98 protein-coding genes and 1 riboswitch (1 of these 99 cut by a window edge) are annotated in these 115,343 nt (G+C 72.7%); of the genes, 64 read left to right on the top strand and 34 right to left on the bottom strand.

Going from position 1 to position 115,343, the window contains the following annotated elements; translation table 11 throughout:
- The 6 genes from ACFWRV_RS04860 to ACFWRV_RS04835 all read left to right on the top strand — a co-directional run.
- Positions 1–1,550, top strand: the end of a protein-coding gene (locus ACFWRV_RS04860; RefSeq protein WP_384328308.1) for a protein kinase. The gene continues 1,657 nt to the left of window position 1, outside the view; 1,550 of the gene's 3,207 nt are visible here — the last part of the coding sequence; its start codon lies off the left edge, out of view; it ends in the stop codon at positions 1,548–1,550.
- Positions 1,551–1,694: 144 nt separating this feature from the next.
- Entirely contained in the window at positions 1,695–3,407 is a 1,713-nt protein-coding gene (locus ACFWRV_RS04855) for a protein kinase (RefSeq protein ID WP_384328305.1), read from the top strand.
- Positions 3,408–3,533: 126 nt separating this feature from the next.
- A complete protein-coding gene (locus ACFWRV_RS04850; RefSeq protein WP_384328302.1) occupies positions 3,534–5,180 on the top strand; it encodes a serine/threonine-protein kinase in 1,647 nt (548 codons plus the stop codon).
- A gap of 173 nt (positions 5,181–5,353) precedes the next feature.
- Positions 5,354–6,970, top strand: a complete 1,617-nt coding sequence (locus tag ACFWRV_RS04845; protein ID WP_384328298.1) for a succinic semialdehyde dehydrogenase — start codon at positions 5,354–5,356, stop codon at positions 6,968–6,970.
- A gap of 67 nt (positions 6,971–7,037) precedes the next feature.
- Complete coding sequence (locus tag ACFWRV_RS04840; RefSeq protein ID WP_384328295.1) at positions 7,038–8,918, top strand: GMC family oxidoreductase N-terminal domain-containing protein; 1,881 nt, start codon at positions 7,038–7,040, stop codon at positions 8,916–8,918.
- A 118-nt stretch (positions 8,919–9,036) separates the two neighbouring features.
- Positions 9,037–10,770 (top strand): peptidase, encoded by a 1,734-nt coding sequence (locus ACFWRV_RS04835; protein ID WP_384328292.1) that lies wholly within the window; start codon positions 9,037–9,039, stop codon positions 10,768–10,770.
- 399 nt (positions 10,771–11,169) lie between these two features.
- Here ACFWRV_RS04835 and ACFWRV_RS04830 read toward each other — a convergent pair whose 3' ends face one another.
- Positions 11,170–11,466, bottom strand: coding sequence for a chorismate mutase (locus ACFWRV_RS04830; protein ID WP_384328289.1), 297 nt, complete (start codon positions 11,464–11,466; stop codon positions 11,170–11,172).
- A gap of 343 nt (positions 11,467–11,809) precedes the next feature.
- Here ACFWRV_RS04830 and guaA point away from each other — a divergent pair, with 343 nt between their 5' ends.
- The 5 genes from guaA to ACFWRV_RS04805 all read left to right on the top strand — a co-directional run bounded on the left by guaA (position 11,810) and on the right by ACFWRV_RS04805 (position 17,165).
- Positions 11,810–13,396, top strand: coding sequence for a glutamine-hydrolyzing GMP synthase (guaA, locus tag ACFWRV_RS04825; RefSeq protein WP_384328286.1), 1,587 nt, complete (start codon positions 11,810–11,812; stop codon positions 13,394–13,396).
- 134 nt (positions 13,397–13,530) lie between these two features.
- Positions 13,531–14,286, top strand: coding sequence for an SAM-dependent methyltransferase (locus ACFWRV_RS04820; protein WP_384328283.1), 756 nt, complete (start codon positions 13,531–13,533; stop codon positions 14,284–14,286).
- 81 nt (positions 14,287–14,367) lie between these two features.
- Complete coding sequence (locus ACFWRV_RS04815; protein WP_384328280.1) at positions 14,368–15,156, top strand: class II aldolase/adducin family protein; 789 nt, start codon at positions 14,368–14,370, stop codon at positions 15,154–15,156.
- 112 nt (positions 15,157–15,268) lie between these two features.
- Positions 15,269–16,537: a hypothetical protein gene (locus ACFWRV_RS04810; RefSeq protein ID WP_384328277.1), complete on the top strand. Its 1,269-nt coding sequence runs from the start codon at positions 15,269–15,271 to the stop codon at positions 16,535–16,537.
- A 118-nt stretch (positions 16,538–16,655) separates the two neighbouring features.
- Positions 16,656–17,165: a DoxX family protein gene (locus tag ACFWRV_RS04805; RefSeq protein ID WP_384328274.1), complete on the top strand. Its 510-nt coding sequence runs from the start codon at positions 16,656–16,658 to the stop codon at positions 17,163–17,165.
- Here ACFWRV_RS04805 and ACFWRV_RS04800 read toward each other — a convergent pair.
- Entirely contained in the window at positions 17,072–17,335 is a 264-nt protein-coding gene (locus tag ACFWRV_RS04800; protein WP_384328271.1) for a hypothetical protein, read from the bottom strand. The genes ACFWRV_RS04805 and ACFWRV_RS04800 overlap by 94 nt on opposite strands.
- The gene (locus tag ACFWRV_RS04795; RefSeq protein ID WP_384328268.1) at positions 17,322–18,671 is read right to left on the bottom strand and encodes a PspC domain-containing protein; all 1,350 of its coding nucleotides are present in this window, start codon (positions 18,669–18,671) and stop codon (positions 17,322–17,324) included. The genes ACFWRV_RS04800 and ACFWRV_RS04795 overlap by 14 nt, the downstream gene beginning before the upstream one ends.
- A gap of 286 nt (positions 18,672–18,957) precedes the next feature.
- Here ACFWRV_RS04795 and ACFWRV_RS04790 point away from each other — a divergent pair, with 286 nt between their 5' ends.
- Both ACFWRV_RS04790 and ACFWRV_RS04785 read left to right on the top strand, forming a co-directional pair.
- Entirely contained in the window at positions 18,958–20,244 is a 1,287-nt protein-coding gene (locus ACFWRV_RS04790) for a PspC domain-containing protein (RefSeq protein WP_384328265.1), read from the top strand.
- A complete protein-coding gene (locus tag ACFWRV_RS04785; RefSeq protein WP_030579654.1) occupies positions 20,241–20,936 on the top strand; it encodes a response regulator transcription factor in 696 nt (231 codons plus the stop codon). The genes ACFWRV_RS04790 and ACFWRV_RS04785 overlap by 4 nt, the downstream gene beginning before the upstream one ends.
- A 15-nt stretch (positions 20,937–20,951) precedes the next feature.
- Here the strand turns inward: ACFWRV_RS04785 and ACFWRV_RS04780 are convergent, their stop codons facing one another.
- The gene (locus ACFWRV_RS04780) at positions 20,952–22,031 is read right to left on the bottom strand and encodes an NlpC/P60 family protein (protein WP_384328263.1); all 1,080 of its coding nucleotides are present in this window, start codon (positions 22,029–22,031) and stop codon (positions 20,952–20,954) included.
- A gap of 202 nt (positions 22,032–22,233) precedes the next feature.
- On the opposite strand from ACFWRV_RS04780, the gene ACFWRV_RS04775 reads away from it, so the two are divergent.
- A complete protein-coding gene (locus ACFWRV_RS04775; RefSeq protein WP_384328261.1) occupies positions 22,234–22,587 on the top strand; it encodes a hypothetical protein in 354 nt (117 codons plus the stop codon).
- Positions 22,588–22,648: 61 nt separating this feature from the next.
- Here the strand turns inward: ACFWRV_RS04775 and ACFWRV_RS04770 are convergent, their stop codons facing one another.
- Positions 22,649–23,836, bottom strand: a complete 1,188-nt coding sequence (locus ACFWRV_RS04770; RefSeq protein WP_384328259.1) for an NlpC/P60 family protein — start codon at positions 23,834–23,836, stop codon at positions 22,649–22,651.
- Positions 23,837–23,843: 7 nt separating this feature from the next.
- A riboswitch (cyclic di-AMP (ydaO/yuaA leader) is annotated at positions 23,844–24,010 on the bottom strand.
- Positions 24,011–24,300: 290 nt separating this feature from the next.
- Between ACFWRV_RS04770 and pcrA the strand changes: the two genes are divergently transcribed.
- A complete protein-coding gene (gene pcrA, locus ACFWRV_RS04765) occupies positions 24,301–26,739 on the top strand; it encodes a DNA helicase PcrA (protein ID WP_384328256.1) in 2,439 nt (812 codons plus the stop codon).
- Between the two features lie 54 nt (positions 26,740–26,793).
- On the opposite strand, the gene ACFWRV_RS04760 is transcribed toward pcrA, so the two are convergent.
- Entirely contained in the window at positions 26,794–28,539 is a 1,746-nt protein-coding gene (locus tag ACFWRV_RS04760) for a peptidoglycan DD-metalloendopeptidase family protein (protein WP_384328253.1), read from the bottom strand.
- A 206-nt stretch (positions 28,540–28,745) separates the two neighbouring features.
- Positions 28,746–29,603, bottom strand: coding sequence for a lipase family alpha/beta hydrolase (locus ACFWRV_RS04755; protein WP_384328250.1), 858 nt, complete (start codon positions 29,601–29,603; stop codon positions 28,746–28,748).
- 359 nt (positions 29,604–29,962) lie between these two features.
- Between ACFWRV_RS04755 and ACFWRV_RS04750 the strand changes: the two genes are divergently transcribed.
- Positions 29,963–30,376: a cobalamin B12-binding domain-containing protein gene (locus tag ACFWRV_RS04750; RefSeq protein ID WP_003966859.1), complete on the top strand. Its 414-nt coding sequence runs from the start codon at positions 29,963–29,965 to the stop codon at positions 30,374–30,376.
- A gap of 120 nt (positions 30,377–30,496) precedes the next feature.
- On the opposite strand, the gene ACFWRV_RS04745 is transcribed toward ACFWRV_RS04750, so the two are convergent.
- Together ACFWRV_RS04745 and ACFWRV_RS04740 are read right to left on the bottom strand one after the other, a co-directional pair.
- Positions 30,497–32,167 carry a DUF5691 domain-containing protein gene (locus ACFWRV_RS04745; protein ID WP_384328246.1) on the bottom strand — a complete coding sequence of 557 codons (1,671 nt, stop codon included), beginning with the start codon at positions 32,165–32,167 and terminating at the stop codon, positions 30,497–30,499.
- An 88-nt stretch (positions 32,168–32,255) separates the two neighbouring features.
- Positions 32,256–33,662, bottom strand: a complete 1,407-nt coding sequence (locus ACFWRV_RS04740; protein ID WP_384328243.1) for an SWIM zinc finger family protein — start codon at positions 33,660–33,662, stop codon at positions 32,256–32,258.
- Positions 33,663–33,813: 151 nt separating this feature from the next.
- Between ACFWRV_RS04740 and ACFWRV_RS04735 the strand changes: the two genes are divergently transcribed.
- The 8 genes from ACFWRV_RS04735 to sucD all read left to right on the top strand — a co-directional run bounded on the left by ACFWRV_RS04735 (position 33,814) and on the right by sucD (position 44,253).
- Entirely contained in the window at positions 33,814–34,239 is a 426-nt protein-coding gene (locus ACFWRV_RS04735; RefSeq protein ID WP_384328240.1) for an MmpS family transport accessory protein, read from the top strand.
- A 123-nt stretch (positions 34,240–34,362) separates the two neighbouring features.
- Positions 34,363–35,514 carry an AAA family ATPase gene (locus ACFWRV_RS04730; protein ID WP_384328237.1) on the top strand — a complete coding sequence of 384 codons (1,152 nt, stop codon included), beginning with the start codon at positions 34,363–34,365 and terminating at the stop codon, positions 35,512–35,514.
- Complete coding sequence (locus ACFWRV_RS04725) at positions 35,511–38,123, top strand: DUF5682 family protein (RefSeq protein ID WP_384328235.1); 2,613 nt, start codon at positions 35,511–35,513, stop codon at positions 38,121–38,123. Before ACFWRV_RS04730 ends, ACFWRV_RS04725 begins: the two co-directional genes overlap by 4 nt.
- The gene (locus tag ACFWRV_RS04720; protein WP_384328232.1) at positions 38,120–39,409 is read left to right on the top strand and encodes a VWA domain-containing protein; all 1,290 of its coding nucleotides are present in this window, start codon (positions 38,120–38,122) and stop codon (positions 39,407–39,409) included. Before ACFWRV_RS04725 ends, ACFWRV_RS04720 begins: the two co-directional genes overlap by 4 nt.
- A gap of 116 nt (positions 39,410–39,525) precedes the next feature.
- The gene (locus ACFWRV_RS04715; RefSeq protein ID WP_384328229.1) at positions 39,526–40,629 is read left to right on the top strand and encodes a hypothetical protein; all 1,104 of its coding nucleotides are present in this window, start codon (positions 39,526–39,528) and stop codon (positions 40,627–40,629) included.
- Between the two features lie 106 nt (positions 40,630–40,735).
- Positions 40,736–41,827, top strand: coding sequence for a hypothetical protein (locus ACFWRV_RS04710; protein ID WP_384328226.1), 1,092 nt, complete (start codon positions 40,736–40,738; stop codon positions 41,825–41,827).
- A gap of 338 nt (positions 41,828–42,165) precedes the next feature.
- Entirely contained in the window at positions 42,166–43,347 is a 1,182-nt protein-coding gene (sucC, locus tag ACFWRV_RS04705; RefSeq protein ID WP_383259985.1) for an ADP-forming succinate--CoA ligase subunit beta, read from the top strand.
- A 21-nt stretch (positions 43,348–43,368) separates the two neighbouring features.
- A complete protein-coding gene (gene sucD, locus ACFWRV_RS04700) occupies positions 43,369–44,253 on the top strand; it encodes a succinate--CoA ligase subunit alpha (protein ID WP_384328222.1) in 885 nt (294 codons plus the stop codon).
- Between the two features lie 108 nt (positions 44,254–44,361).
- On the opposite strand, the gene ACFWRV_RS04695 is transcribed toward sucD, so the two are convergent.
- A complete protein-coding gene (locus tag ACFWRV_RS04695; protein WP_384328219.1) occupies positions 44,362–45,618 on the bottom strand; it encodes a helix-turn-helix domain-containing protein in 1,257 nt (418 codons plus the stop codon).
- 126 nt (positions 45,619–45,744) lie between these two features.
- On the opposite strand from ACFWRV_RS04695, the gene ACFWRV_RS04690 reads away from it, so the two are divergent.
- Positions 45,745–47,604, top strand: coding sequence for a DUF6350 family protein (locus ACFWRV_RS04690; protein WP_384328588.1), 1,860 nt, complete (start codon positions 45,745–45,747; stop codon positions 47,602–47,604).
- Here the strand turns inward: ACFWRV_RS04690 and ACFWRV_RS04685 are convergent.
- Positions 47,594–48,568: a hypothetical protein gene (locus ACFWRV_RS04685; RefSeq protein ID WP_384328216.1), complete on the bottom strand. Its 975-nt coding sequence runs from the start codon at positions 48,566–48,568 to the stop codon at positions 47,594–47,596. The two genes, ACFWRV_RS04690 and ACFWRV_RS04685, sit on opposite strands and share 11 nt — an antisense overlap.
- Positions 48,569–48,829: 261 nt before the next feature.
- Here ACFWRV_RS04685 and purN point away from each other — a divergent pair, with 261 nt between their 5' ends.
- The 3 genes from purN (at position 48,830) to ACFWRV_RS04670 (ending at position 52,734) form a co-directional block, all read left to right on the top strand.
- A complete protein-coding gene (purN, locus tag ACFWRV_RS04680; protein WP_384328213.1) occupies positions 48,830–49,486 on the top strand; it encodes a phosphoribosylglycinamide formyltransferase in 657 nt (218 codons plus the stop codon).
- Positions 49,473–51,026, top strand: a complete 1,554-nt coding sequence (gene purH / locus ACFWRV_RS04675) for a bifunctional phosphoribosylaminoimidazolecarboxamide formyltransferase/IMP cyclohydrolase (RefSeq protein ID WP_384328210.1) — start codon at positions 49,473–49,475, stop codon at positions 51,024–51,026. The genes purN and purH overlap by 14 nt, the downstream gene beginning before the upstream one ends.
- A 178-nt stretch (positions 51,027–51,204) precedes the next feature.
- Positions 51,205–52,734: a DUF2079 domain-containing protein gene (locus ACFWRV_RS04670; RefSeq protein WP_384328207.1), complete on the top strand. Its 1,530-nt coding sequence runs from the start codon at positions 51,205–51,207 to the stop codon at positions 52,732–52,734.
- Positions 52,735–52,813: 79 nt separating this feature from the next.
- On the opposite strand, the gene ACFWRV_RS04665 is transcribed toward ACFWRV_RS04670, so the two are convergent.
- Positions 52,814–53,458 (bottom strand): RDD family protein, encoded by a 645-nt coding sequence (locus tag ACFWRV_RS04665; protein ID WP_384328204.1) that lies wholly within the window; start codon positions 53,456–53,458, stop codon positions 52,814–52,816.
- 220 nt (positions 53,459–53,678) lie between these two features.
- Between ACFWRV_RS04665 and ACFWRV_RS04660 the strand changes: the two genes are divergently transcribed.
- From ACFWRV_RS04660 to ACFWRV_RS04645, 4 genes are all read left to right on the top strand, one after another.
- Complete coding sequence (locus tag ACFWRV_RS04660) at positions 53,679–54,560, top strand: bifunctional methylenetetrahydrofolate dehydrogenase/methenyltetrahydrofolate cyclohydrolase (RefSeq protein WP_384328201.1); 882 nt, start codon at positions 53,679–53,681, stop codon at positions 54,558–54,560.
- A 25-nt stretch (positions 54,561–54,585) separates the two neighbouring features.
- Positions 54,586–55,191 carry a DUF3017 domain-containing protein gene (locus tag ACFWRV_RS04655; protein WP_384328198.1) on the top strand — a complete coding sequence of 202 codons (606 nt, stop codon included), beginning with the start codon at positions 54,586–54,588 and terminating at the stop codon, positions 55,189–55,191.
- A gap of 553 nt (positions 55,192–55,744) precedes the next feature.
- Positions 55,745–57,031, top strand: a complete 1,287-nt coding sequence (locus tag ACFWRV_RS04650) for a helix-turn-helix domain-containing protein (RefSeq protein ID WP_384328195.1) — start codon at positions 55,745–55,747, stop codon at positions 57,029–57,031.
- Between the two features lie 235 nt (positions 57,032–57,266).
- Positions 57,267–58,256 carry a malate dehydrogenase gene (locus ACFWRV_RS04645; RefSeq protein ID WP_384328192.1) on the top strand — a complete coding sequence of 330 codons (990 nt, stop codon included), beginning with the start codon at positions 57,267–57,269 and terminating at the stop codon, positions 58,254–58,256.
- Between the two features lie 81 nt (positions 58,257–58,337).
- Here ACFWRV_RS04645 and ACFWRV_RS04640 read toward each other — a convergent pair whose 3' ends face one another.
- Positions 58,338–58,847, bottom strand: a complete 510-nt coding sequence (locus ACFWRV_RS04640; protein WP_384328189.1) for a carboxymuconolactone decarboxylase family protein — start codon at positions 58,845–58,847, stop codon at positions 58,338–58,340.
- Positions 58,848–58,894: 47 nt separating this feature from the next.
- On the opposite strand from ACFWRV_RS04640, the gene ACFWRV_RS04635 reads away from it, so the two are divergent.
- The 3 genes from ACFWRV_RS04635 (at position 58,895) to ACFWRV_RS04625 (ending at position 61,886) form a co-directional block, all read left to right on the top strand.
- On the top strand, positions 58,895–60,295 hold the full coding sequence (locus ACFWRV_RS04635) for a PLP-dependent aminotransferase family protein (RefSeq protein ID WP_384328186.1): 1,401 nt from the start codon (positions 58,895–58,897) through the stop codon (positions 60,293–60,295).
- Between the two features lie 122 nt (positions 60,296–60,417).
- Positions 60,418–60,693, top strand: a complete 276-nt coding sequence (locus ACFWRV_RS04630) for a hypothetical protein (protein ID WP_384328183.1) — start codon at positions 60,418–60,420, stop codon at positions 60,691–60,693.
- A gap of 5 nt (positions 60,694–60,698) precedes the next feature.
- Complete coding sequence (locus ACFWRV_RS04625; RefSeq protein WP_384328180.1) at positions 60,699–61,886, top strand: glutathionylspermidine synthase family protein; 1,188 nt, start codon at positions 60,699–60,701, stop codon at positions 61,884–61,886.
- 12 nt (positions 61,887–61,898) lie between these two features.
- Here ACFWRV_RS04625 and rocD read toward each other — a convergent pair whose 3' ends face one another.
- Positions 61,899–63,107: an ornithine--oxo-acid transaminase gene (gene rocD, locus ACFWRV_RS04620; protein WP_384328177.1), complete on the bottom strand. Its 1,209-nt coding sequence runs from the start codon at positions 63,105–63,107 to the stop codon at positions 61,899–61,901.
- A 311-nt stretch (positions 63,108–63,418) separates the two neighbouring features.
- Between rocD and trpS the strand changes: the two genes are divergently transcribed.
- Together trpS and ACFWRV_RS04610 are read left to right on the top strand one after the other, a co-directional pair.
- The gene (trpS, locus tag ACFWRV_RS04615; RefSeq protein ID WP_384328585.1) at positions 63,419–64,411 is read left to right on the top strand and encodes a tryptophan--tRNA ligase; all 993 of its coding nucleotides are present in this window, start codon (positions 63,419–63,421) and stop codon (positions 64,409–64,411) included.
- A gap of 121 nt (positions 64,412–64,532) precedes the next feature.
- Positions 64,533–65,132 (top strand): 2'-5' RNA ligase family protein, encoded by a 600-nt coding sequence (locus ACFWRV_RS04610; protein WP_384328174.1) that lies wholly within the window; start codon positions 64,533–64,535, stop codon positions 65,130–65,132.
- 50 nt (positions 65,133–65,182) lie between these two features.
- Here the strand turns inward: ACFWRV_RS04610 and ACFWRV_RS04605 are convergent, their stop codons facing one another.
- Positions 65,183–65,938, bottom strand: coding sequence for a decaprenylphospho-beta-D-erythro-pentofuranosid-2-ulose 2-reductase (locus ACFWRV_RS04605; RefSeq protein ID WP_384328172.1), 756 nt, complete (start codon positions 65,936–65,938; stop codon positions 65,183–65,185).
- 53 nt (positions 65,939–65,991) lie between these two features.
- On the bottom strand, positions 65,992–67,356 hold the full coding sequence (locus ACFWRV_RS04600; protein WP_384328169.1) for an FAD-binding protein: 1,365 nt from the start codon (positions 67,354–67,356) through the stop codon (positions 65,992–65,994).
- A gap of 172 nt (positions 67,357–67,528) precedes the next feature.
- Between ACFWRV_RS04600 and ACFWRV_RS04595 the strand changes: the two genes are divergently transcribed.
- A complete protein-coding gene (locus ACFWRV_RS04595) occupies positions 67,529–68,482 on the top strand; it encodes a YihY/virulence factor BrkB family protein (RefSeq protein ID WP_384328167.1) in 954 nt (317 codons plus the stop codon).
- On the opposite strand, the gene ACFWRV_RS04590 is transcribed toward ACFWRV_RS04595, so the two are convergent.
- The gene (locus tag ACFWRV_RS04590) at positions 68,479–69,873 is read right to left on the bottom strand and encodes a D-alanyl-D-alanine carboxypeptidase family protein (protein WP_384328164.1); all 1,395 of its coding nucleotides are present in this window, start codon (positions 69,871–69,873) and stop codon (positions 68,479–68,481) included. The two genes, ACFWRV_RS04595 and ACFWRV_RS04590, sit on opposite strands and share 4 nt — an antisense overlap.
- A 133-nt stretch (positions 69,874–70,006) precedes the next feature.
- Here ACFWRV_RS04590 and ACFWRV_RS04585 point away from each other — a divergent pair, with 133 nt between their 5' ends.
- The 3 genes from ACFWRV_RS04585 (at position 70,007) to ACFWRV_RS04575 (ending at position 73,515) form a co-directional block, all read left to right on the top strand.
- Positions 70,007–70,252: an SCO4848 family membrane protein gene (locus ACFWRV_RS04585; RefSeq protein ID WP_384328162.1), complete on the top strand. Its 246-nt coding sequence runs from the start codon at positions 70,007–70,009 to the stop codon at positions 70,250–70,252.
- A gap of 33 nt (positions 70,253–70,285) precedes the next feature.
- A complete protein-coding gene (locus tag ACFWRV_RS04580) occupies positions 70,286–71,686 on the top strand; it encodes a metallophosphoesterase (protein WP_384328582.1) in 1,401 nt (466 codons plus the stop codon).
- A gap of 275 nt (positions 71,687–71,961) precedes the next feature.
- Positions 71,962–73,515, top strand: a complete 1,554-nt coding sequence (locus ACFWRV_RS04575) for an ABC transporter substrate-binding protein (protein WP_384328579.1) — start codon at positions 71,962–71,964, stop codon at positions 73,513–73,515.
- A 33-nt stretch (positions 73,516–73,548) separates the two neighbouring features.
- Here the strand turns inward: ACFWRV_RS04575 and ACFWRV_RS04570 are convergent, their stop codons facing one another.
- The 9 genes from ACFWRV_RS04570 to ACFWRV_RS04530 form a co-directional block, all read right to left on the bottom strand.
- Positions 73,549–74,286, bottom strand: a complete 738-nt coding sequence (locus ACFWRV_RS04570) for a TetR family transcriptional regulator (protein ID WP_384328159.1) — start codon at positions 74,284–74,286, stop codon at positions 73,549–73,551.
- 10 nt (positions 74,287–74,296) lie between these two features.
- The gene (locus ACFWRV_RS04565; RefSeq protein ID WP_384328156.1) at positions 74,297–74,764 is read right to left on the bottom strand and encodes a thiol-disulfide oxidoreductase DCC family protein; all 468 of its coding nucleotides are present in this window, start codon (positions 74,762–74,764) and stop codon (positions 74,297–74,299) included.
- Between the two features lie 5 nt (positions 74,765–74,769).
- A complete protein-coding gene (locus ACFWRV_RS04560) occupies positions 74,770–75,204 on the bottom strand; it encodes a hypothetical protein (RefSeq protein WP_384328153.1) in 435 nt (144 codons plus the stop codon).
- Positions 75,205–75,361: 157 nt separating this feature from the next.
- Positions 75,362–75,958 carry a hypothetical protein gene (locus tag ACFWRV_RS04555; RefSeq protein WP_384328150.1) on the bottom strand — a complete coding sequence of 199 codons (597 nt, stop codon included), beginning with the start codon at positions 75,956–75,958 and terminating at the stop codon, positions 75,362–75,364.
- Between the two features lie 144 nt (positions 75,959–76,102).
- On the bottom strand, positions 76,103–76,879 hold the full coding sequence (locus tag ACFWRV_RS04550; protein ID WP_215110459.1) for a succinate dehydrogenase iron-sulfur subunit: 777 nt from the start codon (positions 76,877–76,879) through the stop codon (positions 76,103–76,105).
- Positions 76,879–78,633, bottom strand: a complete 1,755-nt coding sequence (gene sdhA / locus ACFWRV_RS04545; protein ID WP_384328146.1) for a succinate dehydrogenase flavoprotein subunit — start codon at positions 78,631–78,633, stop codon at positions 76,879–76,881. The genes ACFWRV_RS04550 and sdhA overlap by 1 nt, the downstream gene beginning before the upstream one ends.
- Positions 78,634–78,663: 30 nt before the next feature.
- A complete protein-coding gene (locus ACFWRV_RS04540) occupies positions 78,664–79,146 on the bottom strand; it encodes a succinate dehydrogenase hydrophobic membrane anchor subunit (RefSeq protein WP_384328143.1) in 483 nt (160 codons plus the stop codon).
- A 5-nt stretch (positions 79,147–79,151) separates the two neighbouring features.
- Complete coding sequence (gene sdhC / locus ACFWRV_RS04535; protein ID WP_078625614.1) at positions 79,152–79,532, bottom strand: succinate dehydrogenase, cytochrome b556 subunit; 381 nt, start codon at positions 79,530–79,532, stop codon at positions 79,152–79,154.
- A 272-nt stretch (positions 79,533–79,804) separates the two neighbouring features.
- Entirely contained in the window at positions 79,805–80,347 is a 543-nt protein-coding gene (locus ACFWRV_RS04530) for a 2-oxo-4-hydroxy-4-carboxy-5-ureidoimidazoline decarboxylase (protein ID WP_384328138.1), read from the bottom strand.
- Positions 80,348–80,794: 447 nt separating this feature from the next.
- Here ACFWRV_RS04530 and ACFWRV_RS04525 point away from each other — a divergent pair, with 447 nt between their 5' ends.
- Both ACFWRV_RS04525 and ACFWRV_RS04520 read left to right on the top strand, forming a co-directional pair.
- The gene (locus ACFWRV_RS04525) at positions 80,795–82,405 is read left to right on the top strand and encodes a glycoside hydrolase family 20 protein (protein WP_384328135.1); all 1,611 of its coding nucleotides are present in this window, start codon (positions 80,795–80,797) and stop codon (positions 82,403–82,405) included.
- Positions 82,406–82,510: 105 nt separating this feature from the next.
- On the top strand, positions 82,511–83,089 hold the full coding sequence (locus ACFWRV_RS04520) for a hypothetical protein (protein ID WP_384328132.1): 579 nt from the start codon (positions 82,511–82,513) through the stop codon (positions 83,087–83,089).
- Between the two features lie 229 nt (positions 83,090–83,318).
- Here the strand turns inward: ACFWRV_RS04520 and ACFWRV_RS04515 are convergent, their stop codons facing one another.
- The 4 genes from ACFWRV_RS04515 to ACFWRV_RS04500 all read right to left on the bottom strand — a co-directional run bounded on the left by ACFWRV_RS04515 (position 83,319) and on the right by ACFWRV_RS04500 (position 85,267).
- On the bottom strand, positions 83,319–83,606 hold the full coding sequence (locus tag ACFWRV_RS04515; protein WP_384328130.1) for a hypothetical protein: 288 nt from the start codon (positions 83,604–83,606) through the stop codon (positions 83,319–83,321).
- Between the two features lie 189 nt (positions 83,607–83,795).
- Positions 83,796–84,416: a dihydrofolate reductase family protein gene (locus tag ACFWRV_RS04510; RefSeq protein ID WP_384328127.1), complete on the bottom strand. Its 621-nt coding sequence runs from the start codon at positions 84,414–84,416 to the stop codon at positions 83,796–83,798.
- The gene (locus ACFWRV_RS04505) at positions 84,416–84,922 is read right to left on the bottom strand and encodes an SRPBCC family protein (protein WP_384328124.1); all 507 of its coding nucleotides are present in this window, start codon (positions 84,920–84,922) and stop codon (positions 84,416–84,418) included. The genes ACFWRV_RS04510 and ACFWRV_RS04505 overlap by 1 nt, the downstream gene beginning before the upstream one ends.
- 3 nt (positions 84,923–84,925) lie before the next feature.
- Positions 84,926–85,267 (bottom strand): ArsR/SmtB family transcription factor, encoded by a 342-nt coding sequence (locus tag ACFWRV_RS04500; protein WP_384328122.1) that lies wholly within the window; start codon positions 85,265–85,267, stop codon positions 84,926–84,928.
- Positions 85,268–85,714: 447 nt separating this feature from the next.
- On the opposite strand from ACFWRV_RS04500, the gene ACFWRV_RS04495 reads away from it, so the two are divergent.
- The 5 genes from ACFWRV_RS04495 (at position 85,715) to ACFWRV_RS04475 (ending at position 90,503) form a co-directional block, all read left to right on the top strand.
- Complete coding sequence (locus ACFWRV_RS04495; protein ID WP_384328119.1) at positions 85,715–86,194, top strand: hypothetical protein; 480 nt, start codon at positions 85,715–85,717, stop codon at positions 86,192–86,194.
- Positions 86,195–86,601: 407 nt separating this feature from the next.
- Positions 86,602–87,555 (top strand): hypothetical protein, encoded by a 954-nt coding sequence (locus ACFWRV_RS04490; protein WP_384328116.1) that lies wholly within the window; start codon positions 86,602–86,604, stop codon positions 87,553–87,555.
- Positions 87,556–87,787: 232 nt separating this feature from the next.
- On the top strand, positions 87,788–88,039 hold the full coding sequence (locus ACFWRV_RS04485) for a hypothetical protein (protein ID WP_384328113.1): 252 nt from the start codon (positions 87,788–87,790) through the stop codon (positions 88,037–88,039).
- A 563-nt stretch (positions 88,040–88,602) separates the two neighbouring features.
- Positions 88,603–89,376 (top strand): RNA polymerase sigma factor, encoded by a 774-nt coding sequence (locus ACFWRV_RS04480; protein WP_384328110.1) that lies wholly within the window; start codon positions 88,603–88,605, stop codon positions 89,374–89,376.
- Positions 89,376–90,503 (top strand): hypothetical protein, encoded by a 1,128-nt coding sequence (locus ACFWRV_RS04475; protein WP_384328107.1) that lies wholly within the window; start codon positions 89,376–89,378, stop codon positions 90,501–90,503. Before ACFWRV_RS04480 ends, ACFWRV_RS04475 begins: the two co-directional genes overlap by 1 nt.
- 215 nt (positions 90,504–90,718) lie before the next feature.
- Here ACFWRV_RS04475 and ACFWRV_RS04470 read toward each other — a convergent pair whose 3' ends face one another.
- Positions 90,719–91,810, bottom strand: coding sequence for a L,D-transpeptidase family protein (locus ACFWRV_RS04470; protein ID WP_384328104.1), 1,092 nt, complete (start codon positions 91,808–91,810; stop codon positions 90,719–90,721).
- A gap of 225 nt (positions 91,811–92,035) precedes the next feature.
- Here ACFWRV_RS04470 and leuE point away from each other — a divergent pair, with 225 nt between their 5' ends.
- A complete protein-coding gene (gene leuE / locus ACFWRV_RS04465) occupies positions 92,036–92,719 on the top strand; it encodes a leucine efflux protein LeuE (protein WP_384328101.1) in 684 nt (227 codons plus the stop codon).
- Positions 92,720–92,738: 19 nt separating this feature from the next.
- On the opposite strand, the gene ACFWRV_RS04460 is transcribed toward leuE, so the two are convergent.
- A complete protein-coding gene (locus ACFWRV_RS04460; protein ID WP_384328098.1) occupies positions 92,739–93,200 on the bottom strand; it encodes a MarR family winged helix-turn-helix transcriptional regulator in 462 nt (153 codons plus the stop codon).
- Between the two features lie 176 nt (positions 93,201–93,376).
- Between ACFWRV_RS04460 and ACFWRV_RS04455 the strand changes: the two genes are divergently transcribed.
- The 5 genes from ACFWRV_RS04455 to ACFWRV_RS04435 all read left to right on the top strand — a co-directional run bounded on the left by ACFWRV_RS04455 (position 93,377) and on the right by ACFWRV_RS04435 (position 100,630).
- On the top strand, positions 93,377–94,360 hold the full coding sequence (locus ACFWRV_RS04455) for a glycosyltransferase family 2 protein (protein ID WP_384328095.1): 984 nt from the start codon (positions 93,377–93,379) through the stop codon (positions 94,358–94,360).
- A 3-nt stretch (positions 94,361–94,363) separates the two neighbouring features.
- Positions 94,364–95,758, top strand: coding sequence for a polysialyltransferase family glycosyltransferase (locus ACFWRV_RS04450; protein WP_384328092.1), 1,395 nt, complete (start codon positions 94,364–94,366; stop codon positions 95,756–95,758).
- Between the two features lie 66 nt (positions 95,759–95,824).
- Positions 95,825–97,144: a hypothetical protein gene (locus tag ACFWRV_RS04445; RefSeq protein ID WP_384328089.1), complete on the top strand. Its 1,320-nt coding sequence runs from the start codon at positions 95,825–95,827 to the stop codon at positions 97,142–97,144.
- A complete protein-coding gene (locus ACFWRV_RS04440; RefSeq protein ID WP_384328086.1) occupies positions 97,141–99,471 on the top strand; it encodes a polysaccharide pyruvyl transferase family protein in 2,331 nt (776 codons plus the stop codon). The genes ACFWRV_RS04445 and ACFWRV_RS04440 overlap by 4 nt, the downstream gene beginning before the upstream one ends.
- Positions 99,472–99,532: 61 nt before the next feature.
- Complete coding sequence (locus tag ACFWRV_RS04435) at positions 99,533–100,630, top strand: acyltransferase (protein WP_384328083.1); 1,098 nt, start codon at positions 99,533–99,535, stop codon at positions 100,628–100,630.
- Between the two features lie 72 nt (positions 100,631–100,702).
- On the opposite strand, the gene ACFWRV_RS04430 is transcribed toward ACFWRV_RS04435, so the two are convergent.
- Both ACFWRV_RS04430 and ACFWRV_RS04425 read right to left on the bottom strand, forming a co-directional pair.
- Positions 100,703–102,037: a polysialyltransferase family glycosyltransferase gene (locus ACFWRV_RS04430; protein ID WP_384328080.1), complete on the bottom strand. Its 1,335-nt coding sequence runs from the start codon at positions 102,035–102,037 to the stop codon at positions 100,703–100,705.
- Entirely contained in the window at positions 102,034–103,017 is a 984-nt protein-coding gene (locus tag ACFWRV_RS04425; protein ID WP_384328077.1) for a glycosyltransferase family 2 protein, read from the bottom strand. The genes ACFWRV_RS04430 and ACFWRV_RS04425 overlap by 4 nt, the downstream gene beginning before the upstream one ends.
- 208 nt (positions 103,018–103,225) lie before the next feature.
- Between ACFWRV_RS04425 and ACFWRV_RS04420 the strand changes: the two genes are divergently transcribed.
- The 10 genes from ACFWRV_RS04420 to ACFWRV_RS04375 all read left to right on the top strand — a co-directional run bounded on the left by ACFWRV_RS04420 (position 103,226) and on the right by ACFWRV_RS04375 (position 115,187).
- Complete coding sequence (locus ACFWRV_RS04420; RefSeq protein ID WP_384328074.1) at positions 103,226–104,614, top strand: DUF6716 putative glycosyltransferase; 1,389 nt, start codon at positions 103,226–103,228, stop codon at positions 104,612–104,614.
- Between the two features lie 38 nt (positions 104,615–104,652).
- Positions 104,653–105,891, top strand: coding sequence for a cytidylyltransferase domain-containing protein (locus ACFWRV_RS04415; RefSeq protein WP_384328071.1), 1,239 nt, complete (start codon positions 104,653–104,655; stop codon positions 105,889–105,891).
- A 12-nt stretch (positions 105,892–105,903) separates the two neighbouring features.
- Positions 105,904–106,836: an N-acetylneuraminate synthase family protein gene (locus tag ACFWRV_RS04410; protein ID WP_010058578.1), complete on the top strand. Its 933-nt coding sequence runs from the start codon at positions 105,904–105,906 to the stop codon at positions 106,834–106,836.
- 10 nt (positions 106,837–106,846) lie between these two features.
- Entirely contained in the window at positions 106,847–107,878 is a 1,032-nt protein-coding gene (locus tag ACFWRV_RS04405; RefSeq protein WP_384328068.1) for a hypothetical protein, read from the top strand.
- Positions 107,879–108,049: 171 nt separating this feature from the next.
- Positions 108,050–109,285 carry an amidohydrolase gene (locus ACFWRV_RS04400; protein ID WP_384328576.1) on the top strand — a complete coding sequence of 412 codons (1,236 nt, stop codon included), beginning with the start codon at positions 108,050–108,052 and terminating at the stop codon, positions 109,283–109,285.
- A 174-nt stretch (positions 109,286–109,459) separates the two neighbouring features.
- The gene (locus ACFWRV_RS04395) at positions 109,460–110,515 is read left to right on the top strand and encodes a BMP family protein (protein WP_384328065.1); all 1,056 of its coding nucleotides are present in this window, start codon (positions 109,460–109,462) and stop codon (positions 110,513–110,515) included.
- 301 nt (positions 110,516–110,816) lie between these two features.
- Positions 110,817–112,400, top strand: coding sequence for an ABC transporter ATP-binding protein (locus tag ACFWRV_RS04390; protein WP_384328573.1), 1,584 nt, complete (start codon positions 110,817–110,819; stop codon positions 112,398–112,400).
- Complete coding sequence (locus ACFWRV_RS04385; protein WP_384328062.1) at positions 112,397–113,515, top strand: ABC transporter permease; 1,119 nt, start codon at positions 112,397–112,399, stop codon at positions 113,513–113,515. The genes ACFWRV_RS04390 and ACFWRV_RS04385 overlap by 4 nt, the downstream gene beginning before the upstream one ends.
- Positions 113,512–114,777, top strand: a complete 1,266-nt coding sequence (locus ACFWRV_RS04380) for an ABC transporter permease (protein ID WP_384328059.1) — start codon at positions 113,512–113,514, stop codon at positions 114,775–114,777. The genes ACFWRV_RS04385 and ACFWRV_RS04380 overlap by 4 nt, the downstream gene beginning before the upstream one ends.
- On the top strand, positions 114,774–115,187 hold the full coding sequence (locus ACFWRV_RS04375; RefSeq protein WP_384328056.1) for a cytidine deaminase: 414 nt from the start codon (positions 114,774–114,776) through the stop codon (positions 115,185–115,187). The genes ACFWRV_RS04380 and ACFWRV_RS04375 overlap by 4 nt, the downstream gene beginning before the upstream one ends.
- The last annotated feature ends 156 nt before the right edge of the window (positions 115,188–115,343 follow it).

Below are 115,343 nucleotides of genomic sequence, written 5' to 3'. Positions count from 1 at the left end.
TGCGCGCCGACTCCCGGCGGCCCGGCCCGCCGGTCCCCGCCCCGAAGGAGCTCGCCCGCACCGCCCCGACCCCGGCCGGGCGGACCGCCGCCCGGGCCTGGGAGGACGCCGTCGCGGGCGGTGGCGAACCCGCCGTCTACCGGGGCCCCGCCACCCCGCTCGCCGCCGAACGCGCCCGCCAGGCGCGGATCGCCGTCGTCGGAGCCGTCACCGAGCGCTGGGCCCCCGAGCAGGCGGGCCCGGTCCACGAGAACTGGCAGCTCGCACCCCCGATCGGCCCCTCCACCGACCTGTGGGCGCTCGGCGCGCTGCTCTACCGCGCCGTCCAGGGCCACGCCCCCTACCCCGAGGAGAACGCGGCCGAGCTGGTCCAGATGGTGTGCGGGGAGCCGCCCGCCTTCGCGGAGGAGTGCGGCCCGCTGCGGCCCGTCGTCGAGTCGCTGCTGCGCCAGGACCCCACGGAGCGGCCGGACTTCGAGGAGCTGCGCGGCTGGCTGCGCTCGCTGGTGCGCTCCGCGCCCGAGCCGGAGGCGGGCTCCGACGTCGTGACCCTGCCCGCTCCCGACGCCACCCGGCTCCCCGTCGTACGCCGCCGGGGCGAGCTGGTCCGCCGGCGCCGGGGCCGTTTCGGCGGCGGTGCGGCGCAGGGCAGGCATCGCCAGGGGAAGCGCCGGCAGCCGCCCGGGGACCGTGGCGGGCGGCAGCGGGACCGGCAGGATGCGCTGCTGCCGCCCGACCGGTCCGTGCGCAGGCCCGTGGAGGCCTGGGAGGAGGAGCGCCCGGCCCGCGCGCCGCGTGCGCCCAAGGGGCCCCGGGTGCTGCGGGAGCCGCCGCGCCGGGACGAGGGCGCGTCGCCCCGCCGTCTCGGGCGCCTGCTGCTCGTCCTCATCCTGTTGCTGATGGCCGCCGCCGTCGCGTACGCCGTGATGTTCCTGCCGAGCCAGGATGCGGGCGAGGACGGCGGGGCTCCGGCCTCACCCGGAGGTTCCGCCGCGCCGCCCGCCGCCTCGGGGGAGCCCGAGCCGTCCGCCTCCGCGAGCGGGTCCGGGGAGTCCGGCTCGCAGCAGCCGCAGACCAGCCGGTCCGCCGCCGCGCTCGCCCCCGGCTACACGCTGCGCAAGGACGCGGAGGGCTTCGAGGTCGGCGTGCCGAAGGACTGGCAGCGCAGCCCGGCCAACGCGGACCGTCAGATCCGTTACGGCAGCGACGGGTTCACCCTGCTCGTGGTGCCCGGCCGCGACACCGTGAAGGCGAGCGGCGGCGATCCGCTGGACTACCAGCGCGACAAGGAGCCCGAGCTCCAGCCGTTCCGGGACTCCAGCTGGTCCTCCTCGTCCGGACTGCGCCGGGTCGACGTCGGCCGGCAGGCCATGGCCGAGGGGCAGTTCACCTGGCAGGAGAGCGGCGGGCGCGAGGTGTTCGTCCGTAATCTCGCCATGATCGTCGATGGCCGGTACCACGTCATCCAGGTCATCGGACCGGAGAACGACCGGGACAAGGTCACCGAGATCTACGAACAGGCCATCGCCTCCTACCGGATCGCCGGCTGACCGCACGTCATCGCCGCCGCCGCACAGGGGGCGTTGTGCGGTGTCGACAACCATCACAGTGCGGTCTCGTGGGCGATCCCCCGTATCCCCTCCGCGCCCCGCCTCCGTAATCTGGCAATTCGAGGAACGGGGCGGGGACATCACGTGGATCGATCACAGGGCACGGAAGCGGGACTGGTGCTGGCGGGGCGCTACCGGCTGGGCGACGTCCTCGGCCGGGGCGGCATGGGCAAGGTCTGGCGCGCCCACGACGAGGTGCTGCACCGCACGGTGGCCGTCAAGGAGTTGACCGCCGGGCTGTACGTCGCCGAGGCCGACCGGCTCGTCCTGCACGCCCGGACGCAGAAGGAGGCCCGGGCGGCGGCGCGCATCACGCACCCCGGGGTCGTCACCGTCCACGACGTGATCGAGTACGACAACCGCCCCTGGATCGTCATGCAGTACGTCGACGGGCCCTCACTCGCCGACGCCGCGAAGGAGAGCGGCGAGGTCGCCCCGCGCGAGGCGGCCCGTATCGGGCTGCACGTGCTGAGCGCCCTGCGCGCCGCCCACGGCGCCGGGGTGCTGCACCGCGACGTCAAGCCCGGCAACGTCCTGCTGGCGCGCGACGGGCAGGTGCTGCTGACCGACTTCGGGATCGCCGCGATCGAGGGCGACTCCACCATCACCCGGACCGGCGAACTGGTCGGCTCCATCGACTACCTGGCCCCGGAGCGGGTACGCGGCGGCGACCCCGGACCGGCCTCCGACCTCTGGTCGCTGGGCGCCACGCTGTACACGGCCGTCGAGGGGACCTCCCCGTTCCGCCGTACGTCCCCGATCTCCACCATGCAGGCCGTCGTCACCGAGGAGCCGCCCGCCCCGGTCAACGCCGGTCCGCTCGGCGCCGTGATCACCGCGCTGCTCCGCAAGGATCCGGACGAGAGGCCCACGGCCGCCCAGACCGAGCAGATGCTGCTGGACGCCATGGAGGGCCGCGAACCCCGGGCCGCCCAGGCGCATGTGCCGACCCAGCGCTTTCCCGAGGACGCCCGGTACGGCTACCAGGACGGAGCCGGCCCGGCCGCCGACCCGCCCGGCTCCGACGGCGCCACCGCCCGGCTGCCCGGAGCGGCCTCCGCCGCGACCGCGCCGACCGACCCCGCCCCGGACCGCGCCGCCCCGGCCACCGTCCCCGGCTCCGTCCCGGTGACCCGGCGTGCGGGGTCCCGGTGGCGCACGGTGCTCGTCGTGGTCGTCGCCGCCGCCGTCCTCGGCGGCGCGGCCGGGCTGATCGCGATGAAGTACCGGGAGAGCTCCGACACCCCGGGCGGCACGGGCGCTGGCAGCACACCGTCCGCGCCCCGGACCACCCCCGGGTCCGCCGACCCCGGACAGACACCGCCGGAGCCGGAGATACCCGACGGCTGGCACCGGGTCGACGACCCGGCGGGGTTCAGCCTGGTCGTGCCGAAGACCTGGACCCGGCAGGTCAATGAGGGCCAGATCGACTACACCCCGGACGACGGGGCCCACCGGATCCGCATCAGCGTCGACCCGGACCCGGACTTCGACCACCCGTATCTCCACATGGAGAACATGGAGGAGCAGCTCTCCACGCGGCTGCCGGGCTACCAGCGGATCGGGATGGAGAAGAACACCTTCCGCGACCGGCCGGGCGCCCTCTGGGAGTTCACCTGGAACGAGACCAAGGACCACGCGGGGCCCCGGCACGGCATCGACCAGATGTACTACGGCGGTCCCGGCGGCCCGGAGTACGCGCTGTATCTGACCGCCCCGCAGGAGGGCTGGGAGGACAGCCGGGAGAAGTTCGACATCATGCTGCGCAGTTGGAGAGCCCCGGAGGCCCGGCAGTGAGAGCGCGGTCGGGGCAGGCTTCGTAACGGCCCGATGCCCCGCCCGGGTTGCTGTACGGTCACGGCTCCGTACCCGGTGAACGTCCCCGGTGGTGCCGGGCCCGGTACGTGAACCAGGATGGAACGCATGACCGATCACGGGGGACGGGCCGACGAGCCCACCAGCTACGGACTCCAGCCACCGCACGCACCGGGCGGATTCGGCGCACCGCATCCCGCGCCCCCGGCGCGCATTCCCTCGCCGACCCTTCCGGGGAGCGCCCCGGACAGTGCGTCGAACCGGCTGATCGGCGGGCGCTACCGACTGCTCGCCCGGCTCGGGCACGGCGGGATGGGCACGGTGTGGCGGGCGCACGACGAGGTCGTCGGCCGCGAGGTGGCCGTCAAGGAACCACGCATACCGGAACACCTGGGCGAGCGCGAACACCACAACGTGCACCAGCGCATGCAGCGCGAGGTCAGGGCCGCCGCCCGGATCGACCACCCCTCGGTCGTCACCGTCCACGACGTGGTGATCGAGGACGGCAAGCCGTGGATCGTCATGGAGCTGGTGCGCGGCCCCTCGCTCGGCGACCGCCTCCAGGAAGGCACCCTGGACCCCCGCGAGGCGGCCAGGATCGGCCTCGCGGTCCTCGACGCGCTGTCGGCCGCCCACGCGATCGGCATCCTGCACCGGGACGTCAAGCCGGACAACGTCATGCTCGGCACCGGCGACCGGGTGGTCCTCACCGACTTCGGGATCGCCCAGGTCGAGGGCGAGCAGCGGCTCACCGAGACCGGCGCGTTCGTCGGCTCGCCCGAGTACATCTCCCCGGAGCGGGTGCTCGGGCAGCGCCCCGGGCCGGAGTCGGACCTGTGGTCGCTGGGCGTCGTGCTGTACGCGGCGGTCGAGGGGATGTCCCCGTACCGCCGCTCGCACACCCCGGCCACCCTCCAGGCCGTGCTGTCCGCCGAGCCGCAGACGCCCGCCCGGGGCACCGGCGCGTTCGGCACGCTCGTCATGCAGCTGCTCCGCAAGGACCCCGCCGCACGCCCGCCGGCCACCGAGGTCCGCCGGACGCTCCAGCAGCTCGCCTCCCCGGCCCCCGCGCCGACGACCTCCGCGTACGGGGCCCTCGCCGCAGGCCGGGACGGCGGCAGCAAGTGGGTGCCGCCGGTGCTGCACCGCAACCGGGCCGCGCAGTTCGCACTCGGCGGCGGGGCGCTGGCCGTGGTGGTCGCGCTCGTGCTGCTCCTGCTGAACCCGTTCGCGGGCGACGGGCCGCCCGAGGACTGGAAGGTCCGCACCGAGACGGAGGTCCTGTCGGCGGACGTGGCCGTGCCGGGGGAGTACAAGCGCGTCGAGGAGACGGACGACGAACTGGTCTGGTACGCGGACCCCAGCGGCGTCTTCGAGATCGACTTCTGGCACCGCGCCCCGAAGAGCGACGACACGAGCGACGACAACCCCGGAGCCGACGCGGCGGCCCGCACGACGTACTACGAGGAGGGCGGGGCGAGCGGCACCCAGATGGAGAAGGCCTCCGTCACGTCCGAGGACACCACCCACCAGGGGCGGAAGGCGGTCGAGATGACCACCGAATACATCCCCTACGCCTCGTCCGACGACGATCCGGTGCGCTACCGCTTCCGGGAGCTGCTGATCCCCGGCGAGAAGAAGAGCGACCCCTACTGGCACGTGCGGGTGCGGATGCCCGCCGAGGGGGAGGCGGCGAAGGACGGCGACGCGATCTACACCGAGGTCGTCGCGGGGCTGAAGATTCACTCTTCCTGAGCGTCGCGGGCCGGACGCTACCGGGCAGTCGGCCACAACGCCACTGATCAGCGGTTATGTCGCCAGCGATCACTGGCTCGGTCGAGCAGGGTGCCGGGCGGGGGTGGCGGGTCCTGTGAAAAACTGTTACCGACGGGTACCCAAAGGCTCCGGCTGGACATACTCTCGGCCCCATGACGGACTCGCAGGCCCCTGACGCCCCTCTCGGTACGAACCCCGTGGCGGTCGCCCCCGCCGGGGTGCGCACCGCCGCCGACGTGGTCACCCCCGAGGTGATCGCCCAGCTGACCCGCGGCGTCGTCGGGTCGGGCCGTACGGCCAACCACACCCCCTTCACCGGGGAGAAGCTGGCCGACCTGCCCGAGTCCACCCCCGAGGACGTCGCCACCGCCTTCGACCGGGCCCGCGCCGCCCAGCCCGTCTGGGCCGCCGTCCCCGTACGGCAGCGGGCCGCCGTCCTGCTGCGCTTCCACGACCTCGTCCTGAGCCGCCAGTCCGAGGTCCTCGACCTCATCCAGCTGGAGACCGGCAAGGCCCGCCTGCACGCCCACGAGGAGGTGCAGGCCGTCGCCGTCGCCGCCCGCCACTACGGGCGCAAGGCCGCCTCCTACCTCAAGCCCCGCCGCCACACCGGCGTCGTCCCGACCCTCACCAAGGTCACCGAACTGCGCCAGCCGCGCGGGGTCGTCGGCCAGATCGCCCCCTGGAACTACCCGCTGGAGCTCTCCGTGGGCGACGCGCTGCCCGCGTTCGTCTCCGGCAACGCCGTTGTGATGAAGCCCGACACCGAGACCGCGCTCACCGCCCTGTGGGCCCGCGACCTGCTGATCGAGGCCGGACTGCCCGCCGAGGTCTTCCAGGTCGTCCTCGGCGAGGGCCCGGTCGTCGGCCCCGAGGTCGTCAGCCGCGCCGACTACGTCTCCTTCACCGGCTCCACCCGCACCGGCCGCGAGGTCGCCGTCGGCGCGGCGGGCCGCCTGGTCGGCGTCTCCCTGGAGCTCGGCGGCAAGAACGCCATGCTCGTCCTGAAGGACGCCGACGTGGAGAAGGCCGCCGCCGGAGCCGTCCGGGCCTGCTTCTCCTCCGCCGGACAGCTCTGCATCTCCATCGAGCGGCTGTACGTCCACGAGTCGATCGCCGACGACTTCGTCCAGCGCTTCGCCACCCGGACGAAGGCCATGCGGCTCGGCAACTCCCTCGCGTACGGGGCCGACATGGGCTCCCTCGTCGGCGAGCGCCAGTTGGAGACCGTCACGCAGCACGTCGCCGAGGCCGTCGAGAAGGGCGCGACCCTCGTCGCCGGCGGCGTCGCCCGCCCCGACATCGGCCCGCTGTTCTACGAGCCGACGATCCTCGACGGGGTTCAGTCCCCGATGGCCGTCTGCACCGAGGAGACCTTCGGCCCCGTCGTCGCGATCTACCGCTTCAGCGACGAGGACGAGGTGATCGCGCTGGCCAACGCCACCCCGTACGGCCTCAACTCCAGCGTCTGGACCACCGACTCCCGGCGCGGCCACCAGGTCGCCGCCCGGCTGCGCACCGGCACCGTCAACATCAACGAGGGGTACGCCCCCGCCTACGGCAGCGTCCAGTCCCCGATGGGCGGCATGAAGGAGTCCGGCCTCGGCCGGCGGCACGGCTCCGAGGGCATCCTCAAGTACACCGAGGCCCAGACCGTCGCCCAGCAGCGGCTGATCCCGCTCGCGCCCGCCTTCGGGATGGACGACGAGAAGTACGCCGCGTTCATGACGAGCAGCCTCAAGGCGATGAAGGCGTTCCGGCTGCGCTGAGCACCCCGGCCGGAGGCCGGCGCACCGCCCACGCCCTTTTCGTACCGATTCCGTTCCGAGGAGTGCCATGTCCCAGGACAGCCCTGCCCAGAAACAGGCCGTGAGCCATGTCCCGGCCGAGGACGACGCCGCGTACGACTACGACGTCCTGGTCGTCGGCTCGGGCTTCGGAGGCGCGGTGTCGGCGCTCCGGCTCACCGAGAAGGGCTACCGCGTCGGCATCCTGGAGGCGGGCCGCCGCTTCACCCCCGGCACCCTCCCCAAGACTTCGTGGGACCTGAAGAACTACCTCTGGGCCCCCGCGCTCGGACTCTTCGGCATCCAGCGCGTCCACCTCCTCGGCAACGTCATGGTGCTCGCCGGGGCCGGGGTCGGTGGCGGCTCGCTCAACTACGCCAACACGCTGTACGTGCCGCCCGCCCCGTTCTTCGAGGACCGCCAGTGGGCCTCGATCACCGACTGGCAGGACGAGCTGAAGCCGTACTACGACCAGGCCCGCCGGATGCTCGGGGTCCGCCTCAACCCGACCATGACCCCCTCCGACATCCACCTCAAGGCCGCCGCCGAGGCCATGGGCGTCGGCGACACCTTCCACCTGGCCCCGGTCGGCGTCTTCTTCGGCGACGGCAAGGACGCCGACGGCACCGCCAGGACCCAGGCCGGCGGTACCGTCCCCGACCCGTACTTCGGCGGCGCGGGCCCCGCCCGCAAGGCCTGCACCGAGTGCGGCGAGTGCATGACGGGCTGCCGGCACGGCGCGAAGAACACCCTCAACGAGAACTACCTCCACCTCGCCGAGAAGGCCGGAGCCGTCATCCACCCGATGACCTCCGTCGTCGCCGTCACCGACGACTCCGAGGGCGGCTACCGGGTCCTCACCGTCCCCACCGACCGCCGCCGCAGGGCGAAGCCCACCAAGCTCCGCGCCCGCAAGGTCGTCGTCGCCGCGGGGACGTACGGCACCCAGACCCTGCTGCACTCCATGAAGGACCGGGGCCTGCTGCCCCGGCTCTCCGCGAAGCTCGGCGAGCTGACCCGTACCAACTCCGAGGCGCTGGTCGGCTCCCAGACCAGCGACCGGCGCTACCGCAAGAAGCACGGCATCGCCAAGGCCGACTTCTCCCAGGGCGTCGCGATCACCTCCTCGATCCACCCGGACGACAACACCCACATCGAGCCCGTCCGCTACGGCAAGGGCTCCAATGCCATGGGCGCGATGTCGATCCTCCAGGTGCCCTACGGGGCCCACCGGGTGCGCGGCTGGCTCGCCAACATGGTCAAGCACCCCACTCTCGCCGCCCGTTCACTCTCCAACCACCACTGGTCCGAGCGCACCATCATCGGCCTCGTCATGCAGTCGCTGGACAACTCCCTGACGACGTACCGCAAACCGGGCGGGATCGGCAAGGGCCTGCTCACCGCCCGCCAGGGCCACGGCGCGCCCAACCCGACCCAGATCCCGGAGGCCACCCGCAGTGCCTCGCTCCTCGCGGAGGAGATCAACGGCTTCGCCGGCTCCAACGTGGGCGAGCTGATGGGCACCCCGCTGACCGCCCACTTCCTCGGCGGCTGCCCGATCGGCGCGAGCGCGGAGGAGGGCGTCATCGACCCGTACCACCGCCTCTACGGCCACCCCGGCATCAGCGTCGTCGACGGCTCCGCGGTCTCGGCCAACCTGGGCGTCAACCCCTCGCTGACCATCACCGCCCAGGCCGAGCGCGCGATGTCCTTCTGGCCGAACAAGGGCGAGGCGGACCCGCGCCCGGAGCAGGCCGCGGCCTACGAGCGGCTCACCCCGGTCGAGCCCCTCGCGCCCGCCGTGCCGAAGGACGCGTTCGGCGCGCTGAAGCTGCCGTTCCTGGGCATTCCCGTGGTGCCGCCGAAGGGGACGGCGGAGGCCGGGGCCGATGTGAAGGGCGTTGGGAACACCCCCGTACCCAATCCGTGAGCTTGCCCAATCCGTGATCTTGGCGTGGACAACTGTTCGGGGAGCTGGGCGGTCCAACCCGTACCGCGACTACTGTCACAGCAGCCCCACAGCTCCTGCCGAGTACCAGAGGTCCCCGATGACTCGCTTCATCCCGAGAACCGCGCTGCACCGCGCAGCCGGCTCGCTCGCCGCCGCAGGCCTGCTGGCCGCGGCCTCGCTCGCCGGGGCGGCCGCCCCGGCGCAGGCCGCGGACCCGCCGGTGTTCACACTCGGCGGCCCGGCCGAGACCGGCCTGCACCCGTATCCGGAGAGCGGCCGGCCGAAGGCGTCCCAGGTCGGGATCGGCCTCGACAACCCGTCCGATGACGCGGAGAACGGCGGCTTCGACGGCGATTTCACGCTCACCTTCGACCTCGGCGGTGTCGCGGGCGTCGCCGACGTGACGTTCGCCGGTGAGTCGGGCCCGGACTGCGAGATCACCGGCACGAAGGCCGTCTGCGAGGACCGGGGCATCCGGCCCGGCCCCCAGACCGCCGCAGACCTTCTCGTCACCGCCGCCGACGGCAGCGAGATCGGCGACACGGGAACGATCACGGTGACCGGCCAGGCGGACGGCGCCACCTTCACGCCGTTCACCACCCGGCTCACGGTCGGCGGCCCCGACCTCGTGATGGAGCGGCTGCCGTTCAAGACGGAGCTGACCCCGGGGGACAAGCAGCAGGCCCCGATCACCTTCGCCAACCGCGGCACCAGGGACGCCGACGGCGTCCTGCTCACCCTGCGGTACTCGCGCGGCCTGGACATCCCGCAGCGCTACTCCAACTGCGAGTACACCGAGGACGGCCCCGACCTGCCGGACTTCGCCTCGACCACGGCGCTCTGCTCCGTCGAAGGAGCCTTCGAGGCGGGCGAGACGTACACGCTGGCCACCCCGCTGACGCTGGAGGCCACCACGCGGGCCTACGACGACACCTTCCTCTACCGCATCCAGGAGGACAGCGCGGCCCTGCGCGCCGCCCAGCGCGCGGGCGTCCCTTTCGAGCGGGGCACCGGCGGCGTGCTGAGGGCGGTCCCGGCGAAGAAGGGCCCCGCGGCCCGGAGCACGGATCTCACCCCGGGTGACAACCAGCAGGAGGCCGACTTCCGTACGGAGAACACGGCCGACTTCGTGGCGTACGGCGACCAGGTGGCCGGGGCGGAGGGCTCCACGGTCAAGGCCGACATCGGCTTCCGCAACGAGGGTCCCGCGTGGATCGGCCACCTCCGCTCCGGCGAGGACGTCGCCACCGTCGACTTCACCGTCCCGCAGGGCGCGTCGGTCACCGCGAAGCCGGAGCGCTGCCGCGCGGTGACGGCCGACGGCGCGTACCGCGAGGACCAGAAGAGCCCCGCGCCGCGCTACGTCTGCGACACCTCGATGAGCGTGCGGGACGGGGCCGGTCTCGACCTGCCCTTCGAGCTGCGGATCGACCAGGCCATGGTCGGCGCGAGCGGCGAGGTGACCGTACGCGGCATCTCGCTGCGGAACCCGAAGCTCCCGTTCGACCCGAAGCCCGCCAACAACACGGCGTACCTGATCCTGAACGGCGAGGGTGAGGGCGCCGACTCCGGCGGCACGGACGGCGGGTCCGGCGAGCCGTCCACCCCGCCGACCTCGGCCCCGGACCCGGAGGAGAGCCCGTCCGGCACCCCCGGCCCCTCGGCCTCCACCGCCTCGGGCGGCAGCTCGGCGGGTACGACCGGAGCCTCCGGCGGCCTCGCCGCGACCGGATCGATCGCCCTGATCGCCTCGGGCGCGGCGGCCGCGGCGCTGGCGGCGGGCCTGGTGCTGTTCACGGCGGCACGCCGACGGGCCGCGCGCCACCGCTGACCCGGGCGCAGAAGCGACAGCGGTAGCGGTAGTGGCACAAGGCTGGGAGCGGAGAGCGGCGGAGGAGGGAACGGGCCTCCGCCCGGAGACGTTCCGATGCGGCCGACCCGGGCGTCCCCGGGATCGGCCGCATATGGGGTGACCGGGCTGCTGTCCCCTGCGGACCGGTCACATACGCCGGGTCGTGGTCCCACGACGCACCTGCAGTACGTCACACTCCCCGGCGGAGCCACGCGTGGTTTCCTACCGATGCCGCCCCTGGTTGGCACGGACATCAGGACCAACGAAGACACCGCGCCCCTGGTCACGCGCCGTACGGGTGAGACGTGCCCCGAACGCAGATACGGCCCGTGCGCCGCAGGCGGAGAACCGTTCCGTCCGCGCGCCGCCCACCGGGCCTCACACCCGGCCGCGGCACAGCTCCAGGAGCGTCATCGCCAGCGCGGTGCCCGGCTTGCCCAGCGCGTCCCGGTAGTGGCCGAGCACGGCGGTCTCCCGGGACAGGTTGACCCGGCGGCCGCCCGAGGTGATCCGGGCCTCCTGGATCACCGCGGAGACGGCCATCCGTTCCTGGACGAGGCCGATGATCCGGTCGTCGAGGGCGTCGATGCGCTCCCGGGCGCCGCCGATCAGAGTCGCGGCCTCGTCGGTGTGGGCGCCGGTGGCCGTGGCGGTGTCCGTGGTGTTGCTGATCATGGTGGTGACTCCCGGTGGGGTCGCGGCCCCCCGGAGCTACGGACCCGGACACGCGAGACGCCCCGGGCCTGTCGGCCCGGGGCGCCTGGAACGTTGCTTGTCAGTAGCTCAAGCAGCACGACCATGGCAGCCGGCGGGCCGGATGCCATAGGTAAAGACGAAGATCGTGTGCTGACGCATGGGGGACAGTATGGCCCCGGTCCGCCGGCCCCGACAAAACGGGGCCCGGATCGTGAGACGCGAAGGTCACCGGCGTCCCCTCCGCCGGCCCGGCGGAGGGCTCCCGCACGGCCGGTAGAATCGGAAGAACCGACCCCCTTCACCACCGCCGGAAGGCCGCCCCGTGCCAGCAGCACCCCCCGCCGCCCCCGACGCCACGGCCGACGTGGTCCTCGTCGTCGACTTCGGCGCGCAGTACGCCCAGCTCATCGCCCGCCGCGTCCGTGAGGCCCGGGTCTACAGCGAGATCGTCCCGTCCACCATGCCGGTGGCCGAGATGCTGGCGAAGAACCCGCGCGCGATCATCCTCTCCGGCGGCCCCTCGTCGGTGTACGCGGAGGGCGCGCCGTCCCTGGACCGCTCGCTGTTCGAGGCCGGGGTCCCGGTCTTCGGCATGTGCTACGGCTTCCAACTGATGGCCACGGCGCTCGGCGGCACGGTCGACGACAACGGGGCCCGTGAGTACGGCCGTACCCCGCTGCACGTCACGAAGGCGGGCTCGACGCTCTTCGAGGGCACGCCCACCGAGCAGCCGGTGTGGATGTCGCACGGCGACGCCTGCTCGGCGGCCCCCGAGGGCTTCACCGTCACCGCCTCCACCGACGTGGTCCCGGTCGCCGCCTTCGAGAACGACGAGAAGAAGCTCTACGGCGTCCAGTACCACCCGGAGGTCATGCACTCGACCCACGGCCAGCAGGTCCTGGAGCACTTCCTCTACCGCGGCGCGGGCATCGAGCCGAACTGGACCACCACCAACGTGGTCGAGGAGCAGATCGCGCTCATCCGCGAGCAGGTCGGCGACAAGCGCGCCATCTGCGGCCTCTCCGGCGGCGTCGACTCCGCGGTCGCCGCGGCCCTCGTCCAGAAGGCCGTCGGCTCCCAGCTCACCTGCGTCTACGTCGACCACGGCCTGATGCGCAAGGGCGAGACCGAGCAGGTCGAGAAGGACTTCGTCGCCGCGACCGGCGCGAAGCTGAAGGTGGTCGACGCGGAGAAGCGCTTCCTCGACGCCCTGGCCGGGGTCTCCGACCCGGAGCAGAAGCGGAAGATCATCGGCCGCGAGTTCATCCGCGTCTTCGAGCAGGCCCAGCTGGAGATCCTTCAGGAGGAGGGCCCCGAGGTCGCCTTCCTGGTCCAGGGCACGCTCTACCCGGACGTCGTCGAGTCCGGCGGCGGCAGCGGCACCGCCAACATCAAGTCCCACCACAACGTCGGCGGCCTCCCCGACGACATCGAGTTCCAGCTCGTCGAGCCGCTGCGCCAGCTGTTCAAGGACGAGGTCCGCATGGTCGGCCAGGAGCTGGGCCTCCCCGAGGAGATCGTCCAGCGCCAGCCGTTCCCCGGCCCCGGCCTCGGCATCCGCATCGTCGGCGACGTCACCAAGGACCGCCTGGACCTGCTCCGCGAGGCCGACGCCATCGCCCGCGAGGAGCTGACGGCGGCCGGCCTGGACCGCGACATCTGGCAGTGCCCGGTGGTCCTCCTCGCCGACGTCCGCTCGGTCGGCGTCCAGGGCGACGGCCGCACCTACGGCCACCCGATCGTGCTGCGCCCGGTCTCCTCCGAGGACGCCATGACGGCCGACTGGTCGCGGCTGCCGTACGAGACGCTGGCGAAGATCTCCACCCGCATCACCAACGAGGTCGCCGACGTCAACCGCGTCGTCCTCGACGTGACGAGCAAGCCGCCGGGGACCATCGAGTGGGAGTGACCCCTCCCGGGCTCGGCTGAGCCCCCAGGCCCGACCCCGATGCCGTCGCCCGTTCCTCCGGGCGGCGGCATCGGCGCGCCCGGCACCAAAATCCACTGGCACCGCCCCCGGCCGCCGTGCCAGGCTCCCGCTCCATGTCCGCCGAAGAAGTCCGCGCCCTCGTGTCCGCCGCCGGGAACGACCGCCTCACCTGGAACACCCCGCTCTCCGAGGAGCACGCCGCCCGGCTGATCGCCGCCTGCGCGCCCGCCCCCGGAGCCCGGATCCTCGACCTCGGTTCCGGCTGGGGCGAGTTGCTGATGCGGCTCGTGGAGTCCGCGCCCGGGGCCGCCGGGGACGGCGTCGAGACCGATCCGGCGTCCGTGGAGCGCGGTCGGAAGCTCGCCGGGGAGCGGGGGCTCGCGGACCGGGTGCGGTTCCACGAGGTGCCCGCCGCCGAGTGGACGGACGACGGCTACGACCTCGCCGTCTCCATCGGCTCCTCGCACGCCTGGCCCGGCACCACCCGGGAAGCCCTCACCGCCCTCGCCGCCGCCGTGCGCCCCGGCGGGCGGGTCCTGTTCGGCGAGGGGATCTGGCTGAAGGAGCCGACGCCCGCCGCGCTGGAGGGGCTGGGAGCCGAGCCCGGGGACTTCGGCTCGCTGCTGGAGCTGATCCGGCTGGCGGAGTCCGTCGGGCTGCGCGCGCTCCAGGTCACCGTGGCCGACGAGCGCGAATGGGACCTCTTCGAGTCCGAGGGCCCGATCGGACGCGGCCAGCGCTGGGCACTGGCGCACCCGGACCATCCGCTGCACGCCGAGGTGACGGCCGAGGTCGACGCCCGCCGCACCGGCTACTACGGCGGCTACCGCTCGTATCTCACCCTCGCCTATCTGGTGCTCTCCACCTGACCTGGGCCTCACCTCTTCTCACCGTCACCACCCGGCGGTAACTTCCGGTCCTGTACGCCCCTGAGAGTGTGAGGAGCCGCCATGTCCGAGCAGGTCGCCGTGTCCGCCCCCGCCCCGATCCCCGTCGAACAGCTCCAGTTCGCGATGCCGCCCGTGCACGCCTCACCGGACGAGGAACGCGCGTACCGCAGGGAGCGGCTGGCGGGCGCGCTGCGGCTGTTCGGGCAGCTCGGGTACGAGGACGGGGTCTCCGGGCACATCACCGTGCGCGACCCCGAGCTGGCGGACTGCTTCTGGGTCAACCCGTTCGGCGCGCCCTTCGCCGACATCACCCCGCAGGACCTGATCCTCGTCAACGGCGACGGCCAGGTGGTCCGGGGCCGCTTCCACGTCAACCAGGCCGCGTTCGCCGTGCACGCGGCGGTGCACCGGGCCCGGCCGGGCACCGTGGCCGTCGCGCACACCCACTCGGTGCACGGGCGGGCGCTCTCGGCGCTCGGGGAGCCGATCGAGCCGATCACCCAGGAATCCTGCGCCTTCTACGAGGCCCACGCGCTCCACGACGCCTACACGGGCGTGGTCGTGGACGAGGACGAGGGCCGGCGCATCGCCGCATCGCTCGGGCCGCACAAGGCGGTGATCCTGCGCAACCACGGGCTGCTGACCGTCGGGGACTCGGTGGACGCGGCCGCCTGGTGGTTCCTCACGCTGGAGCGCGCCTGCCAGGTGCAGCTGCTGGCGCGGGCCGCCGGGGAGCCCGTGCTCATCTCGCACCAGGACGCCGTCACCACCCGCGATCACCTCGGCAGCGACCTCGTCGCCTGGATCAACTACCAGCCCCTGTGGCGGCGGATCGGTCGAACGTTCTGACGACAGGCACCCCGGCCCGCCCCGATGCGGGGACCGGCTGCCCCGTACGGCACAATTCGCAGATATCACAAGTGAGTTGGCTGTACCGGGGCGGGAAAGGGCGTAATCCTCCGTGGCGTTGGACGAAACCAGGACGAGCGGCACGCACGGCGGCGGCTGTACCTGCGGCGACTGCCCGCACGGAGCGCGCCGCGGACACCGGCGCGCGGTCGCCGCGTTCCTCGCCAAACGCGACGAGCTGGCCGCCGGCAACGGACTGCCCGCCGGGGTCGCGCAGTCCCCGTCCGCCTCCCGGCAGTGGGTCTCCGACGAACTGACCGGGTCCGCCCGCACCGTCGCCGAACGCGCCCGGGAGGCCGGTAACGCCTGGCTGCACCAGCTCTGGCGGTCCACGCTGATCGTCGTCTGGGGCGCGGTCGGGGCGCTCCTCGTCGGGGTCTGCGCCACCGCGATCGGGGCCGGCTGGTCCACCGCCCGTACCGCCGGTCTGCTCGCCGCCCTCGTCACGGCCGGGCTGCTGACCGCCGCTGCCCGCCTCCACCGCGCCCGGGGCGGTCTCCTCGCACCGCTGATCGGCGAGGACAACCGGCTCTCCACCTCCCGGACGGTCGCCGGGGCCTGGGTGCTGCTCACCGTCTTCGCCGTCCTCATGCTCGCCCTGCAACTGGCCGGGGCCTCCGACCCGGACGAGAGGGACGCGCTGATCGAGGGGCTCGACCTGGTCCGCTCCGCCGGGGTCGTCGCCGTGCTGGCGCTGGTGTGCGCGGTCGCCGTCGTGGTGCGCCGCGTCGTGACCGTACGGGTGCTGGGCCAGCGGCTCCAGAAGCTGCGCGCGGACCGGCCCCGCGCCGCCGACCTGCTCACCGACGACTCCGGGCGCGGGTCGTTCACCGATGTGCAGTATGTGCTGGTCAGCGCCGTCGCCGTGCTGTTCGCGGCGGTCCGCCTGGCCCGCCGCCCCGAGCAGGTGCCCGACCTGCCGTGGGGGCTCGCGCTGCTGGTGGCCGTCTCGGCGGCGACCTACTTCGCCGGGAAGTACGCGGAGAGCGGCCGCCCGGTGGTGCTGTCCGTGGTCCGGGCCCGGGAGGCCGGGGACCTGGACGCCCCGATCCGGACCGGCGACGACATCGAGATCCGGGGCGCGGGCTTCGTACCGCCCGGCGCGGGCGGCCCCGACCGGCTGGCCCGGCTCGTTGTTCGGATCGGCACCGTCCATGTCCACGTCCCGCTGATCCCGGTCGCCGGGGGCTTCGCCAACCCGACCGACACCGTCCTCACCGTGCCCGTCCCGGTCGAGGTCGAGCCGGGCACCGTGGACGTCCAGGTCGTCACCGCCGCCGGGGTGGAGACCAACCGGGTCCCGATCGACGTCACCGACTGACCGCCACCGGAATCCCGGGCCAATTTCACCGCCGATCGCGTCCCAGCCCTGGTGAGCAGTGCGTCGAGGGCGTACGTATGGTCGAAGTGACGGGACTTCGGGAAGTGGGGCTGCGGTGATGAACGGTTACGGCGGAGGATCGTACGGTCTGGGCGAGCGCAGGACGCTGAGGGAGCAGGCAGGCGTGTACGCCCTGCTGCCGCTGCGGATCTTCCTCGGCGTCACCTTCGTCTACGCGGGCCTCGACAAGCTCACCGACAGCGCGTTCCTGTCCGCGACCGGCACCGGGTCCATCGGCGAGATGATGCGCGGGGTGCGCGACTCCTCCGCGATCCCCGCCCTCGTCGACCTGGCGCTCAAGAGCCCCGAGGGCTTCGGCTACGCCATCGCGATCGGCGAGCTCCTCGTCGGCCTCGGCACCCTCGTCGGCCTCTGGGCCCGGCTCGCGGCGCTCGGCGGCGCGCTGATCTCGCTGAGCCTCTGGCTGACCGTGAGCTGGCAGGCCACCCCGTACTACTACGGCAACGACCTGCCCTATCTGATGGCGTGGCTGCCACTGGTGCTCGCGGGGGCCCCGCTGTTCTCCGCCGACGCCTTCCTCGCCTCGCGCCGCCGCCGCACCGTGTAGGCGGCCCAGGTCACCGTCGCGGCCAGCCACAGCCCGCCGAGGAACAGCGGCAGGAAGAATGTCCACGGGACCTCCCAGGCCCCGGCCGCGTCGGCCGCGTACCCGGCGGCAAGCCCCAGCATCACCAGGCCCGCCACCGCGCGGCCCGGCCGGAATTCATGACGCAGCACGGCTGACCTCCACCTGTCCGATGCCCACTTCCAGCATCAGTTCGATCGTTCCGGCGGGCTTCGTGCCCGCGGGCGGCGGCAGCGTCCGCTGTTTCGCCTCGTCGCTGTTGATCCGGACCTGGACCCGCTGCCCCTCCTCCAGGCGGATCTCCCCGAGACCCGCCTCGGCGCGCACCTTCACCGTCACGTTCTCCGGGACGACGACGGCCGCCCGGCCCGCCGCCACATCGAGCCCCGTGCGCACGGTCTCACCCTCGGGCACCTTCAGGCGGGACAGGTCCAGCCGGGCGTAGCCCGTGCTCAGCTCGTAGTGCGGCCGGACGGCGGCCGCCGAGGCGGGCCGCCACTCCTGGCGGGCCCACGAGGTGTCGATGTCCTTCGGCAGCACCGCCGCGCCCGCCAGAAGCCCCGCCGTGACCATCGCCATGAGGACCGTGCCGAAACCGGTCCGCCCCAGCATCGAGGCGATCAGCAGGCCGAGCCCGAAGACGGCGAGCGCGGCGACCAGGCCGATCTGCAGCGCGGTGCCCAGCGGCTGGTGCTCCCAGCTCAGCCCCGTGCCCAGACCGCCCGCCACCAGCGCCGTCAGGAGGACCGGGCCGCCGATGGAGCGCGGCCCGCGCGGCACGGGCGACGGCTGCGGCGTCCGGAACGGCGCGTCCGGGCTGGGCCGCCCGGCCTTCACCCCGGCGCGCGCCGCGCCGACGTCCGTGTCCGGCGGACCCCACAGATAACCGGGACCCACCGGCCCGGTCGTGCCGTCCTTGACGATCGGGTCCCGCCACCACGACGGGCCGCCCGGCGTCGGCGGGGCCTTCACCTCCGGCGGCGGGGCGCCGAGCCCCCCGGTGTGCGGGGGACCGGGCGGGGCGGCCGGTGCGCCGGGCGGGGCCGCCGGGTTCTCCGGGGCCGCTGTCCGGCGGGACTGCGCCCACACGGAGAAGCCGACGACGGCCACCGTCAGCAGCGCGGCGAACGACAGCATGCCCCGGTTGTGCAGCATCGACAGGAACAGCCCGCAGCCGATCAGCGCCAGCAGCAGCGCCACCAGCGACGCCCCGTCGACCCGCCCCGACAGCAGCTTGCGCGCCTCGTTCTCGTCCTCGCCGTCGGCGGGCAGCAGCAGCCAGGCGAAGCCGTAGAAGATCAGACCGATGCCCCCGGTCACCGAGAGCACACCGAGCACGATCCGGAAGATCACCGGGTCCACGTCGCAGTACCGGCCCAGCCCGCCGCACACCCCGGCGACGACCTTCTGTCGCGGGGTGCGCCGCAGCTGAGGCTTCGGCGCATCGGGGGGCGCGACGCCGGGAGCGGCGTCCGAGGGAGCGGTCATGTCTCCATGGTGACGGCCCGAACCGCCCGCCGGGACCCGCCCCGACCCTGGACGGTCCCTGATATTGCCCGCGTACGGCCCGGAGGGGCCGGGGGCTGCCGCCCGCGTACGCCGTCCTCGAACGCCGGGGTCGCCGTCCGAGCGCGCCGCTCCCGAGCGCCGGGGCGCACGCGCCGGGCGAGCGGGGCGGGGGCAGCCACCAGGCCACACGCGGGGGACAGCACCAGGGTCAGTTCGGGGGCCGACCCTGATGCCGCTCCGCACCCACGCGTGTGACGATCGGGGTATGCCCGCCGCCACCGTCCGAGCCGCCAGCTCCCTCTCCGCCGATCCGGAGGAGCCGCCGCAGCGCAAGCTCTACCGCAGCGCCGACGGCCGGCTGCTCGGCGGCGTCGCGCGCGGGCTGGCCGGGCACCTGGGACTGCCGGTCGCCTGGGTGCGGCTCGTCTTCCTCGGACTGTTCGTCACCGACGGCCTCGGCGCCCTGCTCTACGCGGTGTTCTGGATCGTCGTCCCGCTGGGCGTCGGCGGCGTCGAGCCCTCCCGCTCGGTGTTCGAGACCGTCGCGGACGGCCGCCGCAAGCTCCGCAAGCCGGACAAGGGGCAGGTCTTCGCCCTGGTCGCCCTGACGGTCGGGGCCGTCGCGTACTTCGTCAACGTCGACATGGGCGGCGAGACCGGCCGCTACATCTGGCCCACCCTCCTCATCGGCGCCGGCTCCGTCCTGGTCTGGCGGCAGGCGGACAACGCCCGCCGAGCCCGCTGGATGGAGGTCGGCCGCAACCGCAGGCTGCTCCACCTGGCCCGGGGCCTCGCCGGGGTCGCCCTGGTCGGCCTCGGCCTCGGCCTCTTCCTCGTCGTACGCGGCTCGGCCGCCCAGCTCGGCAATGTGCTGACCGCCGCCATCGCCGTGCTGACCGGCATCTTCCTGCTCGCCGGTCCCTACCTCGTGCGGATGACCCAGGACCTCTCCGAGGAGCGCCTGATGCGCATCCGTGCCCAGGAGCGGGCCGAAGTCGCCGCCCACGTCCACGACTCCGTGCTGCACACCCTCACCCTGATCCAGCGCAACGCCGACGACGGCGGCGAGGTCAGACGCCTCGCCCGCGCCCAGGAACGCGAGCTGCGGAACTGGCTCTACAACCCCGAGGGCACCGGCAAGGACGAGGACGACGAACCGGAGACCCTGGCGGAGGCGGTCAAGCGGGCCGCCGCCGAGGTCGAGGACAAGCACGGCGTCCCCCTGGAGGTCGTCGTGGTCGCCGACTGCCCCCTCGACGACAAGCTGACCGCGCAGATGCAGGCCGCGCGCGAGGCGATGGTCAACGCCGCCAAGTACGGTGGCGAGGGCGGGGCGGTGCAGGTCTTCGCGGAGGTCGAGGGCCGTACGGTCTTCGTGTCCGTACGCGACCGGGGCCCGGGGTTCGACCTGGACGAGGTTCCCGGAGACCGCATGGGCGTACGAGAATCAATCATCGGCCGGATGCAGCGCAACGGCGGCAGTGCCCGGCTGCGTTCGGTGCCCGGCGGGGGCACCGAGGTCGAGCTGGAGATGGAGAGGGCGAGCGAATGACCGAGAACACCGAAGCCACCGGGGGCCCGGAGCGACGGGTACGGGTCGTGCTCGTCGACGACCACCGGATGTTCCGCACCGGGGTGCAGGCCGAGATCGGCCGCACCGAGGAGACCGGCGTCGAGGTGGTCGGCGAGGCCGCCGACGTCGACCAGGCCGTCACCGTCATCACGGCGACCCGCCCCGAGGTCGTCCTCCTCGACGTCCACCTCCCGGGCGGCGGCGGCGTCGAGGTGCTGCGCCGCTGCGCCCCCATGATGGGCACGGCCGAGAACCCGGTCCGCTTCCTCGCGCTGTCCGTCTCGGACGCCGCGGAGGACGTCATCGGCGTGATCCGGGGCGGCGCGCGCGGCTACGTCACCAAGACGATCACCGGCACCGACCTGGTCGACTCCGTCTTCCGGGTCCAGGAGGGCGACGCGGTCTTCTCGCCCCGCCTGGCCGGCTTCGTGCTGGACGCCTTCGCCTCCACGGACGCGCCGCCGGTCGACGAGGACCTGGACCGCCTCACCCAGCGCGAGCGCGAGGTGCTGCGGCTGATCGCACGCGGCTACGCGTACAAGGAGATCGCCAAGCAGCTGTTCATCTCGGTGAAGACGGTCGAGTCGCACGTCTCGGCGGTGCTGAGGAAGCTCCAGCTCTCCAACCGGCACGAACTGACCCGCTGGGCGACGGCGCGACGGCTCGTCTGAGCCCCGAGCCCGCTGCTACGCCACCCGGGTCGCGCCCGCGAACGGCATCTGGTCGACGGGCGCGATGCGGACCGGTGCTCCCGGGCGCGGGGCGTGGATCATCCGGCCGTCGCCGATGTAGAGGCCGACATGGCTGATCCCGGAGTAGAAGAACACCAGGTCTCCCGGGGCCAGTCGGGAGCGCGGGATCCGCTGTCCGGCGTTGATCTGGGTGTAGGTGGTGCGGGGCAGGCTGACGCCGGCCGCCCTCCAGGCCGCCTGGGTCAGGCCCGAGCAGTCGAAGGCGTTCGGGCCGGTCGCGCCCCAGACGTACGGCTTGCCGATCGCGCCGTGGGCGAAGGCGATGGCCTGTCCGGCTCGGGAGCCGGGGGCCGCGGCCGGGCCGCCGCGGACCGTGGAGCGGTCGGCGTGGGCCGGGCCGCCGCCGTGCCGGGCGTCGGCGACGCGATCGAAGTCGGCGCGCTCGGCGACGGTCAGCGTGTCCAGCAGCTTCCGGGCGTCGGCCAGTTTCGTGCGGATCGCCGTGCGGTGCTCGTGCAGTTCGGCGCGGCGGGCGGCGAGGCGTTCGTTCTCCTGGTCGGCGCGGGCCTTGACGCGGGTGATCTGGGAGACCTGCCGCTTGATGTTCCGCAGCAGGCCGCTCTGCCGGTCGCCCGCCCGGTCGAGGTAGGAGGCGCGTTCCAGATAGGCGTCGGGGTCGGAGGAGAGCGCCAGTTGCAGGGCCGGGTCGAGGGTGCCGGAGCGGTACTGCGCGGTGGCCAGCGAACCGAGCGCGTGCCGGGCGGTGTTGAGACGGTCGGTGCGTCGGGCGGCCTCGTCGGTCAGGGCCTCGACGGTGCGGGTGGCGGTGGCCGCCTTCTCCTTCGCCCCGTTGTACTTCTCGGTGGCGACCTCGGCGTCGTGGTAGAGCCGGTCGACCTTCGCCTTGACCTGGGCGGCGGTGGGGGCCGGTTCGGCGGGGGCCGCGCCCGCCCCGGTGACCGAGCCGGCGGTGGCGGCCCCGGCGAGCGCCAGGGTGGCGGCGGTGCGGGCAGCAGGGCCGGTGAGCGGGCGCTGCTTGGGTTTTCGGTGAGCTGACCTGCGGTGCGCTGCCACGGGGGCGGCATCCTTCCTGTCGGCTGCCCACCGGGGATGGCGGCGGGTCCGGGATGGACGCTAATCCCGGCGCGGAGAAAAGAGTCGCCATGACAGCTATTGCCCTGATGTGACGTTTCGCCGGTCACCGATGACCGAAGCGCTCAAGGAAGGCTTGCCTCACTGACAGGTCCACCTTTGGCCATGGCTAGGCTCCCGAGCCATGGACGTACTCATCAATGTCTTCGTCGCCCTGCACATCATCGGCATCGCCTCCCTGCTGGGCGGCTTCCTGACGCAGATGAAGGCCATGGGAGAGGGCACCGCCCGCTTCGGCCCGGCCATGCTCCACGGAGCTCTGACCATGCTCGTCACCGGCGTCGCCCTCGTCGGCCTCAACCAGGCCGACGACCAGGCCGTGAACAACGTCAAGATCGGCATCAAGCTGGCGCTGCTGGTCGTGATCCTCGCCCTCGTCTACGTCAAGCGGGACGAGGAGAAGGTCGACAAGGGCGCGTTCATCGCCGTCGGCGGGCTGACGGTCGTCAACATCTTCATCGCCACGGTCTGGACCTGAGACCGGCCCAGGGTCTCCGGGGGCGGCCGCTCACGGCCCGCCCCCGGCCCCGCACGCGTGACTACGCCGGGCGCACGCTCCCGTAGATCGGCATGTAGTAGATCGACTCCTCGCGCACGTTCGCACCCGGCTTCGGGGCGTGGATCATCATCCCGTCGCCCTTGTAGATGCCGACGTGGCTGATGTCGTCGTAGAAGAAGACCAGATCCCCGGGAAGCAGATCGGACGTGGCGACCCGGGTCCCGACCTCGACCTGGTCCCAGGTCGTCCGGGGCAGCGTCACACCCGCCTCCCGCCAGGCCGCCTGCGTCAGCCCCGAGCAGTCGAAACTGGAGGGGCCCGACGCCCCCCACACGTACGGCTTCCCGATCTGGGCGCGGGCGAAGGCCAGCACCTTCTCCGCCTTGGCGGCGTAACCGCTGCCCGTACCGGAGCCGGAGCCGGAACCCGTGCCCGTACCGGAACCGGGGCCCGTGCCCGAACCGCCGCCGGACTCCTTCGCGGCCTCCTCGCGGGCCTTCTCCTCCGCCTCGGCCCTCTCCTTCGCCTCGGCGGCCTGGCGGGCGGCCAGCTTCGCCGCCTTCTCCTTGGCCTCGGCCTCCTTCTTGCGCTCCAGCTCCGCCAGCCGCGCCTTCTCCTCGGCGGTCAGCCGGGAGAGCAGGCCGCGGGCCTCGGTGAGCTTGGCCTGCACGTCCTTCTTGCTGGAGGCGAGCGTGGCCTGCGTCTCGGTGAGGGTCTCCAGGCTCTTCACCGCCTCCGCGCGCTTCTTCGCCGCCGAGGCCTGCTGCGTGCGGAACTCGGCGACGGCCCGCTGCTGCCGCTCCGTCGCCCGGTCCATCAGCCGGCTCTGGTCGAAGTACCCCTGCGGGTCGTCCGCCAGGAAGAACGTCGCCGTGGGCGCGATGCCGCCGTTGCGGTACTGGGCCGCCGCGTAGGAGCCCAGCGCCCGGCGCGCCTCGTTGATCTTCTCGGTCCGCTTCGCCACGTCCGAGAGCAGCGTGTCGACCTTCTTCTGCTGGGACGCGGAGGCGGACTTGGCCCGGTTGTACTCCTGGGTCGCGGTGCCCGCCTGCCGGTACAGGGCGTCGACCTTCTTCTGGACTTCCTCGATGGCGGGCTTCGGCTCCGCGGGCGCGGCCGTGGCGCTCTGCGTGGAGAGAAGCGTCACGGAGGCCAGCGCGGCCGTCGTCAGCCCGACGGCAGGGGTGGTGGTGCGCACCTTCGTGCGCGGCTTGCGATGCGATGCCAAGACCGGCATCTCCTTCCGTGGACCGCCTACCGGGTTAGCTGTCGGGTTCGGACGGAACGGAAGGCTGTCCTACGGTCCGGATACGGGCTCACGGACCGATTCACCCCGGTTCTGCGTGTGGGTCCCCGGTTCCGAACTGCCTGGAGGGCAGGACGGATTCGGCAGAGGTGTCCGTTAGGCGCGGTTCGCCTCAGGGAGGTACGGATCACCTGACCGAGCACGCTAGCCAAAGCGCCCCGCCGCTGGGAAGGACGATGAGCGATATGCCCGATACATTTTCGTGACCTTTCCGGATCGGGCCGCCCTCACCCCCTCCGACCGGGTGCTCCTTCACGGAACGTGGACGTCCGTTCTCCGTGCGTACCCGGTACGGGCGTGTCGGCGGGCGGTGCCGGAGCCCGCTTCCGACCGCTTCTGGGCTTCGGCGGAAGGTTGTCAGTCCGGCCGCCTAGACTCGGGAGGCGATGAGCAGCCTCTTTGACGACAATTTCCTGACCGGCCTCCAGCCCGCGGAGGACGGCCCCCCGCCGCCCCCCGAGGACCACGCGCCCGAAGCGGTGCCGGAGGGACTCTTCGAGGGCGTCTACGACGCGCCCCCGCCACCCCGGGACGGTTACTACCGCGACGGTCACCCGCGCCCGGTGATCGACTCCGCCGCGCTGCTCGACGGGCTGAACACCGAGCAGCGCGCCGCCGTCGTGCACGCCGGATCCCCGCTGCTCATCGTCGCCGGGGCCGGCTCGGGCAAGACCCGGGTGCTCACCCATCGCATCGCCCACCTGCTGGCCGAGCGCGGGACGCACCCCGGGCAGATCCTCGCGATCACCTTCACCAACAAGGCCGCCGGCGAGATGAAGGAGCGCGTCGAGCAGCTGGTGGGCCCGCGCGCCAACGCCATGTGGGTCATGACCTTCCACAGCGCGTGCGTCCGCATCCTGCGCCGCGAGTCGAAGAAGCTCGGCTTCACCTCGTCGTTCTCGATCTACGACGCCGCCGACTCCAAGCGCCTGATGGCCCTGGTCTGCCGCGATCTCGACCTGGACCCCAAGCGCTACCCGCCGAAGTCCTTCACCGCCAAGGTCTCCAACCTCAAGAACGAGCTCATCGACGAGGAGACCTTCGCCGGACAGGCCGCCGACGGCTTCGAGAAGACCCTCGCCCAGGCCTACGCGCTCTACCAGGCCCGGCTGCGCGAGGCCAACGCCCTGGACTTCGACGACATCATCATGACGACGGTCCACCTCCTCCAGGCCTTCCCGGACGTCGCCGAGCACTACCGCCGCCGCTTCCGCCACGTCCTCGTCGACGAGTACCAGGACACCAACCATGCCCAGTACACCCTGGTCCGTGAGCTGGTCGGCCCGGCCGGCGAGGCCGACGCCCCCGCCGAGCTGTGCGTGGTGGGTGACGCGGACCAGTCGATCTACGCCTTCCGGGGCGCGACCATCCGCAACATCCTCCAGTTCGAGGAGGACTACCCGAGCGCGACGACGATCCTGCTGGAGCAGAACTACCGCTCCACCCAGACGATCCTCTCCGCCGCCAACGCCGTCATCGAGCGCAACGAGAGCCGCCGCCCCAAGAACCTCTGGACCAACGCCGGCTCCGGCGCCCGCATCACCGGCTATGTCGCCGACACCGAGCACGACGAGGCGCAGTTCGTCGCCGACGAGATCGACCGGCTGACCGACGCGGGCGACGCCAAGGCGGGCGACGTCGCCGTCTTCTACCGCACCAACGCCCAGTCCCGTGTCTTCGAAGAGATCTTCATCCGCGTCGGCCTGCCCTACAAGGTCGTCGGCGGCGTGCGCTTCTACGAGCGCAAGGAGGTCCGGGACGTCCTGGCCTACCTCCGGGTCCTCGCCAACCCCGAGGACACCGTCCCGCTGCGCCGCATCCTCAACGTCCCCAAGCGCGGCATCGGCGACCGCGCCGAAGCCATGATCGACGCCCTGTCGCTGCGCGAGAAGATCTCCTTCCCGCAGGCCCTGCGCCGCGTCGACGAGGCGTACGGCATGGCCGCCCGCTCGTCCAACGCCGTCAAGCGCTTCAACACGCTGATGGAGGAGCTGCGCACGATCGTCGAGTCCGGCGCCGGGCCCGCCGTCGTGCTGGAAGCGGTCCTGGAGCGCACCGGCTATCTCGCCGAACTCCAGGCCTCCACCGACCCGCAGGACGAGACCCGCATCGAGAACCTCCAGGAACTCGCCGCCGTCGCCCTCGAATTCGAGCAGGAGCGCGGCGACGAGGAAGGCGCGGGCACGCTCGCGGAGTTCCTGGAGAAGGTCGCGCTCGTCGCGGACTCCGACCAGATCCCCGACGAGGACGAGGACGGCTCCGGCGTCATCACGCTGATGACCCTGCACACGGCGAAGGGCCTGGAGTTCCCGGTCGTCTTCCTCACCGGCATGGAGGACGGCGTCTTCCCGCACATGCGGGCCCTCGGCCAGACCAAGGAGCTGGAGGAGGAGCGCCGCCTCGCGTACGTCGGCATCACCCGCGCCCGCGAACGGCTCTATCTGACCCGGGCCGCGATGCGCAGCGCCTGGGGCCAGCCCTCGTACAACCCGCCCTCGCGCTTCCTGGAGGAGATCCCGGAAGCGCACCTGGACTGGAAGCGCAAGGGCCCGATGGCCGCCCCCGCCGGGCCCACCTCCGGCATCACGTCCTCGCTCTCCTCCTCCCGCTCCCGCTCCGGCCCCTCGGGCTTCGCGACCCGGCGCGGCGCGGAGAAGCCGACGGTCGCCCTGGCGGTCGGGGACCGGGTCACGCACGACCAGTTCGGTCTGGGCACGGTGACGGCCGTCGAGGGCCACGGCGACCAGGCCAAGGCGACGGTCGACTTCGGCGACGAGCGCCCCAAGAAGCTGCTCCTGCGGTACGCGCCGGTCGAGAAGCTGTAGGACGAGCGAGGGGGGAGGGCTTCGGCCCTCCCCCCTCGCTCTCCTGCCGTTCCGTCAGGTCGGGTTGACGCCCTTGCTGCGCAGCCACACCAGCGGGTCGATCGCCGCGCCGCCGCCGGGCCGGACCTCGAAGTGCAGGTGCGGACCGGTGGAGTTGCCCGAATTCCCGGAGTACGCGATGACGTCACCGGCCTTCACCGGGCCCGAGCGGATCTTGGTGCTGCTGAGGTGGCAGTACCAGGTCTCGGTGCCGTCGGCGGCGGTCACGATCGCCATGACCCCGTAGGCGCTGTTCAGCTGGGTGCGCACGGTGCCGTCGGTCGCGGCCATCACCGGGGTGCCGTACGAGACGGGGAAGTCGATGCCGGAGTGCACGGACATCCAGTTGACGCCCGCCTGACCGTAGTAGGCGCTGAGCCCGTGCTGCTTGACCGGCAGGACGAACTTGGGTCGCAGCGCCTCACGGCGTGCGGCCTCCTCCTCGCGCTTCTTCTTCTCCGCCGCCTGCCGCTCCCGCAGGTCGATGCGCTCCTGGGTGCGGCTCGCGCGCTCACGGAAGTCGTCGCTGCCCTCGGAGAGCTGCTCCAACTGGCTGTCCAGCCGGTTGTTCGCGGCGACCGGCTTGACCGTGCTCGGGTCGGCGACCGCCAGCGAGGTGGTCGTCTCCTCCGGCTTCTCCTCGCCGCCGGGCATCCCGCCGACCGAGGCGGCGGCGATCCCCGCGACGCTCATCACACAGGCGGAGGGCACCGCGACGGTCAGCAGGGCGGAGCGCTTGGCGGGGGTACGACGGCGGGCCCGGTTGCGCGGGGCGGGGGCACGGACCGCGGAGCGGTTCCCGGAGTGCGGGGCGGGGGAGTCGCCCCCGGCGTCCGGCTCCGGGGTCACGTCCGGGACGGCGTCCGGCGCGAAGTCGTGGGCGAGAGCGGCGAACTCGGCGGTGGAGGACGGGTCGGCGACCGGCTCCCTCGCCTCGTGGTCCGGCTCGGCGGACGCCTCGGGTGCCGTCGCGTCGGCCGACTGCTGTTCGTACAGCGGGTACGACGTCTGTTCGAGTTCGTACGCGGCGTCCCCGGGCGTGGCGCCGGTGTTCCAGGCGGTCGCGTCGTAGGCGCCCGTGTCGTACGCGGCCGTGCCGTAGGCGCCGGTGGTGGCGTACGTTCCTGTGTCGGCGGCGACGGGCGCCGTGCCGTACGCGCCGACCGGATACGCCCCGGTCTCGTAGGCGTCCGCCCCGTAGGCGCCGCCGGTGCCGTACGCGGTGCCCGCCGGGTACGAACCGGTGTCGTAGGCGCTCGTCTCGTACGCCCCGGTGCCGTACGCCTCCGTGCCGTACGCCTCCGCCGCGAAGGTCTCCGTGGCGAACGTCTCTGTGGCGTACGCGGCGTCGGTGCTGTACGGGGCGGCGGGGAAGCCGGTGGTGGGGAACGCGCCGGTGTCGGCGGTCGCCCACTGGCCGGTCAGGTCCTGGTCGGCGACCTGCTGCCAGGCCCCGGAGGTGTCCCACTGCTGCGGGGCCTGCTCCTGGGCGGCGTAGCCGTCGTAGGTGAGCGTCTGCTGTGCGGCGGCGTTCCACGTGGCGGAGTCGTACGAACCGCTGTGGTCCGGCTGCCCGGTCGCGTACGCGGTGTCGAAGCCGGCGCCGTAGGTGCTGTCGCCGTATCCGGCGGCGGGGTGACCCGCGTCGTAGCCGGTGCCGTGGCCGCCCGGAAGTGAGCCGAAGAGCGGGTCGGTGTCGAAGCTGCCGGTCGATCGGTCGTCGTACCCGACGTGCCCGGCGTGGGGGTGCTGGTCGTTCACCAACGTCTCTCTCGCCTCGGCAGCAGGACTGTTCTGGGTCCCGGTCAGGGGTGTCCCAGGGGGAAGCAGTGGCCGCGACTGTACCCGGCGGTATGTGAGGACGACAATCTTCGACAGGTTTTGCGTTCGCAGGAAACGGGCAATCGGCCGCCTTTCGGTGGACGACAGACGCAGCCTTGGCCCTACGTTCGAGTTGTGTTCTATTTTCAGGCCGCGGGAACCGCCCCGGCGGAGGCTGCACTGTCCTCCCCGGCCTCCGGCGCCTCAAGAGCCTCACGGATCGCGGCGGCCACCGTCGGGTGCACGGGCAGCGCGAGGTGTCCGATGCCGGTGACGCGTACGTTCACCGCGTCGAGATCGGGATGGGCGACGCAGGCCGTCTCGACGGGGACCATCACCTGGTCCAACTCGCTCCAGAAGCTCACGAACCGGGTCCGGCAGCCGGGGGCGGGGGCCCGCAGCTCCTCGATCACCGAGGAACCGCCGCGCATCTGCCGCACGATGGGGTGAACGCCCGCCCCGGGGGCGACGGCGGTGCCCCCGTGCGGGGTTCCGAGCGTCACCAGGGTGCGCACCCGTCGGTCACCGCCGAGCCGCTGTACGTAATACCGGGCGATCAGGCCGCCGAGGCTGTGCCCGACGATGTCCACCCTGCTGTGCCCGGTGCGCGCGCAGATCTCCTCCACATGCCGTCCGAGCAGTTCGGCCGCGGTGCGGATGTCGCGGGTCAGCGGCGAGTAGTTCAGGGATTCCAGGTGGCGGCGGCCCTGCCGGGTCAGCGCGCGGCGCAGGACGACGAACACGGAACGGTTGTCGATGAAGCCGTGCAGCAGGATCACCGGCGGCCCGGCGGCGGCCTCGACCGGCAGATCGGTGGTCGTGGAGGGCGCGGCGGCCCCGCGCCGCTCGGGGGTGAGACCGAAGGGGTAGGCGATCGCGTGCCCGGCGAGGACGAACAGCTCCAGCGCGGTGGCGGCGAGCAGCGCGGACGACAGCCGGGGGCCCGGCAGGCGGGGGAGGCGGGCGAGGTGTGTCAGGGGGGAGAGGAGAGGGAGGAGCTTCACGGCCGGCCTCCTGCATGGCGTACGGGGGAGGCGGCTCCCGTCCCCGTATGCCCTGGTGGGGTGGCGGGACGGGGAGCGCTGCCGGCCGGCCGGGCGGCCGTGGCCGGGGTCGTGGAGCCGTACCACCGTGCCGTGCGGCTGGCGGCGCGGTGGTACGGCGACCTCGTAGCGGCTCCCCTCGCGCCGGGCCCCGCGCGGCCGGAACACCGCGAGATACGGGGGACGACGCTTGGCGAACATGTCCCATGTGTGATTTCCCCCTCCCCGCCTGCCGCGAAACTGCGGCTTGCGGGATGCTGTGGATAACGTTCGTTCACATCCCCGGCCCTTCAGGCGCGGGAGACCAGGTGGAGGCAGTGATGGGTGTGACCGGTCCGATCCGTGTGGTGGTGGCCAAGCCGGGACTCGACGGCCACGACCGCGGCGCCAAGGTCATCGCGCGGGCGTTGCGGGACGCCGGTATGGAGGTGATCTACACGGGGCTCCACCAGACACCCGAGCAGATCGTCGACACGGCGATCCAGGAGGACGCCGACGCGATTGGCCTCTCGATCCTCTCCGGGGCGCACAACACGCTGTTCGCCAAGGTGATCGAGCTGCTGAAGGCCCGGGAGGCGGAGGACATCAAGGTGTTCGGCGGGGGGATCATCCCGGAGGACGACATCGCACCGCTGAAGGAACTGGGCGTCGCGGAGCTCTTCACTCCCGGGGCGACGACGACCGAGATCGTCACCTGGGTCAACGCCAACGTCCGCCAGGCCGCCCAGGCCTGAACGCCGTATCCGGGGCGGGCCCCCGTGCGCGGGGGCCGGTGCGGGCGGTGGGCAGGCTGCCGCCCTCGTGCGCGGTCGCCGCGGGCCGGGCGGCCTCGCCCCGGCTCGCGCCCGGCGGGCTCAGGCCATCAGCTCCGCCTCCATCGCGGCGCGCAGCCGCAGGGTGGAGACCAGGCGCTGGAAGGCCTCCGACCAGTAGCCGCCCGCCCCCGGAGACGCCCCCTCCAGCTCGTCCTGCGCTGCGGTCAGGACCTCCAGCCGGTCGGCCTCGGCCGGATCGAGGCAGCGCTCCGCGAGGCCCATCACGCCGCTGAAGCTCCACGGATAGCTCCCGCCGTCCCGCGCGATGTCGAGAGCGTCGACCACCGCACGCCCGAGCGGCCCGGCCCAGGGGACCGTGCACACGCCGAGCAGTTGGAACGCCTCCGACAGGCCGTGCGCAGCGATGAACCCGGCCACCCAGGAAGCGCGTTCGCCTTCGTCCAGGATCGCGAGGAGCTTCGAGCGCTCGGCGATCGAGGCCGTCCCGGGGCCGCTCGCCGGAGGCGCCGAGGGATGCCCGAGCAGGGCCCGGGCCCACCGCGGATTCCGCTGCCGGACCGCCGCCCGGCACCAGGCGGTGTGCAGTTCCCCGGCCCAGCCGTCGGCGACGGGCAGGACCACGACCTCCTCGGCCGGGCGTCCGCCGAACCGCTCCTCCCAGACGCCGAGCGGGGTGGCCTCCACCAACTGCCCCAGCCACCACGACCGTTCGCCCCGGCCGGTCGGCGGTACCGCTGCGACGCCGTCGCGCTGCATCCCCGCGTCGCACTCGTGCGGCGCCTCCACGGCGACGGAGACGGCGTCCCCCGTGCGGTCCGGGCTCACGCAGGACGTGGCGCGGGCCGCCATCCGTCCGGCGAGCGCCGACTCGGGCAGGGCGGAGAGCAGTTCGGCGGCGGTGGCGCGGACATTGCGGCTGCGGTCGGAGAGGGCCTGCTCCAGGAACGGCTCGTCGGCGTTCCCGAGCCCGGACCGCAGGGAATCCAGGAACATCAGCCGGTCCTCGGCCCGTTCGGCCGACCAGGTGGTGGACAGCAGGACGAGCCCGGCGGGCGGGTCCTGCGCCCGTACGGCGTCGAGCAGCGCGACCCGTTCCGCGAACAGCCCCTCCTCCCACAGCCGGGCCACCGCGTCCGGGTCCGTGATGTCGGGCCGGAGCGTGCCGCTCGCCGAGCCCCGCAGGGCGAACTTCCAGTCGGGATTCAGCCCGGCCAGCCACAGACCGCGCGGTCCGGCGAACGCGAGCGCCTGCGGGCGCAGGTCCGTACGGGCGCGGGCGGCGTCCAGCAGCGGGGGCAGCAGGGCCGCCGGGGCGCGGAAACCCCTCCGGTTGGCGGTGGCGAGCCACTGCGGGATGAGCTCGGTGAGATCGGGCGCGGTCCCGCGCCGCCCGCCGCCCGAGGGCGCGGAACGGTCGGCCAGCAGGTGGGCGAGCCGGTGCCGGGCGGCTTCGGGGAGCGCCGGGCGCGGGTCCGGGGCGGCGGGCTCGGGCCGGGCCTCCGGCACGGCGGGCCGCAGCCCGGCCCGCTGCCGCACGGTGTGCAGCGCGGCGGCGTCCAGGAGGGCCGCGGGAGCATCGGCCGGTGCGGGGCCGCCGCGTGGCGTCGGCGGGCGCCGGTCGGTGCCGAGGAGAGCCGAGGTGACCAGCTCCTCCCAGGGGAGGGAGGCGACGGAGGCGGAAGCGGGGGCGGAAGCGGAAGCGGGGGGTGCGGTGGTGGTGGTCGCGGTGGGGCCGTTCGTGTGGGGCATCTCTTTCCCCTCCCGTGGCAGGGATGCGCGGATGTCGGACAGGAGCAGCGGACAGGGCGGCGAGGACGGTCGGGCCGGCCCGCCCGGGTCAGAGCAGTTGCACGACCGGCCGGCCCGTGGTGCGGCCGCCTTCCTCCCCCTCGCCCGGGTCCCAGGCCGCGTACGGGTCGAAGCCGCGGTGGCCGATCTCGCCGAACACGGTGACCGGGCCGCCGCCGGACAGGGCGACGAGCTTCCACAGCCCCGGCCGGGACAGCGCGGCCGGGGCGATGGGCAGCGCGGAGTCCGCGTGGGCGTCGGCCACCTGCCAGCCGTCCTTGGACGGCACGGGTATGACGTCGCGCAGGGTGACCGGCCAGGCGTCCAGCCAGGGATCGTCCCGCAGGGCGTTCCCGTAGACGGCCGGGGCGGCCGCTGCGGCGATCCCCGGCGGGGGACCGGCCGGGGCGGTGGCCCCGAACTGCTCGCCCAGCTCCGCCCGGAGCCGCCCGCCGCCCGGATACGGCGTCAGCTCGGCGTCGATCATCGCGCCCACCGGCAGCGCCTGCGCCGGGGACCGGCCCGCCGCGCCGAACGAGAGCAGCAGAGCGGTCCGGCCCGTCTCCCGCCCGTACAGCCAGATCCGCCGGGTGACGATCCTGCCGTCGGGGGTGTCGTACTGCGCGAGGACCAGCCAGTGGTCACGGACCGGGGGGCCTTCGGCGGACACGGGCAGCCCCACTCTCGTCCGCACGGTCGAGGCCAGCGGGTCCGGCAGCCGATCGCGGCCGAGCCAGGCCGTGTCCAGCAGATGGAGCAGACCGCACTCCTCCAGCAACCTGACCGGCCAGCCCGGACCGGACCCGGTGATCGCGCCCAGCTCCCGCACCCGGGCGGCGAGACCGGGCGCTTGGGCGTCGACCATGCGGGCCGCGGTCTCCTCCCACGGACCGTGCCCCGAGCGGTCGGTCGCGGCGAGCCCGCCGCGCAGCAGGTCGGCCAGGCGCTGCTCCAACTCCTGGGCGCCGCCCGTGACACGCTCCGCGCGGCGCTCCGCCCGCTTCCTGGCGGCGCCGGTGTCGACGGGGCCCCGCATGCTGTCGCCGCCCGCCGCGGGCTCCCCCGTCCGCGCCGCACGTGCGCGCCGGCCCTCGATCCACGCCGCGGCCCAGTCGGCCGGCTCGCCCGGCCGGAACGCGGCGTCGTCGGACGCCCGGAGCAGCAACAGTCCCAGCGCGTGCTTGCACGGGAACTTCCGGCTCGGGCAACTGCACGAGCAGGCCGGGCCGGTGGTGTCGACCACCGTCCGGTACGGCGTGCTCCCGCTTCCCTTGCACAGGCCCCACACCGCGCCCGCCGCGTCGCAGCCCGTGCCGGACCACGGGCCGGCCGCGCCGAGTCGCGTGCCCGCCCTGCGTGATGCTTCGTCAGGAGCCAGTGCCAGCACCTGCTCCACCGACCAGCGCGCCACCGGTCCACCGGTGGGCGAGGGCTCTCCCCCGTGAGATAGCTGCATGTCCCCGACGGTAGGGGGCCCCACTGACAGTCCCCTCCGACCTGCGAAGTCGTCGGTTCGAGGGGGATTTGACTTTGCCTTCCCCTTGCGTTTCTCTGCGTTCTCCGCACACGGAACAGATCCGGGCGGACCGATCCAGGGGGGATCCCAGATGAACCGCACCACCCGTATCACCCGCGCCCTCGCGGTCTCCGTCCTCGTGCTCGGACTCGGCGCCTGCTCGGCCGAGTCGGTGGACGACGCGGTCGGCAAGGCGGTCGACGAGACCGTGGACGAGGCCTACGAGGTCACGTACGAGGTCACCGGCGAGAACGTCGACGAGATCACGTACCACGGAGGCGGCGGCGAGGCCATGGAGCCGGAGCTGGAGACCGTCGATTCGCCGACCCTGCCGTGGAAGAAGACCGTCGAGCTGCGGGGCATCATGCCGCCCGCCGTCATGCCGCTGGCCGTGGAGGCGGGCGGCTCCGACGTGACCTGCACCATCACCTACAAGGGCAAGGTCATCAAGGAGGCGAAGGGCGAGGGCATGCTCGCCGCGGGCGGCTGCGTCGCCGTGTCGCCGATCGTGGGCTGACCCGGGCCGCCGGGGCGGTCCCGTCCACGCGACAACGGGCCCTGACCTGCGGTCAGGGCCCGTTGTCAGTGCCATGGTGCACGGTGGGAACCACATCGGGTCGACCGATCTGGAGGGGGATCCATGACCGTGCCCGCAACCACCCCGACCATCCCGAGCACGCCGACCATCCCGAGCACGCCGACGACCGAAGGCGCCGAGGCGCTGCGCCCGCACGCCGAGGACGCGTTCGCCGACGAGCTGAAGGCACTCGCGGCCGCCGACGACCGCCCGAGGCCCGCCCGGTGGCGGCTGTCGCCCTGGGCCGTCGCCACCTATCTGCAGGGCGGGACCCTGCCGGACGGGACGGTGATCACGCCGAAGTACGTGGGCCCGCGCCGTCTGGTCGAGGTGGCCGTGACCACGCTCGCCACCGACCGGGCGCTGCTCCTGCTCGGCGTCCCCGGCACGGCCAAGACCTGGGTGTCCGAGCACCTCGCCGCCGCCGTCAGCGGTGACTCGACGCTGCTCGTGCAGGGCACCGCGGGCACCCCCGAGGAAGCCGTCCGCTACGGGTGGAACTACGCCCAGCTGCTCGCCCACGGCCCCAGCCGCGACGCCCTGGTGCCCAGTCCGCTGATGCGGGCCATGTCCGAGGGCATGACCGCCCGGGTCGAGGAGCTGACCCGCATCCCCGCCGATGTGCAGGACTCGCTCATCACGATCCTGTCCGAGAAGACGCTCCCCGTCCCCGAGCTGGGACAAGAGGTCCAGGCCGTCCGCGGGTTCAATCTCATCGCCACGGCCAACGACCGGGACCGCGGAGTCAACGAGCTGTCCAGCGCGCTGCGCCGCCGGTTCAACACCGTCGTGCTGCCCCTTCCCGCGACCCCGGACGCCGAGGTCGACATCGTGTCCCGGCGCGTCGACCAGATCGGCCGCTCGCTCGACCTGCCGGCCGCACCGGAGGGCCTGACCGAGATCCGGCGGGTGGTGACGGTCTTCCGCGAACTGCGCGACGGGGTGACCACCGACGGGCGCACCAAGCTCAAGTCCCCCTCCGGCACGCTCTCCACGGCGGAGGCGATCTCCGTCGTGACGAACGGCCTCGCCCTCGCCGCCCACTTCGGCGACGGCGTCCTGCGCCCCGGCGACGTCGCGGCCGGCATCCTCGGCGCGGTCGTCCGGGACCCGGCGGCGGACCGGGTGGTCTGGCAGGAGTATCTGGAGACCGTGGTCCGCGAGCGGGACGGCTGGAAGGACTTCTACCGCGCCTGCCGCGAGGTATCCGCATGACGAGCCCCGCCGGGACGGCTGGGACGAGCGGGACGGCTGGGACGGCCGGGACGGCTGGGACGAGCGGGGTGGCTGGGACGAGCGGGCCGGCTGGGACGAGCGGGGCGATCGCGACGACCGGGACGATCGCGACGAGCGGAGCGCCTGGGACGACCGGAGCGGCCACGACGAGCGGGGCGACCGGGGCTGCTGTTCCGGGGCCTCGCGCGGCCGGCGGGACCGCCGTGCCCGCCACGACGACCGGAGCGGCCGGGCCGGGCGACCGCGCGGCCGCCGGGCCCTGGCTCCTGGGGGTGCGGCATCACGGACCCGGGTCGGCGCGCGCGGTCCTCGCCGCGCTCGCGGCGGCCCGCCCGGCTGTCGTCCTCGTCGAGGGCCCGCCCGAGGGCGACGCGCTGCTGCCCATGGCCGCCGACCCGCAGATGCGTCCGCCCGTCGCGCTGCTCGCGCACGCCGTGGACGACCCGGGGCGGGCCTCCTTCTGGCCGATGGCGGCGTTCTCGCCCGAGTGGGTGGCCATCCGCTGGGCTCTCGACCACGACGTCCCGGTCCGCTTCATCGACCTGCCCGCCGCGCATTCCCTCGCGCTCAAGGCACCCGCGCCGGGCCCGTCGGGTGAGGACGCGCCGGGTAGGCGGGCCGAGGAAGCCGGTGACGAGCTCACGCCGGTCGTCGACCCGATCCGGGTGCTCGCCGAGACCGCCGGGTACGACGATCCGGAACGCTGGTGGGAGGACGTCGTCGAGCACCGTTCACCCGGCGGTGCGGAGGGCGTGGACCGTGCGGGCGCGCTCGCGCCGTTCGTCGCGCTGGCGGAGGCCATGAGCGCTCTCCGCGAGGTGTACGGCGACGGCGGGCAGCCGCGTGACGCGGTGCGCGAGGCGTACATGCGGATCCAGCTGCGTACCGCGCGCAAGGAGTTCGGGGACGACGTCGCCGTCGTCTGCGGCGCCTGGCACGTCCCCGCTCTCGCCGCGCGCACCACCCTCGCCGCCGACCGCGCCCTGCTCAAGGGCCTCCCGAAGGTCAAGACGGACCTGACCTGGGTGCCGTGGACCCACCGACGGCTCGCCCGGCACAGCGGATACGGGGCCGGGATCGACTCGCCCGGCTGGTACGAGCACCTCTTCGACACGGCCGACCGGCCGATCGAGCGGTGGATGACCAAGGTCGCCGGACTGCTGCGCGGGGAGGACCGGTTCGTCTCCACCGCCCATGTCATCGAGGCCGTCCGGCTCGCCGACACCCTCGCCGCCCTCCGGGGCCGACCCCTGGCCGGCCTGGGCGAGACGACCGACGCGGTGCGGGCCGTCATGTGCGAGGGGTCCGGCGTCCCGCTCGCCCTCGTCCGGGACCGGCTGATCGTCGGCGAGACCCTGGGCGAGGTCCCGGACGCCGCCCCGGCCGTCCCGCTGCAACGGGACCTGACCCGCAGCCAGCGCACCCTACGGCTCAAGCCGGAGGCGTCGGAACGCGAGCTGGACCTCGACCTGCGCAAGGAGACCGACGCGGCCCGCAGCCGCCTCCTGCACCGGCTGCGCCTCCTCGACGTCGGCTGGGGCGACCCCGTCGCGGGGCGCGGCAGCACCGGCACCTTCCGTGAGAGCTGGCGGCTGAGCTGGGAACCGGAACTGCACGTCCGGGTCGCGGAGGCCGGCGTGTGGGGCACCACCGTCCTCACCGCCGCCACCGCGAAGGCCGAGTCGGGGGCCGTTGCGGCGACCGCACTGGCCGACGTCACCGCACTCGCCGAACGCTGCCTCCTGGCCGGACTGCCCGACGCGCTGCCCGTCGTGATGAAGGCCCTCGCCGACCGGGCAGCACTCGACGCGGACGTCGGCCACCTCGCGGACGCCCTGCCCGCCCTGGCCCGCTCCCTGCGGTACGGAGACGTGCGCTCCACCGACACGGCGGCGCTCGCGGAGGTCGCCGCCGGACTCGCCGAGCGGATCTGCGTCGGCCTGCCGCCCGCCTGCACCGGCCTCGACGCGGACGGCGCCGAGGCGCTGCGCGGCCAAGTGGAGGCCGTGCACGGGGCGATCGGCCTGCTGACCACCGGCACGGAGCCGGGCACGGGGCTGCGGGCGCGCTGGGACGCCGTCCTGCACAAGCTGGCGGCCCGGGACACGGTCGCCGGGATCATCAGGGGCCGGGCCACGCGCCTGCTCCTGGACGAGGGGCGGCTGGCGGAGGACGAGGCGGCCCGGCTGATGGGCCTGGCGCTCTCGCCCGGCACCCCGCCCGCCGACGCCGCCGCCTGGATCGAGGGGTTCGTGGGCGGCGCGTCGGGCGGCGGCATGCTGCTGGTCCACGACGAGCGGCTGCTCGGCCTCGTCGACGCCTGGCTGACCGGTGTCCCCGCCGACCAGTTCACCGATGTGCTGCCGCTGCTGCGCCGCACGTTCTCCGCGTACGAAGCGGGCGTACGGCGCACGCTCGGCGAGCTGGTCCGGCGCGGGCCGGTCCCCGAGGGGGCCCGCCGGGCCGACGCCGGCCGCCCGCCCGGAGGCTTCGGCCCCGGCCTCGACGAGACCAGGGCCGACGCGGTGGAGCCGGTGCTGCGCCTGCTGCTCGGCCACCTGCCCGAGCCCGCGGAGGCGGCCGTATGACGACTGCCAGGACGACCAGGACGACCACGAGGACGGATCCGATGGGGGAGACGGTGGAGCCAACGGCCGCGGCCCCGCACACCCCGCCCGACGCCGAACGGCTGCGGCGCTGGCGGATGGTGCTCGGCGCGGACAGCGCCGACAGCACCGGGTGCGCCCTCACCGGCCAGGACGCGGCGATGGACGGTGTGTTGAACGCGCTGTACGGCGGGGGCGCCGGGAAGACGTCGGGCGAGCGGGGCTCCGGCGGCCGTTCGGCGGGACTCGGCGCGTCGGCGCCCTCCGTCGCCCGCTGGCTCGGCGACATCCGGACCTACTTCCCCAGCTCCGTGGTCCAGGTGATGCAGCGCGACGCGATCGACCGGCTCGGTCTGGCCGCCCTGCTCCTGGAGCCCGAGATGCTGGAGGCGGTCGAGGCGGACGTCCACCTCGTCGGCACCCTGCTCTCCCTCAACAAGGCGATGCCCGAGACGACGAAGGAGACCGCACGGGCCGTCGTCCGCAAGGTCGTCGACGACCTGGAGAAGCGGTTGGAGAGCCGTACCAGGGCCACGCTGAACGGGGCCCTGGACCGCTCGGCGCGGATCAGCCGGCCGCGCCACCGGGACATCGACTGGAACCGCACCATCCGGGCCAACCTCAAGAACTACCTGACGCTCCCGGCACCGGACGGCACGGCGACGACGGGGGCGACGACGGGCACGGTCGTGCCGGAACGCCTCATCGGCTACGGGCGCTCCTCCCGGTCCGCCAAGAAGGACGTCGTCCTGTGCATCGACCAGTCGGGCTCGATGGCCGCCTCCGTCGTCTACGCCTCGGTCTTCGGGGCGGTGCTCGCCTCCATGCGCACCCTCTCGACCCGGCTCGTCGTCTTCGACACGGCGGTCGTCGACCTCACCGACCAGCTCGACGACCCGGTCGACGTCCTCTTCGGCACCCAGCTCGGCGGCGGCACCGACATCAACCGGGCGCTCGCCTACTGCCAGTCGAGGATCACCCGCCCCGCGGACACCGTCGTCGTCCTCATCAGCGACCTCTACGAGGGCGGCATACGCGACGAGATGCTCAAGCGGGTCGCCGCGATGAAGGCCTCCGGCGTGCAGTTCGTGACGCTGCTCGCCCTCTCCGACGAGGGGGCGCCCGCCTACGACCACGAGCACGCGGCGGCCCTCGGAGCTCTGGGCGCACCCGCGTTCGCCTGTACGCCGGATCTCTTCCCGGACGTCATGGCGGCGGCGATCGAGAAAAGGCCACTGCCCATACCGGACAAGGAGGCCCAACCCTAGCCAGGGACTTGCGTGACCCCCACGGGCTCGTGCAAGCATCGACCCGTCGTTCGCGGAGGGACGCATTCCGCCGTCCCCTCCATCTCCGCCCGTCTGCGTACCAGGAGCCATCCCAGGTGACCGCTACCGCCGCTGCCCGCGCAGCAGCCGACCCGCGCCCGGCGCGGGGGACGGCCGGGCGCCGCGCGGTACAGGTGGTGCTGTTCCTCGGCGGGCTGCTGGCCCTGGGGCTCCTCGCGGGCGGACGCGCGGAAGCGCAGGAGCGTCCGGACCCGGCTCCGCTCACCGCTTCCGTGGCGGACGCCGTGCGGGACAGCGCAGCTCCCAAGGCCCCTGCCCGCAAGGAAGTTGAGTCTTCCGTTCAGCGGATGGGCGAAGAGGTCGGCGAAGAGGTCGCCGACCAGGCCGTGGAGCCGATGGCCGAACAGGTCGTCAAGCCGGTTGTCGAGCCGGTCGATCGGGCCGCGCAGCGGCAGGCCGCGCAGCAGCGGAGCGCACAGAAGGCCACCGCGGACCCTCCCGCAGAACCGGTCAACAAACCAGAGGACCCCACCGGCATAACCGACCCCTCCGGCATCACTGACCCAACTGGCACCACCCACCCCACCACGCCCGCCGACGCTCTGGCCGCCGTGCCCACGCCCGCCGTGGCCGCCGCACCCGCTCGCGTGCGCGATGCCGTGGCCGGGCGCGCGGGAGGCGCCGTCGACCGGATCGCCGGTGAGGTGGGGCCCCTGGTGCCGTCCCTGCCGGAGCTTCCTCCGCTGCTCTCCTTGCTGCCCGTGCCCGTCGTCGGTCCTGACGTTCCGGGCGCTCCGTCACCTTCCGTGCCGGACACCGGCCGTGGTGCCGGGGACGGCGCCACGGCACCGGGCGACGCCGAGGCGGACGCCCCCGCCGGGCGCGCGGGCGGCCACGACCGGACCATCGGGGCCGCGCCTGGCCTCGTCCCGGCCGTGCCGGACACGTCCGGCACGCAGGACCCCGCGCACGCACAGAGCTACGGGCCCACGCCCACGCCGGACCGCGCACCGTACGCCCCCTGCGGCGACCTCGCGCGTGCGGCGGTGGCCGATGCCCCGGGGCCGCGCGGCGGCGACCTGCACGCTACGTCGGCCCGGGGCGGTCCGTACGCCGCGCTCCTCGGGGGAGCGGGCCTTCCGGCGACCGCCGCCCCGATACCCGACCGATCCGGCGAGATCCTCGAATTCCCCGGCTAGGGCAGGCCTTTCCCCCGCCTCGACCTGCCGCGCGGGGGCGGAACAGGTCTGCCCGCGTCCGGACTTCTCCGGACTGCCGAACACCTTCGAAGGATCTGACACACCCATGCACAAGAACATGCGCCGATCCATAGCCGTAGCCGCCACCGCCACCGGCATGTGGGCGCTCGGCACCGCCGCGGCCAGCGCGGCCGAGCTGCCCGTGTCCGTACCGCTCTCCACCCCGGACCTGGCGGCCGAGACCCCCGACGCGACGGAGGTCGCCAAGGACGTCACCGACGCCAAGGTCGTCAAGGACGCCAAGGCGGTCACCGACACCAAGGCGGTCACCGGCACCAAGGCCGTCGACCGCATCGACGACATCGACCGCATCGGCGGCGTCGAGGACACGCTGACGGAGGCGGCCGGGAGCAAGGCCGACGTACGGGACGGCCTCCCGTCGCAGGTGCGCGCGCCGCAGACCCCGGAGATCCCGGACACCCCCGAGGTCCCGGAGCTCGGTGACGTACAGCAGGCGCCCGGAGCCGGTCACCTGCCCGACGCGCGGATCCCTGACGCGCAGATCCCCGACGCGCAGGTTCCGGCGGCGCCGGTCGACGAGATCGACTACCTCTTCGGGCCGATCGAGCAGATCCCCGGCTACGCCCAGAACCAGGCGCCCGCCGCCGTCCAGGGCGCGCTGGCCGAGGCCGGGCCCGTGGTCGGGCAGACGTCCGACTCCGTGCTGCCGCCGCTCGCCGCGGGTGCGGTCGACGTCGCGCTCCCGGTCGTCGGGCAGGCGGTCGGCGATGTCGGCACGCTCGCGCAGGGCGTCGTCGGCGAGGTCGCGCCGTTCGCCCAGGGTGTCGTGGGCGACGCCGCCGCGCCCTTCGTGCAGGGCGTCACGACCGAGGTCCAGCCGCTGGCGTCCGGCGTCACCGGTGCGGCCGTGCCGTTCGCCGGGGGCGTCGCGTCCGAGGTGCAGCCGCTCGCGGAAGGGCTGACCGGGGACGCGGCCCTGCCCTTCGCCCAAGGCGTCACCACCCGGGTCCAGCCGCTGGCCGAGGGCGTCGGGGCGCAGGCCCGCCCGTTCGCGGGCGGTCTGACGGACACGGTCCGCGAGAACGCCCGGCCCACCGTCGGGCACGCGGGCGCCGGCGTCCAGGGCCTCACCTCGGTCGCCCCGGCCTTCGTGACGGACGCGGCGCCCACGGCGTGACCCGGCGAGCGGCGTACGCGCCGTAAGCGCTTCACCGCACCGGATTACCCGGCCCCAGGGGACCCGGGCCGGGTGTTCCGGTGCCAGCACAGCCCTTTCCGACTCCCGGCGAGCCCCGTCCGGGAGCCGGAAAGGGCCACCCTCTGTGACCGTTATCACCGCTCAGGTGTGATCTGCGATTTAGGGCCACACGGAGTGCGGGGATAACCTGCCGGATGGACATGCCGCGTACTCGGACACCGTGTACGCCTCCCTTGTGACAGCGCAGTCACGTTGCCCTTCGCGGCACGCCCACGCAGAAGAACGAACCGCGATACCACTAAAAGGGACGGACGCGCGTGGACCTGTTCGAGTACCAGGCGAGGGACCTCTTCGCCAAGCACGGTGTACCGGTGCTGGCCGGTGAAGTCATCGACACGCCTGAGGCAGCCCGCGAGGCGACCGAGAAGCTGGGCGGCAAGTCTGTCGTCAAGGCGCAGGTGAAGGTCGGCGGCCGCGGCAAGGCCGGCGGCGTCAAGCTGGCCGCCGACGCCGACGAGGCGGTCGCCCGGGCGACCGACATTCTCGGTATGGACATCAAGGGCCACACGGTCCACAAGGTGATGATCGCCGAGCTGTCGCCGGAGATCGAGGCGGAGTACTACGTCTCGTACCTCCTGGACCGCACCAACCGCACCTTCCTGGCCATGGCCTCGGTGCAGGGCGGCATGGACATCGAGGAGGTCGCGGAGAAGACCCCCGAGGCCCTCGCGAAGGTCCCGGTCGACTCCAACTCCGGCGTCGACATCGTCAAGGCCCGCGAGATCGTGGCCCAGGCGAAGTTCCCGGCCGACGTGGCCGAGGGTGTCGCCGAGGCCCTGGTGACCCTGTGGGAGACCTTCGTCGCCGAGGACGCGCTCCTCGTCGAGGTCAACCCGCTGGTGAAGACCAAGGACGGCCGGATCCTGGCGCTGGACGGCAAGGTCTCGCTCGACGAGAACGCCGACTTCCGCCAGCCGGAGCACGAGGCTCTGGAGGACAAGGACGCAGCCAACCCGCTCGAGGCTGCCGCCAAGGCCAAGAACCTCAACTACGTCAAGCTCGACGGCGAGGTCGGCATCATCGGCAACGGCGCCGGTCTGGTCATGTCGACCCTGGACGTCGTCGCGTACGCCGGTGAGAACCACGGCAACGTGAAGCCCGCCAACTTCCTCGACATCGGTGGCGGCGCCTCCGCCGAGGTCATGGCGAACGGCCTGGAGATCATCCTCGGCGACCCGGACGTCAAGTCCGTCTTCGTCAACGTCTTCGGTGGCATCACCGCCTGTGACGAGGTCGCCAACGGCATCGTGCAGGCGCTCGCGCTCCTGGAGTCCAAGGGCGAGAAGGTCGAGAAGCCGCTGGTCGTGCGTCTCGACGGCAACAACGCGGAGCTGGGTCGCAAGATCCTCTCCGACGCCAACCACCCGCTCGTGCAGCGCGTGGACACCATGGACGGCGCGGCCGACAAGGCCGCCGAGCTCGCCGCGGCTGCGAAGTAAGGGACGAGGGACTCCAACACCATGGCTATCTTCCTCACCAAGGACAGCAAGGTCATCGTCCAGGGGATGACCGGCGCCACGGGCATGAAGCACACCAAGCTCATGCTGGGTGACGGCACCAACATCGTCGGTGGCGTCAACCCGCGCAAGGCCGGTACGACCGTCGACTTCGACGGCACCGAGGTCCCGGTCTTCGGCTCCGTCAAGGAGGCGATGGAGAAGACCGGCGCGAACGTGTCCGTCCTCTTCGTGCCGCCGGCCTTCTCCAAGGCCGCCGTCGTCGAGGCGATCGACGCCGAGATCCCGCTCGCGGTCGTCATCACCGAGGGCATCGCCGTTCACGACTCCGCCGCCTTCTGGGCGTACGCGAACGAGAAGGGCAACAAGACCCGGATCATCGGCCCGAACTGCCCCGGTCTCATCACCCCGGGCCAGTCCAACGCCGGCATCATCCCGGGCGACATCACCAAGCCCGGCCGCATCGGTCTCGTGTCCAAGTCCGGCACGCTGACCTACCAGATGATGTACGAGCTCCGTGACATCGGCTTCTCCTCCGCCGTCGGCATCGGTGGCGACCCGGTCATCGGTACGACGCACATCGACGCCCTCGAGGCGTTCGAGGCGGACCCCGACACCGACCTCATCGTGATGATCGGCGAGATCGGCGGCGACGCCGAGGAGCGTGCCGCCGACTTCATCGCGAAGAACGTCACGAAGCCGGTCGTCGGCTACGTCGCGGGCTTCACCGCCCCGGAGGGCAAGACCATGGGCCACGCCGGCGCCATCGTCTCCGGCTCCTCGGGCACCGCCCAGGCGAAGAAGGAGGCCCTGGAGGCCGCCGGTGTCAAGGTCGGCAAGACGCCGACCGAGACCGCCAAGCTGGCGCGCGAGATCCTCGGCGCCTGACGCAGGCCTCAGGGATACGCGTTCACGGCGCGGGCCCGCACCCCTTTCGACCAGGGGTGCGGGCCCGCGCCGTTCGCGTACGTACGTGCCGCGGCCCGGGAACCCGGTTCACCGCAGCTGCGGAACCAGCCGCTCCGGGCCGTGCGCCAGCCGCTCGCGCAGCGACTTCTGCAGCTTCAGGTCCTGCGCGGTGAGCTTCTGCGGACCACCGCGCGGCGGTACGCCCCCGACCCGTTCGGCGGGGGAGATCGGCTGCTCGTAGTGGGTGGGCGCGGTGTGGAGGGTCAGCCCGGTCACGCCGATGAGCAGCGCGACGCCCGCGATGGCGGCCCGGGTCCACAGCCTGGCCTTGTTCTCGCTGCCGGTGCGCACGGCGCGGGCGGGCTGCGGAACGGGTACGTGCTCCGCGCGGGCGAGGCCGCCGAGCCGGTCGTGCAGCAGGGCCGACTGCTCGGCGGGCGATGCGACGGCCGCCAGCTCGGGGAGCCGCTCGGCGACGGCGGCGCGGGCGGTCATCAGCCGGCCCGCCGCCGCCGGGGTGCTGGCCTCCGTCTCCGCCGCGGTCTCCGGAAGGTCCAGGCCGACCGCGTCGTACAGCAGCAGTGTGCGCCGGTAGGCCGGGGGCAGGTCGAGCAGCGCGTCGAACAGGGCCCGCTTGCCCGGCTCCGTGGGCGGCGCGTCGGCGTGCCGGTGCCTGCGGCGCAGCCGGTGCCAGGGGGACATCGCGTACTCGTACGCCGCCGCACGCACCCAGCCCGCCGGGTCACGGTCGACGGCCACCTCGGGCCAGCGCTGCCAGGCCAGTTGGAAGGCGCGCTCGACGGACTCGCGGGCCAGGCCGCGGCGACCGGTCAGCAGATAGGCCTGCCGGACGAGGCCGGGGGCGGTGCGGGCGTACAGCTCGTCGAATGCCTCGGCGGGTGACTGGCGCCGCGCGCCGGGCGCCTCCGCGGCGTCGGCGCTCGGCTCGGCGGTCGCCTCCGCGCCGGTATCCGCACCTGCGTCGGTGCCCGGAGGCGGGGCTGCGGGCGCGGAGGGAGGTGCGGGCAGGTCCGTTTCCGCCGGAGCTGCCCCCGTTTCCGCCCCCGCTTTCGCCGCCGGGCCCGTTTTCGCCGGCGGCGTTTCCGCGACCACCACCACGGGCTTCACGGCCGGTTCGGGGGCGATGAGCTTGGCGTACAGCGCGCGCTTGCGTCCACGCGGGCTCGTGCGCCCCGTCTCCCAGGAGCGCAGGGTGGCGCGCGTCACGCCGACCGCCGCTGCCACCTGCTCCTCGCTCAACGATTTCGCCTCGCGCAGCCTGCGGCGTTCCTTGGGGGAGGGCAGCGGCGGCGCGGCGGCCTCGTCGGTCGTGCTCCGGGTCATGGACGACCCCCGGCAGCGCCGCACTGGGTGAAAAAGTACATAAACGTATATTGAGCGACACAGCGGCTGTTCGCGCGTTACGCGAAATAAGCGCGTGTCGTTGGCAGCATGGGCCGCGTGACCCAAATGACGCAACGCAGCCCGAAGGTGACGGTGGAGCGGAACCGTACCCTCGCTCTCGTCTCCGCCCTGGTGAAGGGTGTCGTCGCCGCCGGGCTCGGCCTCGGGTCGCTGACGGTGCTCGTCATGGTGGCGTGGATCAGCTCGCCGTATCCGGACAGCGGACCGGGCGGGGCGCTGCGCGCGGCGGCCGGGGTCTGGCTGCTCGCGCACGGTGCCGGACTCGTGCGGCCCGACACCCTGAGCGGCGTCCCCGCCCCCGTCTCCCTGGTGCCGCTGCTGCTCGCGGTGGGCCCGGTCTGGCTGGCGCACCGTGCGGCGCGCGACGCGGCGGAGCCGGAGGAGGGGCGGGCCCGGCCCTCGCAGGCGGGCGCGTTCTGCGCCGTGACCGCGGGATACCTGCTGGTCGTGGCGGGGGCGGCGGCCTATGCGCGGGGCGGTCCGCTGCGCGCGGACCCGGACACGCTGGTGTTCCCGGTCGCGCTGGTGGTGGCCGGTGCGGCGGCGGCAGGGGTATGGACGGCGGCCGGGCGGCCGTTCGGGCCTCCGCCGTCCTGGTCGCCCCTGGCGCTTCAGGAGGCCGTCGCGCGCACGCTCTTCCGCCGCCGGGTCGAGGCGGCGTGCCGCTCGGCGGCGGTGGGTGTGACGGTGCTGCTCGGCGGCGGTGCGCTGCTGGTCGCGGTGGCGCTCGGCCGGAACGCGGCGGCGGCTCAGGACGCGTTCCTGGCGCTCGCGGGCGACTGGTCGGGGCGCATCGCCGTGCTCCTGCTGGCCGCCTCGCTCGTGCCGAACGCCGCGCTGTGGGGAGCGGCGTACGGGCTCGGGCCCGGTTTCTCGCTCGGCACGGGAGCCACCGCCACCCCGCTGGGCCTCGACGGAACCCCCGCGGTACCCCACTTCCCCCTGTTGGCGGCGGTGCCGGACCAGGGGCCGGGCTCCCCGCTGAACTGGGCGGCCCTCGCGGTGCCGGTGACGGCCGCGCTGGCGGTCGCCTGGTTCGTCGTCCGCCGGGCCGGGCCCGCCGACGCGCCCCGCGCCCGGGCCTGGAGTCCGCGCGAGACGGTGCTGGTGACCCTGCTCGCCGCGCTCGGGTGCGGCGTCGCGACGGCGCTGCTCACGGCCGTGGCCGGCGGGCCGCTCGGCACCGGGGCGCTGAGCGTGTTCGGCCCGGTGTGGTGGCTGACCGGCCCGGCGGCGCTGGTGTGGACGGCCGTCATCGGCGTACCGGCGGCCCTGCTGCTGCGCCTGTGGCGCCTGCGTACCCCGGGCTGGGCCTGGCGCAGGGAGGTCAGCGAAGCGGACGAGCCTCCGGCGAAGGCGAAGGCGGCGGCGACGGCGGCGGCGGCCGAGGCCGATTCCGAGGCCGAGGAGGACGGGGGCGAAGAGCGCGAGGGCCATGGTGCCGGGCGTCCGCGCCGGTGGTGGGCCCCGTGGCGTGGGCGGGGCAGGGCGGCGGGCGAGTCCGGCGACGCGGGGCCGGGTGGGTCCGCATCGCCGGGCGCTTCCTCGGTTCCGGCCCCCGGCCCGGCCCCCGAAGCGGCCTCCGGCGCGTTGCACGGCCCGGCGGCGGGGCGGGGCGAGGAGGGGTTCGAGCCGTACGACTTCCTGCCGACCGACCCGTGGCACGGGAAAGACACCAGGGAGGCCCGTTGGGCCTCCCTGAAGCGCGGCTCCGGCGGCCTGATGGCCGACTTCCCCGCCGGTCCCGCTGATCGTGCCGGCCCCGCAGACGGCACCGGCCCCGCAGACCGCGTCGGCAGCGCAGACCGCACCGGCCCCGCAGATCGCGCCGATGCCGCTGATCGCGCCGATGCCGCCGCGGACCGCGCGGCGGCGGAGCCGGACGGACCGGGGCCTACTCCTTGACGCCGAAGAACGGCTCCAGAGGCTTCGGCAGCTTGTCGTTGCAGGCCACCGAGCCGGACTTGGTCAGGGCGTCGTTCACGCACGTGTAGTAGTCGCTGTAGACGAGCTGCACGGTGAACGTCGTCGCCACGATGAGCAGCGCCAGCAGCGCGGTCACCAGGCCGCCGACCGCCGCCGTGGTCTGCTGCCTGCTGCTGATGTTCTGCGGCGAGGCGGACGAGGCGGGCGAGGCGGGGGAGGCCGACGAGGCGGGGGAGGCCGACGAGGCGGGGGAAGCGGGGGTCGCGGGCGCGTCCGCCGAGCCGCCGCCCACCGCCGTGCGGTCCGTGGCGGAGGTGTTCTTCAGCGGGGTGCGGAGCGCGCTGAGCGCCCAGTACGTCGAGAGCGCGCCCAGCAGCAGCGCGATCTCCGGGAAGTCGAAGAGGGCGAAGAAGAAGGCCCACATGCCGCCGAGCACCGCGTAGCGGGCGCGCCGCTGTGCGGGGTCGGTGGGGTCCCAGCGCAGTCCGCCCGGACGGCCGCCGTCGGGTCCGCCCTTGCCCCCCGGGCCGCCGGAGCCGTTCCCGCCGGAGCGGCCGCCGAAGCCGCCGTTGCCCCGGCCGGGCTGCTTGCTGCTCCACTGGCTGCCCCAGGCCGGGCGGTCCCCGGAGGAGCCGGAGCCGTTCCCGTCGGAGCCGCCGTTCTCGTCCGACCCGTCGGAGCCGGCGGGCCGGCGCGGCTGCCACGGCTGGTCCGGACGGTCCGCGGGCGGCGCGGCGAACGGGTTGTCCTCCCGCGGCTTCCCGGCGGAACCCGGCGCGGAGGCGGAGCCCGGCGCGGATCCCGAGGAGGAGGAATCCGGGGGCGGAGAAGAGGAGTCCGGGGAGGAGGAGTCCGGCGAAGAGGACTGGCGTTCCCGCATCAGCGGAGCGGACCGCTCGGGCCGGGGGAAGCGGAAGGCGGTGCGACGGCGTCGGTCCGGCATGTGGTGAACGTCTTCCCCATCTCGTCATGTCCGCCCGTAGGACGGTTCGTCCGCCCGGTGGGCGGCTCGCTGTCCCCTGACGCTACCTCCCGGTCACGCCCCCGTCCCGTGGGGGCCGTCGGGTGTGCCGGTATCGTTGCTGACGGTCGGCCCGTTCGTAGGGTTCCCCGTATCGGGCGAGGCGATACCTTCGTACGACCCTACAAAGAGCCTGCCGCACCCGTGTCACCCCGCGGTCATCACGTGAGAAAGGGCCCCGACGTGGCCTCCCCGCCCACCTCCGCCTCTCCTGCCCGGCTGGTCGTGCTGGTCTCCGGATCCGGTACGAATCTCCAGGCGCTCCTCGACGCCATCGGCGACGATCCCGAGGGGTACGGAGCGCAGATCGTCGCGGTCGGCGCGGACCGCTTCGGGACCGGTGGCCTGGAGCGCGCGGAGCGGGCCCGCATCCCCACGTTCGTGTGCAAGGTCAAGGACCACGACAGCCGCGCCGCATGGGACGAGGCGCTCACCGCGCAGGTCGCCGCGCACCGCCCGGACCTCGTCGTCTCCGCCGGTTTCATGAAGATCGTCGGCCCGGCGTTCCTCGCCGCCTTCGGCGGCCGGACCGTCAACACCCATCCCGCCCTGCTGCCCAGCTTCCCCGGCGCCCACGGAGTGCGTGACGCGCTCGCGTACGGCGTCAAGGTCACGGGCTGCACCGTCCACTTCGTCGACGACGGCGTCGACACCGGTCCGATCATCGCGCAGGGCGTGGTCGAGGTGACCGAGGAGGACACCCCGGAGGGCGAAGCCGCCCTCCACGAACGCATCAAGGAAGTCGAGCGCTCGCTGCTCGTCGAGGCCGTGGGGCGGATCGCCCGTGACGGCCATCGCATTGAGGGACGAAAGGTTCATCTCGGTCATGTCGGTGAATAAGCCCATCCGCCGCGCCCTGGTCAGCGTCTACGACAAGACGGGGCTCGAAGACCTCGCCCGTGGTCTGCACGAGGCGGGCGTCGAACTCGTCTCCACCGGCTCCACCGCCGGGCGCATCGCCGCCGCCGGAGTGCCGGTCACCAAGGTCGAGGAGCTCACCGGCTTCCCCGAGTGCCTGGACGGCCGCGTCAAGACGCTGCACCCGCGCGTTCACGCCGGCATCCTCGCCGACCTCCGCCTGGACGCCCACCGCGAGCAGCTCGCCGAGCTGGGCGTGGAGCCCTTCGACCTGGTCGTGGTGAACCTCTACCCGTTCAAGGAGACCGTCGCCTCGGGCGCGTCCGACGACGAGTGCGTCGAGCAGATCGACATCGGCGGCCCCTCGATGGTCCGCGCCGCCGCCAAGAACCACCCCTCCGTCGCCGTCGTCACCAGCCCCGGGCGGTACGCCGACGTCCTCGCCGCCGTCGCCGCCGGCGGCTTCGACCTGACCGCCCGCAAGCGGCTGGCCGCCGAGGCCTTCCAGCACACCGCCGCCTACGACGTGGCCGTCGCCTCCTGGTTCGCGGACGACTACGCGGCCGCCGACGACTCCGGCCTCCCCGAGTTCCTCGGCTCCACCTTCACCCGCAAGAACGTCCTGCGCTACGGCGAGAACCCGCACCAGCCCGCCGCGCTCTACACCTCCGGCGACGGCGGTCTCGCCGAGGCCGAGCAGCTGCACGGCAAGGAGATGTCCTACAACAACTACACGGACACCGACGCCGCCCGCCGCGCCGCCTACGACCACGCCGAGCCGTGCGTCGCGATCATCAAGCACGCCAACCCGTGCGGCATCGCGATCGGTGACGACGTCGCCGAGGCACACCGCAAGGCGCACGCCTGCGACCCGCTCTCCGCGTTCGGCGGCGTCATCGCCGTCAACCGCCCGGTGACCGTCGCGCTGGCCGAGCAGGTCGCGGAGATCTTCACCGAGGTCATCGTCGCCCCGGCCTACGAGGACGGCGCGGTCGAGGTGCTGGCCCGCAAGAAGAACATCCGCGTGCTGCGCGCCCCCGAGGCCCCCACCGCCGCGTTCGAGACCAAGCCGATCGACGGCGGCGCGCTCCTCCAGGTCACCGACCGCCTCCAGGCCGAGGGCGACGACCCGGCGGGCTGGACGCTCGCCACCGGCGAGGCGCTCTCCGAGGCGGAGCTGAAGGAGCTCGCCTTCGCCTGGAAGGCGTCCCGGGCGGTCAAGTCCAACGCGATCCTGCTCGCCAAGGACGGCGCGTCGGTCGGCGTCGGCATGGGCCAGGTCAACCGCGTCGACTCCGCGAAGCTCGCCGTCGAGCGGGCGGGCGAGGAGCGGGCCGCCGGTGCGTACGCCGCGTCCGACGCGTTCTTCCCGTTCCCCGACGGCCTGGAGATCCTCACGGCCGCCGGAATCAAGGCCGTCGTCCAGCCCGGCGGATCCGTCCGCGACGAGCTGGTGATCGAGGCCGCGAAGAAGGCCGGCGTGACCATGTACTTCACGGGCACGCGCCACTTCTTCCACTGAACCGGTCCCGTTCTTCCACGGACCGGGTCCCGTTCCCCGACCGACCCGGTCCGGCCGGAGCCGCATCCCGCCACGGGGTGCGGCTCCGGGCCGCTCACCGTCTTCCGGCGTGCGGGAATCGGCTCGCCGCTCTGTTCTAATGACACGGCCGTAGCAATCCCCAGCAGGGACAGTCACCGTGCTTGAGCTGAACAAGAGTGGAACGGACCGGTCGGAGCCGGGACGCCTGCCCGCCCAGGGACAGGGTCCGGACACCCGCCCGGCGGACGACTCCCCGAGCGCGGGAGCGGCCTCCTCCGACCACGTACCCCTGCGCCCGTACCTCATCGCCGGCGTGATCCTGTGCGCGCTCTACTTCCTCTACTCCTCCTTCCAGTACGCCCGCTTCGGCTCGCCCTCCTGGGACCTCGGGATCTTCGAGCAGGAGGTCCGGGCGTACGCCGGGTTCGACGCCCCGATCGTCGACATCAAGGGCCCCGGCTATCTGATCCTCGGTGACCACTTCTCCCCGATCGTGGCGCTGCTGGCCCCGCTGTACTGGATCTGGCCGTCCGCCGAGTCCCTGCTGTTCGCCCAGGCCGCGCTGTTCGCGCTGGGCGCGGTCATCGTCGGCCGCACCACCCAGCAGCTCCTCGGCGGACGCTCCGGGCTCTGCGTCACCGTCGCGTACGGACTCTCCTGGGGCATCCAGGAAGCGGTGAAGGCCGACTTCCACGAGATCGCGTTCGCCGTGCCCCTGCTGGCCCTCGTCTGCCGGGCCCTGCTCCTGAAGCGGTACACGGCCGCCCTGCTCTGGTCGCTGCCGCTGGTCCTGGTCAAGGAGGACCTCGGCGCGACCGTCGCCGTCGTCGGCTTCCTGCTGTTCGTGTACGGCCGCCGGCTCCAGGGCGCGCTGCTCGCCGCGTACGGGGTCGCCGCCTTCGTCCTCACGCTCATGGTGCTCATCCCGGCGGCCAGCAGCGCCGGCACCTACGACTACTGGCAGAAGATCGACAAGAACGGCGAGCAGGACGTCTCGATGCTGGACTCCGTCCTCGGCGTCCTCGACTCCTCCGTCAAGATCGAGATGCTGGTCTTCCTGATCGGCATCACCGCGTTCATGGCGCTGCGTTCACCGCTGACGCTGCTGATCGTCCCCACGCTCGGCTGGCGGCTGCTCTCCCAGGACAGCAACCACTGGGGCATGGTCTGGCACTACAGCGCGATCCTCATGCCGGTGCTCTTCCTCGCCCTGGCCGACGGCGTCCGCCGCAGCCGCGACTCGCACCGTCCCTGGCTCGCCTCGTACGCGAAGGTCGCCGTGCCCGTCGCCGCCGCGATCGCGGTCGCGATGACCCAGCACCTGCCGCTGCGCGATCTGCTGCGCCCCGACACCTACCGCACCGATGACGCCCGCAGCCGGGCGGCCCGGGCGGCGCTGGACGCCATCCCGGCCGGGGCGCGGGTCGAGACGGACATCACGCTGATGGCCCACCTCACCTCCGACCGCACCGTCTACTGGGTCGGCGGCGCCCCGGGCACCGCACCCGACATCGTCGCCATCAACCTGGACTTCGGCTGGTCCCGCCCGATCGAGGACCCGGTGGCGTACGCCCAGCAACTGCACCCCGAGGCGCGCTACCGGCTCAAGCACCGGGGCGGCAGCTTCGTGGTGATGGAGCGCACGACACCGGAGCCGGCGGAGATCCCGGGCGTACGGGGCGACTGACCGCAGCCCCGGGGCCGTACGCGCGAGGGCCGCACCCGGTGAACGGGTGCGGCCCTCGCGGCAGGTCAGGACAGGAACGTCAGTTGGCCTTGACGACCACCGACGAGCAGACCTTGTCCGCGAACGTCTGCTTCTTCTCGTCCCACAGCGGCCACAGCCAGCCGATGTAGCAGGCGACGCTGTCCAGGAAGTGGGCCAGCCGGCGCACGAAGGCCATGCCGAAGCCCAGCGGACGGCCGTCGGCCTCGCGCAGCAGACGGATGCCCACGGCCTTCTTGCCGAGCGTCTGGCCGGTCGTGCCCTCCTGGTACAGCTGCCAGATGGCGAGACCGATCAGCGCCACGAAGCCGATCAGGGCGAAGACCGCACCCGCGGAGTCGCCCATGGCGCCGCCGATGCCGCCGAGGACGAGGTAGGGGACACCGACGACGAGGCCGTCGATGATCAGCCCGCCCGCGCGCAGACCCCAGTGGGCCAGCTCGGGCATGCCGCCGTGGCCGGGCTGCTGCGGGTAGCCGCCGCCGTAGGGCTGGCCGGGCTGCTGCGGGTAACCGGGCTGCTGCTGGGGGTACCCCGGCTGCTGCTGCGGGTAGCCGTAGCCCTGCGGCGGGACACCCTGCGGAGCCTGCTGCGGGTATCCGTAACCGGGCTGTCCCTGCGGCGGGCCCTGGGGAGGCTGGCCGGGCTGCTGCCCGTACGGGTTGTTCGGGTCGCCGAAGCTCATAAGGGGTGTTCCTTCAACAGACGTGTGGGGACGAAACGGCCACACGGAGGAAGGACATCGTTCAGCGGCCCGCCCCCCGTACAACCGCGGCCTTCATCGTTATGAGCGGGACCCTGGTTTGTCCAGTCCGGGACCCCGGACGTTGTGCAAGTGCAATGTCCTGTACGGGGGTGGCGCCGGCAATTGGTATGCGGGCGGGGTCATCCGCGAGGATGGGCCCATGACTGCCCAGATTCTCGATGGCAAGGCCACCGCTGCCGCGATCAAAACCGATCTGACCGTCCGTGTGGCGGCCCTCAAGGCCCAGGGGATCACTCCCGGCCTCGGAACCCTGCTCGTCGGGGACGACCCGGGCAGCCGGTGGTACGTCAACGGCAAGCACCGTGACTGCGCCCAGGTCGGCATCGGCTCCCTCCAGCGCGAACTCCCCGACACCGCCACGCAGGAGGAGATCGAGGACGTCGTCCGGGAGCTGAACGCCAACCCCGAGTGCACCGGTTACATCGTCCAGTTGCCGCTGCCCAAGGGCATCGACACCAACCGGATCCTGGAGCTGATGGACCCGGAGAAGGACGCCGACGGGCTGCACCCGATGAGCCTCGGCCGCCTCGTCCTCAACGAGACGGGCCCGCTGCCCTGCACCCCGCAGGGCGTCGTCCAGCTGCTGCGCGCGCACGGCGTGGAGATCAACGGGGCGCATGTCGTGGTCGTCGGACGCGGCGTCACCATCGGCCGGTCGATCCCGCTGCTGCTGACCCGTAAGTCGGAGAACGCCACGGTGACCCAGTGCCACACCGGCACCCGGGACCTCTCCTCCCACCTGCGCCAGGCCGACATCATCGTCGCCGCCGCCGGGGTGCAGCACCTGATCAAGCCGGAGGACGTGAAGCCGGGCGCCGCCGTGCTCGACGTCGGCGTCAGCCGGGACGCGGACGGCAAGATCGTCGGCGATGTGCACCCGGGGGTCCGCGAGGTGGCCGCCTGGGTCGCCCCGAACCCCGGGGGCGTCGGCCCGATGACCCGTGCGCAGCTCCTGGTCAACGTGGTCGAGGCGGCCGAGCGGGCCGCCGCCGAGGCCGCCGACGCCGCCGCCGCGGGCTGACGGCCGGATGCCGGAGGGAACCCCCATGGGTGCTGGTACGAGTCCGGCCGACCCCGCCCCGGCGGGCCGCGCTGCGGACGGGCCGGGCGGGCCGGGCGAGGCCGGGGCCGCCGACGGGCGGAGCGGCTCCGGCGAATCCGGCGGCTCCGCCGGGCGGGGCGACGCCACGACCGACGCCGCGACCGACGCCGCGACCGACGGGCGGACCGACTCCGCCACCGCCGCGCGGCCCCGCCGGTCGCGGCGCTTTCCCCGGTTCACCCGGGACACCGCCCGGCCCGAGGGCGGCGGCCGGGCGGCGTCCGGCGACGCGCCCGCGCCGGCCCGGCAGTGGCCGCTGCTCACCGTGCTCGGCGCGGCGGGCCTCGGGCTGCTGATCGTGGTCCTGGACCCATTCGAACAGGCGTTCCGCATCGGCACCATCCTGATGGGCGGCGCGCTGATCACCGGTGCCGTGCTGCGCTGGGTGGTGCCCTCGGTCGGGATGCTGGCCGTACGGTCCCGCTTCACCGACCTGGTCACGTACGGGCTGATGGGCACACTGATCGTGCTGCTCGCGCTGGTCGCCCAGCCCGAACCGTGGCTCGACGTCCCGATCCTGGAGGACGCGGTCCGCTTCACGATCCGCTAGCGGGCGGGCCGTTCGGATCAGGCCCGTTCGGATCAGGGCCGCTCGGATCAGGCCCGTGATGCCCCGCCCGTGGTGCCCGTCCCCACCCCCGAGGAGGGACGGACACCACGGCGGAACGGAGCCACCGGGCAAGAAGCCCCGGTATGCGGCGAGATGGGCTGCCTTGCCCCGTCCCGACTCCAGCGTCATGGACATGAAAGGCCGGGACAAGCGCTCACTGTGGCCTGTGGCACGGAAGTGACCATTCCGGCACGGTGTGATCGCCGCGCAACGATGGCAGACTGTCACGGCACACCGAGCGGCACGGAGCAGGCAGAGAGCAGTGGCCGGAACAGCGATCGGGGCGCGTGATGACGCGCACCCGGTCCCGAATGCTCCCGTGCGCCCCCTCGTCAGGAACTGACACCCTGGCTCCGCGCATCCTCGTGGGTAGTCCAGCTGACGTCCGTATCGGACCGACGGCGGACGGACCGGGGGAGGTGCGGGCCGGGGCCCGACCGCAGCGGGGTACAGCAAGCACGTCCGGGGGACATGAGGGGGGAAGGGAAACGCCATGCCTCGTTGGAAGGCACTGCCCGAAGAGCTCGACCCGCAGATCAGGGAGTTCGCCAGCCAGCTGCGCCGGCTCGTCGACCGCAGCGGGCTGAACATCAACGCGGTGGCCGACCGCACGGGTTACAGCAAGACGTCCTGGGAGCGGTATCTCAACGGACGGCTGCTCGCCCCGCGCGGGGCCGTCGTGGCGCTCGCCGAGGTGACGGGCACCCCGCAGCACCACCTCACGACCATGTGGGAGCTGGCGGAGCGGGCCTGGAGCCGGGCCGAGATGCGCCACGACATGACGATGGAGGCCATCCGCATCACGCAGGCGCGTGCCGCGCTCGGCGAGCCGGGGACGACGGCCCCCGGCGCTCCGTCGGGCGGCGGGTCGGGCCGCTTCGCCGCCGGCGGCAGGAGCGGCGCGGCCGGTTCCGGAGCCCGGGTCCCCACCCCGGCGGGCCCGGCCGGTACGGACGCCCCGCCGCGCGACCCCAACGGCAAGGACCCCTTCGGCGGCGACGGCCAGGGCAACGGACCCCGCGGCGGCGGGGCTTACGGGCCCGGCGACGACGACACGCGCCAACTCGTCGTCCCCACCCAGCGCGGCACCGTACCCCACCCCGCCCGCCACCAGGACCGACCGCACGACGGCGGCCCGGACCAGGGCGGGCGGCGACCGGAGTGGAACCCGGCGCCGAGCACCGGCAGCGGCTCCTCGGCTCCCGGCTCCTCGGCTCCCGGCTTCGCCGGCCCCGGCTCCTCCGACTCCGGCCGGAATGCGGGCCGCACCGGACCGGGCCAGGGGCCCGGAGGCCGCCGCAAGGGCCCCATGCTCGCGGTCGGCGCCGTCGGCGCCCTGATCGTCGTGGTCGGCGCGGTGCTGCTCGCGCCGGGCGACGACGCCGCCAAGGCCACCCCGCCCCCGTCGGCGGCCCCCACCACGGCCGCCCCGGAGCTGCCCGTGGGCGTCGAGTGCAGCGGTGCGGACTGCGCCGGGCAGGACCCCGAGGCGATGGGCTGCGGCGGCGAGTTCGCCCGTACGGTGGCCACCGGCGTGGTCGGCGGCGGCAGGATCGAGGTGCGTTACAGCAAGGTCTGCTCCGCCGCCTGGGCCCGCCTGACCGGGGCGGCGATCGGCGACACCGTGCAGATCACCGCGGGCAAGGGCGCGCAGAACGGCGAGGTCATGGGGGACACCGACGCGTACACCCCGATGGTCGCGGTGAAGAAGGCGGGCGACGCGAAGGCCTGCGCCACGCTCACCTCCGGCACGAAGGGCTGCACCGACCCGGTCGAATGACAGCGGCGGACCCCGCGCCCGGCACCGCCCGCGCGTGCGGTGCGTGACCGGTTGTGTGCGGTGCCACAGGGGGGTGGGCGGTCCGGCCCGGCCGGGTCCGATAGCCTGACCGCTGGATATCTCTTCACGTCAAGATTGGTCGTCAGGACGGGTCGGGGCGGGAGAGGCGTCCAGCACCAGGGTCCGGCACCAGGGGCCGGGACCCCCACCGCCAGCTGTCTAAACGGAGACCGCCATGACCCGCACTCCCGTGAATGTCACCGTGACCGGCGCAGCCGGCCAGATCGGCTACGCGCTGCTCTTCCGCATCGCCTCCGGCCACCTGCTCGGCCCGGACGTGCCGGTCAACCTCCGCCTCCTGGAGATCCCGCAGGGCCTCAAGGCCGCCGAGGGCACCGCCATGGAGCTCGACGACTGCGCCTTCCCGCTGCTGCGCGGCATCGAGATCACCGACGACCCGAACGTCGGCTTCGCCGGTGCGAACGTCGCCCTGCTCGTCGGCGCCCGCCCGCGTACCAAGGGCATGGAGCGCGGCGACCTGCTCGCCGCCAACGGCGGCATCTTCAAGCCGCAGGGCAAGGCCATCAACGACCACGCCGCGGACGACATCAAGGTCCTCGTCGTCGGCAACCCGGCCAACACCAACGCGCTCATCGCGCAGGCCGCCGCCCCGGACGTACCGGCCGAGCGCTTCACCGCGATGACCCGCCTGGACCACAACCGCGCGATCTCGCAGCTGGCCGCCAGGACCGGCGCCGCCGTCTCCGACATCAAGAAGCTGACGATCTGGGGCAACCACTCGGCCACCCAGTACCCGGACATCTTCCACGCGGAGATCGCCGGCAAGAACGCCGCCGAGGTCGTCAACGACGAGGTGTGGCTCGCCGACACCTTCATCCCGACCGTCGCCAAGCGCGGCGCCGCGATCATCGAGGCCCGTGGCGCGTCCTCGGCCGCCTCGGCCGCCAACGCCGCCATCGACCACGTGCACACCTGGGTCAACGGCACCGCCGACGGCGACTGGACCTCGATGGGCATCCCGTCGGACGGCTCCTACGGCGTCCCCGAGGGCATCATCTCCTCCTTCCCGGTCACCACGAAGGACGGAAAGTACGAGATCGTCCAGGGCCTGGACATCAACGAGTTCTCCCGTGCGCGCATCGACGCGTCGGTCAAGGAGCTCACCGAGGAGCGCGACGCGGTCCGCGAGCTCGGCCTCATCTGACCCGCAGCCGCACCCGCACCCGCGGTACGTCGAGCGCCCCCGGCAGCACTTGCTGCCGGGGGCGCTCCCGCGTGCGCGCGCTCAGTGGGCGCCGGGGGTGTAGTGGCCGGGGGTCAGCCGGCCGGTGACGCCGAAGCGGTTCCAGGCGTTGATCACGGTGATGGCCGCGATCAGCTGGGCCAGCTCGGTCTCCTCGAAGTGCTCGGCGGCCTTCGCGTACACCTCGTCCGGGACGAAGCCGTCGGTCAGGACGGTGACCGCCTCGGTCAGGGCGAGCGCCGCCAGCTCCTTCTCGGTGTAGAAGTGCCGCGACTCCGCCCAGGCGCTGAGCTGGACGATCCGCTCGACGGACTCGCCCGCCGCGAGCGCGTCCTTGCTGTGCATGTCCAGGCAGAACGCGCACCGGTTGAGCTGCGAGGCCCGGATCTTCACCAGCTCGACCAGGACCGGGTCCAGCCCCTTACGGGCGGCGATGTCGAGCCGGACCATCGCCTTGTACACGTCGGGCAGGAGCTGGGAGACGGAGATCCGGGCCGGGTGCTCGGGGGCGAGGTCGGCCAGGGCGTGGTGGTGTTCATGTGTCGAGGTCATACGGACGACGCTACGGCCCCGATGGCGCCCCGGTATGGTCCATTGGCATGACGGATTCCTGGGCCACTTTCGGCGCTGACCTGCATCTGGAGCCGGTCGGCCAGGGGCTGCGGAGCGGGCTGATGGAGGCGCTCCGGGAGGCGGTGCGCACCGGCCGCCTGGCGCCCGGCACCCGGCTGCCGTCCTCCCGGGTGCTCGCCGCCGACCTGGGCGTCGCCCGCAACACGGTCGCCGACGCCTACGCCGAACTGGTCGCCGAGGGCTGGCTCACCGCCCGTCAGGGTTCGGGGACCCGGGTCGCCCGGCGTTCCGCGCCGCGCCGCACGGACCCCGCGGCGGCCCCCGCCCGGCCGGTGCGGTCCGGGGCCGGGTACGACCTGAAGCCCGGCACGCCGGACCTGTCCGGCTTCCCCCGCACCGCCTGGCTCAAGGCGGCCCGCAAGGCGCTCACCGCCGCGCCCGACGAGGCCTTCGGCTACGGCGACCCGCACGGCCGCGTCGAACTGCGCACCGTGCTGGCCGAGTACCTGGCGCGGGCGCGCGGGGTGTACGCCGACCCGGAGCGCATCGTGATCTGCGCCGGCTTCGCACACGGTCTCGCGCTGCTGGGCCGGGTGCTGCGCCGCCGCCGGGTCCGGGAGGTCGCCGTCGAGTCGTACGGCCTCGACCTCCATACGAACCTGCTCACCGAGGCCGGGCTGCGCACCCCGTGCCTGCCGCTGGACGAGCACGGCTCCCGGACCGGCGAACTGGCCGCGCTGCGCGGCGCGGGGGCCGTCCTGCTCACCCCGGCGCACCAGTTCCCCACCGGCGTACCGCTGCACCCGGACCGGCGGGCCGCCGCCGTCGACTGGGCCCGGTCCACCGGCGGGCTGATCCTGGAGGACGACTACGACGGGGAGTTCCGGTACGACCGGCAGCCGGTGGGCGCGCTCCAGGGCCTCGATCCGGAGCGGGTGGTGTATCTCGGCACCGCCAGCAAGTCGCTGGCCCCGGGGCTGCGCCTGGGCTGGATGGTGCTGCCCCGGCACCTGGTGGGGGAGGTGGTGGCGGCGAAGGGCGTGGCCGACTGGATGTCCGGCTCGCCCGACCAGCTGACGCTCGCGGAGTTCATCGCCTCGGGGGCGTACGACCGCCATGTGCGCTCCATGCGGCTGCGCTACCGCCGCCGCCGCGACCAGCTCGTCGCGGCGCTCGCCGAGCGCGCGCCGGGCATCGAGGTCGGCGGGATCGCGGCCGGGCTGCACGCGGTCCTCGAACTCCCCGCGGGCGCCGAGCGTTCGGTGATCCAGGCGGCGGCCTTCCAGGGCCTGGCTCTGGAGGGCCTGGCGCGCTACCGCCACCCGGACGCCCCGGCCGCCCGCGACGCCCTGGTGATCGGTTACGGCTCGCCGTCGGAGAGCGCCTGGACGGGCGCGCTGGACGCCCTGTGCCGGGTGCTGCCGTAAGAACCCCGGCAGAGCACAGGTTTCGAACCGGCCCCGCGTCGAACTATTCTGACAAGAGGTCCGGTTGCGCACGCGCGAACGAGAAGCCGGATCCGATCGCGTACCACGGGGGAGAACCGAACATGGCCACACGAAGGCTGAGGTCGAGCACGGTCGTGCTCGGCGGCATGGGGCTGCTCGCCCTGACGATCACGTCCTGCGGCTCGGAGCCGGACAAGCGGTGCGCCGACCGCACGACGCAGAAGACCCTGCCCAGCTCCGAGTGCCGCAGCGGCGGCAACGGCTCGTACTACTACGGCGGCTCCAAGGGCAGCGACGGCAAGGTGGACGGCGGCAGCTTCGACAAGTCCGCGGTCGACCGCGGCGGCTTCGGCTGCTCCGGCTCCGGCGGCGGCTGACCGCCGTGGAACGCCGCACGATCGAGCCGCGCCCCGGCTGGCAGGAGACCGTCGAGGCGCAGGGTGTCGTCTACCCGCTCACCCGCTACCCCGACGACACGCTGCGCCCCTACTGGGACGAGAGCGCCTACTACGTGTTCTCGCTGCCCGAGGTCGAGGCGCTGGAGGAGGTCGTCGAGGAACTGCACACGATGAGCCTGGCCGCCGCCGCGCACATCGTCGAGCAGGAACGCTTCGCCGACCTCGGCATCACCGACCCGCGCCTGGCCGCACTGGTCGCCGAGTCCTGGCGCCGACGGGCCGAACAGCCCTCCGTGTACGGGCGGTTCGACCTGCGCTACGACGGGAGCGGCCCGGCGAAGATGCTGGAGTACAACGCCGACACCCCGACCTCGCTGGTGGAGGCCGCGAGCGCGCAGTGGTTCTGGATGGAGGACCGCTTCCCCGGGGCCGACCAGTGGAACTCCCTGCACGAGCGTCTTGTGGACGCCTGGAAGCGGCAGGCGTCCCTGCTGCCGCCCGGACCGCTGCACTTCGTCCACTCCGACGGCGACGAGCTCGGCGAGGACCTGATGACGGTCGCCTATCTGCGCGAGACCGCCGACCAGGCCGGTCTGGAGACGCACGCGCTGTCCGTCGAGGAGATCGGCTGGGACCGGCTCTCGGGCCGGTTCGTCGACGACCGACTGCGCTTCGTCCGCAGCTGCTTCAAGCTCTACCCCTGGGAGTGGCTGGCCACGGACCGCTTCGGCCCGAGGGTCCTGGACACCCTCGACAACGGCGGCGGCACCGGCACCACCTGCTGGATCGAGCCCGCCTGGAAGATGCTGCTCTCCAACAAGGCGCTGCTGGCGATCCTCTGGGAGCTGTACCCGGGCCACCCGAACCTGCTGCCCGCCTATCTCGACGGCCCGCGCGAGCTGGCCGGACCCGGCGGGGCGGGGTACGTCTCCAAGCCGCTGCTCGGCCGCGAGGGCGCCGGGGTCGACCTGCACGGCCCCGGCTCACCGCCCGTGGAGCGCGACGAGCCGTGCTGCTACCAGGAGTCGGCCCCGCTGCCCGACTTCGACGGCAACCGGGTGGTGCTCGGCGCGTGGACCGTCGAGGACGAGGCGGCGGGGCTCGGCATCCGGGAGTCCGCGGGGCCGGTCACGGACGAGTACGCCCGCTTCCTGCCCCACGTCATCCTCTGAACCTTTTGTGTCCTACCGGGCGCTCAGCACCGCCCGCAGCCGGTCCAGCCCCCAGTCCAGGTCCTCCTTGGAGATCACCAGCGGCGGCGCGATCCGGATCGTCGAGCCGTGCGTGTCCTTCACCAGCACCCCCTGCTCCATCAGCCGCTCGGAGATCTCCCGGCCGGTGCCCAGCGCCGGAGCGATGTCCACACCCGCCCACAGCCCCCGGCCGCGCACCGCCTCCACCGCGCCGCCGCCCGTCAACAGGCCCAGCTCCCGGTGCAGATGGTCGCCCAGCTCGGCCGCCCGCTGCTGGTACTCGCCGGTCCGCAGCATCGCGATCACCTCCAGCGCCACCGCGCAGGCCAGCGGGTTCCCGCCGAAGGTGGAGCCGTGCTCGCCGGGCCGGAACACCCCGAGCACGTCCGCCGACGAGACCACCGCGGAGACCGGCACCACCCCGCCGCCCAGCGCCTTGCCGAGCACGTACATGTCCGGCACCACACCCTCGTGGTCCAGCGCGAACGTCTTCCCGGTCCGGCCCAGGCCCGACTGGATCTCGTCCGCGATGAACAGCACGTTCCGCTCGCGGGTCAGCTCCCGTACGCCGGGGAGATAGCCGGCCGGCGGCACCAGCACCCCCGCCTCGCCCTGGATCGGCTCGATCAGCACCGCCACGGTGTTCTCCGTCATCGCCTCCCGCATCGCGGTGAGGTCCCCGTACGGCACGATCTCGAAGCCGGGGGTGTACGGGCCGAAGTCGGCCCGCGCCTCCGGGTCGGTGGAGAAGCTGACGATCGTCGTCGTGCGGCCGTGGAAGTTGTCCGAGGCCACGATGATCTTCGCCATGCCGTCCGGCACGCCCTTGACCCGGTAGCCCCACTTGCGGGCGGTCTTCACCGCGGTCTCCACGGCCTCCGCCCCGGTGTTCATCGGCAGCACCGTCTCCATGCCGCACAGCGCCGCCAGCTCCGTACAGAACTCGGCGAACCGGTCGTGGTAGAAGGCCCGGGACGTCAGCGTGACGCGTTCCAGCTGGGCCTTGGCCGCGTCGATGAGCCGGCGGTGGCCGTGGCCGAAATTGAGCGCCGAGTATCCCGCGAGCATGTCGAGATACCTGCGGCCCTCGACGTCGGTCATCCAGGCCCCCTCGGCCGAGGCCACGACGACCGGCAACGGGTGGTAGTTGTGCGCGCTGTGCGCCTCGGCGGAGGCGATGGCGGTTTCCGTGGTCGACACGGGATCTCCGTTCGTCGTGCGGCTGGGCGGAGGGTGGTGCCCACTTTGTATCGTCGGTCGGAACCCGCGCCGGGAAACCTCCGGCGACCGGCGCGCCCGCCGTCGCACGCCCGGCGGGTGGAATGTGCCGTTCGTCTCAGCCGTGCGCTCCCGTGCCCCGGCACCGTGCGGTGACGCGCCCTTCCCGCCCCGCACCGGCTGCCGGAGATGCCGCGCGCACCTGAGACAATGGGGCCATGGCCTCTGATCGCCCTTCGCTCCCCACCGACCAGCCGCAGACGGGCCGCACCGGTGCGGCCGCCCGTCCGCGCGTGCTCTCCGGGATCCAGCCCACCGCGGGCTCCTTCCACCTCGGCAACTACCTGGGCGCGGTGCGCCAGTGGGTGGCCCTGCAGGAGAGCCACGACGCCTTCTACATGGTCGTGGACCTGCACGCGATCACGATCCCGCAGGACCCCGCCGAGCTGCGGGCCAACACCCGGCTCGCCGTGGCGCAGCTGCTCGCGGCCGGCCTGGACCCCGAGCGGTGCACGCTCTTCGTCCAGAGCCATGTGCCCGAGCACGCCCAGCTCGGCTGGGTGATGAACTGCCTCACCGGCTTCGGCGAGGCCTCCCGGATGACGCAGTTCAAGGACAAGTCCGCCAAGCAGGGCGCCGACCGGGCCACCGTCGGCCTCTTCACCTACCCGGTGCTCCAGGTCGCGGACATCCTGCTCTACCAGGCGAACCAGGTCCCGGTGGGCGAGGACCAGCGCCAGCACATCGAGCTGACCCGCGACCTCGCCGAGCGGTTCAACGGCCGGTACGGCCAGACGTTCACCGTCCCCGCGCCGTACATCCTCAAGGAGACGGCGAAGATCTTCGACCTCCAGGACCCGGCGGTGAAGATGAGCAAGTCGGCCTCCACGCCGAAGGGCCTCATCAACCTCCTCGACGACCCGAAGGTCACCGCGAAGAAGGTGAAGAGCGCGGTCACCGACACCGACACGGTGATCCGCTTCGACGAGGAGAAGAAGCCGGGCGTCAGCAACCTGCTCACGATCCTCTCCACCCTCTCCGGCAGCCCCGTCGAGGATCTGGAACGGAGTTACGAGGGCAAGGGCTACGGCGCGCTGAAGACCGACCTGGCCGAGGCCATGGTGGAATTCGTCACTCCCTTCCGGGCCCGCACCCAGGAATATCTGGACGACCCGGAGACGCTGGACTCCATCCTGGCCAAGGGAGCGGAGAAGGCCAGGGCCGTCGCCGCGGAGACGCTGGCACAGACGTACGACCGGATGGGCTTCCTGCCCGCGAAGCACTGAGTCCAAGGACCCTGGCGAGATCATGGCCGCAGGGGTCACACTTGCGGCGGAACGCGCGGGCCGGACACCCGGCCCGCGCGGCATGACCGAAAATCGACCATCGACGATGGAGGAGAACGACGTGGGGACCGTAACGCTCGGCGTTTCGATCGCGGTCCCGGAGCCCTACGGCAGCCTGCTCCAGGATCGCCGCGCAAGCTTCGGGGACCCTGCCGCCTTCGGCATTCCCACCCACGTCACCCTCATGCCGCCGACCGAGGCGCAGTCGGCCGACCTCCCGGCGATCGAGGCGCACCTCGACCGGATCGCCACGGCCGGCCGGCCGTTCCCGATGCGGCTCTCCGGCACCGGCACCTTCCGCCCGCTCTCGCCGGTCGTCTTCGTCCAGGTCGTCGCGGGCGCCTCGGCCTGCTCCTGGCTCCAGAAGCGGGTGCGGGACGCCTCCGGGCCCCTGGTGCGCGAGCTCCAGTTCCCGTACCACCCGCACGTCACCGTGGCCCACGGCATCTCCGAGGAGGCCATGGACCGGGCCTACGAGGAGCTCGCCGACTACGAGGCCGCCTGGACCTGCGGCTCCTTCGCGCTGTACGAGCAGGGCCCGGACGCCGTCTGGCGCAAGCTCCGCGACTTCCCGTTCGGCGGAGGCGGCGGCGCGCCCGCCGTCCCCGCCCAGGGCGGCTGCACGATCGACGCGTCGTCGGCCCCTTCGCTGCGGCCCTGAACCCCCTGCCGTCATCCCGGAGCCGGAGCCCGGACCGGGAGCCGGCGGACTCAGACCGGGAGCCGGCGGAACAGCGGGCGCGGCACGTGCCGCAGCGCCGCCATCACCACCCGGAGCGAACCGGGCACCCACACCGTCTCCGAGCGCCGCCGCAGCCCCGTGACGATCGCCTCCGCGACCTCATCGGGACCCGTCGCGAGCGGCTGCTCCGGCCGCCCGGCCGTGGCCCGGGTCCGGACGAACCCCGGCCGGACCACCATCACCTGCACCCCGGTCCCCTGGAGCGCGTCGCCGAGCCCCTGCGCGAACGCGTCGAGGCCCGCCTTGCTGGAGCCGTAGATGAAGTCCGCGCGCCGGGCGCGCTCCCCGGCCACCGACGACAGCACCACCAGCGAACCGTGCCCCTGCGCCTGCAATGCGCCGGCGCACACCAGCCCGGCGGAGACCGCCCCCGTGTAGTTGGTCTGGGCGACCCGGACCGCGGCCATCGGCTCCTCCTCGTCCCGCGCCTGATCGCCGAGGACCCCGAACGCCATCAGCACCACGTCGACGTCGCCCTCCGCGAAGACCTTGCCGAGGGCCACCTCGTGGGAGGCGGAGTCCAGCGCGTCGAACTCGACGGTCCGTACGTCGGCCCCGCGCCCGCGCAGTTCGGCGGCGGCCGCGTCCAGGGCGGGAGAGGGGCGCCCGGCCAGCCAGACCCGGCGGGTGCGCAGAGCGATCAGCCGGCGCGCGGTGGCCAGGGCGATCTCGGAGGTGCCGCCGAGGACGAGCAGGGACTGCGGGGCGCCGAAGGCATCCTTCACGGAAAGCTCCTGGTCAGGTGGGGTGAGAGGGAAAGCAGACACGGCAGGGTGGATCACAGCCCGAGCCGGCGCGACAGGTCGGAGCGGAACGCCCCCGTCGGGTCCAGCCGGGCCCGCAGCTCCCGGAACTCCGCCAGCCGCGGGTACATCGCGGCCGCCGTCTCCGGCCGCATCCGGGAGTCCTTCGCCAGGCAGACCCGGCCCCCGGCGGCGGCCACCTCCTCGTCGACCCCGTCCAGGAAGCGGGCCAGGCCGGGCAGGGCCGCGGGCAGATCCAGGGCCAGGGACCAGCCGGGCGCGGCGAACGACAGCAGGCCGGGGTCCGCCGGCCCGAACCGCTGGAGGACGGCCCGCACGGCGGGGCTCCGGCGCGCCGCGATCCGGCGCACCACCCGGTGCAGGGTCTCCTCCTGGCCGTAGCCGACGGCGAACCGGTAGCGGACCAGGCCGCCCCGGCCGTAGAGCGGGCGCACGTCCGGGAGGGCGTCCGACGCGTGGAAGAAGGCGGGGACCGGGCGCGGCTCAGCGGCCCGCGCGCGGGGCGCGCTGCGGTAGCGGACCTCGTTGTACAGAGCGGCCGCCACCGGGCTGAGCAGCCAGCCCGGGAGCGGTGGGAGGCCGGGGCCGGAGAGCCGTCCCCGGGCCCCTCCGGAGCGCGAGGGCCGCAGAGTGCGCCCCGCGTGCGCCGGGCGCATATCCGGGGGTGCGTGCTCCCCCCGGGTGAGGACCCCGCGTCCGATCGCCCGGCCCCGGGCCATCAGGTCCACCCAGGCGGAGGCGTACGGCAGCCGGTCGCCGCCCGCGGTGCAGCGGGCCAGCAGATCGTCCAGGTCCCCGGCGCGCTCGGTGGAGACCGACATCAGCCCCGAGGCGACACGCCGGAGGCGGAGCGTGGCGCCCAGGATCACCCCGGTCAGCCCGAGGCCCCCGGCGGTCGCGTCGAAGAGGGCGGTGCCCGGCAGCACCGTACGCACCTCGCCGTCGGCGGTGAGCAGCTCCAGGGCGCTCACGTGCCGGGCGAACGAACCCGCCCGGCGGTGGTCGAGGCCGGGCAGATCCGAGCCGATCGCCCCGCCCACCGTCACCCTGCCGGTCCCCGGCAGGACCGGCGGGAGCCAGCCCAGCGGCAGCAGGACCCGCAGCAGCCGCTCCAGGCTGACCCCCGCGTCGCAGCGCACCACACCGGCGGAGGCGTCGACACCGCCGATCCGGGCCAGGCCCGTCAGATCGAGCACCGAGCCGCCCGCGTTCTGCGCCGCGTCCCCGGGCGACCGCCCCAGCCCGCGCGCGATGACACCGCGGGGCCCGCGCCCCCGGACGACGGCGGCCGCCTCCTCGTGACTCCGGGGGCGGAACCGCACGGCGGTCGTGGGGGCGGTGCGGCCCCAGCCGGTCAAGGACACCGTGTCGACGGTCATGGGGGTGACCGTATCGTCCGTTAAACCCCATTCGAGGCATTGGTGAATTCGCTCACCGGAACGGGTGATGGAGGGAGTGTCAGCGAAGCGTGGCGGAGATCCGCCGGGCCCGTCCGGGAGAGTCCGGGGCGGGCCGCTGGTGTTCCGGGCTCAGGAGGGTACGCGAGACGTCATGGACTGGCTCAAGAAACTCCCGGTGATCGGGCCCCTGGTCGCCCGGCTGATGGAGACGCACGCGTGGCGTTCCTACGAGCGGCTGGACCGGGTCCACTGGGCCAGGCTCGCGGCGGCGATCACCTTCATCAGCTTCCTGGCGCTCTTCCCGCTGATCGCGGTCGGCGCGGCGGTCGCCGCCGCCCTGCTGAGCGACGATCAGCTGGACACCATCAAGGACAAGCTCGCCGACCAGGTGCCCGGCATCTCCGACCAGCTGGGCATCGACGGGCTGGTCGCCAACGCGGGCACGGTCGGCCTGGTGGCCGGTGCGCTGCTGCTGTTCACCGGTGTCGGCTGGGTCGGCTCGATGCGCGAATGCCTGCGCGCGGTCTGGGACCTGGACGACGTCCAGGAGGCCAACCCCGTCGTCGCCAAGGTGAAGGACGCCGTGCTGCTCGTCGGCCTCGGCGGTGCGGCGCTCGCCACCCTGGCCGTGTCCACCATCGGCTCGACGGCGGTCGGCTGGACCGCCGACCTGATCGGCATCCCCGAGGGCGGGGCGGGCGGCATCCTGCTGCGGGTGGCCGCACTGGCGGTCGCGGTCGTCGCCGACTTCCTGCTGCTGCTCTATCTGCTGACGCTGCTGCCCGGCGTGGAGCCGCCCCGGCGGCGGCTGGTGGTGGCTGCGCTGCTCGGGGCGGTCGGCTTCGAACTGCTCAAACTGCTGCTCGGCAGCTATATGAGGGACGTGGCGGGCAAGAGCATGTACGGCGCGTTCGGCGTGCCGATCGCGCTGCTCCTGTGGATCAACTTCACCGCGAAGCTGCTGCTGTTCTGCGCCGCCTGGACGGCGACCGGGAGCAAGGAGGAGGAGATCCCGGAGAGGTCGGAGGACCGGGATGACCCGGAGGCGGACAGGAAGGGGGAGGCCGCCGGGAGCGAGACGCCCGGCGGCTCCACCCGCGCCTAGGCCTTCTCGGTCGAGGAAGTCGGCTCGGTTGCCTCGGCGGGTTCCGTCGCCTTCGTCAGCTCGGTTGCCTCGCCGGGTTCCGTCGCCTTCGTCGGCCCGGCCGCCTCGACGGGTTCCGCCGGTCCGGCCGCCTCGGCCACGGGCGCGGTGCGGCCGCCCAGGCCCGCCAGCGGCCAGCGACGGTTGACCAGGAACACCGCGCCGGCCACGACCGCCAGCAGACCGCCGATGATCGCCAGGGCGACCCCGACCCCGCTGGAATCCTTCGAGGCGGAGGCGTGCGTGGCCTCGGCCTGACCCCCCGTGCCCGCGTCCGCGCCGGCGGCGGGCGTCGATCCCTTGCCCCCGATGGTGGTCCCGGTGTCGATGGACTTCGGCGGCACCAGCTCCCCGACCGGGGTCACCTTGCCGCTCGCGGCGAAGCCCCAGTCGAGGAGGTGGGCGGCCTCCTTGTAGACGGCGTGGCTCTCCTCCGCCGACGGGTTCATGACCGTGACCAGCAGCACCTTGCCGTTGCGTTCGGCGACGCCGGTGAAGGTGTTGCCCGCGTGGGTGGTGTAGCCGTTCTTGACGCCCGCGATGCCCTGGTACGGGTCCACGCCGATGTCCCCGGTGATCAGCCGGTTGGTGTTCGAGATCTCGAACGACTCGCGCTTCTTCCCCTTCTTCTTCTCGCCGGGGAAGTCGGCCGAGGCGGTCGCCGCGTACTCGCGGAAGTCCTTCTTCTGCATCCCGCTGCGGGCGATCAGCGTCAGGTCGTAGGCGCTGGAGACCTGGCGCGGCGCGTCGTACCCGTCCGGCGAGACCACCACGGTGTCCAGGGCCTGGAGCTCCTCGGCGTGCTTCTGCATCGCGGACACCGTCTCCGGGACACCGCCGTACATCTCGGAGAGGACGTGCACCGCGTCGTTGCCCGACCGCAGGAACACCCCGAGCCACAGGTCGTGGACCGTGTAGGTGTGGTCCTCCTTGATCCCGACCAGGCTGCTGCCCTCGCCGACCCCGGCCAGCTCGCTCTCCGACACCTTGTGGCTCTCGGTGGGCTGGAGCGCGGGCAGCACCGTGTCCGCGAAGAGCATCTTCAAGGTGGAGGCGGGCGGCAGCCGCCAGTGCGCGTTGTGCGCCGCCAGGACGTCCCCGTTCTCCGCGTCCGCGACGATCCACGACCGGCCCGACAGCTTCTTCGGCAGCACCGGCGCCCCCCGGCCCAGGTTGACCTGGGTGCCGGCCTTGCCGAGCTGCTCCCCGCCGAGACTGGACATCGTGCTCGGCGGCTTGGGCTGTTTGCCGTCGCTCTTGTCCTTGTCGGCCGCCGCTGCGGGACTGAGGACGAAACCGGACAACAAGGCGGCGGCGGTGACCGTGAGGGCGATCTTTTTCAGAGCAGGCACGGTCGGAAACGTACAGGGCGAAGATGTGGATGAGGACCCGGACCGGCTGACCCGCCGCAGGGAACGCCGGGACGGCCCCGTTCGGACGTCACCCCGGCGGAGGGCCCCGGAGAGCGGCGGCGATACTGGACCCATGAAGCTCAGCCGCCGCGTGTCCTGGTTCCTGCTCGCGTTCGGGGTGTGGAGCTGGTTCATCTGGATCACTTTCGTCAAGAACCTGTGGCAGGACGGCAGCGGGCTCGCCTTCGACGACGCGGGCGAACCGACCGGGTACTTCTGGGTGCACCTGTTGCTCGCCATCACGTCCTTTCTTCTGGGGACGGCGGTCGGCGCGATCGGGTTGCGCGGAGTCCGGGCTTTGCGCGACACGCGCGCATGACGACGGGAACATGGGGAAGCTCGGATGGCAGCAGTGGTCTTCGCTCTGGTGGGGCTCGTGGTGCTGGCGCTGCTCGGCGCCGTGCACCGGTACCTGTGGCGGCGCTTCGTCGGTGACACCACCGCGCCCGGCAGCGCGCTGCGCCGGGTGGGCACCGTCGCCGCCTTCGTCCTGCCGCTGCTGAGCGTCGGCGCCATGACGTCCGGCCGGGTGGGCGCGCCCTTCTGGCTCCAGCAGGTGCTGGCCTGGCCCGGCTTCCTGTGGCTGGCCTGCCTGCTCTACCTGACGCTGGCGCTGCTCGTCGGCGAGGTCGTCCGGCCGGTTCTCCTGCGGGTCCTCGCCCGGCGCGACGAGAGGACGGGCGCGACCGCAAGCGGAACAGCTTCCGGAACCCCCGCAGGGGCCTCGGACGAGACCCGTCCCCGTACCGAAGCGCTGGTGCCGTCCCGTTCCGCCGGGACCGGCGCCCCTTCGGAAGCGGTGGCGCGTACGGCGACCGATCCCACGACGGAACCGGAAACGGAACCAGCGGCGGAACGAGCGACGGCACCGGCTGCCGAGGCCCCGGCCACCTCCACCACCGCCCCTGCGCCCACCCTCGCCCCCGGCCCCTCCCGCCGCCTCTTCGTCTCCCGGGTCGTCGGCGCCGCGGCCGCCGCCGCCGGACTCGCCACCGTCGGGTACGGCGCGTACGGGGTGCTGCGCGGGCCGAGCGTCCGGCGGATCACCGTCCCGCTGGCCAAACTGCCCCGCTCCGCCCACGGCTTCCGGATCGCCGTGGTCAGCGACATCCACATCGGCCCGATCCTCGGCCGCGCCCACACGCGCCGGATCGTCGACACGATCAACGCGACCTCGCCCGACCTGGTCGCCGTCGTCGGCGACCTCGTCGACGGGTCCGTCGCGGACCTCGGCTCCGCCGCCGAACCGCTGGCCGCCCTGCGGGCCCGGCACGGCAGCTACTTCGTCACCGGCAACCACGAGTACTTCTCCGGCGCCGAGCAGTGGGTCGATCACGTCCGCGAACTCGGGCTGATCCCGCTGGAGAACGCCCGGGTCGAGGTCGAGGGCTTCGACCTCGCCGGCGTCAACGACATCGCGGGGGAGACCGAGGGCCAGGGGCCCGACTTCGGCCGCGCGCTGGGCGACCGGGACCGGGGCCGCGCCGCCGTCCTGATGGCGCACCAGCCCGTCGTCATCCACGACGCAGTCGAGCACGGCGTCGACCTCCAGCTCTCCGGCCACACCCACGGCGGACAGCTCTGGCCCGGCAACTTCCTCGCCGAGCTGGCCAACCCCACCGTCGCCGGTCTCGAACGCTACGGCGACACCCAGCTGTTCGTCTCGCGCGGCGCGGGCGCCTGGGGTCCGCCCGTCCGGGTGGGCGCCCCGTCCGACATCACCGTCGTGGAGCTGGCCTCGCGTCAGGCGTAACGCTCCGACGCGGGTGCGACGGTCCTGGGAGCCTCCGGTCCACCGTCATGAAATCCACACCGAAGGGTCACCGTCAGCTACGGAAACCCGCAGGTAGGAGGCAGGAAACAGCCTTTTCGGACAGAGCCTCCAGCGCGTGTCCAATAAAAGCCTGTGAGTGCCCTATTTACTCTTCCAGATGTGAAAATCGTGTGATTGGGTAAGCGCGAACATGCGGCGACGTGCGCGTCACAAACGCGACCGCCGAGGTGGGGCTGGTAAGGGAGAGCACGGCAATGCGGTCGGTCCGGGTACGGATTCTCGCGATTCTCGCGGTATTGGTCATAGCGGGCGTCGGTGCCTGGCAACTGCTCCCGACGGGGGAGGCGAAGACCGACGCGATCACGGTCGGGACGTCGGACGTCGTCACCTCCCTCGACCCGGCCGGCGCCTACGACGCGGGTTCCTGGGCGATCTACAGCAACATCTACCAGTCGCTGATGACGTTCAAGCCCGGCGCCGTCACGCCGGAGCCGGACGCCGCCGAGAGCTGCGGATTCGTCGGGCAGAAGCTCCAGACGTACCAGTGCAAGCTCCGTGACGACCTGACCTTCTCCAACGGTCGCGAGATCACCGCCAAGGACGTCAAGCACTCCTTCGACCGGATCTTCACGATCAAGTCGGACGTCGGCCCCGCGGGTCTCTTCCCGACGCTCAAGTCGGTGACGACCGAGGGCCGCACGATCACGTTCAACCTGTCCAGCAGGGACGCGACCTTCCCGCAGAAGATCGCCACCGGCGCCGCGGCGATCGTCGACCCCACCAAGTACCCCGAGGACAAGCTCCGTCCGGGCAACCAGGTCGACGGCTCCGGCCCGTACGTCCTCAAGTCGTACGAGCCGGGGGGCAGCGCTGAACTGGTGCCGAACCTGAAGTACCGGGGCGCGCTGAAGAAGACCGGCGAAGCGGTCAACATCCGCTACTTCAAGACCTCCGAGGACCTGCAGACGTCCTGGGACAACGACGAGGTGGACATCGCCCACCGGCAGCTGCCGTCCGAGACGCTCGCCGAGCTGGACGCCAACGACCCGGACGTGCGGGTGACCGAGGCGGCCAGCGCCGAGATCCGCAACATCATCTTCAACTCCCGCGCGAACTCGCCGTTCGGGGACAAGAAGGTCCGCCAGGCCGTCGCCGCGCTCCTCGACCGTGGTCCCCTGGTCAGGAAGGTCTACCAGGGTACGGTCGACCCCCTGTACTCGCTGATCCCCACCGGCTACATCGGGCACAGCACCCCGTTCTTCGACGCCTACCCCTCCACCGACCCCGAGCGGGCCGCGCGACTGCTGGAGCAGGCCGGAGTGCAGACGCCGGTTTCGGTGAACTTCGCCTACCGCGAGGGCGACATGTACACCAAGGAGACCGCCGAGCTGCGCCGTCAGCTGGAGAAGGACGGGCTGTTCAAGGTCTCGGTCCAGGCCGTGGAGTGGACGAAGTACCAGAAGGAGTACGCGGCCGGGAAGTACGACATGTACACCGTCGGCTGGTTCCCCGACTTCCCCGACCCCGACACCTTCAGCCAGCCGCTCGTCGGCACCGGGAACGTCCTGCACAGCGGCTACTCCAGCAAGCGGATGGACCAGCTGATCGCGGCCACGCAGCAGTTCAGCGACCGCAGCCGGACCTCGAACGACTTCAAGGAGATGCAGTCGCTGGTCGGCGAGGACGTCCCCCTGCTGCCGCTGTGGCAGAAGAAGGACTACGTCGTCGCCAAGTCCGAGGTCGCCGGCTCCCAGTACCTCTCCGACGGCACCGGCACCTGGCGCCTGTGGGAGCTGAGCTGGATCTGACGGTCCGCCCCGGCCGACGGCCGGGGCGCGGAGTCAGTCCGACTGCCGGGGCACCGCCCCGGCCGTCGCCGCGTTCGGCAGGAACTCCACCAGCAGCGCGTGGATCTGCCGCACCAGCGGGCGCAGCACCCGGAACCGGGAGAGCGCGATGGCCCGTGCCGCGATCGGCGCGGTGCGCTCGACCAGCCGTCGGCTGCGCTCGGCGCCCTCGCTGCGGTCGTACACCCAGAAGAGCACCAGCCCCATCTGCATCAGCCACATCAACTGCGGCAGCAGCGGGGCCAGTTCCGGGTCGCTCTTGACGTCCGCCCCGGCGATGCAGCGTTCGTGGATGGAGATCGCCGCGTCGCGGGCGGCCACCGAGTCCTCCGAGAACGGGGAGAGCGGGCTGTCGGGATCCGCCGCGTTCTTGAAGAACTGGGCGGCGAAGCGGTGGTACGGCTCCGCCACGTCCAGCCAGCCCAGCAGCACGCCCCTGATCCGTACGGTCAGATCCGGGTCGCCCTCCAGCACCGGCCGGACCGCCGTCGCGTGTTCGTCGGCGATCCGGTCGTAGAAGCCCTGGACCAGGTGCTCCTTCGAGGAGAAGTAGTAGTAGGCGTTTCCGACCGAGACGCCCGCCTCCTGGGCGATGGCCCGCATGGTCGTCCGGTCGTAGCCCCGCTCCGCGAAGAGCCGGAGCGCCGTTTCGAGAATCAGCGTGCGGGTCTGCTCGCTCTTCGCGGCCTTGGCCGGCTTGGTCTCCTGCACGTTCTTCTCTTCCTTCACCACGGGCCCAAGGTTAACGGGGACCCCACGGACCGCCGGGCGGGGCGGCGCACTCGCGGGCCCCGGGGGCACAGGGCGGGACGGCCATCGAGCGGTAGCGGGCGGCGGCCAGGACGGTGCCCCGGGCGAAGGGCCGCCCGGCGGGGGTGGTCAGCCAGTGGGCCCTGGAGCGGTACTTCGCCAGCGCCCACAGGCAGACGATCCAGGCGGCCGTCTCCCGGTAGACCTGCCCCAGGTCGCCGACCACGGTGATCTCCTGGAGCGTCGCCGTGTGGTCCAGCTCCGGGAACCGCCGCCGCGCCTCGGCCGATCCGGCCGGTACGAGGTCCAGCGGCACGAGCTGCCGCTGCCGCTGGAGCCAGCCCCGCAGAGGGACGCAGAGCGGGCACTGCGCGTCGTAGAGGACGGTGAGCCGGTGCACGGGGGCGGGCCCGGCGTACGGAGCGGGGCCCGGCGACGCCGTGGGCGCGGCTTCGGCCACCGGACTCACCGCCCGGCGGCGGGAGCGGTCCACGGGCCCTGGGCGCCCGGGGGCGTCCAGCCCTGCGGCGGCACCGGCGGGGTCTGCTCGCGCTCCAGGGCGCTCCGGCGGCGGATGCGGCTGAGGACCCACACATTGCCCAGGTGCATCACGCCGAGCACCAGCAGGACGACGCCGACCTTCACCGAGAGGGCCTCGAACAGCTCGCGGGCGTCGGTCACCCCGTCGGCGTTCTTCAGATACAGCGTGACGAACCCGAGGTTGACCAGATAGAAGCCGACCACCAGCAGGTGGTTGACGGCGTCGGCGAGCTTCTCGTTCCCGTGCAGCACATCGGCGAGGAAGACCCGCCCGTTGCGGCTGAGCGTGCGGGCGACCCAGATGGTGAGCGCCACGCTGATCAGCAGGTAGATGACGTACGCGACAACAGTGAGGTCCATGCCCCACCCTCCCTTGAACGCGTTCAAAATTGCTCGTGGGCATGACTGTAGACCCCTTCTTGAACATGTTCAAGAAGGGGTCTACCGGGTGGAGGTCGAACGGATCGCAGCCGTCTCCTCGTCCGGCCCTCCGGGGGCGCGGACGGCTCCGGAGGCGTCAGGCGCTCATGGAGCGTGCCTGGTTGAGCTGGCCCATCACCGCGGGGAAGGTGTACGGGCCCATGGCCGGGATCATCGTGGAGTGGTGCCGGCCGCCGCTGGTGACCGTGACCTGGATGAAGCCGGTGGTCCGCTTCTCCTTCATCAGCAGGAACAGCAGGCCGATCAGGCAGAACAGGGCGAAGATGATCGCCAGCACGACCGCGTGCGTCGGGATCTTCTCCTCCGTGCGCGACATGTCCGTGGCCGTCCAGACCGCGCCCTTGAGCGGCATCGACCCGGACGGGGTGACGATCGCGTCGCTCATCACGGTGATGTCGCCGATCGCCAGCACCGGCACACCGCCCTGGCCGGGCGCACCCTGCGGCACCGGGAGGTACTGGCCGGGCATCGTCGGCTGCGCGTGCTGGGGGTAGCCGTAACCGGGCCCTGGCTGGGCCGCGGAATCCGGCAGCGGCTGCGGATAGCCGTACGCGGGAGGGGCGCCCGGCGCCGGGTACCCGTACGCCTGGCCGTCGGCGACGGTCGGCTGGTGGCCCGGCTGGGGCGGGCCCCACTTGTACGCGTCGTCCGCGTACGGATTCGGCTCGCTCACGACGATCCCCGTTCTTCTCTTTCGGTCTTCAGCTCCGCTGAACCGTACCGCCCGCGAGGCCCCGGTGCAGCAACAGACCCCGCCCCCGGCGGCGGTGAGGCTGCGGGGGCGGGGCCTGTCGACGTAACAGTTGTTACGGGAGGGTCAGAAGCGACGCGTGATGAGCGCGCGCTTCACCTCCTGGATCGCCTTGGTGACCTCGATGCCACGCGGGCAGGCGTCCGTGCAGTTGAACGTGGTGCGGCAACGCCACACGCCGTCACGGTCGTTGAGGATCTCCAGACGCTGCTCGCCGGCCTCGTCGCGCGAGTCGAAGATGAAGCGGTGCGCGGCGACGATCGCCGCCGGGCCGAAGTACTGGCCGTCGTTCCAGAACACCGGGCACGAGGACGTGCACGCGGCGCACAGGATGCACTTGGTGGTGTCGTCGAACCGCTCGCGGTCCTCGGCGGACTGCAGACGCTCGCGGGTCGGCTCGTTCCCCTTGGTGACGAGGAAGGGCATCACGTCGCGGAACGCCTGGAAGAACGGGTCCATGTCGACCACGAGGTCCTTGAGGACCGTGAGGCCCTTGATGGCCTCGACCGTGATCGGCTTGTCCGGGTTGATGTCCTTGATCAGGGTCTTGCAGGCGAGCCGGTTCTTGCCGTTGATCCGCATCGCGTCGGAGCCGCAGATGCCGTGGGCGCAGGAACGGCGGAACGTCAGGGTGCCGTCGAGCTCCCACTTGATCTTGTGAAGGGCGTCGAGGACACGCTCCTTCGGGTCGATCTCGATCTGGAAGTCCTGCCACTGGACCTCGTCGGAGACCTCGGGGTTGAAGCGGCGGATCCGGAACGTGGCGGTGATGAACGGGGAGTCGGCGAAGCCCGCCTCGGGCTTCGCGGTCCCGTCGGTCTTGTCCAGGGTCGGGGTAGCCATCAGTACTTACGCTCCATCGGCTGGTAGCGGGTCGTCACGACCGGCTTGTAGTCGAGCCGGATCGACTCGGCGCCGTCGGCGGCCACCTCGCGGTACGCCATGGTGTGGCGCATGAAGTTGACGTCGTCGCGGTTGGGGTAGTCCTCGCGGTAGTGACCGCCGCGGGACTCCTTGCGGGCGAGCGCGGAGACCGCCATGACCTCGGCCAGGTCGAGCAGGTTGCCCAGCTCGATGGCCTCCAGCAGGTCGGTGTTGAACCGCTTGCCCTTGTCCTGGATGGACACGTTGAGGTACCGCTCGCGCAGCTCGGCGATCTTGTCGACCGCCGTCTTGATCGTCTGCTCGGTACGGAACACCATCACGTTGGCGTCCATGCACTCCTGGAGCTCCAGGCGCAGCGCCGCGACGCGCTCGGTGCCGGTGGAGGTGCGCAGCCGCTCCACCTGGTCGGCGACGAGCTGGGCCGGGTTCTCGGGAAGCTCGACGAAGTCGCTCTTCACCGCGTACTCGGCGGCCGCGATGCCCGAGCGCTTGCCGAAGACGTTGATGTCCAGCAGCGAGTTGGTGCCCAGCCGGTTGGCGCCGTGCACGGAGACACAGGCGACCTCGCCGGCGGCGTACAGGCCCGGGACGACGGTGGTGTTGTCGGCCAGCACCTCGCCCTCGACGTTGGTCGGGATGCCGCCCATGGCGTAGTGCGCGGTCGGCTGGATCGGGATCGGGTCCGTGTAGGGCTCGATGCCGAGGTACGTCCGCGCGAACTCGGTGATGTCCGGGAGCTTGGCGTCCAGCTGCTCCGGCGGCAGGTGCGTCAGGTCCAGGTACACGTGGTCACCGGCCGGACCGCAGCCGCGGCCCTCACGGATCTCCGTGTAGATGGAGCGCGAGACGACGTCACGCGAGGCGAGGTCCTTCATGACGGGCGCGTACTTCTCCATGAAGCGCTCGCCGTCCTTGTTGCGGAGGATGCCGCCCTCACCGCGGGCGCCCTCCGTCAGCAGGATGCCCATGCGCCAGATGCCCGTCGGGTGGAACTGGAAGAACTCCATGTCCTCCAGCGGCAGACCGCGCCGGTAGCAGGCGGCCTGGCCGTCACCGGTCAGGGTGTGCGCGTTCGACGTCACCTTGAAGAACTTGCCGGTGCCGCCGGAGGCGTAGATGACCGACTTCGCCTGGAAGACGTGGATCTCGCCGGTGGCCAGCTCGTACGCGACGACGCCGGAGGACTTCTTGACCCCGTCGACCTCGGTGATCAGCTGGTCCAGGACGTAGAACTCGTTGAAGAACTCCACGCCCTCCTTGACGCAGTTCTGGTACAGCGTCTGGAGGATCATGTGGCCGGTGCGGTCCGCGGCGTAGCAGGACCGGCGGACGGGGGCCTCACCGTGGCTGCGGGTGTGACCGCCGAAGCGGCGCTGGTCGATGCGGCCCTCGGGCGTCCGGTTGAACGGCAGGCCCATCTTCTCCAGGTCGAGGACGGCGTCGATGGCCTCCTTCGCCAGGATCTCGGCGGCGTCCTGGTCGACCAGGTAGTCGCCGCCCTTGACCGTGTCGAAGGTGTGCCACTCCCAGTTGTCCTCCTCCACGTTGGCGAGCGCGGCGGCCATGCCGCCCTGCGCCGCGCCGGTGTGGGAGCGGGTGGGGTAGAGCTTCGTCAGCACGGCGGTGCGGCTGCGCTTCGTCGACTCGATGGCCGCGCGCATGCCGGCGCCGCCGGCGCCGACGATGACGGTGTCGTACTTGTGGATCTGCATGGTTTTCCTCTGGTCCCTCTGTCCCGGCGCCTAGCGGATGTTCGGGTCGAAGGTGAAGATCACCAGCGTGCCCAGCAGGACGGTGAACACCGTGGCGGTGTACAGGAGCATCTTCAGCCAGAAGCGGGTTTTGTCCCGTTCGGCGTAGTCGTTGATGACCGTACGGAGCCCGTTGCCGCCGTGGAGCATGGCGAGCCAGAGCATCGTCAGGTCCCAGACCTGCCAGAACGGCGAGGCCCAGCGGCCCGCCACGAAGGCGAAGCCGATCTTGGAGACGCCGCCGTCGAGCACCAGCTGGATCAGCAGGTGGGTGATGACAAGGACGACCAGGACGATGCCCGACAGGCGCATGAAGAGCCAGGCGTACATCTCGAAATTGCCGCGCGAAGCCTTGGGGGTCTTGCCCGTGCGCTTGCGCGGGGGCTCGATCACCGGGGCCGGGTGGTCGATGTCGTAGAGGCTCACGGCCTCGACGTCGCCGATCGCGGCTGCGGAAGAAGTCTCGCTGGACATGGGCCTCAGCTCCCGAAGACGTCGCGTACGGCGTGACCGAGGACGGGGTACAGGGCCCCGACCATCAGCACGATCCAGATGCCCATCACGGTCCAGAGCATCTGCTTCTGGAGTCGCGGGCCCTTGGCCCAGAAGTCCACGGCGATGATCCGGAGACCGTTCAGCGCGTGGAAGAGAATCGCGGCCACGAGGCCGTATTCGAGGAGCGCGACGATCGGCGTCTTGTACGTGGCCACGACTTCGTCGTAGGCCTCGGGGGAGACGCGGACAAGAGCGGTGTCCAGGACATGTACGAACAGGAAGAAGAAAATGAGGACACCGGTGACTCGATGAGCCACCCACGACCACATGCCTTCCCGGCCGCGGTACAGCGTTCCAGCCGGCACGGAAGAACCCTCCGGGAGCGGGGATTGGGGTCGGCCGGCTTGACTGTCGGTCTGACCCGGCCGGGTACGGTCCACCGGCCCCGGCCATCGTAGCGACGCTTTGTCGGTTCGTATCCGCCGGGGCCTCTGGTGTGATCAAAGTGGCAATCAAACAGGCACGTACGGGCTAGAGCGCCCCTGTCGCGCGGGGCCCGCGGGGCTCGGCGCCCGGGGGCCGCGAGCGGGCCGCCCGGCGGGGCGCGGGCCCCCTGGCCCGGGAGCCGCCCCTGGCGTCACAGGTCCGCGGCGACCAGTTCGACGATCCGGCTCCGGGCGAGTCGGCGCAGTTCCTCGGCGGTGACCGCCCGCTCCTCGTCCACCTCGTGCGCCAGCCGGACCCGGATCCCGGCCAGCACCTGGTCCACGTGCTGGGAGGGCCCGAAGGCGTCCAGGCAGATCACGAAGGCGTGGCCGAACCTGCTCTCGTACGCCGCGTGCGCGGCCCGCAGCGCCAGATGGGCGGCGCGGGGAGCGTCGTGGTGCAGGCAGGGGGCCGGTTCCGCGGCCAGGGCTTCCGCGATGTCGCGGGGGGCGAGGTCGTAGCCCGCCTCGTCGGACGCGGCCAGTAGAGCGCCGAGATCGGGGTAGGGGCGGTGGGCGGCCATCCGGTGCGCCCAGCGGAGACTGCCGCAGCACTCCAGGAAGGCCGCCTCGGCGGCGGCGAAGGGGAGGCTGTTGAAATGGGCCAGACCGACGGCGTGATCAAGCGGCGCCCCGTCGGCGGGCGGCGTCTCCGGGGCGCCGGCCGGAGCCGGGTGGCGCGGCTGCACGGGCACGGCCGACCGGCCGGCCGGGGGCGTGGATCGCTTCGGCAGGCCGGCGGGTGACTCGCTGGACCTGGACAGCGTGGACTCCTCGTATCAACGACAGCTGTGACCCGGTGGGCCCCGGGATCCCGCACGGGGTCCTCAGGGGGTGAGCAAGGTCTTCCGTCCCTGAAAGACAGGCGGGAGCGCAAGGAGGTTGCGCGGGGTGGGAGTGAAGAGGGAGACGAATGTGCCGCAACGCTAACGAGATCGGTCGGCGGCCGTCCGGCGGACCGCAGAAGAATCACCCGAACGGGAGGGTTTCGGAACGCGTGATGGACGTCTGACCTGCGTCGGCCGGGGTTCTGTCCGCTCGCCCGATGTCCTCGATGGGCGAGGCCGCGACAAAAATGCCAGCCTTGCACCCAGTTCACTCGTCTCACCCGCCCTTGCCCCCTCAACGGAGGAATCTGCCCGATGTCGCCCTCGCGTGGTGCCCTTGTCACCGGCGCGGCTGTCACGGCCGCGGCCGCCGTCGTCCTCACCGTTGTCGTCTGGCCGGAGGGATCCGGCAGCGGACCGTCCGGCGACACGGCGTCGCCCTCCGGCACCTCCGCCGAGGCCGCCGCCCCGTCGCCCTCCCGCAGCTACCCGATGTCGAGCACGCCGAGCACGATCCCCGCGGTGCGCGAGCACACCGCGGCCCGGGGGCCCGGCTGGCAGCCGGGCAAGGACAGCACCGTCGTCATCGCCAAGGGCAGCCAGGTGCTCGCCGACGAGGCGGAGCTGCTCGCCAAGGAACTGAACATCCGCTACCGGGGCGCCGAGCCGGCCCGGACGGGAGACGTCGAACTGGCGCTCGGCGCCAAGGACACGGGCCCCTCAGAGTCGTACACGCTCACCGTGCGCGACCGGAAGGTGAAGATCAACGGCCCCGACGAGTCGGGCGTCTTCTACGGCACCCGCACGCTCAAGCAGTCGCTCAAGGCGGACCGCACGGTCCCCGAGGGCGTCGTCAACGACCGGCCGGACCGGCCGCAGCGCGGGCTCAACCTCGACATCGCGCGCAAGCACTACAGCGCGGAGTGGATAGAGGACCGCATACGCGAGATGGGCGACCTCAAGCTCAACCAGCTCGGCCTGCACTTCTCCGACGACCAGGCCTTCCGGATCGAGTCGAAGTCCCACCCCGAGGTCGTGTCCGAAGAGGCCCTCACCCAGGACGAGGTCCGCCGCATCGTCGGCCTCGCCAACAGCCGGCACATCGAGGTCGTCCCCGAGATCGACTCGCCCGGACACCTCGGCGCGGTACTGGCCGCCCACCCCGACCTCCAGCTGCGCAACACCGCGGGGGTCGAGTCGAAGGGGTCCATCGACATCTCCGAGCCGGGCGCGGCGAAGCTCATCGACGAGCTCCTGGAGGAGTACACCGACCTGTTCCCGGGGCGGTTCTGGCACCTCGGCGCGGACGAGTACCAGGCGCTGACCGTCCAGAACCCGGCCGTCTCCTACCCCCAGCTCCAGCGGGCCGCCGAGGAGAAGCACGGCGCCGACGCCACCATCGAGGACCTGGCCACCAGCTGGCTGAACGACCGCGCGGACGTCGTCGTCCCGAAGGGCCGGACCGCGAAGGCCTGGAACGACGGGCTCTTCCGCGGCACGAAGGTCAAGGCCGACGAGAACATCGAGATCGAGTACTGGACCGGCAAGGAGATCGGCGCCCGCCCGCCGCAGGAATACCTCGCCGAGGGCTACAAGATGCTGAACCTCAACGACGAGTTCCTGTACTACGTGCTCGGCGAGCCCAACGAGTTCGTCTACCCGACCGGCGAGCGGATCTACGAGCAGTGGACCCCGCTGGTCCTGCGCGGCACCGAACCCGTGGCCGAGCGCTACTCGAAGCAGATCCTCGGCGGCCGGTTCGCCGTCTGGGGCGACCTGCCGAACGCCCAGACCGCCGAGCAGGTGGCGAACGGCATCAGGATGCCGCTCGTGGCGACCTCGCAGAAGCTGTGGGACCCGCGGGAGCCCGAGCTGAGCTGGGCACAGTTCCAGGAGCTGGCGAAGCGGACCGGCAGCGCGGGCTGATCCCGGCGGCGGCTCCCGGCGGCCCCGGTGCGCGCTGCCCCTCAGTGGCGATGTGACGATTTTCAGCCATTCGGCGCAGTATCCGGTAGACCGAGGGAGACGTCGATGAGTCTGCTGGAACTGATCGAACGAGCCGACGAGCGCGCACTGGCCGCCAGTGCGCTGGCCTGTCTGGACCGATGCCTGCCGCTGCTCGCGGGGCCGGACGGAGAGCCCCTGCGGCCGCTCTGGGCGAGCTGCGAGGACGGGCAAAAATGGGCCACACGGCTCACCGCCGCCCGAACGGCGATGGAACAGACCTCCGTCCCCGACGGCCCGGCCGCGCTCGTACGGGCGATGCTCGGCGCGGCCCCCTCCGACTTCGCCGCCGTACCGCTGCGGGAGTGGGCCGAGGCCTGTTCGCTGGTCGCCCTCAGGGTCCACGGCCGGTTCGACGCCCCGGACGGGGACGCCCCCTCGGACGAGGAGGACCTGCTCCGGGCGGCCCGCAGCGGTGAACCCGCCGCCGTGGGCCCGCTGGTCGCGGGTGAGCTGGAACGGCAGGTCCGCATCCTGGAGATCCTCGCGGAGACCACCGGCACAGCGGGCAGCGGCGCCGGCCTCCGCAAGGCGCTGGACCTGTCGACGGAGGGCCGCCGGGTCCTGCGCGCGGTGATGTCGCGACGGGCGCGGGTACGGGGCTGAGGGCGACGGCCCGACGGGGGCGGCGACCTGCGCGCATCGACGATCCGACGTCAGAGGGCCGCCCGGCGGGTCGGTGGCGCGGTGCCACGGAAGGAGCCCCGCGGGGCACCGCGGATCGGCCGGGCGTCACTTCGCCGCGTCCATCGCCGCCAGGGCCTGCGCCCGGCCGACGTACTTCAGGCGGGCGAGATCGGCCAACCTCCGCACGCCGAATGCCCGGGTCGCGCCGTCACGCCGCCCGCCTGGGAGCTCCGGTGCGCGCATCTCCGCGCGTCTGGTCAATGATCCAGTCCAGGGCGTAGGGGCCCGTGCTGTAGGCGGGAGCCGTACGCCATATCCGGGCGAAGACGCCGACCAGGGCATCCTTTGCCTGGTCCACGGTGGAATGCTGGGGTCGCAGGAGGGCGAGGAGGAGCGGCGCGACGAGGTCGTACAGCTCGGCCAGGGCTTTCGTGCTCCCGTGGGCGATCAGCACCAGCAGGTCATCGGCCCGCGCCGTGGCGCGGCCAGGGACCACGCACGCCGTGTGCGGCGAGCGACCGGCATTCCGCTGCCGCTGCTGTGTCCCCGACTCCGCTTCCTTCACACGTCTCACCCTATCGGTGCTCCCGGCTGTCGCCCGGGCCGGAGGCCGACTTCGCTGCCAGGGCGGGCCGGCCGTCCGCGGGCAGCCGACCTCTGCGGGAGCGCGCCGAGGTCGGGCCGGTCACCGCTCCCGGACGGCGTAGGTCACATGCGTCACCCTCGGGGAGGGCTCCGCCCGGACCTGCTCCAGGGCCACGCGGCCCGCGTCCACGCCCTCGAACAGACGGATTCCGGAGCCGAACAGCACGGGTGACAGCGCGATGGAGAACTCGTCGACCAGGCCGGCGTTCACGTACTCCAGGATCGTCGCGCCGCCGCCCGCGATGCGGACGTCGCGATCACCGGCGGCCTCGCGGGCCTGGTCGAGCGCGGTCTCGATGCCGTCGTCGACGAAGTGGAACGTGGTCCCGCCGGGACGTTCCCAGGGGTCACGCTTCTCGTGCGTCACGACGAAGACCGGCGTGTGGAACGGCGCCTCCTCCGGCCACATCTGCTCGCCGGCGTCGAACATGCGCTTGCCCATCACGCTCGCGCCGGTGCGCTCGAACGTCTCCCGCACGATGTCGTTGTCGCGCCCTTCCTCACCGCCCTCGCCGAGTTTCAGGTTCTCGCGGAAGAACCGCAGCGGGAAGACCCACCGCTGGAGCTCCATCCACTGCTGCCCCATCAACTCCTCGGCGGACTCGGGCGCGATGAACCCGTCCAGCGACATCGACACGCTGAAGAACACCTTCCCGGCCATCAGCCCTCCGCCCCCTTGCGAAGGGTCTCGGTGACGTAGGCCGCCAGGTTGCTGAGGGTCTGACGTCCGGCCTCGATCGCGTGGTACTTCTCGACCGCCTCGTCGCGCTGCTCCTTGGTGGGGAACAGCGTGTGCATCTCGATCCGGGTCGCCGTGCCCTCGGGCTCGAACGTCAGGACCGACGCGAAGGCGTTCGGGTCGTCGCGGGTCTCCCCGTGGAGCATCGCGATCCGCTCCGGCGGGGCGAGCTCGGTCCAGGTGATCCACTCCTGGTAGTCCGTCCCGTCCGGTCCGTGCATCACGAAGTCCCACTCCCCGCCGACGCGGAACTCGAACGCCCGTGTGGTGGTGGTGAAGCCCTCCGGCCCCCACCAGTGCGACAGGTGCCGCACCTCGGTGAAAGCCTCGAACACCAGCTCCCGTGGAGCGTCGATAAGCCGGGAGATGACCGTCTCGCGGTCGGCTGTCGCCGACTCGGCCGACGTTCCTTGTCCTGTCGCGCTCATCAGTTACTCCGCTTCCCTTGTCTGCTTCAGGTCCCGCACGTAGGCGTCCAGTCGGCCGAAGCTCTCGTTCCAGAACTGCTCGAAACCGCCGGTCCACTCGTGGACGGACCGCAGCCCGCCGGCGTCCAGGCCGTACAGGCGCTGCTTGCCCGCCTTGCGGTCGCGCACCAGTCCGACCTCCCGGAGCACCCGCAGGTGTTTGGACGCCCCCGGCTGGGTCATCCCCAACTCCTGGGCCAACTCGGTCACCGACCGCTCGCCCGCCCGCAGCAGCACCAGGATCTCCCGGCGCTGCGGCTCGGCGATCGCGTTGAAGACGTCCGACGTCGTCGCTGCTCGTGCCATGAGGCGATCGTATGCCGATATCGGCATACGTCAAGCGGGAGTGATCGCCGGGGTCGGCGCGGCCGACCTGATCCAGGCGGAGAGCGTCACGCTCCGTGTTCGTGGGATCAGTACTGCCGGCCGGCGGGGGACTGCCTCCGCAGTCGGTCCGGCAAAGGCCCTCGCGTTCGCGCGCCATGACGCAAGAAGCGACACGCAATCGAAAGTGTGAACCGGCGTCAGTGGGTCACCCAGACGACCCAATGAGCAGTCAACTTCCTTTCGAATGAACGTCTTTCAGTCCGCACATTCCCCGATGAGGGGCCTCGCCCCTTCGCGGGAAGGCGACTGAACGGCCCATTCTTCACACTTTCCTCTGATCCCATGCATCACTTAAGTCGCTTTTAGGTATGTTCGTTCTCGGCGCGGCCACCCGGTCGCCCAGACCTCGAATCAGGAAGATGTGAGATGAAGAATCGCTCACTCGCAGTGACTGCTGCCATCGTCGGCGCGGCGGCCCTCACCGCCACGGGCATCAACTACGCGGTCGCTTCCGACCAGGCGCCCCAGGCCCCCAAGCGCCCCGCCCCCGCGTCCGCCCCGGCCGCCGCGTCCGCCCCCGCCCCCCAGGGCGGAAGCGGCAAGCAGGACTACGACCACGAGGGCCGGATCCACGTCAACGAGCGGTCCTACTCCGCGGCATCGGACGGCTGCACGATCGCGGTCAGCGGCCTCGGAGCCCGGAGCTTCAACATCCGCAACGACACCAACAAGACCGTCGAGGTGTTCCGGGGTGCTACCTGTGACAACGGGGCGCCCATCGCCACCGTGGGCCCGCACAGCACCAGCAACGGCGTGAAGCCGCACTGGGTCGACGGCGGCCTGTACGTCGAGGACGGTGTCGTCGGCAGCTTCCGCGTCGTCGAGAGCAACCACGGCAAGTGGTAGTCGCGCCATCAGCGCCATACCGAGACCCCGGCCCGTCGGAATCGGGCCGGGGCCTCCGGTACAGGCGTGCGCCTGGCCGCCGGCCAGTCAGCAGTGGCGGTAGGAACGAACGAGCCACCTCTGACCGGTGCGGTACTTTCAGCACGATACTAGGTGCTTGCTACATATTACGCCCGTCGGCGTAGGCGTCTGGTGTCGTCCGTTGAACGCGACCGCTTCTGAGCGGCACATTCCCTGAAGGCAAGCCCGAAAAGGCGGTAGCAGTCGGCGGTGGGGGAGCCGCCGCCGACTGCCGGCCACGGCCGGCAGGCCATATCCGGGAATCCGGCGATACGGGTCCGATCTCATTCCGGGCACACGGCCGGCTGAGCCACCTTCCTGATGGACCCTACTCAATGGTGAGACTCATGAAGCTCTACAGCGGTTCTTTGAGAAAAGCCAGAGACCCCCATGCGACAGCCCTGGCACGACGGCTTGACGCGTGTATCGACGACGCGGCGTACTGGTCGAAAAGGATGCCGAGAGAGGTCGCTTCCCTGGTGAACAGGGCCAGGCGCTTCAGCATCGCCTCGGGAGCACTCAGTTTCTCCACCGGTCTGCTGGCCTGGCCTCTGGTCGCCGAATCGTCATCGCTCACGGCGCAGACGGTGATCTCCGGTCTTTCGGGGCTGGCCGCGCTGGCGATCACCGCCCCCTATGCCGGCGGCCTGAGTGACCGCGGAGATGAAAGCATCGATCTGTGCCGCGCCTATGGCGTGGCGCATCGCGATCTCCTTGAGGCAAAGGCCCGCATGGCCGGCGGAAGCAGGCGGGCCAGTGCACAAGCGGCCGAGGCGATCGACAGGTTCGAGTGCATTCAGGAGCGCAGGGAGGCCCTCCGCCTGCCTGGTCTTCCTGTGCGCGAAGAAATTCCCTCCGTCGGCGCGGAACACGAGCAGCTGGGTCAGGGGCTGCCCCCGTCGCACGAAGCGGAACCGCCTCCGCTGCCGTCGAGACACATCTACGCGGCCCTGGACGAGGAAATGCGCGCAACACTCGCTCATATGCTGACGAGCAGGTCGGAGCCGATGGGCCTGGCGCTGGGCCCGGAAACCTGGACCTCCGTTGCCGCACTGCACCCGGTTCCGTCACCGGCGAGAACCCCGGACGCGGAATCGGCCGACCGCTCACCGGCGGAACCTCGACCCGCTCTGCCCGGCCAGACGTCGCGCAGCCATGACCGGGGCAGCTACTGGGAAGAATTCCTCGGGAGCGTGGTGGAGACCGGCCACCGGGCCACTCGCGCGGGAAAGGACTCCACGAACGCGGTCGCGGCGTACTTGGGATTGGCCGAACGTACCGCCTGCCAAAAGGACCTGTGACACCGCGCCGGGCCTACGCGCGGTGGAAGGACGGCGCCTCGACCCGCTGACCGCCCCGGACCGGCGCACGACAACAGCCCTCAGGGTCACCCGGCTCACCGGTCAGCTTTCAACCAAGGCTCCAGAAGGGTGCATTACCGCTCCGGCGAGGCGGGGCACTTCGGCGTGCGGCGGGAAAGCGGTAAGAGTTCGTTCTGCCCGATAGCCATTACGTCTTTCGAGAGGAACACTCATGCTTCGCCGTATCGCGTTCACCCTGGCCACTGTCGCCGCCGCCGGTTTCGTCGCCGCCGCCCCCGCCGCCGCCAACGACTGGGAGGGCGGCAAGGCCGAAGGCGGCTACCAGCACGTCGAAGGGCACAAGGCGTACGCGGAATACCAGAACCTCGGCGGCCCGTACGGCATCACCTACGCCAAGGAGAAGAAGGCCCACTTCGAGGCCGAGCGCGGTTACTTCTCCACCCAGTACCTGCACGGCCGCTAGAGAACACACCGTGTGCAGGGCCTGCTCCTCGGGGGGCGGGCCCTTCGCGCACAGGCCCCTTCGCCACCGGACGGGCGGTGGATCGGCCCGCGAGGCGATTCCTCGCAGAGTGGCCCAGCCCTCCCGCCCGCGGGCGATGCCCGGCGATCCACCAGCTCGGGGACTCCCTCGTCGATGAAGTTCGGAGGGCGCGCGAAGCCGGGATGGGTCGGTCACGCGCCGGCCGTGCAGCGGCCGCGACACCCGCGTCTTCGGGTGGTCACGGAGAAGGCGGGCGCCCCACACAGCGCCTGGTCAGGCGACCACGTGTTGGAGCGACGACCGGGGCCGCCACCCCCCACAGGAGAGGCCCCGGCCGTCTTCCACGGGGTCGCAGCACGACCCCGTACTCATCTCAGCGCCATGACTGCGTTTTCTGTCACACCGGAGCAGCGGCCGACGAATTGTTGCGAGTTGTACAAGTCATGGACGCGACCCCCGCCGAGCACGTAGCGTGCTGGTTCGCGCAGGGTTGCGCAGCAGTTGACCAGCTGCGATTGAGGACGGCAGAGCGGGTTGAGGGAGTGCTGGGGGACGACGCGGAGCTGACTGCCGCGGTGCTCGCGGCGCAGGACGGGGACGAGGACGCCTTCCGTGCTGTGTACCGCGCGGTGCAGCCACGGTTGTTGGGCTACATACGGACGCTGGTCGGGGAGCCGGACGCCGAGGACGTGGCGTCCGAGGCGTGGCTGCAGATAGCGCGTGACCTCGACCGCTTCAGCGGTGACGCCGACCGGTTCCGGGGCTGGGCCGCGCGGATCGCGCGCAACCGCTCTCTGGACCACCTGCGGATGCGCAGCCGCCGCCCCGCGATCGGCGGCGACGAGACCGAGCTGACCGCGCGCGCCGCCGAGTCCGACACCGCGGGTGACGCCATCGAGGCGCTGGACACCGACCGCACCATGTCCCTCATCGCCCAGCTGCCCCAGGACCAGGCCGAGGCCGTCGTACTGCGGGTGGTCGTCGGGCTCGACGCCAAGAGCGCGGCGCAGACCCTGGGCAAGCGGCCCGGCGCCGTACGCACCGCCGCCCACCGCGGCCTCAAACGACTGGCCGAACTCCTCGGCGCCGACGGTCAGCTTCCGGCGCCCCGGGCCGACGGCGACGGCGCGTTCGGCCCGGACGGCACCCCGGAACCGGCACAGGCCGCCGCGGGCGACGCGAATCAGGACGCGGGTGGCGGCGCCGGGCTCGGCGCCGTGCCCTCCCAGCGGCCCGGCCGGGGCGGTCCGGCTGCGCCCGCCGTGGTCACTCCCGGTGTGACGCATTCGCGACCGTGGACGCAGAAGGACATGTGATGGCCGACGAGCACTACGAGTGGCTTGACAAGGACGCGGCGGAGAGACTTCTCCGCGGCGAACCGGTCGTCCCCGTCGGCGACGAGGCCCGCACCGACGCCTTCCGCCTCGCCGAAGCGCTCGGCGCGGCCCGCGAGGGGCTGTGGGTCCCGGCAGGTGAACTCCCCGGCGAGGCCGCGGTTCTCGCCGCGTTCCGGAAGGCCGGCCACGGCAGCGGTGTGGACCGGCTCGCCGGCCGCGCCGCCGGTGCCGCCGTCCCCGGCCGGCCCGGCCTGCTGCACGCCGTCCAGCTCGGCCCCGCCCCCGAAGCCCCGGACCGCCGCCCGCGCTGGAGCCGGCCGGTCCGCTTCGGTCTGGTCGCCTCGCTCGCGGGCTGTGCGCTCGGCGGGGTGGCGGTCGCCGCCGGTACGGGCGTGTTCACCGGGACCTTCGGCGGACAGGGTTCGCCCGCGCCCGCCACCTCCGTATCGGCTGCCGTGACCCCCGGGCCGCTGACGTCCAGCGAGCCCGCCGACGACCCGTCGTCCCCGGCGGACCCGTCCTCGCCCGCCGAGCCGGAGGCGTCCTCCTCGCCCGAGACCCGGGAATCCGGCGGGCCCGAGACGCCCGACGGCGCGCGGACCGGCGAGACCGGCCGGGAGTCCGACCAGGACCGTCCGGGCACCCCGGACAGCCCGGGCGGCGACGGCCGGGAGGAGACCTCCGGGAGCGGCGACGGCCAGGACGACCGGCCCGGCGGCCCCGCAGGCTCCGGCGACGACACGGACTCCGGGAACTGGTACGAGAAGTCCGTCAAGGCCTGCAAGGCCTTCCGCGCGGGCACGCTGGACGACCGGAGCCGACGCCAGCTGATCCAGTTCGCGAAGGGCGAGAAGAACCTGGAGCGCTTCTGCGACCGCCTCCTCGGCGGCAGCGGCGGTGGGGACGGCGGCTCCGGCGGTTCCGGCGGCGGGGACGACGATGACGACGGCCCGGGCGACGACGGCTCGCGCCCGCCCGTCTCCTTCCACCCCGTACCGCGCGCCGCCGCGGCCCCGGAAGCGGGGAAGGGAGCGGACGCCGGTGCGGACAGCGCGGCCGGGCCGCTTCCCCGGAGCTCCGAAGCGGCCTCCGTACTCACCCGCTGACCGGCGGTTCCAGCCCTCGGCGAGCGGCCCGGACAGCCAGGTGTGACGTTTTTCGGAAGCCGGGCGCAGTACAGAGTGAGCCGACTGGTCATCGGCCGCGCAACGAGCCGGGGTTCCCCCCGTACCTTCGGCTCAGCGCATCGGCGCGGGCGGGACACGTTCCCCCGGTCCCGCCCGCGCCCTCTCTCCTCACCCCGGTCGGCCGTGCGCCGGGCTCACCAGTAGACGACGACCTTGTCGCCGTTCTTCACCTGGTCGAAGAGGGCCGCGACCTTCTTCTTGTCCCGTACGTTGACGCAGCCGTGCGACGCGCCGCCGTAGCCGTCGGCCGCGAAGTCGGCGGAGTAGTGCACCGCCTGGCCGCCGCTGAAGAACAGGGCGTACGGCATCGGGGTGTCGTAGAGCGTCGACACGTGGTCCCGGGACTTCCAGAACACCTCGAACACGCCCTCGCGGGTGGGCGTGTACTCCGAGCCGAAGCGCACGTCCATCGCGGAGACGACCTTGCCGTCGATCATCCACGCCAGGGTCCGGCTCTCCTTGCTGATGCACAGGACCCGGCCCGTCAGGCACCGTTCGTCCGGCGCGGCCACCGGGCGCTCGGTCGGCGGGGCCAGCTCGGCGGCCGTCGGCGTCCGGGTCATGGCCAGCAGCCGCTTCCAGGTGACCTCGTCGGTGCTGCCGGTGACCGGCAGGCTCCGTTTGGCCTGGAAGGACCGTACGGCGTCGGCGGTGACGGAGCCGTAGTAGCCGGTGGGGTTGCGCCCGAAGTGGCCGATCTGGCGGAGCCGGGCCTGGAGTTCGCGTACCCGGTCGCTCTCCGACCCGGTCCGCATCAGGACCCGCGGCGGGGGCGCCGTGCTCGGCTCCGGGGCCGGCCGGGCGGTCGTCGGGTCCGGGGCGGGCGGGGTGGTGGACGCCCGCGGGGCGGGCGTCGGCGCGGTACGCGGCTTCGCGTCCGCGGGGGCGGTGCGCGTAGGGGAGGGGGCGGCGGTCGGGGCGGCGGCCTGCGTGGCCCGCACCGGCGGCGGCACGTCCTGCGCCCCCTCGGCGGCCCCGGCCTCGCACCCCGTCGCGAGGGCGGCCAGCGCGACGAGGGAAACGGCGGCGGCGCGACGCGCCGGTGCGGGCCGTGATGTCGCTGCCGGTACGGGGTCCGGTATCGCCCCCGGTAGGGGCCCCGACCCGGCTCCCGGTACGGGCCCCGACCTGGCCCCCCGTACAGGCCCCGGTATCGCCTCCGGCGTCCGCGTCCCGTGCGGGTCCCTCGGTCCCCGCACGTCCCACCGGCTGTTCGTGTCCGCCATGCTCAGTCCCCCTGGCTCACCCGCCGCCCCGCCGTCCCGGCGCCTTCTGTACGGATTCCCGTCCGGCCCGGTCACCGAATCCTCTGTCGGACGTCCGCCGCGCGTCCAGCCCCCCGAGCGGTCGCCCGGTCGATCATGGCCGGGGCCGACACGGCGCCGGCCGGCCGATATCACCTGATGAAACCCCCTGGACGGCGCCCCGCACGCACGTGCGAGACTCCGTTCATGCTGGGTGTCACCGATCTTCCGACGTATCTCGCCGGCCTTGCGCTGATCGTTCTTCTGCCGGGGCCGAACTCGCTGTACGTGCTGTCCGTCGCCGCCCGACGCGGCGTACGTACCGGCTACAAGGCCGCCGCGGGCGTCTGGACCGGGGACACCGTCCTGATGACGCTCGCCGCGCTGGGCGCCGCGTCCCTGCTCACGACCACGCCCCTGCTCTTCGCGATCGTCAAGTACGCGGGCGCGGCCTATCTGACCTGGATGGCCATCGGGATGCTCCGGGCCGCCGTGAGCCTGTGGCGCGAGCGGCACCGGCGCACCGCCGAACTGGCCGAGACGGTCGAGACGGCTGACGCGGCCGAGGCTGCCGGGGCGGCGGGCCCCGTGGAGCGGCCCTACCGCCGGGCGCTGGTGGTCAGTCTGATCAACCCGAAGGCGATCCTGTTCCTGATCTCCTTCTTCGTCCAGTTCGTCGACCCGGGCTATGCCTATCCGGCGCTGTCGTTCCTGGTGCTGGGCACCCTGCTCCAGCTCGCCAGCTTCGCGTATCTCTCCGTGCTGATCTTCGGCGGCACCCGGCTGGCCGCCGTCTTCCGTCGGCGTAAGCGGCTGTCGGCGGGGGCGACTTCGGCGGCCGGCGTCCTGTTCCTCGGGTTCGCGGCCAAGCTCTCGCTCAGCAGCGTGTAGTCCGAGGGGGCGGCGGGCCTCAGTGGTGCCAGGCCTTCCCCCCGACGTTGTGGATCATCCGCTGGAGCACCTTGAGCGCGGCGACGAACTCCGCCTCGGGGATGCCCTCGTGGATCTCCGCGCTCGCCCGGGCGACCCGGGCGAGCGCCTTCTCGCGCAGCGCCCGCCCCTCGGGGGTCAGCCGCAGCCGGGCCCCGGGGTCCTCGGTGGCCAGCCCCCGTTCCAGGACGGCGGCAACGGCCTCCTCCATGCCGTCGGCCCCGGTGTCGAGGTAGCCGCTGAGCATGGCGACCAGCTCGGCCCGGTCCCGTCCCTCCTCGTCCGCCCCGTCCAGTTGGTTGAGCACCCACCAAGGGGGCTGGGTGAGGCCGTGCTCGGCCAGGGCGGACCTGATGTGGGTGACCGTCGCCTCGTGCGCGGCCCAGCTCCAGTAACCGATCGGCTGGCGGGCGAGTCCCGCGTCGTCGTGTGAGTAGTTCATGCCTGGAACGTAGGACCTCAAGCGGGCTTGAGGTCAAGCGCGGGTGCGAAGTCCCCCGGCGCGCGCCCGGTCATCCGGCGGACGTGCAGAGTTCACCCGCTGTCGTGGCGGGCGTCACCCGATCCTTCCGCCGTCTCACTACGTTGTCGGGACCATGATCGAAGGCGAGGGCACGCGTGCCGAAACTGTCCGTTGTCGTACCGCTCCACAATGTCGCTGCCTACGCTCCGACCACGCTCGGCAGTCTGGCCCGCAACGCGGACCCGGACATCGAGTTCCTGCTGGTCGATGACGCGTCCACCGACGGCACGCAGGACATCGTCGACCACTGGGCCGAGCGGCTGCCGCGCGCCCGGGTGATCAGACACGGTACGAACGTCGGCATCGCGGCCGCCCGCAACAGCGGAATCGACGCCGCCGAGGGCGACTGGCTCACCTTCCTCGACGGCGACGACTGGTACGCCCCCGGCCATCTGGGCCGGCTGGTGCGCGCCGCCCAGGATCTCGACTGCGACTTCGCCCGCACCGACCACGTCCAGTCCACCGGCACCACCCGCGTCGTGCGGCGCGCCCCCGCCCCGCTCCGGGACACGGTGCTGGACCCCCGCGAGGGGATCGGGGCGCCCGAGCGCGAGACCATGGTCGACTACCCGTTCGTCTGGGCCGGGATCTACCACCGGCGGCTCTTCGCGGACGGCGCCCAGCGCTTCGCCACCGAACTGCGCACCGCCGAGGACCGGCTGTGGGTCTGGCAGCTCCATCTGCGCGCCCGCACCTACGCGTCGCTCGGGCTGTACGGCATCTTCTACCGGCGCGGGGTCACCACCTCCCTCACGCAGATCAAGGACGCCCGTCAGCTCGACTTCTTCGCCTCCTACGACACGCTGCTCGACACACTGCGCGCCGATCGGGACGCGGAGACCCTGCTGCCCAAGGCCGTCCGCACCTACTGCGCGATGATCGCCTTCCACAACGAGAAGGCCGACGACTACGAGCCCGCCACCGCCCGGCGGCTGCGCGCCGAGTCCACCGCCGCGCTGGGCCGGATGCCGCAGGACGTGCTCGACCGCACCCTGACGATGATCGACGACCGGCGCGGCACGCTGCTCAGCCGTCTGCGCACCAAGCCGGCCAAGCAGACCAAGCAGAAGGCCGCCTGACCGATGACCGTGCCCGATCCCGTACCCACGCCCGTACCGACCTCCGTACGCACGCCCCTGCGCACCCAGATCTTCCAGGTCTCCACCCTGTACGGGGCGGCCACCCTCGCCGCCGCGCTCGACGCCGGACAGTTCGGCCGGGCCGTCGACAGCCACCGCATCCTGCTGGTCTCCAACAACGCGGCCGTCCCCGAGACCGCCCTGCGCCTTGAGGAGATGCGCGGTTACGGATCCCTCGCCGCCCGCTTCGACTCCGTCGTCGACTGGAACGAGGCGATCAGCCCGCACCACCCGGGCGGCTGGGGCCCCCGCTCCGAGGAGACCGTCCTGTGGCAGCGGGCCTTCCGCCTCGCCTGGGACATCGCCCCCGAGGCCCCCGTCGACCTCGCCGTGGAGTCCATCCAGGTCAACCCGGCCCGCGCGCTGGCCGCGATCTTCTCCGCGAGCGCCGTCCACGTCTACGCCGACGGCCTGATGACCTACGGCCCCACCCGCAACCGGATGCCCCAGTCCATCGCCTGCCGCATCCGCCGCGTCCTCCACCTCGACCTGGTCACCGGACTGCGCCCGCTCCTCCTCGCCGAGGCCGGCGTCGAACCCGAACTCGTCCCCGACGACGCCTTCCGCGCCGTCCTCTCCGAGATCGCCGCCGCGGCCGAGGGCGACAAGGGGCTCGCCGCCGCCGAGGCCGCCGCGCCCACCGCGATGCTGCTCGGCCAGTACCTCGCCGCCCTCACCATCCTCACCCCGGAGGAGGAGGAGGACCTGCACATCCGGATGCTGCGCGGAGCCGCCCGCGCCGGGCACACCTCCATCCTCTTCAAGCCGCACCCCACCGCCCCGGCCCGCTACTCCCGCGCCCTGGACGAGGCCGCTGCCGAACTCGGCGTACGACTCACCACGCTGGACAGCCCGCTGCTCGCCGAGACGCTGTACGAGCGGTGCGCGCCCACCCTCGTCGTCGGCTGCTTCTCCACCGCGATGTTCACCGCCGCCGCCTACTACGGCATCCCCGTCGCCCGCGTCGGCACCCGGCTCGTCCTCGACCGGATCACCCCGTACGAGAACAGCAACCGCATCCCGCTGACGATCACCGACCACCTCGTGCCCGACCTGGACGCGCAGGACGGCGGGGCCGTCCCCCACCTGCCGCGCACCCCGCCCGACACCCTCGCCCCGCTGGTGCGGACCGTCGGGTACTGCATGCAGGCCAAGCTCCACCCCGGGCTGCGCCCCGGGGCCGAGGCCTGGCTGCGGGAGCACCTCGACCCCACCACCCAGCACTACTTCAAGCGCCGCCGGCTGCAGAGCCTCACCCTGCCCGGCGGCGGCCCCCGGGGAGCGGCGGTCCGGCTGCGCCGCACCGTACGGCGCACCCGCAGCACCCTGGGCCTCTGACCCGGGTCCGGGGCCGGGACCCGAACCCCGGCGCCGGCGTCCGACTCACAGAACGGCGGAACGAGCATGGGCCAGACCCTCACCGGGCTGCTCACGTCAGTACGTGCGATAGCGGGACGGCCGGGGACGCCGACCCGGGAACGCCCCGGCGGCGGACCGGACCCGGCGCTCCTGGCCGCCCTGCGGCTCTGCGGCGACCACCTCGCCGCCCTCGCCGCCTCCGGGCCCCTCACCGACGCCCGCCGCACCCGGCTCATCGCGTCGATCGGCGCCCTGACCACCGCGTGCTCCACCCCGGGCGCCGACGCGTTCGACGCGCTGCTGCGGACCGGACAGCAAGCACTGGACAGCGGGGGCGACGCCGAGGCCCGCCTCGCCCTGGCCCTCGCCGACGAGGCGACCGCCCTGCGCGCCCGCTCCAAGGGCGCCTGGCGGCTGCGCGGCAACGCCCTGGACGCGCTCGGCCGGGGCGAGGAGGCGATCACCGCGTACGAACGCCACCTCGCGCTCCAGCAGAACACCGCCGCCTCACGCGACGTCGAACGCCGGATCGCCACCCTCCGCGCCGCGGGCGACCGCATCGACGAGGCGCTGGCACTCTTCGCCGACGGGGCGGCGGGCCTCCGCCTCTCCCGCCACCTGCCCGCCGCCGAGGCCCGCGCCGCCTTCACCGAACTCGTCCGGCTCCGCACCGCCGAACTCGGGGCCGCCGACCCGGCCGTGTGCCGGCTCGCCGCGCTCTACGCCGAGCACCGCCGGCTCGCGGACCGCGACCCGATGGCCGACCCGCTGCTCGGCGGGGCCGAGCCCATCGGCGTACCCGGTCTGCGCCGACTCGTCGCGGGCCGGACGGTCTGCCTGGTCGCGGACACGCCGCGCACCGCCGAGCAGGAACAGCGGCCCGGCGGTTCGCTCGCCGCCCTGATCGAGGGCTACGACCTCGTCGTGCGCTGCGACGCCGTACGCCATGCCGCCCCCACCGCCCGAACCGATCTGCACGTTGTCACCCTGCGCGGCGACGCCCCGTGGCAGGGCCCCGGGTGGGACCGGCGGGCAGCCGCCCGTCTGGTCTTCGGCGACCCGCTCCCGCACTGGCGGCTCGCCCTGCGCACCCGGCTCGTCCCCGGCGCGCAGGACCGCGTCGGCGACGCGACGCTGCGCCGCCCGCTGCACGATCCGGCGCTGCTCGGCGGGACGCCCGACGGCGACGGGCCCGCGAGCACCGCGTACACCGTGCTGCGGCTCCTCGACTTCCTGGGCACGCCCGCCCGGGTGGACCTCATCGGGTTCGAAGGACCGGCGGCCCTGTCCCCGCGCGAGCGCGAGTGGATCGGGGCGCGGACCGGGAACGCGGACGACACCGCAGTGAGGATCAGCCTGAGATGACCACGCCCGCCCCCTCCACGGTGACCGCCACCGACCCCGCCGACGACCGCCGTGCCGTCACCGGGAAGCGGCGGATCGCCTTCGCCGTGCACGTCGCCGACGCGGACGAACTGCCCGGGCTCCACGCCCTCCTGCGCAGCCTCGCGCTCAGCAACCCGGGTCTCTGCGAGGACGTCGTCGTCCTGCACCCCGGCCTGCCGGACGCCGCCTTCGACGCCGCCCGCCGGCTGCACCCCCGGCTGATCCCGCGCACGGCCGGCGGACCGCACGACGTGTTCCGCCTCGACGGCTACGACACCGTCCTCGCCCTCACCCCCGCCATGGTCGTCCTCGGCCGGCTCGACGCCCTGCTGAGACTCCGTACGGGCGTGGCCGCCGTGCCGCGCCCCGGCCCGGACGGCGCCCCGGACCCGCACGGCGGCATCCCCGACGACGGGCTGCTGGTCGTCCAGCGCCAGGATCTCGACCCCGTACCGCCCGCCGCGCAGGACGTCCCGGAGGGCCTCCTCGTACCCCTGGACTCCCGGTACGACTTCCGGGCGCTGCGGCTCCACGACGACCTGCCGGTGCCCGAGGGCGTCGTCGTCCTGAACTTCGCCGGCGTGCCCACGGGAGGTACCGGCCCCGCCCACGCCGCCAGGCAACGGTTCGAGCTGGACGACGACGCCTTCCGGGCCGCCTGCCTCGCCCGCCCCGGCGCCCTCCACCCCGACCTGCTGCTGCACCTCGCGCTCCCGCTCCCCGACCGGCCCCGGCCCCCGATCGACCTGGTCCGGCAGCTCGCCGAGATCCACCGGGGGCGCGGCCACCACGACCAGGCCGTCGCCCTGCTGGGCGAGGCCGTCGCGGGCCGCCCCGACCTGCCGCGCTGCCACGAGACGCTGGGCGTCTGCCTGATGGCGCTGTCGCGGTACGAGGAGGCCGAGACGCACCTCCTCCTGGCCACCGCCTCACCGGACTTCGCACCCCGCGCCTTCGGCCAGCTCGCCCGGCTGGCCTGGCTGCTGGGCCGTACCGAGGATGCCCGGGGATATGCGCTCGCCGGTCTGGAGTCCGACCCGACCGACGCCAACTGCCGTGCCTGGTACGCCCGTACGTCCCAGAGGGGCAGCACGGCCGGCGACGCGGCCTCGCCGGGCACCCCGCCCGGCGAACAGGTCGCCCACGTCGCGCTGTTCGCGGACGGCGAGGAGAACGCGGGCGACAAGGTGCTGCCCGAGGCGGTCCGCAGCTGCTTCACCGCCGACACCGGCCCCGACCGCTGGCACCAGCAGCACGCGCACCTGCTGGTCGACGAGGCCGGCCTCGAACGCCTCAACGCCCGGCGGGCGGTGATCGTGGGCGGCGGCGGGCTCTTCCTCCCCGACACCGCGCCCAACGGCAACAGCGGCTGGCAGTGGAACATCCCCGACGACGTGCTCGCCCGGATCACCGCCCCCCTGGCGGTCTTCGCCGTCGGCTACAACGTCTTCGACGGCCAGCGCTACCGCCGCGAGCGGTTCGCGGACTCCCTGCGGGCCCTGGTCGAGCGGTCCGCCTTCTTCGGGCTGCGCAACCACGGCTCCGTCGCCCGGGTGAGGGAACTGCTGCCCGCGTCCCTCCGCGAGAAGGTCCGCTACCAGCCCTGCCCCACCACGGTCGCCCGCCACCTCGACCCCCGCCTCGCCGAACCGGCGGCACGCGAGGACACCGTGCTCATCAACTGCGCCTACGACCGGGCCGGGCTCCGCTTCGGCCACGACTACGGGCACTTCCTCGCGGAGATGGCCGCGGCGATCCGGGCCCTGTCCGCGTCGGCGCAGGTCCGTTACGCCGCGCACATGCCCGCCGACGAACGCTTCGTCGACGATCTGCGCCGCGAGCACGGCCTCACCCTCCCCGTGGAGCCCCTGTACCTGCTCTCCAACGACGCCATCCGCGACCTCTACCGGCGCACCCGGCTGGTGATCGGGATGCGCGGGCACGCCGGGATGATCCCCTTCGGCTGCGGCACCCCCGTCATCAGCCTGGTCTCGCACCCGAAACTGGCCTACTTCCTGGCCGACATCGACCGGCCCGACTGGGGCGTCTCCGTCCACGAGCGCGCTCTCGGCGCCCGGCTCGCGGAGCGGGCCCGCGCGGTGCTGGCCGACCATCCGGCGGCGGTCGCCGACGTCCACGACCGGCAGCGGATGCTCTGGTCGGTGACCCGGGACAACCTCGCGCTGCTGCGTGGACTGACCGGCCTGCCCGACCCGTTCGGCGATCCGGACGCGAGCCTCGCGGTACCCGCGCCCCGGCCCGCCGCCGACCGGGACCACACCGCCCGCCCCCGCAACCACGCGTGACCCGCGCCGCCCCGGCCCGTGGTCACTACGCGTGACCCGCCCCGCCCACCCCCCGAGGACCATGTCCACCACACCCCCCGCCTCCGCCCCGGCCTCCGCCTCCGCCCCGGCGGCGACGGCCCCCGAGGCGACGCGCCCCGTCCGTGAGCACCGCTACGACATCGACCTGATCCGGCTGCTCTGCTCGGTCGGCGTGATCGGCCTCCACGCCGGCTCGGCGTTCGTGAACACCGTCGGGCGTACGGCGTCGCAGGGGCCCGGCACCTACTGGGCCGGGCTGACCGCCGACTCCGTCGGGCGGTTCGCCGTGCCGCTCTTCTTCGCCATCGCCGGCTGGGTGGTCCTGGCCGGGGCCCCGCCGAAGGACGGTGCACGGCTGCGGCGGCGCATCGTGCGGATCGTCGTGCCGCTCGCCGTCTGGACCGCGCTCTACCTCGCCTGGGGCAAGCTGCGCGGCACCAACGACGACCCGGTCCGTCAACTCGCCCTGGACTCCGTGTTCGCCTCGGTCCGCCCCGCGTACCACCTCTGGTACCTGTACGCCTATCTCCCCGTGATCATGGTCCTGGGCCTGGTCGTCCTGGTCCGGGCGGGCAAGCGGCCGTGGGGTCTCGGCGCGGTCCTGCTGGTCCTGGCGGCCGCCCCGTCGCTGTTCGGTGATCTGGCCGAGGCCATCGGCCGCGAACTGCCGCGCTTCGGCTGGGGCTTCGCGCCGTACCAGCTGATCTACGCGGTGCTCGGGGCGCTGCTGCTCGCCGCCCCCGCCGGCACGTTCGGCAGGCGGCGGTGGCCCTGGATGCTGCTCGCGGCGGCAGGCCTGGCCGGGGTGATCGCGTACCAGCACGAGGTGCACTACGCGATCCCGTACGCGCACATCCTGGTGGCCCTGTTCGGCTGCGGCGTCCTGATCTCGCTGCACGGCCTGCGCGTCCCGGAGCGGATGCGCCCCACGCTGACCCGGCTGGCCGACGCGTCGTTCGGGGCCTACCTGGTGCACGTCCTCGTGCTCGGCGTCCTGACCGACGCCTTCGTCCGGGCGGACCTGGGCGGCCCGGCCGCCGTGGCGCTCGTCGTCGGGGTGACGGCGGCCACGACGGCCCTGTCGTTCGGCGCGGCTCTGCTCTGGGGCCGGGCGGGGGCCGGCAAGGTGCTGGGCTGATCGCCCGGGCCGGCCCCGTGCGGCCCGGCCCACCTAGTACGGCCGCCCGGCCGACCCCGTGCGGGCCCCTGCTCAGCCCCCGCCGCTCCGCAGCGCCCTGGCCCGCCGGGCCAGCCGGCGGAGGGCCGGGTTGGAGCGCAGGAACGCCAGCCGGGCCGGGACCACCCCCGGCAGCGCGAGCGAGGCCAGGCGGCGGCGCTTGAAGTAGCGCCAGGTGTGGCTGTCCAGGTGTGCGGCGAGGTAGCGCTCGGCGGCCGGGCGCAGATCGGGGCGCACCTTCGGCCGCATCGCGAACGCGACGGCGGCGGGCAGGCCGTCCGACTCCACGTCGCCGCGCGGGCGCTGCCCGGCCACCCCGTCGGCATCGGTCACCTCGGGCAGCAGCGCGTCGGCGAGCGTCGCCGGTATCCGCTCGGCGTTCTCGTACGGGGTCAGGCGCTCCAGGAGCAGCCCCGTGCCGACCGTCGCCACCGGCAGGCCGTGGAACCGGGCCGCCCCGAACAGCGCGGTCGAGGTGCAGCCCACGACCAGCGCGGGCCGCAGCCGGTGCAGCAGCACATCCGCCGCGACCGGCGACGGGCCTTCCAGCACGGTCAGTTCGACGCCCAGCCGGTCCGCCTCGGCGAGCAGCGCCGCCGGACTCTCCCAGGCCGCGTACGGGTCCGGCGCGAACACCAGCCGGGTGTGACCGAGCGCCGCCGCCCCGCGCACCATCTCCCGCCGCAGCTTCGCCTCCTCGGCCGCCGGGATCAGCCCGGCCCCGGCGAGCTCCTGCCCGAGCAGCAGCGCGGGCGCCTCGACGGCGGGCAACTCCAGCTCGCCATCGGCGAGTTCGGCGATGACCTTCGTGATCGCCTCGGTGGGCACGGTCTGCGGCTCCACCCCGTACTCGCCCAGCAGCAGCGGACGCACCCCGAAAACCAGGTCCGGATGGAGCAGCCGCCGCACCCGGGCCCCGGTCAGCGGGGAAATCTTGCCCCCGGTCGGTCCGTAGCCGCCGGGCCCCTCGGCGTACACATCGACCGGCACACCGGCGAACACCTGGGTGAGGGCCCGGGCGGGGCCGGCGTGCGGGGAGTCCACCACCAGCTCCAGCTGCTCCTCGCGAAGGCCCCAGGCGCGCCGGAAGTGGCGCTCCCACAGCGGGGCGTCGTCCGCCCGGGGATTCCAGTCGTCCGGATGGAAGGGGGCGATCGCGTCGTTCCACGAGAGCACCTCGTCGAACCGGGCGCGCAGCCGTGCGAAGCCGACGGTCTCCGAGACGTCGGCGACGGCCTCCGGGGCCGGCCCGGTCCGGGACAGCAGCAGGATCCGGCGGTCGGGCTCGGTGAAGCAGCCCGCGTCGATCGCCGCGGCGAGCAGCACCGTCGCCTCGGGCGACGACGCGTGGAAGATCCGGATGGTCATGCGGCCGAGGCCCCCTTCTCGGCGGCCGGACGGCGGCGCAGCCTGCGCACCCGGGTCGCCCGTGTCACGTCCATGGAGTCGAGAGCCTCGTCCAGCAGCCGCTGCGGAAGGCGTCCCAGGGCCGCGGCCCCGCGCGCCTTCAGTTCGCGGGCCACCGGCGGCTCGAATTTGTCGAGGGCGCCCAGATGGTGGGCGATCACCGCGCAATACGTGCGTACGGCCTTCGGCAGCAAGGCGTCCGCGTCACGGTCGGTGGCCGTATCGGCGACCACCTGGTCGAAAGCGCGCAGGAAATCGAGCTGACGCACATCGCCGATCTGCGTCAGGGAAGTCGTCACCCCGCGCCGGTAGAAATGGCTGAGCAGGCCCAGGGTGGCGAAGGATTCCGCCTCCCGGTGCAGCCGCCAGATCCACGGCCGGTCCTCGGCGGTGCGCAGCCCGTCGGTGAAGTGCAGCAGACCCCGGTCCAGCAGCCGCCGGTGGTAGAGGCCCGCCCAGGCGAAGGCGTAGTCCACCGACGTGGTGCGGTGGGCCGGCAGGATCGCGGCCCGGGGGTCGCTCACCACACCGTGCGGCCCGTGCGGAACCCGGCGTACGGTCCGCGTCTTGCCGTTCACCTGGACATGGTCGGTGCGCACGAAGTCGCAGCCCAGCGCCTCGGTCCGGGCCACCAGCCGCTCGTAGTGCCCGGGCGCCAGCCAGTCGTCGCCGTCCAGGAAGGCGATGTACTGCCCGCGGGCGGCCTCCAGACCGGTGTTGCGCGCGGTCGCCAGACCGCCGTTCACCTCATGCCGGAGCAGCACGGCCCCGGGGATCTCGTCCGCGGCCCGGCGCAGCAGCCGGGGTGTCCCGTCGGTCGAACAGTCGTCGACCAGAAGGAACTCGAAGTCCTCGCGGGCGTTGGCCCGCAGACTTCTGAGGGTGTCGGGCGCGTAGGTCTGCACGTTGAAGAACGGCACGATGACGGAGAGCTTAACCACGCGCATCACGTTAGGTGCGCCCCTGGCCCTTTCCTTTTCCGCAATGCGCCCAACAGGTGAACAACGCCCGACGCCCAGGTGAATCACCCTTTCCAGGGTGGGAATTGAGGGCGTATTCGGGGCGGTCCCCCAATCGTCGGCTCGCTGTTAACCATCTGTTGCCATCACGTTGGGCCGCGCATCGAAATGCCTTCCTAACTTCTAGGACGTGCCCCCACGTACCAGCCAAGACGCCGAACCGGCCGAGACCCCCGCCGCGCCCCGACCGGCGCTCCGGGTCGCCGTCCTCGCCGACTCCGACACCCGGTGGAAATGGGGCGCGCTCACCGCGCGCCGCCTGACCGCCGAGGCCGCCGGGGACGGGCAGGACGCGCGTCCCGTCGAGGTCAGCGGGCTGCTGCTGCGCGGCCGGGCCACCCCGACACCCCGCCAGCTCGCGGAGGTCGGCGAGGTCGGGATCGACGCCGGACGGGTCCGCGAGGTCACCGCCGTCGAGTTCCTGCACACCGTGCGCGACGAGGGATTCGACCTCGTCGTCCTCGCCCTCGTCGGCGGCGGCGTCCAGGCCATGCTGCACGGGCTCGCCGCCCTCGACCTGCCGCGCCGGCCCGTCGTCGTCACCGGATACGTCGGCGTCGTCTACGAGAAGCTCGCCGACGGGCTCCTGCTGCGCCACGGGGCGGACGTCGTCCTCGCCAACTCGGCCCACGACGCGGGACGTTTCCGCGCGGTGTACGAGGGGGTGGGCGCCGACGCCTCGGCCGTCACCGAGGCCGCACTGCCCTTCCTGGGCGGAGCCCCGTACCGCCCCGAAGAGGGCCGCGACACCGTGGTGTTCGCCGCCCAGCCCTCCGTACCGGCCTCGCGAGCCGACCGCACCTACCTGCTGCGCCGGCTCGTCGAGCACGCCCGGCTGCACCCGCGCCGCGAGGTGCTGCTGAAGCTGCGCTCCAAGCCCGGCGAACACACCACGCACATCGAGGAACTGCCCTACCAGAAGCTCGCGCAGAGGCTGCCCGGCGGACTGCCGCCCAACTTCCGGCTGGTCTACGGGCACATGGGCGAGGTCCTGGACCGTACCGACCTCCTGGTCACCGTCTCCTCGACCGCCGCGCTGGAGTCCCTGCACCGCCGCATCCCGACCGCGATCCTCACCGACCTCGGCGTCCGCGAACCGCTCGGCAACCACCACTTCGTCGGCTCCGGGCTCCTCACCTCCTGGGACCGGCTCGACGGCGGGATCCGGCCCCGGCCCGACACGGAGTGGGTGGCCGGCCAGGGCGTCGCCGCCGACGGCTCGTACGGCACCGCCTACGACACCGCCCGCGCCAAGGTCACCGCCCTCCTGGACGCCGGCCGACTCCCGCCGCTGGCTCCCTACTACACGCCCGCCTCCGCCCCCGGCTATCTCCCCGGCATCCTCGGCCGCCACCACCTGGCCGCCGACGGCACGCCCCTGCCCGGCGCGGCCGCACCGCAGGAGCCCGGCCGGGTCCGGGGCGCGGTGCGCGAAACCGTCCGCAACGCGGCCCGCGGCGCCTACCGCCACGGCGTCCAGCGCGTCGCGCCGGTGATCCGCCGGATGGGGGAGCTGTGACCACCACTTCCGGAACCGCCATCACACCAGGAGCAGCGATGCAGCCGCCCCCGACCGTCCTCGCCGTCATCCCCGCCCGCGGCGGATCCAAGGGCGTCCCCGCCAAGAACCTCGCCGAGGTCGGCGGCATCCCCCTGGTCGCCCGCGCCGTCCGCGCCGCGCTCGGCGCCCCCGAGGTCACCGACGTCGTCGTCACCACCGACGACGGGGCGATCGCCGAGGCCGCCCGCACCGCCGCCGCCGACCTCCGGGCCGCGCACCGGCTGCACTGTGTGGAGCGCCCCGCCGCCATCGCGGGCGACACCGCGACCAGCGAAGCGGCCGTGCTGCACGCCATGGACGTCTACGAGGCCGAGCGCGCCCGCACCGTCGACGTGGTCCTCCTCGTCCAGTGCACCAGCCCGTTCGTCTCCCGTGAGGACATCGACGGCGTCGCCAGGGCGGTGGCCCACGAGGGCGCGGACACGGCCGTCACGGTCGCCCCGTTCCACGGCTTCGTCTGGCGCGACGGGCACGCGGTCGAGGAGGGCACGTACGGCGTCAACCACGACAAGTCCGTACGCCCCCGCCGCCAGGACCGCCCCCAGGACCACCTGGAGACCGGCGCGGCCTACGCGATGGACGCGGCGGGCTTCCGTACCCACCGGCACCGCTTCTTCGGTCACACCGCCCTCGTGCCCACCGACCCGGCGCGGGTGCTGGAGATCGACGACCCGCACGACCTGGCCCGGGCCCGGGCGCTCGCCCCGCTCCTGGACCCCGCCCCGCTGCCCTCCCTCGCGGACGTGGACGCGGTCGTCCTGGACTTCGACGGCACCCAGACCGACGACCGGGTCATGATCGACTCCGACGGTCGCGAGACGGTCGCCGTGCACCGGGGCGACGGGCTCGGCATCGCCGCCCTGCGCAAGGCCGGCGTGCCCCTGCTGATCCTCTCCACCGAGCAGAACCCGGTCGTCGCGGCCCGGGCCCGCAAGCTCCAGATCCCCGTCCTGCACGGCATCGACCGCAAGGACGAGGCGCTGAAGCGCTGGTGCGACGAGCAGTCCGTCGCACCCGACCGGGTCCTCTACGTCGGCAACGACGTCAACGACCTGCCCTGCTTCTCCCTCGCCGGCTGGCCCGTCGCGGTCGCCGACGCCCATGACTCGGTACGCGCCGCCGCGCGCGCCGTCACGACCACCCCCGGGGGCTACGGCGCCATCCGCGAGATCGCGGCCTGGCTGCTGGGCCCCACCCTCACCACCACCAACACCCCTTCTGTCCCCACCAAGTAAGGAAGCACCACCATGAGCACCTCCCGCCTGCGCACCTTCGGCACCCGCACCGCCGGCCCCGGCAACCCCGTCTACATCACGGGTGAGATCGGCATCAACCACAACGGTGACCTCGACAACGCCATCGCGCTGATCGACGCGGCCGCCGAAGCCGGCTGCGACGCCGTCAAGTTCCAGAAGCGCACCCCGGAGATCTGCACCCCGCGCGACCAGTGGGACATCGAGCGCGACACCCCCTGGGGCCGGATGACGTACATCGACTACCGCCACCGCGTCGAGTTCGGCGAGGACGAGTACACCGCCATCGCCGAGCACTGCGCCAAGCGCGGCATCGACTGGTTCGCCTCCCCGTGGGACACCGAGGCCGTCGCCTTCCTGGAGAAGTTCGACGTCCCCGCCCACAAGGTGGCCTCCGCCTCGCTCACCGACGACGAGCTGCTGCGCGCCCTGCGCGCCACCGGCCGCACGGTGATCCTCTCCACCGGCATGTCGACCCCGAAGCAGATCCGCCACGCCGTCGAGGTCCTGGGCAGCGACAACATCCTGCTCTGCCACGCCACCTCGACGTACCCGGCGAAGGCCGAGGAGCTGAACCTCCGGGTCATCAACACCCTCCAGCAGGAGTACCCGAACGTCCCGATCGGCTACTCCGGCCACGAGACCGGCCTGCAGACCACCCTCGCGGCGGTCGCCCTCGGCGCCACGTTCGTCGAGCGCCACATCACCCTGGACCGCGCCATGTGGGGCTCCGACCAGGCCGCCTCCGTCGAGCCGCAGGGCCTGACCCGCCTGGTCCGCGACATCCGCACCATCGAGCAGTCGCTCGGCGACGGCGTCAAGAAGGTGTACGAGTCCGAGCTCGGCCCGATGAAGAAGCTCCGCCGCGTCGCGGGCGTCGTCGCCGAGACCGAGAACGCGCCGGCCCCCGAGCCGGTCGCGGTCTGAGCGCCGACCGGTGAACCTCGCCTTCGTCGAGAGCCCGGTCCAGCTCCTGAACGTCCTGGAGTGGGTTCACACCCAGGGGGGAGACGACCCGACCGCCACCACGGTCGTCGTCCTCCCCCCGGTCGACCCGATGTCGCGCGGTCAGCTGCGCCGGATGGCGGAGCTGGCCCGCGACGAGGGCATCGCGGTCCGCTGGCAGGAGGCGCGCGGCGAGTCCGGCGCGCCCCTGAAGGCCCTGCGCGCGCTGGCCGGCCTGGTCAGGCGCGCGGACCACATAGTGATCGGCGACCCGTTCTCGCGCTATGTGCAGCTCCTGCTGACCCTGGTCCGCGCCGACCACCTCACGGTGGTCGACGACGGCACGGCCACCATGGAGTTCGTCGCCCAGCTGGCCGGGGGCGAGCGCCTGACCCGCTGGCACCGCCGGGGCCGTACGGGACCGCGCGAGCTGGTCCTGGCCACGGTCACCGCCACGGCCCGCCGCCGCTTCACCCCGACGGCGCGCCACACGGTCGAGGTGTTCACCGCGATGCCGGTCGAGGCTCCGTCCGGCATCGCGATCACCCCGAACACCTTCGCCTGGACCCGGGCCCGCTTCGGCCCGCCCAGCATCGGCAAGGGCGCGGACCTGGTCGGCACCTCCCTGGTCGAGACGGGCGTCGTCGACCCCGTCCCGTACCAGGAGGCGGTGGCCTCTCTGGCCCGCACCCACGGCGCGACCCGCTACTTCGCCCACCGCCGCGAGTCCGCCGAGAAGCTCCACGCCCTGGAAGCCGCCACCGGCCTGGAGATCGTCCGTCCGGACCTCCCGCTGGAACTGATCGCCCGCCGCGGCCCCATCGGCCGCACGATCGTCAGCTTCCCCTCCACGGTCGTCCACACCCTCCCGCTGGCCCTCGCCGGCACCGGCGTGAACGTCGCGGTCTGCGACATCGCCCCGGAATGGCTCCGTGCCACGGCCTCGCCGCGCGCCCACGGCTTCCTGAGCGGGGTCACGGAGACGGCGCGGGGGGTGCAGCGACTGCCGTCGGTGGTGACGTGAGGTCCGCGCCCGCACGGGCGCGGACCCGGGTCCGGAAGGCGAACGGGTATACCCGAAACCACGCTGCGTCACACGTCCTCACCCGAACTTTGTTCGCCTGAGCGGCTGAAGTTTTGTTGATCTGTGGCCAGTTGAGGGGGCAAGGGGCCTACGCTTCCTAGGGTGAACCAGTTGAAGTCCCGTGCCTCCCGCCCCCACCACCCGGCCGGCCAGCCCGGGGGAGGTGCGCTGCCCGGCAGACTCTCCGACGAGCTCCGCGCCGAGCTGATCGCCTTCCGCCGCGATCTGCACATGCACCCCGAGCTCGGCAACCAGGAGTTCCGTACCACCGCCGCCATCAAGGACCGGCTGGAGAAGGCCGGGCTGAAGCCCGAGGTCCTCGCGGTGGGGACCGGGCTCATGTGCGACGTGGGGGAGTGGGACGGGGTGACGCCCATGCTGGCGTTGCGGGCGGACATCGACGCGCTGCCGATCCCGGACACCAAGGCCGGCGTGCCCTACCGGTCCACCGTGCCCGACCGGGCGCACGCCTGCGGGCACGACGTGCACACCACCACCGTCCTCGGCGCGGGCCTCGTGCTGGCCGATCTCGACCGTCAGGGGCTGCTGCCCAACGCTGTCCGGCTGATCTTCCAGCCCGCCGAGGAGGTCCTGCCCGGCGGCGCGGTCGACGCGATCGAGTCCGGGGTGCTGGAGGGCGTCGGCCGGATCATCGGCGTGCACTGCGACCCGAAGGTGGACGTCGGGCGGATCGGGCTGCGGATCGGGGCCATCACCTCGGCCTGCGACCGGCTGGAGATCACGCTCGACGGGCCCGGCGGGCACACCGCCCGCCCCCACCTGACCACCGACCTCGTCACCGCCGCCGCCCGGATCGCCGTCGACGTGCCCGCGCTGCTCTCCCGCCGGGTCGACGCCCGCTCCGGGCTCGCGCTGACCTGGGGGCGGCTGGAGACCGGCCACGCCCCCAACGTCATCCCGCAGCACGCCGAGCTGTCCGGCACCGTCCGCTGCCTGAACCTGGACGCCTGGCGCGACGCCCCCGACCTGGTGCACGCCGCCGTGGACGAGGTGGCCGGAATGCACCGGGCCAAGACCGTCATCAACTACGTACGGGGCGTGCCGCCCGTGGTGAACGACGCCGAGTCCATCGGCCTGCTGGACGCCGCGATGGCCGAGCGCCGCGGATCGTATGCGATCGAGGACACCGAGCAGAGCCTGGGCGGCGAGGACTTCTCCTGGTACCTGGAGCAGGTGCCCGGCGCGATGGCCCGCCTCGGCGTCCGGACCCCCGGCGACACGCGCGGGCTCGACCTGCACCGCGGCAACTTCGACGTGGACGAAGAGGCCATCACCGTGGGGGTCGAGCTGTTCACCGCCTCGGCGCTGCTCGACGGGAACCGTTAGCGGAGCGTTGACACACTCTTCGTGAGCCGTTCGTGGACCCGCGGGGCCGCTTCTGTTCACGACGATCCGATAACGGCTTCCGTACGTGCTCTTATCTGACATCTACGCGCGTTACGATCGCCGCGAAACCAGCGCCGGAAGAGGCGCTTCGGTCAGGTTTGAAGGAGCCTTCCCTTGCGCCGGATCACCAGGATCACCACCGTGGGCATTGCGTCCGCGGCGCTTGCGCTCAGTGTCACCGCCTGTGGCGGAAAATCGTCGTCGGACGCCGGTTCCGACTCGGGCGGCGACAAGGCCGCCATCGCGTACGACATCGGCGGCCGCGGCGACCAGTCGTTCAACGACGCCGCCTACGCCGGACTCGAGAAGGCGGAGAAGGACCTCGACGTCCAGGGCAGCGAGGCCGAGCCCTCCGACGGTGAGGGCGACGCGGACAAGGTCCAGCGCCTCACCGAGCTGGCCCGCTCCGGCAACAACCCGGTGATCGGCGTCGGCTTCGCCTACGCGCCCGCCATCAAGAAGGTCGCGCCGAAGTTCCCGAAGACCACCTTCGGCATCATCGACGACGCCTCGGTGACCGGCGACAACATCGCCAACATCGTCTTCAACGAGGAGCAGGGCTCCTACCTCGCCGGCGTCGCCGCCGCGAAGGTCACCAAGTCGAAGACGATCGGCTTCATCGGCGGTGTCGAGACCCCGCTGATCAAGAAGTTCGAGGCGGGCTTCATCCAGGGCGCCAAGGACACCGACGCCTCGGTGAACGTGCTTCCGCAGTACCTGACGCAGCCGCCGGACTTCGGCGGCTTCTCCAAGCCCGACCTCGGCAAGGCCGCCGCCCAGGGCCAGCTCGACAAGAAGGCCGATGTGATCTACTCGGCCGCCGGTCTGGCCGGCTCGGGTGCCATCGAGGCCGTCTCCAAGGCGGGCAAGGGCAAGTGGAACATCGGCGTCGACTCCGACCAGTACCAGCAGAAGGGTCTCGCGCCCTACAAGGCGTCCATCCTGACCTCGGTCACGAAGGACATCGAGGACGCGGTCTTCAACCTGATCAAGTCGGTCCAGGACGGCAAGCCGCAGACAGGTGAGATCCGCTACGGCCTGGACAAGAACGGCGTCGCCCTGTCGATGTCCAACCCGGCCTTCGCCGACATGAAGGACGTCATCGCCGCCGTCGACAAGGCCAAGCAGGACATCATCGACGGCAAGATCAAGGTCAAGACCGCCCCGTAAGCTCGGCGCCTCCTGCCGAACGGCTGGTTTCCTTCTGGCCCTGTCCGTCCCCGCGCCGCACTCCGGCCCGCGGACGGACAGGGCCACGGGCCCATCCCGCCCGACGGCCAGGCCTCCCGCAGCACCCCTCGAAGAAGATCCGCCTCCCGCAGTGCTCTCCCACCCGGTCCGGACCAACGAATCCGGACTGTGACGTGCACCCCGTGTTTCACGATTCGGCAGCGCTACGCGTGTAGACAGCCCTCCGGCGCGATAACTTCACCCCGCCCACCAGAGCCCCCCAGCCCCTCCGCCCCCGCTCCTGTCCGGCCAAGGAGAGTGCGTCATCAACGCGTCCAGCAGTCCCCCTGCCGTAGAACTGCACGGCATCACCAAGCGCTTCCCCGGCGTCGTCGCCAACCACGACATCGACATCACCATCGGCAAGGGCACGGTCCACGCGCTCGTCGGTGAGAACGGCGCCGGCAAGTCCACCCTGATGAAGATCCTCTACGGCATGCAGAAGCCGGACGAGGGCACCATCGCGATCAACGGCGAGCAGGTCTCGTTCTCCAACCCGGGCGACGCCATCGAGCGCGGCATCGGCATGGTGCACCAGCACTTCATGCTCGCCGACAACTTCACCGTCCTGGAGAACGTCGTCCTCGGCGGCGAGAAGCTGTACGGCATCGGCTCCGGCGCCCGGAAGAAGATCAAGGAGATCTCCGACGCGTACGGGCTCGGCATCCGGCCCGACGCGCTCGTGGAGGACCTCGGGGTCGCCGACCGGCAGCGCGTGGAGATCCTCAAGGTCCTCTACCGGGGCGCCCGCATCCTCATCCTGGACGAGCCGACCGCGGTCCTCGTGCCCCAGGAGGTCGACGCCCTCTTCGCCAACCTGCGCGAGCTCAAGGCCGAGGGACTGACCGTCATCTTCATCTCGCACAAGCTGGGCGAGGTGCTCTCGGTCGCCGACGACATCACGGTGATCCGCCGCGGCACGACGGTGGGCACCGCCGACCCGGCCACCACCACGACCAAGCAGCTCGCCGAGCTGATGGTCGGCAGCGAGCTGCCCTCGCCGGAGACCCGCGAGTCCACCGTCACCGACGTGCCGACGCTGCGGGTCCAGGACCTGAAGCTCACCGTCACCGACCCCGACGGCACCGTCCGCGACGTGCTCGCCGGCATCGACTTCACCATCCACCGGGGCGAGGTCCTCGGGATCGCCGGCGTCGAGGGCAACGGTCAGACCGAGCTCATCGAGGCCCTCATGGGCATGCGCGACCCGGACGCCGGAGTGATCACGCTCGGCACCGACGACATCTCGCACGCCCCGACCCGCAAGCGGCGCGAGTCCGGCATCGGCTACATCCCCGAGGACCGCCACCGCCACGGCGTCCTGCTGAACGCCCCGCTGTGGGAGAACCGCATCCTCGGCCATGTCACCGAGAAGCCCAACAGCCGCGGCTGGCTGCTGGACAACAAGGCGGCCCGCGCCGACACCGAGCGCATCGTGCGCGAGTACGACGTGCGCACCCCCGGCATCGAGGTCACCGCGGCGTCCCTCTCCGGCGGCAACCAGCAGAAGCTGATCGTCGGCCGCGAGATGAGCCACGCGCCCACGTTTCTGATCGCCGCCCACCCCACCCGCGGTGTGGACGTCGGCGCGCAGGCCCAGATCTGGGACCAGATCCGCGAGGCCCGCCGCGAGGGGCTCGCCGTGCTCCTGATCTCGGCCGACCTGGACGAGCTGATCGGGCTCTCCGACACCCTGCGCGTCATGTACCGCGGACGGCTGGTCGCCGACGCCGACCCGGCCACCATCACCCCGGAGGAACTGGGCTCGGCCATGACCGGCGCCGCCACCGGTCACCTCGAAAGCCCGGAGGACGAGGCCCGATGAAGAAATTCGACAAGGACCGGCTGATCCTGGGCTTCGCCGGCCCGGTGCTCGCCCTGGTCGTGGCCCTCGCGCTGACGACCGTGGTGCTGCTCGCCTCCGGGCAGAACCCCTTCGAGCCGTACCGGATCATGTTCGAGTCGGCCAGCTACGTCGACGTACAGGTCCTGATCGTCAACCAGGCCGGTACGTACTACCTCGCCGCACTCGCGGTCGCGGTCGGCTTCCGGATGAACCTCTTCAACATCGGCGTCGACGGGCAGTACCGCCTCGCCGCCATGATGGCCGCGCTGGTCGGCGCGAGCGTCGACCTGCCGGGCCCGCTGCACATCGCGCTGATCGTGATCGTCGCCATGCTGGTCGGCGCGTTCTGGTCGGGCATCGCGGGGTTCCTCAAGACCACCCGCGGGGTGAGCGAGGTCGTCTCGACGATCATGCTCAACTCGATCGCCACCGCGCTGGTCGCCTGGATGATCCTGCCGAAGAACTTCGGCGAGCAGCCGGTCGGCTCCAACAACCTGACCACCGGTGAGATCCCGGAGTCCGGCTGGTTCCCGGGGCTGCCGATGGGCGACCAGGCCGGGGAGATCTACGGCTTCACCTTCGTCGCCGCGGGCTGCGGCCTCCTGTACTGGTTCGTGCTGAACCGCACCCGGTTCGGCTTCGACCTGCGCGCCACCGGCGCCAGCGAGAGCGCCGCCCAGGCCTCCGGCGTGGACGCCAAGAAGATGATCCTCACCTCGATGCTGATCTCCGGCGCGGTCGCGGGTCTGGCCGGCATGCCGACCCTGCTCGGCGACACGCACACCTACAGCCTCGACTTCCCCACGGGCATCGGCTTCACCGGCATCACCATCGCGCTGCTGGGCCGCAACAACCCGCTCGGCATCGCCCTCAGCGCCCTGCTGATCGCGTTCCTGGACAAGTCCTCGGCCTCGCTCGACCAGTACGGGTACGAGAAGGAGATCGCCACGATCATGCAGGGCCTGATCGTGATCTCGGTCGTCGTCTCCTACGAGCTGGTCCGCCGATACGGCATCCGCCGCCAGCAGCAGAAGGTCGGCGAGGAACTCGCCGCCGGACACGCCCTCACGACCGAGAAGGAGGCGGCCCTGTGAGCACCAGCAAAACCATCGCCGCGGGCCCCGCCCCCAAGAAGGGCACCGGCCGCCGCAAGCTCTCCCTGCCCGTCGTCCTGCTGATCATCGCGGGGGCGCTCGCCCTGGTCTCGCTGGTCCGCCTGATCAGCGGCGCCGAGGACATCACCTCGGTCGGCCAGGTGGCCGGCGCCCTGGAACTCGCCGTGCCGATCGGCCTCGCCGGACTCGGCGGTCTGTGGGCCGAGCGCGCGGGCGTCATCAACATCGGCCTCGAAGGCATGATGATCCTCGGCACCTGGTTCGGCGCCTGGGCCGGGTTCCAGTGGGGCCCGTGGATGGGTGTCCTCTTCGGCATCCTCGGCGGCTGCATCGGCGGCCTGCTGCACGCGGTCATCACCGTCACCTTCGGCGTGAACCACATCGTCTCCGGTGTGGCCATCAACATCCTCGCCGTCGGCGTCACCCGCTACCTGTCCAACTTCGCCTTCGACGGCATCCAGGGCGGCTCCTCCAAGCAGTCCCCGCGCATCGACCCGATCGACAAGATCACCATTCCGGGGCTCTCGGACTGGCTCCAGGACCTCCAGCAACACCACTGGTTCCTGATCTCCGACATCGCGGGCATCGTCGGCGGCCTGATCACCGGCCTGTCCCTGCTCACCGTCGTCGCCCTGCTGCTGATCCCCGCCACCTGGTGGATCCTGTGGCGCACCCCGTTCGGACTGCGGCTGCGCTCCTGCGGCGAGTCCCCGGTGGCCGCCGAGACCCTCGGCGTCAACGTGTACAAGTACAAGTACATCGCCGTGACCGTCTCCGGCGGTCTGGCGGGCCTCGGCGGCGCGTTCCTCGCGATCGTCGCGACCGGCATCTACCAGGAGGGCCAGACCGGCGGCCGCGGCTACATCGGTCTCGCTGCGATGATCTTCGGCAACTGGATGCCGGGCGGCATGGCCCTGGGCGCCGGCCTCTTCGGCTTCACCGACAGCCTCAAGCTGCGCGGCGGCGCCGAGAACGTCCACGCGATGCTGCTCCTGCTGGCGATCCTGCTGGTCATCGCGGTGTTCTGGCAGCTGTACAAGAAGAAGTACGTCTCCGCGGCGATCGCGGCGGTCGTCTCGGCGCTGCTGTTCACCTGGTACTTCCTGACCGACCAGGTGCCGAGCCAGTTCGTCGACGCCGCCCCGTACGTCACCACGCTGCTGGTCCTCTCGCTCTCCGCGCAACGGCTGCGGATGCCCAAGGCGAACGGCGTGTCGTACCGCAAGGGCGAGGGCAAGTGACACCCCCGTCCGCCCCGGCCTTCGGCGACGCCGACTGGGACGCCCTGCGGGACGCGGCCCGGGACGCCATGTCCCGGGCGTACGCCCCCTACTCGGGCTTCCCGGTCGGCGTCGCCGCCCGGGTGGACGACGGCCGCACGATCACCGGCTGCAACGTCGAGAACGCCAGCTACGGCCTCTCGCTCTGCGCCGAGTGCGGCCTGGTCTCCACGCTCCACGCCACCGGCGGCGGCCGGCTGACCCACTTCACCTGCGTGGACGGCACCGGGGCGATCCTGGTGCCGTGCGGCCGGTGCCGGCAGCTCCTGTACGAGTTCGGCGGCCCGGAACTCCTCCTGGAGACGCCGGACGGCCGCCGTACGCTCGACGAGATGCTGCCGCAGTCGTTCGGCCCGCAGCACCTCGGCTGAACCCGTATCCCGCACGACCCGGCGGTGGGGGGGGGGGGGCGCCCGCGCCGCCCCCCCACGCACAGGCCCCCCCCCCACGGCGACATGGGCGGGGCGGCGGGCGGGGGGGGGGGCGCGGCCCCGCGGCGGGGGGCGGGGGCGCGCGGACGGAGTGGG

Origin of the sequence: Streptomyces sp. NPDC058576, from assembly GCF_042718715.1 — a bacterium.
Taxonomy (GTDB): domain Bacteria; phylum Actinomycetota; class Actinomycetes; order Streptomycetales; family Streptomycetaceae; genus Streptomyces.
This window is presented reverse-complemented; position numbering and strand designations above follow the sequence as displayed.

Excerpts from the sequence above, each read along its gene's own strand:
- ACFWRV_RS04850 (WP_384328302.1), top strand. The coding sequence starts at position 3,534 with ATGACCGATCACGGGGGACGGGCCGACGAGCCCACCAGCTACGGACTC.
- ACFWRV_RS04845 (WP_384328298.1), top strand. The coding sequence starts at position 5,354 with ATGACGGACTCGCAGGCCCCTGACGCCCCTCTCGGTACGAACCCCGTG.
- ACFWRV_RS04840 (WP_384328295.1), top strand. The coding sequence starts at position 7,038 with ATGTCCCAGGACAGCCCTGCCCAGAAACAGGCCGTGAGCCATGTCCCG.
- ACFWRV_RS04835 (WP_384328292.1), top strand. The coding sequence starts at position 9,037 with ATGACTCGCTTCATCCCGAGAACCGCGCTGCACCGCGCAGCCGGCTCG.
- ACFWRV_RS04830 (WP_384328289.1), bottom strand. The coding sequence starts at position 11,466 with ATGATCAGCAACACCACGGACACCGCCACGGCCACCGGCGCCCACACC.
- ACFWRV_RS04820 (WP_384328283.1), top strand. The coding sequence starts at position 13,531 with ATGTCCGCCGAAGAAGTCCGCGCCCTCGTGTCCGCCGCCGGGAACGAC.
- ACFWRV_RS04815 (WP_384328280.1), top strand. The coding sequence starts at position 14,368 with ATGTCCGAGCAGGTCGCCGTGTCCGCCCCCGCCCCGATCCCCGTCGAA.
- ACFWRV_RS04805 (WP_384328274.1), top strand. The coding sequence starts at position 16,656 with ATGAACGGTTACGGCGGAGGATCGTACGGTCTGGGCGAGCGCAGGACG.
- ACFWRV_RS04795 (WP_384328268.1), bottom strand. The coding sequence starts at position 18,671 with ATGACCGCTCCCTCGGACGCCGCTCCCGGCGTCGCGCCCCCCGATGCG.
- ACFWRV_RS04790 (WP_384328265.1), top strand. The coding sequence starts at position 18,958 with ATGCCCGCCGCCACCGTCCGAGCCGCCAGCTCCCTCTCCGCCGATCCG.
- ACFWRV_RS04785 (WP_030579654.1), top strand. The coding sequence starts at position 20,241 with ATGACCGAGAACACCGAAGCCACCGGGGGCCCGGAGCGACGGGTACGG.
- ACFWRV_RS04775 (WP_384328261.1), top strand. The coding sequence starts at position 22,234 with ATGGACGTACTCATCAATGTCTTCGTCGCCCTGCACATCATCGGCATC.
- pcrA (WP_384328256.1), top strand. The coding sequence starts at position 24,301 with ATGAGCAGCCTCTTTGACGACAATTTCCTGACCGGCCTCCAGCCCGCG.
- ACFWRV_RS04750 (WP_003966859.1), top strand. The coding sequence starts at position 29,963 with ATGGGTGTGACCGGTCCGATCCGTGTGGTGGTGGCCAAGCCGGGACTC.
- ACFWRV_RS04745 (WP_384328246.1), bottom strand. The coding sequence starts at position 32,167 with ATGCCCCACACGAACGGCCCCACCGCGACCACCACCACCGCACCCCCC.
- ACFWRV_RS04740 (WP_384328243.1), bottom strand. The coding sequence starts at position 33,662 with ATGCAGCTATCTCACGGGGGAGAGCCCTCGCCCACCGGTGGACCGGTG.
- ACFWRV_RS04735 (WP_384328240.1), top strand. The coding sequence starts at position 33,814 with ATGAACCGCACCACCCGTATCACCCGCGCCCTCGCGGTCTCCGTCCTC.
- ACFWRV_RS04730 (WP_384328237.1), top strand. The coding sequence starts at position 34,363 with ATGACCGTGCCCGCAACCACCCCGACCATCCCGAGCACGCCGACCATC.
- ACFWRV_RS04725 (WP_384328235.1), top strand. The coding sequence starts at position 35,511 with ATGACGAGCCCCGCCGGGACGGCTGGGACGAGCGGGACGGCTGGGACG.
- ACFWRV_RS04720 (WP_384328232.1), top strand. The coding sequence starts at position 38,120 with ATGACGACTGCCAGGACGACCAGGACGACCACGAGGACGGATCCGATG.
- ACFWRV_RS04710 (WP_384328226.1), top strand. The coding sequence starts at position 40,736 with ATGCACAAGAACATGCGCCGATCCATAGCCGTAGCCGCCACCGCCACC.
- sucD (WP_384328222.1), top strand. The coding sequence starts at position 43,369 with ATGGCTATCTTCCTCACCAAGGACAGCAAGGTCATCGTCCAGGGGATG.
- ACFWRV_RS04695 (WP_384328219.1), bottom strand. The coding sequence starts at position 45,618 with ATGACCCGGAGCACGACCGACGAGGCCGCCGCGCCGCCGCTGCCCTCC.
- ACFWRV_RS04690 (WP_384328588.1), top strand. The coding sequence starts at position 45,745 with ATGACGCAACGCAGCCCGAAGGTGACGGTGGAGCGGAACCGTACCCTC.
- ACFWRV_RS04685 (WP_384328216.1), bottom strand. The coding sequence starts at position 48,568 with ATGCCGGACCGACGCCGTCGCACCGCCTTCCGCTTCCCCCGGCCCGAG.
- purH (WP_384328210.1), top strand. The coding sequence starts at position 49,473 with ATGTCGGTGAATAAGCCCATCCGCCGCGCCCTGGTCAGCGTCTACGAC.
- ACFWRV_RS04665 (WP_384328204.1), bottom strand. The coding sequence starts at position 53,458 with ATGAGCTTCGGCGACCCGAACAACCCGTACGGGCAGCAGCCCGGCCAG.
- ACFWRV_RS04660 (WP_384328201.1), top strand. The coding sequence starts at position 53,679 with ATGACTGCCCAGATTCTCGATGGCAAGGCCACCGCTGCCGCGATCAAA.
- ACFWRV_RS04655 (WP_384328198.1), top strand. The coding sequence starts at position 54,586 with ATGGGTGCTGGTACGAGTCCGGCCGACCCCGCCCCGGCGGGCCGCGCT.
- ACFWRV_RS04650 (WP_384328195.1), top strand. The coding sequence starts at position 55,745 with ATGCCTCGTTGGAAGGCACTGCCCGAAGAGCTCGACCCGCAGATCAGG.
- ACFWRV_RS04645 (WP_384328192.1), top strand. The coding sequence starts at position 57,267 with ATGACCCGCACTCCCGTGAATGTCACCGTGACCGGCGCAGCCGGCCAG.
- ACFWRV_RS04640 (WP_384328189.1), bottom strand. The coding sequence starts at position 58,847 with ATGACCTCGACACATGAACACCACCACGCCCTGGCCGACCTCGCCCCC.
- ACFWRV_RS04635 (WP_384328186.1), top strand. The coding sequence starts at position 58,895 with ATGACGGATTCCTGGGCCACTTTCGGCGCTGACCTGCATCTGGAGCCG.
- ACFWRV_RS04630 (WP_384328183.1), top strand. The coding sequence starts at position 60,418 with ATGGCCACACGAAGGCTGAGGTCGAGCACGGTCGTGCTCGGCGGCATG.
- ACFWRV_RS04600 (WP_384328169.1), bottom strand. The coding sequence starts at position 67,356 with ATGACCGTCGACACGGTGTCCTTGACCGGCTGGGGCCGCACCGCCCCC.
- ACFWRV_RS04595 (WP_384328167.1), top strand. The coding sequence starts at position 67,529 with ATGGACTGGCTCAAGAAACTCCCGGTGATCGGGCCCCTGGTCGCCCGG.
- ACFWRV_RS04585 (WP_384328162.1), top strand. The coding sequence starts at position 70,007 with ATGAAGCTCAGCCGCCGCGTGTCCTGGTTCCTGCTCGCGTTCGGGGTG.
- ACFWRV_RS04575 (WP_384328579.1), top strand. The coding sequence starts at position 71,962 with ATGCGGTCGGTCCGGGTACGGATTCTCGCGATTCTCGCGGTATTGGTC.
- ACFWRV_RS04560 (WP_384328153.1), bottom strand. The coding sequence starts at position 75,204 with ATGGACCTCACTGTTGTCGCGTACGTCATCTACCTGCTGATCAGCGTG.
- ACFWRV_RS04550 (WP_215110459.1), bottom strand. The coding sequence starts at position 76,879 with ATGGCTACCCCGACCCTGGACAAGACCGACGGGACCGCGAAGCCCGAG.
- sdhA (WP_384328146.1), bottom strand. The coding sequence starts at position 78,633 with ATGCAGATCCACAAGTACGACACCGTCATCGTCGGCGCCGGCGGCGCC.
- ACFWRV_RS04540 (WP_384328143.1), bottom strand. The coding sequence starts at position 79,146 with ATGTCCAGCGAGACTTCTTCCGCAGCCGCGATCGGCGACGTCGAGGCC.
- ACFWRV_RS04525 (WP_384328135.1), top strand. The coding sequence starts at position 80,795 with ATGTCGCCCTCGCGTGGTGCCCTTGTCACCGGCGCGGCTGTCACGGCC.
- ACFWRV_RS04520 (WP_384328132.1), top strand. The coding sequence starts at position 82,511 with ATGAGTCTGCTGGAACTGATCGAACGAGCCGACGAGCGCGCACTGGCC.
- ACFWRV_RS04510 (WP_384328127.1), bottom strand. The coding sequence starts at position 84,416 with ATGGCCGGGAAGGTGTTCTTCAGCGTGTCGATGTCGCTGGACGGGTTC.
- ACFWRV_RS04505 (WP_384328124.1), bottom strand. The coding sequence starts at position 84,922 with ATGAGCGCGACAGGACAAGGAACGTCGGCCGAGTCGGCGACAGCCGAC.
- ACFWRV_RS04500 (WP_384328122.1), bottom strand. The coding sequence starts at position 85,267 with ATGGCACGAGCAGCGACGACGTCGGACGTCTTCAACGCGATCGCCGAG.
- ACFWRV_RS04495 (WP_384328119.1), top strand. The coding sequence starts at position 85,715 with ATGAAGAATCGCTCACTCGCAGTGACTGCTGCCATCGTCGGCGCGGCG.
- ACFWRV_RS04490 (WP_384328116.1), top strand. The coding sequence starts at position 86,602 with ATGAAGCTCTACAGCGGTTCTTTGAGAAAAGCCAGAGACCCCCATGCG.
- ACFWRV_RS04485 (WP_384328113.1), top strand. The coding sequence starts at position 87,788 with ATGCTTCGCCGTATCGCGTTCACCCTGGCCACTGTCGCCGCCGCCGGT.
- ACFWRV_RS04475 (WP_384328107.1), top strand. The coding sequence starts at position 89,376 with ATGGCCGACGAGCACTACGAGTGGCTTGACAAGGACGCGGCGGAGAGA.
- ACFWRV_RS04470 (WP_384328104.1), bottom strand. The coding sequence starts at position 91,810 with ATGGCGGACACGAACAGCCGGTGGGACGTGCGGGGACCGAGGGACCCG.
- leuE (WP_384328101.1), top strand. The coding sequence starts at position 92,036 with ATGCTGGGTGTCACCGATCTTCCGACGTATCTCGCCGGCCTTGCGCTG.
- ACFWRV_RS04460 (WP_384328098.1), bottom strand. The coding sequence starts at position 93,200 with ATGAACTACTCACACGACGACGCGGGACTCGCCCGCCAGCCGATCGGT.
- ACFWRV_RS04450 (WP_384328092.1), top strand. The coding sequence starts at position 94,364 with ATGACCGTGCCCGATCCCGTACCCACGCCCGTACCGACCTCCGTACGC.
- ACFWRV_RS04445 (WP_384328089.1), top strand. The coding sequence starts at position 95,825 with ATGGGCCAGACCCTCACCGGGCTGCTCACGTCAGTACGTGCGATAGCG.
- ACFWRV_RS04440 (WP_384328086.1), top strand. The coding sequence starts at position 97,141 with ATGACCACGCCCGCCCCCTCCACGGTGACCGCCACCGACCCCGCCGAC.
- ACFWRV_RS04435 (WP_384328083.1), top strand. The coding sequence starts at position 99,533 with ATGTCCACCACACCCCCCGCCTCCGCCCCGGCCTCCGCCTCCGCCCCG.
- ACFWRV_RS04430 (WP_384328080.1), bottom strand. The coding sequence starts at position 102,037 with ATGACCATCCGGATCTTCCACGCGTCGTCGCCCGAGGCGACGGTGCTG.
- ACFWRV_RS04415 (WP_384328071.1), top strand. The coding sequence starts at position 104,653 with ATGCAGCCGCCCCCGACCGTCCTCGCCGTCATCCCCGCCCGCGGCGGA.
- ACFWRV_RS04410 (WP_010058578.1), top strand. The coding sequence starts at position 105,904 with ATGAGCACCTCCCGCCTGCGCACCTTCGGCACCCGCACCGCCGGCCCC.
- ACFWRV_RS04385 (WP_384328062.1), top strand. The coding sequence starts at position 112,397 with ATGAAGAAATTCGACAAGGACCGGCTGATCCTGGGCTTCGCCGGCCCG.